The organism is Blastococcus saxobsidens DD2 (assembly GCF_000284015.1).
Classification (GTDB): domain Bacteria; phylum Actinomycetota; class Actinomycetes; order Mycobacteriales; family Geodermatophilaceae; genus Blastococcus; species Blastococcus saxobsidens_A.
Genome location: NC_016943.1, coordinates 1,711,854 through 1,826,824, shown reverse-complemented (window position 1 = coordinate 1,826,824; position 114,971 = coordinate 1,711,854). Strand labels below are relative to the sequence as shown.

The 114,971-nt window shown below is 70.8% G+C and carries 107 protein-coding genes and 2 pseudogenes (1 of these 109 only partly in view); 38 read left to right on the top strand and 71 right to left on the bottom strand.

Annotated features, from left to right (window positions below):
• The first annotated feature begins 176 nt into the window (after nt 1-176).
• From ccmA to BLASA_RS08530, 7 genes are all read left to right on the top strand, one after another.
• Nucleotides 177-914: a heme ABC exporter ATP-binding protein CcmA gene (gene ccmA / locus BLASA_RS08555; protein ID WP_231839584.1), complete on the top strand. Its 738-nt coding sequence runs from the start codon at nt 177-179 to the stop codon at nt 912-914.
• On the top strand, nt 911-1,585 hold the full coding sequence (locus tag BLASA_RS08550) for a heme exporter protein CcmB (protein WP_014375703.1): 675 nt from the start codon (nt 911-913) through the stop codon (nt 1,583-1,585). Before ccmA ends, BLASA_RS08550 begins: the two co-directional genes overlap by 4 nt.
• The gene (gene ccsA / locus BLASA_RS08545; RefSeq protein WP_014375702.1) at nt 1,582-2,316 is read left to right on the top strand and encodes a cytochrome c biogenesis protein CcsA; all 735 of its coding nucleotides are present in this window, start codon (nt 1,582-1,584) and stop codon (nt 2,314-2,316) included. Before BLASA_RS08550 ends, ccsA begins: the two co-directional genes overlap by 4 nt.
• Nucleotides 2,309-2,431: a hypothetical protein gene (locus tag BLASA_RS26245; RefSeq protein ID WP_014375701.1), complete on the top strand. Its 123-nt coding sequence runs from the start codon at nt 2,309-2,311 to the stop codon at nt 2,429-2,431. The genes ccsA and BLASA_RS26245 overlap by 8 nt, the downstream gene beginning before the upstream one ends.
• Nucleotides 2,428-2,847: a cytochrome c maturation protein CcmE gene (locus tag BLASA_RS08540; RefSeq protein ID WP_014375700.1), complete on the top strand. Its 420-nt coding sequence runs from the start codon at nt 2,428-2,430 to the stop codon at nt 2,845-2,847. Before BLASA_RS26245 ends, BLASA_RS08540 begins: the two co-directional genes overlap by 4 nt.
• 164 nt (nt 2,848-3,011) lie before the next feature.
• Nucleotides 3,012-3,500 carry a TlpA family protein disulfide reductase gene (locus BLASA_RS08535; RefSeq protein WP_014375699.1) on the top strand — a complete coding sequence of 163 codons (489 nt, stop codon included), beginning with the start codon at nt 3,012-3,014 and terminating at the stop codon, nt 3,498-3,500.
• Nucleotides 3,501-3,512: 12 nt separating this feature from the next.
• Nucleotides 3,513-4,268, top strand: a complete 756-nt coding sequence (locus BLASA_RS08530; RefSeq protein ID WP_014375698.1) for a cytochrome c biogenesis CcdA family protein — start codon at nt 3,513-3,515, stop codon at nt 4,266-4,268.
• A gap of 2 nt (nt 4,269-4,270) precedes the next feature.
• Here BLASA_RS08530 and BLASA_RS26570 read toward each other — a convergent pair.
• The 9 genes and pseudogenes from BLASA_RS26570 to BLASA_RS08485 form a co-directional block, all read right to left on the bottom strand.
• Nucleotides 4,271-4,622 (bottom strand): annotated as a pseudogene (locus BLASA_RS26570) (helix-turn-helix domain-containing protein); the annotation flags it as partial.
• 688 nt (nt 4,623-5,310) lie between these two features.
• A complete protein-coding gene (locus BLASA_RS08525; RefSeq protein WP_014375695.1) occupies nt 5,311-5,529 on the bottom strand; it encodes a heavy-metal-associated domain-containing protein in 219 nt (72 codons plus the stop codon).
• Nucleotides 5,526-6,782, bottom strand: a complete 1,257-nt coding sequence (locus BLASA_RS08520) for a sulfite exporter TauE/SafE family protein (protein WP_014375694.1) — start codon at nt 6,780-6,782, stop codon at nt 5,526-5,528. The genes BLASA_RS08525 and BLASA_RS08520 overlap by 4 nt, the downstream gene beginning before the upstream one ends.
• A gap of 126 nt (nt 6,783-6,908) precedes the next feature.
• Entirely contained in the window at nt 6,909-7,355 is a 447-nt protein-coding gene (locus BLASA_RS08515; RefSeq protein WP_014375693.1) for a hypothetical protein, read from the bottom strand.
• 516 nt (nt 7,356-7,871) lie between these two features.
• Complete coding sequence (locus BLASA_RS08510) at nt 7,872-8,555, bottom strand: TlpA family protein disulfide reductase (protein WP_231839583.1); 684 nt, start codon at nt 8,553-8,555, stop codon at nt 7,872-7,874.
• The gene (locus BLASA_RS08505; protein WP_014375691.1) at nt 8,552-9,382 is read right to left on the bottom strand and encodes a tetratricopeptide repeat protein; all 831 of its coding nucleotides are present in this window, start codon (nt 9,380-9,382) and stop codon (nt 8,552-8,554) included. The genes BLASA_RS08510 and BLASA_RS08505 overlap by 4 nt, the downstream gene beginning before the upstream one ends.
• Nucleotides 9,379-9,864, bottom strand: coding sequence for a cytochrome c-type biogenesis protein (locus BLASA_RS08500; protein WP_014375690.1), 486 nt, complete (start codon nt 9,862-9,864; stop codon nt 9,379-9,381). Before BLASA_RS08500 ends, BLASA_RS08505 begins: the two co-directional genes overlap by 4 nt.
• The gene (locus BLASA_RS08495) at nt 9,857-11,905 is read right to left on the bottom strand and encodes a heme lyase CcmF/NrfE family subunit (protein ID WP_014375689.1); all 2,049 of its coding nucleotides are present in this window, start codon (nt 11,903-11,905) and stop codon (nt 9,857-9,859) included. The genes BLASA_RS08500 and BLASA_RS08495 overlap by 8 nt, the downstream gene beginning before the upstream one ends.
• Before the next feature lie 346 nt (nt 11,906-12,251).
• Nucleotides 12,252-13,379, bottom strand: a complete 1,128-nt coding sequence (locus BLASA_RS08485) for a prolipoprotein diacylglyceryl transferase (RefSeq protein ID WP_014375688.1) — start codon at nt 13,377-13,379, stop codon at nt 12,252-12,254.
• Between the two features lie 759 nt (nt 13,380-14,138).
• Here BLASA_RS08485 and BLASA_RS08480 point away from each other — a divergent pair.
• The 3 genes and pseudogenes from BLASA_RS08480 to BLASA_RS08465 all read left to right on the top strand — a co-directional run bounded on the left by BLASA_RS08480 (nt 14,139) and on the right by BLASA_RS08465 (nt 17,353).
• Nucleotides 14,139-14,924: a multicopper oxidase domain-containing protein gene (locus tag BLASA_RS08480; protein ID WP_014375685.1), complete on the top strand. Its 786-nt coding sequence runs from the start codon at nt 14,139-14,141 to the stop codon at nt 14,922-14,924.
• 60 nt (nt 14,925-14,984) lie between these two features.
• Nucleotides 14,985-16,408, top strand: a pseudogene (locus tag BLASA_RS08470) (IS3 family transposase).
• 60 nt (nt 16,409-16,468) lie between these two features.
• Complete coding sequence (locus BLASA_RS08465; RefSeq protein WP_014375682.1) at nt 16,469-17,353, top strand: multicopper oxidase family protein; 885 nt, start codon at nt 16,469-16,471, stop codon at nt 17,351-17,353.
• A 114-nt stretch (nt 17,354-17,467) separates the two neighbouring features.
• On the opposite strand, the gene BLASA_RS08460 is transcribed toward BLASA_RS08465, so the two are convergent.
• The 9 genes from BLASA_RS08460 to BLASA_RS08420 all read right to left on the bottom strand — a co-directional run bounded on the left by BLASA_RS08460 (nt 17,468) and on the right by BLASA_RS08420 (nt 25,090).
• The gene (locus tag BLASA_RS08460) at nt 17,468-17,791 is read right to left on the bottom strand and encodes a DUF2933 domain-containing protein (protein WP_014375681.1); all 324 of its coding nucleotides are present in this window, start codon (nt 17,789-17,791) and stop codon (nt 17,468-17,470) included.
• A gap of 112 nt (nt 17,792-17,903) precedes the next feature.
• Nucleotides 17,904-19,871, bottom strand: a complete 1,968-nt coding sequence (locus tag BLASA_RS08455; RefSeq protein ID WP_014375680.1) for a cytochrome c oxidase assembly protein — start codon at nt 19,869-19,871, stop codon at nt 17,904-17,906.
• A gap of 11 nt (nt 19,872-19,882) precedes the next feature.
• A complete protein-coding gene (locus tag BLASA_RS08450) occupies nt 19,883-20,452 on the bottom strand; it encodes a copper resistance CopC family protein (RefSeq protein ID WP_014375679.1) in 570 nt (189 codons plus the stop codon).
• Between the two features lie 85 nt (nt 20,453-20,537).
• Nucleotides 20,538-21,182 carry a class I SAM-dependent methyltransferase gene (locus BLASA_RS08445; RefSeq protein ID WP_051004918.1) on the bottom strand — a complete coding sequence of 215 codons (645 nt, stop codon included), beginning with the start codon at nt 21,180-21,182 and terminating at the stop codon, nt 20,538-20,540.
• 2 nt (nt 21,183-21,184) lie between these two features.
• Entirely contained in the window at nt 21,185-22,630 is a 1,446-nt protein-coding gene (locus tag BLASA_RS08440; RefSeq protein ID WP_014375677.1) for a sensor histidine kinase, read from the bottom strand.
• Nucleotides 22,623-23,354 carry a response regulator transcription factor gene (locus tag BLASA_RS08435; RefSeq protein ID WP_014375676.1) on the bottom strand — a complete coding sequence of 244 codons (732 nt, stop codon included), beginning with the start codon at nt 23,352-23,354 and terminating at the stop codon, nt 22,623-22,625. The genes BLASA_RS08440 and BLASA_RS08435 overlap by 8 nt, the downstream gene beginning before the upstream one ends.
• A gap of 3 nt (nt 23,355-23,357) precedes the next feature.
• Entirely contained in the window at nt 23,358-24,119 is a 762-nt protein-coding gene (locus tag BLASA_RS08430) for a prolipoprotein diacylglyceryl transferase (protein WP_014375675.1), read from the bottom strand.
• Nucleotides 24,120-24,278: 159 nt separating this feature from the next.
• A complete protein-coding gene (locus tag BLASA_RS25385) occupies nt 24,279-24,677 on the bottom strand; it encodes a hypothetical protein (protein ID WP_014375674.1) in 399 nt (132 codons plus the stop codon).
• A 185-nt stretch (nt 24,678-24,862) separates the two neighbouring features.
• Nucleotides 24,863-25,090 carry a hypothetical protein gene (locus tag BLASA_RS08420; RefSeq protein WP_014375673.1) on the bottom strand — a complete coding sequence of 76 codons (228 nt, stop codon included), beginning with the start codon at nt 25,088-25,090 and terminating at the stop codon, nt 24,863-24,865.
• Between the two features lie 230 nt (nt 25,091-25,320).
• Between BLASA_RS08420 and BLASA_RS08415 the strand changes: the two genes are divergently transcribed.
• The 7 genes from BLASA_RS08415 to BLASA_RS25880 all read left to right on the top strand — a co-directional run bounded on the left by BLASA_RS08415 (nt 25,321) and on the right by BLASA_RS25880 (nt 30,876).
• Nucleotides 25,321-26,259 (top strand): cytochrome c biogenesis CcdA family protein, encoded by a 939-nt coding sequence (locus tag BLASA_RS08415; RefSeq protein WP_014375672.1) that lies wholly within the window; start codon nt 25,321-25,323, stop codon nt 26,257-26,259.
• A gap of 128 nt (nt 26,260-26,387) precedes the next feature.
• Nucleotides 26,388-26,963, top strand: coding sequence for a peroxiredoxin family protein (locus BLASA_RS08410; protein WP_197536278.1), 576 nt, complete (start codon nt 26,388-26,390; stop codon nt 26,961-26,963).
• The gene (locus tag BLASA_RS08405; RefSeq protein WP_014375670.1) at nt 26,960-27,265 is read left to right on the top strand and encodes a glutaredoxin family protein; all 306 of its coding nucleotides are present in this window, start codon (nt 26,960-26,962) and stop codon (nt 27,263-27,265) included. Before BLASA_RS08410 ends, BLASA_RS08405 begins: the two co-directional genes overlap by 4 nt.
• Nucleotides 27,266-27,401: 136 nt before the next feature.
• Nucleotides 27,402-28,016, top strand: a complete 615-nt coding sequence (locus tag BLASA_RS08400) for a TlpA family protein disulfide reductase (protein ID WP_231839582.1) — start codon at nt 27,402-27,404, stop codon at nt 28,014-28,016.
• Nucleotides 28,013-28,888: a cytochrome c biogenesis CcdA family protein gene (locus BLASA_RS08395; RefSeq protein WP_014375668.1), complete on the top strand. Its 876-nt coding sequence runs from the start codon at nt 28,013-28,015 to the stop codon at nt 28,886-28,888. Before BLASA_RS08400 ends, BLASA_RS08395 begins: the two co-directional genes overlap by 4 nt.
• A 118-nt stretch (nt 28,889-29,006) precedes the next feature.
• Nucleotides 29,007-30,332 carry an iron uptake transporter deferrochelatase/peroxidase subunit gene (gene efeB, locus BLASA_RS08390; protein WP_014375667.1) on the top strand — a complete coding sequence of 442 codons (1,326 nt, stop codon included), beginning with the start codon at nt 29,007-29,009 and terminating at the stop codon, nt 30,330-30,332.
• A gap of 232 nt (nt 30,333-30,564) precedes the next feature.
• On the top strand, nt 30,565-30,876 hold the full coding sequence (locus BLASA_RS25880) for a plastocyanin/azurin family copper-binding protein (RefSeq protein ID WP_014375666.1): 312 nt from the start codon (nt 30,565-30,567) through the stop codon (nt 30,874-30,876).
• 70 nt (nt 30,877-30,946) lie between these two features.
• On the opposite strand, the gene BLASA_RS08380 is transcribed toward BLASA_RS25880, so the two are convergent.
• From BLASA_RS08380 to merA, 4 genes are all read right to left on the bottom strand, one after another.
• Entirely contained in the window at nt 30,947-31,681 is a 735-nt protein-coding gene (locus BLASA_RS08380) for a ZIP family metal transporter (RefSeq protein WP_014375665.1), read from the bottom strand.
• A complete protein-coding gene (locus BLASA_RS08375) occupies nt 31,678-32,058 on the bottom strand; it encodes a cation transporter (protein WP_014375664.1) in 381 nt (126 codons plus the stop codon). The genes BLASA_RS08380 and BLASA_RS08375 overlap by 4 nt, the downstream gene beginning before the upstream one ends.
• Before the next feature lie 374 nt (nt 32,059-32,432).
• Entirely contained in the window at nt 32,433-33,671 is a 1,239-nt protein-coding gene (locus BLASA_RS08370) for an MFS transporter (protein WP_014375663.1), read from the bottom strand.
• Nucleotides 33,672-33,856: 185 nt separating this feature from the next.
• Nucleotides 33,857-35,224: a mercury(II) reductase gene (gene merA / locus BLASA_RS08365; protein ID WP_014375662.1), complete on the bottom strand. Its 1,368-nt coding sequence runs from the start codon at nt 35,222-35,224 to the stop codon at nt 33,857-33,859.
• Between the two features lie 86 nt (nt 35,225-35,310).
• Here merA and BLASA_RS08360 point away from each other — a divergent pair, with 86 nt between their 5' ends.
• Nucleotides 35,311-35,736 (top strand): heavy metal-responsive transcriptional regulator, encoded by a 426-nt coding sequence (locus BLASA_RS08360; protein ID WP_014375661.1) that lies wholly within the window; start codon nt 35,311-35,313, stop codon nt 35,734-35,736.
• Nucleotides 35,737-35,848: 112 nt separating this feature from the next.
• On the opposite strand, the gene BLASA_RS26410 is transcribed toward BLASA_RS08360, so the two are convergent.
• From BLASA_RS26410 to BLASA_RS08350, 3 genes are all read right to left on the bottom strand, one after another.
• Nucleotides 35,849-36,154, bottom strand: a complete 306-nt coding sequence (locus tag BLASA_RS26410) for a hypothetical protein (protein WP_331371092.1) — start codon at nt 36,152-36,154, stop codon at nt 35,849-35,851.
• A gap of 357 nt (nt 36,155-36,511) precedes the next feature.
• A complete protein-coding gene (locus BLASA_RS08355; RefSeq protein WP_231839581.1) occupies nt 36,512-36,805 on the bottom strand; it encodes a thioredoxin family protein in 294 nt (97 codons plus the stop codon).
• Between the two features lie 352 nt (nt 36,806-37,157).
• Nucleotides 37,158-37,514: an ArsR/SmtB family transcription factor gene (locus tag BLASA_RS08350; protein ID WP_014375657.1), complete on the bottom strand. Its 357-nt coding sequence runs from the start codon at nt 37,512-37,514 to the stop codon at nt 37,158-37,160.
• Nucleotides 37,515-37,680: 166 nt separating this feature from the next.
• Here BLASA_RS08350 and BLASA_RS25875 point away from each other — a divergent pair, with 166 nt between their 5' ends.
• The 3 genes from BLASA_RS25875 to BLASA_RS08335 all read left to right on the top strand — a co-directional run bounded on the left by BLASA_RS25875 (nt 37,681) and on the right by BLASA_RS08335 (nt 40,844).
• Nucleotides 37,681-37,890 (top strand): hypothetical protein, encoded by a 210-nt coding sequence (locus tag BLASA_RS25875; protein ID WP_014375656.1) that lies wholly within the window; start codon nt 37,681-37,683, stop codon nt 37,888-37,890.
• A gap of 28 nt (nt 37,891-37,918) precedes the next feature.
• Nucleotides 37,919-39,445 (top strand): FAD-dependent oxidoreductase, encoded by a 1,527-nt coding sequence (locus BLASA_RS24165; RefSeq protein WP_231839580.1) that lies wholly within the window; start codon nt 37,919-37,921, stop codon nt 39,443-39,445.
• A 79-nt stretch (nt 39,446-39,524) separates the two neighbouring features.
• Nucleotides 39,525-40,844 carry an MFS transporter gene (locus BLASA_RS08335; protein WP_014375654.1) on the top strand — a complete coding sequence of 440 codons (1,320 nt, stop codon included), beginning with the start codon at nt 39,525-39,527 and terminating at the stop codon, nt 40,842-40,844.
• On the opposite strand, the gene BLASA_RS08330 is transcribed toward BLASA_RS08335, so the two are convergent.
• Genes BLASA_RS08330 through arsB form a run of 4 tightly spaced genes read right to left on the bottom strand, consistent with a single transcriptional unit; the run spans nt 40,809 to nt 43,272 of the window.
• A complete protein-coding gene (locus tag BLASA_RS08330; protein WP_014375653.1) occupies nt 40,809-41,255 on the bottom strand; it encodes a low molecular weight phosphatase family protein in 447 nt (148 codons plus the stop codon). The genes BLASA_RS08335 and BLASA_RS08330 overlap by 36 nt on opposite strands.
• Before the next feature lie 25 nt (nt 41,256-41,280).
• A complete protein-coding gene (locus tag BLASA_RS08325; RefSeq protein ID WP_041775679.1) occupies nt 41,281-41,703 on the bottom strand; it encodes an arsenate reductase ArsC in 423 nt (140 codons plus the stop codon).
• A 13-nt stretch (nt 41,704-41,716) separates the two neighbouring features.
• A complete protein-coding gene (locus tag BLASA_RS08320; protein ID WP_014375651.1) occupies nt 41,717-42,373 on the bottom strand; it encodes an arsenate reductase ArsC in 657 nt (218 codons plus the stop codon).
• Nucleotides 42,370-43,272: an ACR3 family arsenite efflux transporter gene (gene arsB, locus BLASA_RS08315; protein WP_231839579.1), complete on the bottom strand. Its 903-nt coding sequence runs from the start codon at nt 43,270-43,272 to the stop codon at nt 42,370-42,372. The genes BLASA_RS08320 and arsB overlap by 4 nt, the downstream gene beginning before the upstream one ends.
• Before the next feature lie 275 nt (nt 43,273-43,547).
• Here arsB and BLASA_RS08310 point away from each other — a divergent pair, with 275 nt between their 5' ends.
• Nucleotides 43,548-44,597 (top strand): IS110 family transposase, encoded by a 1,050-nt coding sequence (locus tag BLASA_RS08310; protein WP_014375649.1) that lies wholly within the window; start codon nt 43,548-43,550, stop codon nt 44,595-44,597.
• Between the two features lie 454 nt (nt 44,598-45,051).
• Entirely contained in the window at nt 45,052-45,387 is a 336-nt protein-coding gene (locus BLASA_RS08305) for an ArsR/SmtB family transcription factor (RefSeq protein WP_051004915.1), read from the top strand.
• A 303-nt stretch (nt 45,388-45,690) separates the two neighbouring features.
• Here BLASA_RS08305 and BLASA_RS26240 read toward each other — a convergent pair whose 3' ends face one another.
• From BLASA_RS26240 to BLASA_RS08280, 5 genes are all read right to left on the bottom strand, one after another.
• The gene (locus tag BLASA_RS26240) at nt 45,691-46,086 is read right to left on the bottom strand and encodes a hypothetical protein (RefSeq protein ID WP_166486515.1); all 396 of its coding nucleotides are present in this window, start codon (nt 46,084-46,086) and stop codon (nt 45,691-45,693) included.
• A gap of 186 nt (nt 46,087-46,272) precedes the next feature.
• On the bottom strand, nt 46,273-47,466 hold the full coding sequence (locus BLASA_RS08295; RefSeq protein ID WP_014375342.1) for a TniQ family protein: 1,194 nt from the start codon (nt 47,464-47,466) through the stop codon (nt 46,273-46,275).
• Complete coding sequence (locus tag BLASA_RS08290) at nt 47,466-48,533, bottom strand: TniB family NTP-binding protein (protein ID WP_014375341.1); 1,068 nt, start codon at nt 48,531-48,533, stop codon at nt 47,466-47,468. The genes BLASA_RS08295 and BLASA_RS08290 overlap by 1 nt, the downstream gene beginning before the upstream one ends.
• Nucleotides 48,530-50,575: a Mu transposase C-terminal domain-containing protein gene (locus BLASA_RS08285; protein ID WP_014375340.1), complete on the bottom strand. Its 2,046-nt coding sequence runs from the start codon at nt 50,573-50,575 to the stop codon at nt 48,530-48,532. The genes BLASA_RS08290 and BLASA_RS08285 overlap by 4 nt, the downstream gene beginning before the upstream one ends.
• The gene (locus tag BLASA_RS08280) at nt 50,572-51,333 is read right to left on the bottom strand and encodes a TnsA-like heteromeric transposase endonuclease subunit (protein WP_014375339.1); all 762 of its coding nucleotides are present in this window, start codon (nt 51,331-51,333) and stop codon (nt 50,572-50,574) included. Before BLASA_RS08280 ends, BLASA_RS08285 begins: the two co-directional genes overlap by 4 nt.
• A gap of 361 nt (nt 51,334-51,694) precedes the next feature.
• Here BLASA_RS08280 and BLASA_RS08275 point away from each other — a divergent pair, with 361 nt between their 5' ends.
• From BLASA_RS08275 to BLASA_RS08255, 5 genes are all read left to right on the top strand, one after another.
• Nucleotides 51,695-52,846, top strand: a complete 1,152-nt coding sequence (locus tag BLASA_RS08275) for a tyrosine-type recombinase/integrase (RefSeq protein WP_231839624.1) — start codon at nt 51,695-51,697, stop codon at nt 52,844-52,846.
• Nucleotides 52,843-53,187 carry a helix-turn-helix domain-containing protein gene (locus BLASA_RS08270; RefSeq protein WP_014375253.1) on the top strand — a complete coding sequence of 115 codons (345 nt, stop codon included), beginning with the start codon at nt 52,843-52,845 and terminating at the stop codon, nt 53,185-53,187. The genes BLASA_RS08275 and BLASA_RS08270 overlap by 4 nt, the downstream gene beginning before the upstream one ends.
• The gene (locus BLASA_RS08265; protein ID WP_014375252.1) at nt 53,184-54,638 is read left to right on the top strand and encodes a hypothetical protein; all 1,455 of its coding nucleotides are present in this window, start codon (nt 53,184-53,186) and stop codon (nt 54,636-54,638) included. The genes BLASA_RS08270 and BLASA_RS08265 overlap by 4 nt, the downstream gene beginning before the upstream one ends.
• Nucleotides 54,639-54,813: 175 nt before the next feature.
• Nucleotides 54,814-60,426: a MobF family relaxase gene (gene mobF / locus BLASA_RS26235; protein ID WP_166486729.1), complete on the top strand. Its 5,613-nt coding sequence runs from the start codon at nt 54,814-54,816 to the stop codon at nt 60,424-60,426.
• A gap of 258 nt (nt 60,427-60,684) precedes the next feature.
• A complete protein-coding gene (locus BLASA_RS08255) occupies nt 60,685-61,767 on the top strand; it encodes a hypothetical protein (RefSeq protein WP_041775678.1) in 1,083 nt (360 codons plus the stop codon).
• Between the two features lie 101 nt (nt 61,768-61,868).
• On the opposite strand, the gene BLASA_RS24960 is transcribed toward BLASA_RS08255, so the two are convergent.
• The 17 genes from BLASA_RS24960 to BLASA_RS08175 form a co-directional block, all read right to left on the bottom strand.
• A complete protein-coding gene (locus tag BLASA_RS24960; protein WP_166486514.1) occupies nt 61,869-62,597 on the bottom strand; it encodes a hypothetical protein in 729 nt (242 codons plus the stop codon).
• A 194-nt stretch (nt 62,598-62,791) separates the two neighbouring features.
• Nucleotides 62,792-63,439, bottom strand: coding sequence for an Abi family protein (locus BLASA_RS08250; RefSeq protein ID WP_014375642.1), 648 nt, complete (start codon nt 63,437-63,439; stop codon nt 62,792-62,794).
• Between the two features lie 184 nt (nt 63,440-63,623).
• Nucleotides 63,624-63,995 carry a hypothetical protein gene (locus BLASA_RS08245; RefSeq protein ID WP_231839578.1) on the bottom strand — a complete coding sequence of 124 codons (372 nt, stop codon included), beginning with the start codon at nt 63,993-63,995 and terminating at the stop codon, nt 63,624-63,626.
• A gap of 104 nt (nt 63,996-64,099) precedes the next feature.
• Entirely contained in the window at nt 64,100-65,620 is a 1,521-nt protein-coding gene (locus tag BLASA_RS08240; RefSeq protein ID WP_014375640.1) for a type IV secretory system conjugative DNA transfer family protein, read from the bottom strand.
• Between the two features lie 12 nt (nt 65,621-65,632).
• Nucleotides 65,633-66,925 (bottom strand): hypothetical protein, encoded by a 1,293-nt coding sequence (locus tag BLASA_RS08235; RefSeq protein ID WP_014375639.1) that lies wholly within the window; start codon nt 66,923-66,925, stop codon nt 65,633-65,635.
• The gene (locus tag BLASA_RS08230) at nt 66,925-67,233 is read right to left on the bottom strand and encodes a hypothetical protein (RefSeq protein WP_014375638.1); all 309 of its coding nucleotides are present in this window, start codon (nt 67,231-67,233) and stop codon (nt 66,925-66,927) included. The genes BLASA_RS08235 and BLASA_RS08230 overlap by 1 nt, the downstream gene beginning before the upstream one ends.
• A complete protein-coding gene (locus BLASA_RS08225) occupies nt 67,230-67,796 on the bottom strand; it encodes a hypothetical protein (protein ID WP_014375637.1) in 567 nt (188 codons plus the stop codon). The genes BLASA_RS08230 and BLASA_RS08225 overlap by 4 nt, the downstream gene beginning before the upstream one ends.
• A gap of 107 nt (nt 67,797-67,903) precedes the next feature.
• Complete coding sequence (locus BLASA_RS08220) at nt 67,904-69,070, bottom strand: M23 family metallopeptidase (RefSeq protein ID WP_014375636.1); 1,167 nt, start codon at nt 69,068-69,070, stop codon at nt 67,904-67,906.
• Nucleotides 69,067-70,575 carry an ATP-binding protein gene (locus tag BLASA_RS08215; protein WP_014375635.1) on the bottom strand — a complete coding sequence of 503 codons (1,509 nt, stop codon included), beginning with the start codon at nt 70,573-70,575 and terminating at the stop codon, nt 69,067-69,069. Before BLASA_RS08215 ends, BLASA_RS08220 begins: the two co-directional genes overlap by 4 nt.
• Nucleotides 70,572-72,086 (bottom strand): SCO6880 family protein, encoded by a 1,515-nt coding sequence (locus BLASA_RS08210; RefSeq protein ID WP_014375634.1) that lies wholly within the window; start codon nt 72,084-72,086, stop codon nt 70,572-70,574. The genes BLASA_RS08215 and BLASA_RS08210 overlap by 4 nt, the downstream gene beginning before the upstream one ends.
• Nucleotides 72,083-73,699 (bottom strand): hypothetical protein, encoded by a 1,617-nt coding sequence (locus BLASA_RS08205; protein WP_014375633.1) that lies wholly within the window; start codon nt 73,697-73,699, stop codon nt 72,083-72,085. The genes BLASA_RS08210 and BLASA_RS08205 overlap by 4 nt, the downstream gene beginning before the upstream one ends.
• Nucleotides 73,692-74,498 carry a hypothetical protein gene (locus BLASA_RS08200; protein WP_014375632.1) on the bottom strand — a complete coding sequence of 269 codons (807 nt, stop codon included), beginning with the start codon at nt 74,496-74,498 and terminating at the stop codon, nt 73,692-73,694. The genes BLASA_RS08205 and BLASA_RS08200 overlap by 8 nt, the downstream gene beginning before the upstream one ends.
• Nucleotides 74,498-74,860: a hypothetical protein gene (locus BLASA_RS08195; RefSeq protein ID WP_014375631.1), complete on the bottom strand. Its 363-nt coding sequence runs from the start codon at nt 74,858-74,860 to the stop codon at nt 74,498-74,500. The genes BLASA_RS08200 and BLASA_RS08195 overlap by 1 nt, the downstream gene beginning before the upstream one ends.
• Before the next feature lie 8 nt (nt 74,861-74,868).
• Complete coding sequence (locus tag BLASA_RS08190; RefSeq protein WP_051004913.1) at nt 74,869-75,525, bottom strand: hypothetical protein; 657 nt, start codon at nt 75,523-75,525, stop codon at nt 74,869-74,871.
• 452 nt (nt 75,526-75,977) lie between these two features.
• On the bottom strand, nt 75,978-76,736 hold the full coding sequence (locus BLASA_RS08185) for a hypothetical protein (protein WP_014375629.1): 759 nt from the start codon (nt 76,734-76,736) through the stop codon (nt 75,978-75,980).
• Nucleotides 76,737-77,104: 368 nt separating this feature from the next.
• Nucleotides 77,105-77,698, bottom strand: a complete 594-nt coding sequence (locus BLASA_RS08180) for a hypothetical protein (protein ID WP_014375628.1) — start codon at nt 77,696-77,698, stop codon at nt 77,105-77,107.
• 391 nt (nt 77,699-78,089) lie between these two features.
• A complete protein-coding gene (locus BLASA_RS08175; protein WP_014375626.1) occupies nt 78,090-78,641 on the bottom strand; it encodes a hypothetical protein in 552 nt (183 codons plus the stop codon).
• A 395-nt stretch (nt 78,642-79,036) separates the two neighbouring features.
• Here BLASA_RS08175 and BLASA_RS08170 point away from each other — a divergent pair, with 395 nt between their 5' ends.
• Nucleotides 79,037-81,325 (top strand): AAA family ATPase, encoded by a 2,289-nt coding sequence (locus tag BLASA_RS08170; protein ID WP_014375625.1) that lies wholly within the window; start codon nt 79,037-79,039, stop codon nt 81,323-81,325.
• Nucleotides 81,326-82,014: 689 nt separating this feature from the next.
• On the opposite strand, the gene BLASA_RS08165 is transcribed toward BLASA_RS08170, so the two are convergent.
• The 3 genes from BLASA_RS08165 to BLASA_RS24955 are packed head-to-tail and all read right to left on the bottom strand — an operon-like array spanning nt 82,015 to nt 83,894.
• Nucleotides 82,015-82,419: a DUF6527 family protein gene (locus BLASA_RS08165; protein ID WP_014375623.1), complete on the bottom strand. Its 405-nt coding sequence runs from the start codon at nt 82,417-82,419 to the stop codon at nt 82,015-82,017.
• The gene (locus tag BLASA_RS08160) at nt 82,409-83,641 is read right to left on the bottom strand and encodes a ThiF family adenylyltransferase (protein ID WP_014375622.1); all 1,233 of its coding nucleotides are present in this window, start codon (nt 83,639-83,641) and stop codon (nt 82,409-82,411) included. Before BLASA_RS08160 ends, BLASA_RS08165 begins: the two co-directional genes overlap by 11 nt.
• A complete protein-coding gene (locus tag BLASA_RS24955; protein ID WP_051004909.1) occupies nt 83,616-83,894 on the bottom strand; it encodes a multiubiquitin domain-containing protein in 279 nt (92 codons plus the stop codon). The genes BLASA_RS08160 and BLASA_RS24955 overlap by 26 nt, the downstream gene beginning before the upstream one ends.
• Nucleotides 83,895-84,071: 177 nt before the next feature.
• Between BLASA_RS24955 and BLASA_RS24950 the strand changes: the two genes are divergently transcribed.
• Both BLASA_RS24950 and BLASA_RS08145 read left to right on the top strand, forming a co-directional pair.
• On the top strand, nt 84,072-84,380 hold the full coding sequence (locus tag BLASA_RS24950) for a hypothetical protein (RefSeq protein ID WP_014375620.1): 309 nt from the start codon (nt 84,072-84,074) through the stop codon (nt 84,378-84,380).
• On the top strand, nt 84,377-85,453 hold the full coding sequence (locus tag BLASA_RS08145) for a helix-turn-helix transcriptional regulator (protein WP_014375619.1): 1,077 nt from the start codon (nt 84,377-84,379) through the stop codon (nt 85,451-85,453). Before BLASA_RS24950 ends, BLASA_RS08145 begins: the two co-directional genes overlap by 4 nt.
• Nucleotides 85,454-85,867: 414 nt before the next feature.
• On the opposite strand, the gene BLASA_RS08140 is transcribed toward BLASA_RS08145, so the two are convergent.
• From BLASA_RS08140 to BLASA_RS08085, 12 genes are all read right to left on the bottom strand, one after another.
• On the bottom strand, nt 85,868-89,239 hold the full coding sequence (locus BLASA_RS08140) for a LysM peptidoglycan-binding domain-containing protein (protein ID WP_014375618.1): 3,372 nt from the start codon (nt 89,237-89,239) through the stop codon (nt 85,868-85,870).
• A complete protein-coding gene (locus BLASA_RS08135; RefSeq protein ID WP_014375617.1) occupies nt 89,236-89,610 on the bottom strand; it encodes a hypothetical protein in 375 nt (124 codons plus the stop codon). Before BLASA_RS08135 ends, BLASA_RS08140 begins: the two co-directional genes overlap by 4 nt.
• A 47-nt stretch (nt 89,611-89,657) precedes the next feature.
• On the bottom strand, nt 89,658-90,122 hold the full coding sequence (locus BLASA_RS08130) for a hypothetical protein (RefSeq protein ID WP_014375616.1): 465 nt from the start codon (nt 90,120-90,122) through the stop codon (nt 89,658-89,660).
• Nucleotides 90,119-90,589 carry a TadE family protein gene (locus tag BLASA_RS08125; protein WP_014375615.1) on the bottom strand — a complete coding sequence of 157 codons (471 nt, stop codon included), beginning with the start codon at nt 90,587-90,589 and terminating at the stop codon, nt 90,119-90,121. Before BLASA_RS08125 ends, BLASA_RS08130 begins: the two co-directional genes overlap by 4 nt.
• Nucleotides 90,590-90,605: 16 nt before the next feature.
• Nucleotides 90,606-90,842: a hypothetical protein gene (locus BLASA_RS08120; RefSeq protein ID WP_014375614.1), complete on the bottom strand. Its 237-nt coding sequence runs from the start codon at nt 90,840-90,842 to the stop codon at nt 90,606-90,608.
• A 26-nt stretch (nt 90,843-90,868) separates the two neighbouring features.
• On the bottom strand, nt 90,869-91,768 hold the full coding sequence (locus BLASA_RS08115) for a type II secretion system F family protein (RefSeq protein ID WP_014375613.1): 900 nt from the start codon (nt 91,766-91,768) through the stop codon (nt 90,869-90,871).
• Complete coding sequence (locus BLASA_RS08110) at nt 91,765-92,631, bottom strand: type II secretion system F family protein (RefSeq protein ID WP_014375612.1); 867 nt, start codon at nt 92,629-92,631, stop codon at nt 91,765-91,767. Before BLASA_RS08110 ends, BLASA_RS08115 begins: the two co-directional genes overlap by 4 nt.
• Complete coding sequence (locus BLASA_RS08105) at nt 92,628-94,166, bottom strand: CpaF family protein (RefSeq protein ID WP_014375611.1); 1,539 nt, start codon at nt 94,164-94,166, stop codon at nt 92,628-92,630. Before BLASA_RS08105 ends, BLASA_RS08110 begins: the two co-directional genes overlap by 4 nt.
• A complete protein-coding gene (locus BLASA_RS08100) occupies nt 94,163-94,945 on the bottom strand; it encodes a hypothetical protein (RefSeq protein WP_014375610.1) in 783 nt (260 codons plus the stop codon). Before BLASA_RS08100 ends, BLASA_RS08105 begins: the two co-directional genes overlap by 4 nt.
• A 4-nt stretch (nt 94,946-94,949) precedes the next feature.
• Nucleotides 94,950-95,663: an SAF domain-containing protein gene (locus BLASA_RS08095; RefSeq protein ID WP_166486510.1), complete on the bottom strand. Its 714-nt coding sequence runs from the start codon at nt 95,661-95,663 to the stop codon at nt 94,950-94,952.
• Nucleotides 95,664-95,680: 17 nt separating this feature from the next.
• On the bottom strand, nt 95,681-96,175 hold the full coding sequence (locus BLASA_RS25855; protein WP_231839576.1) for a hypothetical protein: 495 nt from the start codon (nt 96,173-96,175) through the stop codon (nt 95,681-95,683).
• Between the two features lie 464 nt (nt 96,176-96,639).
• Nucleotides 96,640-97,257, bottom strand: a complete 618-nt coding sequence (locus tag BLASA_RS08085; RefSeq protein WP_231839575.1) for a hypothetical protein — start codon at nt 97,255-97,257, stop codon at nt 96,640-96,642.
• 234 nt (nt 97,258-97,491) lie between these two features.
• On the opposite strand from BLASA_RS08085, the gene BLASA_RS08080 reads away from it, so the two are divergent.
• Nucleotides 97,492-98,157, top strand: a complete 666-nt coding sequence (locus BLASA_RS08080) for a peptidase (protein WP_014375605.1) — start codon at nt 97,492-97,494, stop codon at nt 98,155-98,157.
• 149 nt (nt 98,158-98,306) lie between these two features.
• On the opposite strand, the gene BLASA_RS24545 is transcribed toward BLASA_RS08080, so the two are convergent.
• The 3 genes from BLASA_RS24545 to mobF (BLASA_RS08065) all read right to left on the bottom strand — a co-directional run bounded on the left by BLASA_RS24545 (nt 98,307) and on the right by mobF (BLASA_RS08065) (nt 105,120).
• On the bottom strand, nt 98,307-99,260 hold the full coding sequence (locus BLASA_RS24545) for a hypothetical protein (RefSeq protein WP_014375604.1): 954 nt from the start codon (nt 99,258-99,260) through the stop codon (nt 98,307-98,309).
• A 904-nt stretch (nt 99,261-100,164) separates the two neighbouring features.
• Nucleotides 100,165-101,271 (bottom strand): tyrosine-type recombinase/integrase, encoded by a 1,107-nt coding sequence (locus tag BLASA_RS08070; protein WP_014375603.1) that lies wholly within the window; start codon nt 101,269-101,271, stop codon nt 100,165-100,167.
• 231 nt (nt 101,272-101,502) lie between these two features.
• On the bottom strand, nt 101,503-105,120 hold the full coding sequence (gene mobF / locus BLASA_RS08065; protein WP_014375602.1) for a MobF family relaxase: 3,618 nt from the start codon (nt 105,118-105,120) through the stop codon (nt 101,503-101,505).
• 299 nt (nt 105,121-105,419) lie between these two features.
• Between mobF (BLASA_RS08065) and BLASA_RS24140 the strand changes: the two genes are divergently transcribed.
• The 3 genes from BLASA_RS24140 to BLASA_RS08050 all read left to right on the top strand — a co-directional run bounded on the left by BLASA_RS24140 (nt 105,420) and on the right by BLASA_RS08050 (nt 107,553).
• Nucleotides 105,420-105,908: a SpoIIE family protein phosphatase gene (locus BLASA_RS24140; RefSeq protein ID WP_014375601.1), complete on the top strand. Its 489-nt coding sequence runs from the start codon at nt 105,420-105,422 to the stop codon at nt 105,906-105,908.
• Nucleotides 105,909-106,223: 315 nt separating this feature from the next.
• A complete protein-coding gene (locus tag BLASA_RS08055) occupies nt 106,224-106,463 on the top strand; it encodes a hypothetical protein (protein ID WP_014375599.1) in 240 nt (79 codons plus the stop codon).
• Between the two features lie 199 nt (nt 106,464-106,662).
• Nucleotides 106,663-107,553: a diguanylate cyclase domain-containing protein gene (locus tag BLASA_RS08050; protein WP_083877970.1), complete on the top strand. Its 891-nt coding sequence runs from the start codon at nt 106,663-106,665 to the stop codon at nt 107,551-107,553.
• Between the two features lie 112 nt (nt 107,554-107,665).
• On the opposite strand, the gene BLASA_RS08045 is transcribed toward BLASA_RS08050, so the two are convergent.
• The gene (locus BLASA_RS08045) at nt 107,666-107,896 is read right to left on the bottom strand and encodes a hypothetical protein (protein WP_014375596.1); all 231 of its coding nucleotides are present in this window, start codon (nt 107,894-107,896) and stop codon (nt 107,666-107,668) included.
• A 380-nt stretch (nt 107,897-108,276) separates the two neighbouring features.
• A complete protein-coding gene (locus BLASA_RS08040; RefSeq protein WP_014375595.1) occupies nt 108,277-109,584 on the bottom strand; it encodes an ISL3 family transposase in 1,308 nt (435 codons plus the stop codon).
• 211 nt (nt 109,585-109,795) lie between these two features.
• Between BLASA_RS08040 and BLASA_RS08035 the strand changes: the two genes are divergently transcribed.
• The 3 genes from BLASA_RS08035 to BLASA_RS08025 form a co-directional block, all read left to right on the top strand.
• Nucleotides 109,796-111,574, top strand: coding sequence for a diguanylate cyclase domain-containing protein (locus tag BLASA_RS08035; RefSeq protein ID WP_041775676.1), 1,779 nt, complete (start codon nt 109,796-109,798; stop codon nt 111,572-111,574).
• Between the two features lie 277 nt (nt 111,575-111,851).
• A complete protein-coding gene (locus tag BLASA_RS08030; protein ID WP_051004906.1) occupies nt 111,852-113,102 on the top strand; it encodes an EAL domain-containing protein in 1,251 nt (416 codons plus the stop codon).
• 411 nt (nt 113,103-113,513) lie between these two features.
• A protein-coding gene (locus tag BLASA_RS08025; protein ID WP_014375591.1) for a response regulator crosses the window boundary here: on the top strand, nt 113,514-114,971 show its 5' portion. Its footprint extends 1,446 nt past the window's final position; only the first 1,458 of its 2,904 coding nucleotides appear in the window; its start codon is at nt 113,514-113,516; the stop codon falls past the right edge of the window.

Here is a 114,971-nt window from a genome sequence, read left to right as displayed (position 1 = left end):
CTGCGCTCTCCGCTGCCGGCGCCGGTTCGAGATCCAGGCTACTACGATTGCGCCTAGTAGAGCCCGCCGCCGCCCCGGCCGCTGTCACTACTACCCACGTCCGTACTATCTACCTGCGTACTGCTGTTGACGTTGAGCACTCCCCTCCCCGGCGCCGAAGAAGGTCGAGGCTGACCGTGTCCCCCGCTTCCCGGCTGCCGTACGACGCCTGCCCTGCTGGGCGGCAGGCTCACCCGGATGCGGTGATCGAGCTGCACGGCATCGCGGTCTCGGTCGAGCGCACACCGGTCCTCCGGGACCTGACGCTCACCGTGGGAGCGGGCGAATCAGTGGGGGTGATCGGGGCGAACGGGTCGGGCAAGAGCACGCTGTTGCGCCTGCTGGCCACTCTTCTCTCCCCTACCGCCGGCACCGGTCGGGTATTCGGTTCGACGCTGGGCAGCCGTGAGTGCGAGAGGATCCGTCCTCGCATCGGCCTGATCGGGCACTCACCCGCGCTCTATCCCCGGCTGACGCTGGCCGAGAACCTGCGCTTCTTCTGTCGTCTGACCGGTGTCGATGTGTCGGCCGTCAGCACGGCCCTGGACGCAGTCGGACTGGGTCGGGCCGCGGACCGACCCGCGGACCGCTGCTCGCAGGGGATGCAGCGCCGGACGGAGCTCGCCCGCGCCATCCTCAGCACGCCTGCCCTCCTCCTGCTCGACGAACCGCACGCCGGGCTGGACAGCGGCTCGGCCGGCCTGGTCGATGCGGTCATCGACGACGTGTGCGCTCGCGGAGGTGCCGCAGTCGTCGTCTCCCACGATCGTGCCCGGCTCGACGCGGCCGTCGACCGAGTCCTGGATCTCCAGGCGGGGAGTCTTCACGACGCCCTCCCCTCGGCCACGCCCGTGCCCGCGCAGGCGGCCCGGTGACCCCGCCGCCTCCGGCACGGCAGGTCCTGGAGCTGGCCCGCAAGGACCTCCTCCTCGAGGGACGAGCCGGCGAGGCTCTGCTGGTCACCGCACCGTTCGGCGGGGTGGCGCTGTTGCTCGTCCCGCTCGCCATCGGCACCGACGTCCCCCTGCTGCGGTCCGTCGGCTACGGCATCTACTGGGTCGTGGTGCTTCTCTTCGGGGTGCTGGTCAGCCTGCGGCAGAGCACCGCGGACACAGCCGCGCAGGTGGCCCTGCTCCGGCTCACTGGAGTGCATCCCGTCGTCCGGCTGGCGGGGCGGGCGGCAGCCAGCGCCGTGCTCCTGCTGGCGTTCGAGCTGACGTTGCTGCCGGTCGCGGTCATGATCTACGACCCACCCCTCGACAGCTGGCCCTGGCTGCTCGCCGTCCTGCCGCTGGTCGCTGCCGGGCTGGCCGTGCTCGGCACCTTGGCCGGGGCTCTGGCGCAGGGACTGGCCGGCCGCACGACCCTCGGGCCCCTTCTGGTCTTGCCGCTCGCGCTTCCCCTGCTTCTGTCGGCCACGCAGGTGGCCGAGTCGGTTCGCTATGGCCGGGAACCGTGGAACTGGCTGGCCCTGCTGCTGCTCGTCGACATCGTCGCCGCACTCGCGGTTGCGCTCTTCGCTCGATCCCTCGAGGAGTTCTCGTGAGGTCCGTCTTTCGCCGGCTGACCGCCGTCACCATCGTCGCCATGGCCGGCGCTCTGGCCGCAGCGCTCACCGCTCCCCCCGACCGGCTGCAGGGCAATCTGCAGCGACTGATGTACGTCCACGTCCCGGCAGCGTGGCTCGCCTACCTCAGCTTTGCCATCACGTTCGGCGCCAGCGCGGCGTGGCTGTGGAAGCGCCGGGCGTCCCTGGACCGGCTCGCTTCGGCCAGTGCGGAGGTCGGGGTCTTCTTCACCGGACTCACCATCGCGCTCGGCTCCATCTGGGGGAAGCCGGTCTGGGGGGTCTGGTGGACCTGGGATCCCCGGCTGGTCACGACGGCCATGATGTTCTTCGTCTACCTGGGCTACCTGGCGCTGCGTCGGGCGACCGTGGATGCCACGGTGCGAGCGCGGCGGAGCGCCGTGTTCGGCGTCCTGGCCTTCGCGCAGATCCCGGTCGTCCACATGTCCGTGGTGTGGTGGCGGGCGGTGCACCAGCCGCCGACGGTGCTCAAGCCGGCGGCCCCCACGATCGACGAATGGATGCTCGCCGCCCTGCTGCTGAACGTCCTCGCCTTCACGCTGGTCTACGTCGTTCTGTTGCGCGCACGCATCCGGCTGGCGGTCGCCGAGGAGGCCTACGACGCCGCGCACGACGGGGCCGCCGGCGAGCTCGCCGGGGAGGCCGTCACCACCCCTGACTACCGGAAGGAGTTCCCGAACCATGTCTGAGTGGGCATGGGTGGCGCTGGGATTCAGCGTCGCCTACGGGGCCATGGGCGGCTACGCCGCCTGGTTGCGGCACCGGCTGAGCGAGGCCACCCGGCGGATCGAGAAGATCCGATGAAGCGATACCGCCTGCTGGCCGTCTCGGTGCTCGGCGTCGCGGGGATCCTGCTGGGCGTCCTCTTCGTCGGGAACATCAACGGGAACCTCGTGTACTTCCTGACGCCGCACGAGGCGCTCGCGCAGAAGGCCGACTTCGAGGACGGCAGGCGCTTTCAGATCGGCGGTCTAGTGCAGGACGGCAGCGTGGAGACGACGGACGACGGGCTGCGCTTCGTGGTCGTCTCCGGCCCCGCGGAAGTGCCGGTGGCCTACCGGGGGTCCCCCGCACAGCTGTTCCGCCCCGGCATCGGAGTGGTGATGGAGGGAGCCTGGGACGGTGACACGTTCCGGTCCGACACCATGATCATCAAGCACGACGAGAACTACCAGGCCCCGGACAGCGCCGAGGGTGAACCCGGCGACGGGGCGCCGTGACGGTCCATTTGGCAGATTCTCGAGCATCCGGCGCCCGGAAGCGGTCACCTGCGCGGGCCGGTCGGGCCTCGGTCGCCGCTGCGCTGCTCACCACGGCATGCACCAGCCCCGGTGAATCACCGAGCGGTGTCCAGTCCCAGGCCCAGGAAGGCGACCTTCCCCCGATGGCCCCGTGCCCGGAACCGCTGGAGGCGGGCGGCGGCGCGGGCACCCAGCTCCCCGACGTCACCCTGACCTGTCTGGGCCAGCCGACCGAACTGGCGCTACGGGAGCTGCCCGCGGTTCCGGTCGTCCTCACCTTCTGGGCGTCGTGGTGCGGGATCTGCCGCGAGGAGATGCCGGAGTTGCAGCGCCTCGCCGACGAGGTGGGGGACCAGGTGCTGTTCCTCGGCGTCAACGCCAAGGATGGGGAGCGGCCGGCGCGGTTCCTGCTGGACGACCTCGGCGTCACCCATGCCAACCTGTACGACCCATCGGGCCGGTCGCTCGATCTGCTGCCCAGCCCCGGGGTGCCCACCACCCTGGTCCTCGCCCCCGACGGAGAGATCGTCGACAAGGTCATCGGCGCGACGGACCAGGAACATCTGCGCACGCTGCTCACCGAGCGGCTAGGGGTCCAGCTCGCCGACGGCTCGTCCGCGGCCACCGACTGAGCAGCGCCGTCTGTGGATCTCCTACCGCTGGCCTTCCTGTCGCTGATCGCGGGCGTGGTGTCGTTCACCTCGCCGTGCGCGCTGCCACTGCTGCCCGGCTACGTCTCCTACGTGTCCAGCCTGGCTCCGCCCGTCGGCGTCCCGGCGGCCGCGACCGGTGGGACTACCTCTGCGCCCACCCGTGACCGGGTGCTGGCTGGGTCACTTCTCTTCGTGCTCGGCTTCACCATCGTGTTCACCGCCCTGGGTGCGACCGCCTCCAGCCTGGCGCTGCTCCTGGCTCAACACCGGGCGACCGTCAACGTCGTCGGGGGCGTGTTCATCGTTGCGATGGGGCTGGCCACGGCGGGTGTCCTGCGGCTGCCGCTGCTGCACCGCCAGGTGCGCATGGATCTCAGCCGGATGGGGCGCGGTCCGGGCAGCGCACTCGCGCTCGGCGCGGCCTTCGCCTTCGGGTGGACGCCGTGCGTCGGCCCCGTGCTGGCCGCCATCCTCACCACCGCCGCGGGGTCGGGGACCGTCGCACGGGGCGCCCTGCTCCTGCTGCTCTACTCCATCGGTCTGGGCATCCCCTTTCTGCTCGTCGCCCTCGGGGTCCGGCGCGGCCGGCTGCGCCTGGACTGGCTCCGGCGCAACTCCCGGAAGATCGAGGTCTTCGGCGGAGTGCTCCTCATCGCCATGGGCATCGGCATCGCCACGGGCAGCTGGACGCGGCTGATGAGCGGAATGCTGGCCTTCTACGCCCAGTTCGGCTGGCCGCCGATCTGAGCCCGGCGAACTTCTCGTGAGATCGTGGACGGGTGACCCCCAACCGGGGCCATCTCCAGACCCCGAGTTGCTGAACCCGGACCATTACGATGCCCTCGCGCTCGGCGAACGACAGATACCGGCCTGAGACCGTCGGCGCCAGCGCAGGATCCCCCCCGCCCGCGGTTCAGAACCAGCGGAAGGCCACCGCCCCTGACACGCCGGCCCCGGCGTCCGCGGTCTCAGTCATCACCCCCCGCGCGATGGCGACCAGAATCGCACCCGATCGTCCCCCCAGGCCACCGTTGGGCGTCCCGGCCAGGGGATCTGCACGCGGTACTCCTGCACCTTCCGCTGACGAGTCCGAACATCCACCGCGCGACCTCCTGCTCGAGGTGTTGCGACGACCAGCTGACTCCGCCCGATACCCCGGCTGCAACTTCGGCAAGACGCTGCGCAGCTCTGGCGTGCTCGCCTCGATGGGCCTCGTAGGCAGCGCGTACCACGATGCGATGGTCGAGTTGTTCTTCGCCACGCCGAAGGAGAAGCTGGTCTACCAGCGGGCCTGGCCGACCCGACACGAGCCGGACATGGGGTCTTCAGCTACATCGAGGGCTTCTAGAACCCGAGGCGTCGGCACAGCCGCCGGGACAACCTCAACCCGGCGACCTACGAGAAGATCATCACGCAGCAGGTGACACAGGCAGGGGCGTCCGCCTGACCGGGGGCCACTTCGCGAACCCTCGACCGGCGAGTGCAGGCGAGCCCCGAAGCGGCCGAACCGACAGATCGACTCGAAGGCCCGAAGTCAGTCAGTCACTGGATCAGGATCGATCGCTGCGGGGCTCGCCCACATCCTCACTCTCAGTCGGCGTCACATCCGCGCCGTCGTAGGCGACCGACGCCTCTTCGGTGGCGTAGTCCACCGCCGCAGTTGCACCGTCCATTCGATTGAGCTTCTTTTCGATCCGCGCCGCTCACGACGCGCAGGTCGTCCCGCCGATCCACACCTTGAGAGGGCCCAACTCCGGCGCTGCCTGATCCCGGGCGCGCCTTGTGGTCGTCATGCTCTCACCGCGCGATATCCGGCTTCTTCGATGGCGGCGATGATGTCCTCGTCGTCGATGGGACTGACGTCGTCGAGCTCGACGACGGTGCGCTCGGCGCGGGCGTCGGTGGTGGACGAGGTCACTCCGTCCAGTTCTTCCACCGCGTCGTCGATCAGCATGCCGCAGCTGCCGCAGTGCATGCCGGTGACGCGAAACTCCAGGGTGCGACTCATGAACTATCTCCGGTGAAGTCGATCGAACCGCCGTACATGCCCATGGAGCAGGTGTAACGGAGGATTCCGGGTTGAGGCTTGCCGAGCGGTACTTCGGTGTTGCCGGTGGCGGGCAGCACCTGCTGGAAGCCACCGCTGGGAATGACGAATGCCCGGGTGCACCCTTGCGTGTCGTTGGTGCGCAGCACCAAGGTGGTGGGCACACCCGCCTTCGCCTCCACCCGTGCGGGCTCGTAGGCGTAGTCCGTGACGTCCAACGTGATGACCTGGCTGCCGGTGGCGTCGGTGGTCACCGCCCCGGCCGACTCAGTCGAGCCCGCTGACGTGCTGCTCGACGCGGCGAGGGAGGTGACGTCGAACCATCCGCCTACCCGCAGCCCCGAGGACATCGTCCACAGCGCAACCAGCAACACCACAACGCCGGTGACTTTGGTCAGCCGGCCCTGCACCACCTTGGTGGACTTGCGCAGCAGAAACCCGAGCACGGCGAAGAGTGGCGCGGTCCCCAGCACGAACCCGGCCATGACAGCAGCACCCGCCGCCACTGAACCCGATGTGATGGCCAGCAGCGCCACGCTCATCGTGACCCCACAGGGCAGGAGCACGGTGAGAAAGCCCAGCACGGCCGGCTTGGCCAGCGAAATGCCTGCCGATTGTTTCCGTGTGGTGCGGCGCACCAGCTTGCCCCAGGACGCTGGTGGACGCGGAACCAGCTTGTGCACCGCGCGTACCCCGAACATGTCCAGGGCGAAGAGCAGCATCAGCAGCGCGGCCAGCACCAGGAAGGACCCCCGCAGTTTGGGGCCGGGCTCCAGAGCCGCCCCGAATGCCCCGAGGGCGGCACCCAGCAGGGTGTGGGAGACAAGCTTGGCTCCCAGGAACGCCGTCAGCGGGGCCCGCAGCGACTGCGGTGGCGGCTTAGGTACAGCGACCGGTTTGCCACGTACGAGCGTCGCGGTGGCACTGGACTCCGCTGTGCCACGACCCGGATTTTTCCTCCTTGGGACCGGCGGTTTCCCGCGGTTGCCCGGACCGACGCTCCCAATGGCCGCCGTGTCGTCGTAGCCACTCGAAGCCGGCCGGGTCCTTCTTGCTTGCGGCCCGGTGTTGCTCCTCGCTGAGGAAACAGGCGCTGCGGGGGTTCGACCGGTGAGTGCACCAGCCAAGAGACCACCTTGTACGGCGGCGCAGGACGCACCCCCGGCGATCAGACCGGTGGTGAGACCGGTGAAAAACAGTGCATTGACAGACATCAGAAGTGCTCCGGACTCAGGAGCAGGCAACCGGGCGCGCCGATTGGTCGCAGTCTCAGGTGCCCGCACGGACAGGACGGCAAAGCCGGCGTTCGCTCAAGCGAAGAGCGACGCCCCGCCGATGTCCTAGACGAGGCTCACGCACAGACGGGTGAGATCCGGCTGGGCGAACCATTGATGTGGTGCCTCGTCGGCGAACAGCTCGACCGGCACACGGGGTGGGTCCGTGACGGGGTGGCACGCCACGGGAGCAGGCGACGCATACGTCGTCGCGGCAGGCGACGCTGCCAGGCTCACTTGTGCCTGACCGCAGGCGCCGCCGGCCTGCCCGCTGCCGGGGCAACCGAACGACATGTCCGACGCCGCAGGCGCGTCCACCGACTCGTCGGAGGACGCCATGCCGGACCGGTGCTCGGCCGGCATTCCCGCATGGTCGACGACACCCGCCATGTGCATCGGAGTCGCCGCCGATGCCACCGACGCAGAGCACAACACAGTGGTCACACCAACAAGAAGAGCGCTGAGAAGCCGCCGGACCACTCGAGGCCACGACGAGGCGACGACGGCGACCATCCCGCATCCTCCGATCAACCCAGCGGCATTGGCTTGCCAATCAGGATGGCGTGGCAGTCCCGCCGACTGAAGCGTCTGTACCTGACAATAGTGCTCCGAGTTGGCTGCTCTCGACGACGCGCTCATCGGGAGCACGATCGCCGAGTAGCCGGTGGGGCGGCCTGCAGAAGGGTGACGCCGAACTCGCGTGCCCGCAGGCGGGCAGAAGTGATGTTCGAGCCGCTCGACAGCTGGCACAACCGACGTCGTTGGCACAGCGCCCTTGGCTGGCTGTCGTCGATGGATTCGGGACCCAGGAGAAATCGTTGTGTCCCAAGGGTTCAGCAACCCGACTCCGCCAGACCCGGGGCACCCAGCGCCCCCATCAGTCCCGAGGCGGTTCAGTGGACAGCGTGGTGCAGCCGAGTCCCGGCACATCGACACCGCAGATCGATACGGTTCCAACAGCTGACGGTGCACACGCGCCCGCCCCCAGTCCCGCAGAACTGCGGCCAGCGCAGCCGGTCCCGAGCCGCGCTACTCCCGATCCACGTACGGCTCCCCCGGCGCAGGCTGCACCGAACCGGAGGTCCGGGACTGCGGCTCCCGCCCAGCCAGCACTTCCTCGACCGCGCCGGCCAGGAGAGGGAAGGTGGAGGCGCCGGTGATCTTGCCTCGGATGACGCCGTCGCGGTCGATGATGAAGGTCTCGGGAACGCCGAAGACACCGAAGTCGAGCGCGGCGGTGGAGTCCGGGTCGGTGACGTAGCGGTAGTTGTCACCGCCGCGACCCATCTCGTCGAGGAAGCCGACCGCGGCGTCCTTCTTGTCCTGGTAGACGATGCCGACGAAGGTGACGCCGGCAGCCCGGTAGGTCTCGGCCACGGCCAGCAGCGCCGGGTGCTCCTCACGGCAGGCCACGCACCACGACGCCCAGAAGTTGACGACGACGACCTCGCCCTGGAGATCGGAGAACCGCAGGGGCGCGCCGCCCTCCAGGGCGGGCAGCTCCAGGTCTGGGACGGCCGTACCGATCAGCGGGGTTTCGACCAGCGACGGGTCGGCGTCCAGCCGGCTGCCGAAGACCACACCGGTGGCGACGGCGGCGACCGCCACGACCACTGCAGCCCAGCGGACGGCGCGTCCCCGTCGCGCCGGCTTCACCGCATCCGGTGACTCCTCCGGCGCCACCACCGACCCCGGTGCTGTGAGGTCCTTCACCCGCCGTCACCTCCGGTCCCGTCGAGCGCCGCCTGCGCCTCCGCGGTCAGCTCCTCGACCTGACCGCGGACGTCCGGGGGAATGTCGGGGCGCGCGGCCATCTCGGCGAGCACGTCAAGTGCGCCGGCGGGGTCATCGAATCCGTAGAGCCACAGATTCGCTTCAAACCACTGTGCGTCCAGCAATGCCGGGTCCAGCCGCCGCGCCTCGGTGATGTAGCCCTGCGCCTTCTCCGGCTGTTCGGCGAGCAAGTAGGCATAGCCGAGGTAAGCCTGGGCCAGCGCATTGTCCGGCTCCCGGCGCAGGACCTCGACGAAGTGCGGCAGCGCCGAGGACAGGTCGCCGGCCTCCACGTAGCGCCTGGCCAGGGCCAACCGCATCCCCATGACATCCGGATTGGCCTGTACCACGGCCTCCATCTCGCTGTTGGTCACCGTGGAGAGGTCACGTCCACCACTCACCGGATCCTCTGCCGTGGAAGCCGGGGTGCCGTCCAGCTCGTTGCCCGTGACGAACCCCCCGGCGGGGCGGTCCAGCACCGACTGCGGCAAGAGCACCGTGGCGGCGACGACGGCGGCCGCCAGGGTGACCAGGTAGGCAGCTCGACGTGCCCGGACAGCCCCGCGCCCTGCCCTGCCCGCGTCCGGAGACGGCTCCGGTTCCGTCTCCTCCAGGCCCCGGATGGCGGCCGCGGCCTCGGCCTCGTAGCGGGAACGCAGCCGCGCGACGTCGGCGTCGGTCAGCTCTCCCTCGGCGTGCTGGCGCTCGAGCTCGTCGAGATCCCGCAACGCATGGTCGCGCCGCTCCTCCAGTTCCTCACGGCTCACGGTTCGTCGTCCTCGTCCTGGTGGCGGCGGGTCCGCGCGTCGGCGAGAGCGGCAGCGACCCGGTCCCGGTCGTCATCGGACAGTTCCGGCACGGCCGGGGAACGCCGTGCCCGGGTCAGGACCAGGGCCAGGCCCCCGACGGCGACGACGGCTGGCAGCACCAGCAGCCAGACGCCGCGCCCCTGCGCGGGCGGGTCCAGGAGGACCCATTCCCCGTAGCGCGCCTCGAAGTACTGCAGGATCTCGGCATCGGAGCGGCCCGCCGCCACCTGCTCGACCACGCTGCGCCGCATGGCCACCGCGGTCTCCGACGGGGATTCGGCGATCGAGACCGACTTGCACACCGGGCAGCGCAGCTGGCCCTCCAGCTCGGCGACCCGATCACGCGGACCGGAACCGGCCGTGAACAAACCGACCACGGTGACGGTCAGCAAGGCGAGCACCAGAGCCGACGTCGCACCCACCCGGCGGCGGTCAGGCATGGTTCCGCCCCTCGCCCTGCTCGGGCGGCGGGTCGGACAGCACCGCGACAGCCTGCGGAGGGCCCGCGTCGGAGTTCTCAGGGGCACTCGCCTCGGCGGCAGAAGTCGTGTCGCGGACGCGTCGCCGAGGCCTGCCGCCCACCGCCCAGAAGCCGCCGGCGGCAACCAGGAGACCGCCGGCCCACAGGGTCCACATCAGCGGATAGCGGTAGAGGTTCACCGACACCTGACCGTCCTCCAGCGAGGTGAGGGCGACGTAGATGTCCTCGCGCGGTGTGGACCAGACCGACGGCGTTGCCACCGCCTGCTGCTGGCTGGGGTACTGGTTGAGCGAGGGCCCGGCGATCCGGACCACGTCGGCGCCCTCGCGGATCTGGAACTCCGCCGCCACCTCGGTGCGGTGGGATCGCTGGATGGTCTCGTTGCCGGTGTAGGTCACCGTGTAACCGCCGAACTCCACCGATTCCCCCTGCCGCAAGGTGGCCGTCGTGCGCTCGGACAGGTCGGCAGAGACGGCGATGGCGAGGGCGATCAGCACCAGACCGATGTGGGAGATCTGCCCACCCCAGTAACCGCGCTGCCGACGGACGATCCGGAACAGGGTGGCCGGCCGACGATCGGGCGCGCTGGTGAGCAGTTGCCGCGCACTGGCTGCCACGATCGCCGTCGCCAGCAGGGCCACGGCGACGACCGCGACCGACCGGACTCCGGCCACCACGAGTGCGGCGCTGACGACGCTGCCGGCCAGCAGGGCCGGGCGCAGCCGCGACCACAGCAGCCGGCCGTTGGCAGCCCGGTACGGGGTGAACGGCCCCACTCCCATCGCGAGCAGCAGGGCGAAGGAGATGGGCACCGCCATCCGGTCGAAGAAGGGACGTCCGACCGACGTCTGCGCCCCCGTGAACGCCTCGACGAAGACCGGATACAGGGTGCCCAGCAGCACGACGAAGGCGAAGAGGGAGAGCAGCAGGTTGTTCACGAGGAACGCTCCCTCGCGGCTGGCCAGTGACTCCAGCCGGTCAGGTGAAGCCAGCCGCGGTGCGCGCAGGGCGAACAGGGTGAACCCGCCGACGACCACGACGACGAAGAAGCCGAGCAGCGCCGGGCCCACCGGAGACTGGGTGAAGCTGTGCACCGAGGCGACCACCGAGGACCGGGTGAGGAAGGTCCCCAGGATCGTCAGGGCGAAGGTCGTCAGCACGAGGACGAAGTTCCAGGACTGGAGAATCCCGCGCCGGACCTGGACAACGGCCGAGTGGATGAAGGCGGTCGCCGTCAGCCACGGGATCAGCGCGGCGTTCTCCACCGGGTCCCACGCCCAGAAGCCACCCCAGCCCAGCACCTCGTAGGACCACCAGGCGCCGAGGACCAACCCGGCGGACAGGAAGGACCAGGCGACCAGGTTGGCCCGGCGGGTGCGCCGCAGCCAGTCGATTCCCGGCGTTCGGGTCAGCAGGGCCGACATGGCGAACGCGAAGGGCACGGTGAACCCGACGTACCCCAGGTACAGCAACGGCGGGTGGAGAGCGACCAGGAGGTGGTTCTGCAGGAGTGCGTTGGGCCCGGGGCCGTCGGCCGGCGGCTGGGCGATCACCTCGAACGGGTTCGCCACGGTGGAGACCAGCCCGAAGAAGAAGGTGGCGACCAGGCCCATCACCGCCAGCGCGCCCGTGCCGAGCCGGTCATCGACCGAGCGGACCTGCCGTAGCACCACGGCGGTGAAACCGGCCAGCACCGCGACCCACAGCACGATGCTGCCTTCCAGCGCCGACCAGGCTGCGGTCAACTTGAACAGCACCGGCGTCGCCCGCGAGCTGTTCCCGGCGACGAAGGACACCGCGAAGTCGTCGGTGAGCAGCGCGAGCTCCAACGCGATGAACGCCACCGCCGCGCCCGCCACCATGCCGACGACCGGCTGTTGCAGCTGACCCCGCGTCGCCCGGTGAGGGGTGCGCAGCGCTCGGAAGCCGAAGACCGCCAGCGCGATGGAGCTGGCGAGGCCGAGCATGACACCTGCCCAGCCGGCGGCCGCGAGGATCACCGGCGCACCCCGACCTGTGGCCCGACCGTGGCCATGTCGTCCGTGCCTCGCTGAGCCCGCGCGCCGGTAGCCGCCGCGAACCTCAGCGCATCGCTCCCCCAGCACATCAGGGCGCGACCTCCCTCATCCGAGTCCAGCATCGAAGCGCAGATCCCCTGGGCGCTGTCCGGCGGAGCGACAGCCGCTCCCACGGAGGCGACGCGCAGTGGCGACTGGCAACTATGGCACATAGGAGAACAGTGCGAGCGTCGACACCTCCAGGGACGCAGGGGCCCGCGATACCGGTCCGCCGAGCAGGACGACGGTCCCGCCGTCGGCCGGACCTCGAGCTCGGCGGTCCGCCGGGTCAGACGCTCACCAGTACCGAAAGTGCCGCCAGCAGCACGAGTCCGGCGACTGCGAGAGTCAGCCTGCGGCCGTGCTTCGTCTGCCGCGGCAGCCCCCGCAGCGGGAACAGCAACTGGCGCCCGAAGGTGTAGGCCGCCAGCCCGGCCATGAAGAGCAGTCCGTCCACCCGGGGGTCGGTCAGCACCACTGCCACGAGCGTCGCTGCGGCGATGAGGCCGGCCATGCTCGACTCGAGCAGCTGCACCGGGATCCGGCGCACGCCCACGCGGCGATCGGAGGACCAGATGCCCCACCGAGACGCCGTGGGGCGCCCCACGCAGCACCCCCCGAGGAAGCACCCCAGGCGCCCGATGGTCATGCCCACCAGCAGCCCCGGCGCCGTCACGTCGAGCATCTGGCCCACCGGGATCCCCGCCCACCAGCTTCCCAGGATCACCGAGCCAATCCCTGCGATCACGAAGCCCTGGACCGACATTCCCGCGGTCAGGGGGTTGGGCCTCTCCTCCCGGTGGGTGAGGAGGTAGTAGACCTTGGCGCCCACCAACCCGATCAGGCTCGCCAGCACGGACACCAGGAGCAGTCGCACGACCGGCAGGTCGCGATCCGCCGCCAGCACACCTTGGAGAGCCAGTGCGAACAGCCAGCCGAGGGTCACCAGAGCGGGCCAGGCTCCGATCCGGACCCCTGGCGCCCGGACATCGGCCACGGGCTTGAAGGTCGTCCTCCCGACGGTCGTCCCACGGGGAAGTGGCCCGGGAGGCAGAGCCGAAGGCGGAGCGGAGTCTGCAGGGGCGTGCCGGACGACGGGGGTCGCGGTGACCTCCCACTCCCCCGGCGCTAGGCCGGGGACACGGGCGGTCACGGCGACCCGACCGCTTCCCGGGAGCACCTCGTCCAGGGTGTGCACGACCTCGAACTCGTCGCCCCTACCCGGGATATCGGGTCCGGCCAGCCGCCTACCGCTGAATCGCACACTGACCGGATAGGGGGCACCACTGGCCGCGGCGTCGAACCAGTAGGTCACCCCGAGCGCCTGGGGATCGACGTCCTCCATGGACTCGCACGACCAGGACATGACCTGGACCGCGCCCGCAGGCATGTCCGGGGCCAGGACAGGATGGCGCACCGGGGTGACGGTCTCCGGTGCCGATGACCGGGGAGGACCCGGGACCGGCGGCGCAGATGGACCGAGCCTCGCGCTCGCGGAGGGGGCTGCGGTCACCGTCCCGGACATCGCGGGCCGGGGCGAGGCTCCCGGGGAGGCCGACGTCCCCTGAACAGCGGGGCCCGGATGCGTCGGGGGTACTCGCGGTGCCTTCCTCGCCGGCAGGACCACCGGGAGCGACGGCGCGGCGGACCTCGACCGCGGGGCCTGTGGGCGCTGGAATGCCTGCAGAGGCGCCGGCGCACGGCGGGCGACAGGGCGCGGCGGAGTCACCCCCTGGGCCGGAGTGGTGACCCGGGGCCTCGAGCCCTGCCCTGGCCTCCCGGACCGGGACGGTTCGGCCCGGGGTGAACGCTTCCTGGACATGGAATTCCACCTCGCGAGATCGGGTCGGCCGTGTGGGGGGCCGGCTCCACCGAGTCGCCCAGCGGACGCTCGATCAGCCGCGCGCCAGCCAGCCCTACTATGGCGCTACGTAGAGACTACTACTAGGTCGCTACGTAGAGGCTCCGAGCCGGGCGCCCACTCGCGAAGGGTGTCCAGGTCTACTAGAACGCGTAGTATCTCTCGCGTCATGGACGGAGAGCGCTGGTCCGCACCACGGAAGCCCCGCCGCCGGGCGGTAGCCGCCAGCGGAGTTCATGGCGGCACGCCGTCCGGACGGCCGCCGGCGGCTGTTTGTGACCACATCGACACGACCGACGACAAGGACGGTGGCAGGTGACCGGCCCCTCGATCTCTCGGCGCGGACTGCTTCTCGGGGCGGTGGGGCTGGCCGGAATGGCGGCGACCGGTGGCACATGGGCGGCCTTGCCCGCGACGGCCACCGCAGCGGAGGGACGGGTGCTGGCCGGCTCCGATGCGGTGCGCCGTGTTGAGCAGGCCCGCCTCGCCCGAGGCACCGGCCGTCGCGTCCGTGCGTCGGTGACCCCGGCGCCGGTCGAAGTCGACCTGGGTGGACGCGTCGTTCGCACGTGGGCGTATGGCGACCAGGTGCCAGGGCGGCCCCTGCGCTGTACCGCCGGAGACCTGCTCGACGTGGACGTCCACAACAGGCTGCCCGAGCCGACCACCGTGCACTGGCACGGACTTCGGCTCCGGAACGACATGGACGGCGTGCCCCACCTGACGCAACCCGTCATCCCCCCGGGCGAAACGATGCGTTACTCCTTTGTCGCTCCCGATCCGGGGACCTACTGGTTCCATCCGCACGTGGGCATGCAACGCGAACGGGGCCTCTTCGCGCCGCTGATCATCGACGATCCGCGGGAAGCCGGCGACTACGACGTGGAGTTCGTGGTCGTCCTCGACGACTGGATCGACGGCGCCGCGGGGACCCCCGATGAGGTCTTGTCCGAGCTCCGCAATGGAGACATGGAAGCGAGCTACAAGGTTCCCGTCCAGGCGGGACAGATCGAGGACCGGTCAGCGTCTTGGGACTACCACCAGACCGCTGAGATGACCAACACTCCGGCAGGGCAGACCCTGTGCGTCAGGCTGACGTGAGACACCTCGGGTAGTTCTTTCTCCCTCCGCACAGGGCGAGACAGGTTGATCACGATGACGATGACGACGGCAGACCTTTCCGCTGCGCCAGTGACCGACGATGGACAGGTGAGTCCTCGAGCCGAGCGTCCCCGGCGGCGTTCCTTCACCGCCGAGTACAAGCTGCAGATCCTGGCCGAGTACGACGCCACCGAGCCCGGCCAGCGGGGCGCGCTGCTGCGCCGGGAAGGCCTGTACTCCTCGCACCTGGTCGAGTGGCGCCGCGCCCGCGACGCCGGCGCCCTGGCCGGGCTGGAGAGCCGCCCGCGGCCGGCCAAGCGAACGCCGGAGCAGGTCGAGCTCGAGCGGCTGCGGGCCCGCGCGGAGCGGGCCGAGGCCGAGCTGGCCAAGACCAAGGCCGCCCTGGACGTTGTGGGAAAAGCACACGCGCTCTTGGAACTGCTCTCCGAGAGCGCGGACACCGACAAGCCGTCGAAGAAGTGATCGCCCCAGCGGTGGCCGAGCTGGCCGCGCACACCTCGACCACGCAGGCGTGTGCGCTGCTGGGCTGGTCACGCGCAACGCACTACCGCGCCCAGATTCCACCGGCGCCCCGGCAGGACAAGCCGCCGCGGTCGGCACCGCCGAACGCGCTCACCGACGCCGAGCGGGAGCAGGTGCTGGCCACGCTCAACAGCGCCCGGTTCGCCGACAAGTCCGTGGCCCAGTGCTGGGCGACGCTGCTGGACGAGGGCAGCTACCTGTGCTCGATGTCGACCATGCACCGGCTGCTGCGCACGGCCGGGCAGTCCCGGGAGCGGCGCCGGCAGGCCACCCATCCGCCGCGGGCCAAGCCCGAGCTGCTGGCCACCGCGCCAGGGCAGGTGTGGAGCTGGGACATCACCAAGCTGCGCGGACCGCAGCGCGGCGTCTACTACGACCTCTACGTCGTGCTCGACATCTTCTCCCGCTACGTCGTGGGCTGGACCGTCGCCGCCCGCGAGGACGCCGACATCGCCAAGGCCCTGATCGCCGACGCGGTCGCCGTGCACGGCGCTCCGGGCAGCGTGCACGCCGACCGCGGCACCTCAATGACCTCCAAGCCGGTCGCCCAGCTGCTGGTCGACCTCGGCGTGGCCCGCTCCCACTCCCGGCCGCACGTCTCCAACGACAACCCGTTCAGCGAGTCGGCGTTCAAGACGCTGAAGTACGCCCCGGTCTTCCCCGACCGGTTCGGCTGCCTGGCCGACGCCCGCGCGTTCTGCGAGGCGTTCTTCGCCTACTACAACCACGACCACCGCCACTCCGGGCTCGGGCTGCACACCCCGGCCTCGGTGCACCACGGCACCGCCGGTGAGGTCCGCGCCCAGCGGGCCGCGACCCTGGCAGCGGCCTACGCGGCCAACCCCACCCGCTTCGGCCACCGGCGCCCCACCCCGCCACCGCTGCCGACCGCCGCCTGGATCAACCAGCCCAGCAGGGAGGCCCTCATCCAGAACAACTAACGCGATCTTGTCTCAACCGGCTTGACAGGTTCCGAGACGCCAGTGTCCGCAGCGTCGCGCATGGCCGACAGCGTGCGGTACCCGTTCTACCTCCTGAACGGGCACCTGCCCACGGACCCCGAGACGTTCGCCGCCAGGCCGGGTCAACGAGCACGAATCCGGCTGATCAGTGCCGCCGGGACGACCACCTTCCGGGTAGCTCTCGGAGGCCACCGGCTGACCGTCACCCATACCGACGGGTTCCCGGTCGAGCCGATCACGGTCGACAACCTCCACATCGGCGCCGGCGAGCGCTATGACGTGCTCGTCACCCTCGGAGACGGGGCCTTCCCGCTGGTGGCGGTGGCAGAAGGCCATGGGGCCCAGGCGCTCGGAGTGGTCCGCACTGCCAGCGGTGCAGCCCCGTCAGCCGCTGCGGCTCCCCGTGAGCTGAGTGGGCGACTGCTCCGGCTCACCGACCTCCGCGCGGCGCCCACCGTTGACCAGGACGACCTGCCCCCGGACGTGACCCACACCCTCCATCTCACCGGAGACATGTTCAGCTTCGCCTGGCGCATCAATGCCCAGAGCTACGACCACCGGCGCCCCTTCTCCGGCATCACGCCCGCGGCCATCCGGGAGGGCCAGCGGGTCCGACTGGAGCTGGTCAACCAGACTCCGATGTACCACCCGATGCATGTGCACGGCCACAGTTTCACCGTGCGAGGTTCTGGTGACCTCTTCCCGGGAGCAACTGCCGGTGACCTGCGAGATCCGGCGCGGAACCGCCTCCCCTTGTTCGCCGGTGCGGTGAAGGACACGGTGATGGTGGCGCCGGGGGAACGGGTGATCGTCGACTTCACGGCCGACAATCCGGGTCAGTGGCTGACCCACTGCCACAACGCCTACCACATGGGCACCGGCATGGCGACGATCATCTCCTACGTCGCCACGTCCTCGTCCTGAACGGTGTGACCGCCTCCGCGGTCACCACCCCGAGAGGGCCCCACCACACGCCTCGTAGCGCGGTGAGAGTCCGTCCCGCCGGTGGGCGCCCGCGTCAGCGGCGCGCCTGCCCTGTCAGGCGGGCGCCTGATTGCCCCGGTCACCCAGCTGCTGGCGGGCCCGGGCGATCGAGACCTCCTCGCGCGCCTGCCGCAGCTCCTCGTCGACGTCGACGGAGGGGGCTGCCGCAGAGCGGCCCCCACTCGAGGCGCCACAACTACCGCCGCCGCGATTCATCTGCCACATCATCACGCCCATGGACAGGGGGCAGACCAGCGCGATGAGCAGCGGAAGTGCCGCGGTACTGGCGGCCGGGGCCATCAGCCAGAGCGCCACGCCTGCGGCGATCAGACCCCCGATGACCTTCGGGTTCAGGCAGCACCGCATCGACCTGAGCATGTCGTTTCTCCCTGCGCTCGCAGACGTGGTCTTACTACTATCCAGGCTAGTAAAGCCGATCGCCGGACGGCCCCGCAAGCGCATCCGCCGGCTTGTTGCCCCGGCGTGGCGATCAGCGGGTCCCCTGCACCTGTGGCGCGCCCTGGACAGGTGCGGCGCTGCATGCAGCGGCCGGAGGCGCCCCCGGCCGACGGCTTCGCCGCCACAGGATGGCGAGGACGGTGGCGAAGAGCATGGCCACCCCGTAGGTCGCCGCGATCCGTCCGGCGGTCTGCTGGTCCTCGATCGGCATCGGCCCCCAGAGGCGTAGCAGCTGACTCCACCACTCGGCGGCCAGGAGCGGGCCGCTGCGGAGCACCACGAGCGCAACCGCACCGTGGACGGCCGCCCACCCTGCCAGCGCGGCGAGGACGACGGGGGGTCTCGGCGCCGTTGCGGTGTCCGGTCCGGCGGGGCCGAGCAGCGCGCGGAAGAAGAGCGTCCCACTGATCAGGAACAGGGTGAAGAAGACGACGTCGGCGGCCTCGGACCGTAGTAGCCAGCCGTACAGCCCGGAGACGTAGACGGAGTGGTTCACCACCAGGTAGACCGGTAGAGCGACCATCGGGTGCAGAGCTGCCCCCATCACCGGACGACCACGGAGCGCCACCAGCCACTCCCGCGGTCCTCGCAGGTCCTGCCCCGTCGAGGGCCGCAGGGCGGTCATGGCAAGCCGGCCCGGTCGGGCCAGCACCATCAGCAGCGGCGCGGCGAGGGACAGGGTGAAGTGCTGGAGGACGTGCACGCTCGACAGCACCCCGCCATAGCCGGCGAGCCCGCTGCTGGTCACGAGGAGGACCAGCGCCCAGCTCGCGGACCAGGCGAGGGTCCGCAGCCTTGGCCACGGACGTCCTCGGGCGGACATCCGCCGGACGCCGGCGAGATACAACCCGATCGCCGCTGCGGTCAGGACGGGGAACACGAGGCCCGGATGGACGTCCAGCAACGCGGCGGGCGACGGCGGGGCCGGCACGACGACGTCAGCAGCGGCATGGCTTCCGCCGCCCTGGGCCGCGGCGGGGGGCGTCGGGGGCGGTGTGCGGCTGAGGCCGACGGCCACCCCCATGGTGGCTCCGAAGAGCACCACCTCCACGGAGAGCAGCCGGAGGAACGCTGCCGGACGTCCGGCGACGAGGGCAGGCATGGTCCAGCGCCGATGCCACGCCCCGACCACGATCAAGCCCACGAACGCCACCAGCTTGATCATGACCAGCAACCCATAGCTGGAGCCCAGCGCCTGTGCCGGGTCGGACAGCCGGGTCAGCGCGGTGAGTACCCCGCTCCCACCGACGAGCAACGCCAGCGGTCCGGCGAGCCGGCTGAACCGGGAGACGGCGGCACCGGCGGCTCCGACACTGATCGAGCGGCAGACCAGGAGGGCGACCAGTCCTCCCGCCCACAGGACCACGCCCAGGACGTGCAGAGCGACCGCGGTCGGGCCGTAGATCCCGCCGGTGCCGCCGGCGTGCCCGACAAGGGCCGGCGGAAGCGCGGCGAGCAGGGCGACCAGGAGCAGACCGAGCGTCCCGCCCATGGAGAGGATCACCCTGGCGGCCATGGCGAGCACCGCAGCGAGGACAGCCACGACGAGTCGGGCCTGGGCCTGAGGGCTGTCCGCCACGAACTGGACGACCGCCGTCGGCGTGACTCCCGACAATCCTCGTCCGAGGAACTCGGCCAGCAGCGCCGGAACCGCGGCCAGCGACAGCAGGCTCCACACCAGAGCCGACCACCCGGCGGTGCGCACCCACCGGTAACCGGCGGCAGCGAGCAACCGGTCGCCCGGTAGGAGGACCGCCGCACCCAGCAGGCATCCGGCGGTCATGACCGCAGCCAGGTCGTTCAGCAGCTGCACCATGGGCACGAGCCAGGCCGCCCCTGCATCGGACCCGGGCAGCCCGGCGACCGACGACTCCTCTTCGGACCCGGCCGACAAGGTCAGCCAGGTCAACAGCAGCGCCGCGGCGGCCGCCGGAAGGAGGACCGGCCAGCGGCTGCGCATGCGGTCGGCTGCCTGCGCAGTCACGAGAGAGTCAGCCATGTGGTTCTCGCTCAGCCCCGAGGCCCTCGTCGGCGCAGGGCCAGCATGCCGAGACCGGCGACGACGGCCACTGAGACGCCGAGCATCCACCACAGCCCTGCACCGGCCCCGCCGTCGGCCACGGCCACCTCCTCAGCGGCGGCTTGCGTCACCGGCGGCTCCGGGGAGTCCGTCGAACTCGCCACTCCGGTCGGCCCGGCGTCGGAGGATTCGGCCCCGGCGTAGCTGAAGGTGAGCTCCCCGGTCACCGGGTGCCCGTCCTGCGAGACGACTCGGTAGGCAACCAGGTAGGACCCATCGCTGCTGAGGTCCACCGGCTGCCGCACCACGGCATCGGTCTCGGTAGCGGGGCCGGTAGTGACGGAACGCCCGTCGGCGCCGCGGACCACGACCTCGGCCGAGCCAGCCCGGACCGCCTCGGTGAAGGTCAGGGTGATCTGCCGGGGCGGTGTGGTCAGCGTCTGCGCCTCGCTCGGCTCGGAGGTGGCGAGTTCAGCGTGAGCTGACGCGCTGCCGATCCCCAGTCCGAGGACGGTGAGGACGACGGCGGCCAGGGTTGCCAGGCGGAGCAAGAGCGACATGGTCCTGTCTCTTCGGTGCGAACGGGAGCTGTGAAGCGGTGTCAACGGGCCAGGCGCGCCGAGGGCACAGGGCAATGGGAGTGGCTCACGGCTTGGTGCACGTCAGCCGCATGACGATGCCCAGCTTCGAGCGACGCAGATGCTCGATCTCCAGCCCGGCGGCCCGCACCGCCACATCGGGCTCCCGCAGCAGGTGGTCGGCGGCCAGGCGCAGGAAGGCCGGTTCCAGCAAACGCTGAACCCGCCGGATCGCCGGGAGGGGACTGGCGACGTGATCGAGCAGCACCAGGCGGCCGCCCGGCCGCAGCACCCGAGCCATCTCGGCGACTGCGGCTCGGTCGTCGGGGATGCTGCACAAGGTCAGGGTGGCGATCACCGAGTCGAAGCTGGAGTCGGGGAAAGGCAGTCGCTGCGCGTCGCCCAGGCACAGATCTACCGGCCGGGCCAGCTGCGCGGCGCGCGCCTCAGCCCGGGCCAGCATGGCCGGACTCAGCTCGATACCGGTCAGCTCGACGTCCGGAGGGAACAGCGGGAGGTTCCGCCCGGTGCCCACGCCGACCTCGAGGACCCTCCCCCGGACCTGCCGACAGGCCCACGACCGGCCGCCCCGGAACAGCAGCCACTCGGCGACCGTGATCACAGCGTCGTAGTGCGCGGCCTGCCGCTCGTAGACGGCGCGCACGCGCTCGGTCGTGGGCGGCGCCGCCTCCGCTCTTCTGCGTGGTGCCATGGTCACTCCTGAAGAAGTGGAGCCGTCGAGGACTCGGGCAGTGGACCCCGGGCGACTGCGGACTGCGGACGTGCTGATGCCGTTGCGGAACCTGAGGGCTCCGCGAGTGGGAACGTGATGGTGAAGACGGCCCCTCCGTCGGGTGCGTTCGTGGCGCTCACCCCTCCGCCATGCGCGCGGACGAGGGTGGCCACGACCGCCAGCCCGATCCCCGAGCCGTTGGCCCGTGCACCCCGTCCTCGGAAGTACCTGTCGAAGACCTGCGGGAGTTCCGCGTCCGGAATCCCCGGCCCGTCGTCACTTACTTCCAGGTGCACCGCATCACCCTGGGTGCCGGTGGTCACGGTCACCCGGCCGCCCACCGGGACGAACTTCACCGCGTTGCCGAGCAGGTTGGTCACCACCTGGGCCAGCCTGACCCGGTCACCGCAGACCGGCGCTGGGGTCAGTCGTAGGTCCAGCTGGAGACCACGCTCGGCGAAGCGGTGCTGGAAACCCGCAGCGACCGATCGCACCAGTTCGGCCAGATCGAGGGTGACGCGCTCCAGGGAGAAGGAGTTGTGGTCGTCGCGGGTGAGGGTCTCCAGGTCGGCGACGAGGCGCCCGAGCCGCAGGGTCTCCTCGTGCAGGGAGGAGACTAGAGCGGGCGTCAGGTCGAGGACGCCGTCCTGGACGGCTTCGAGCTGGCTGCGCAGGATGGCCAGCGGCGTGCGCAGTTCATGGGCGACGTCCGCGGCGAAGGACTGCCGGAGCGCCTCCTGCCGTTCGGCGGAGGCGGCCAGCTCGTTGAACGCCGTCGCCAGCTCGGCAACTTCATCGCGCCCGCTCACCATGGCCCGCCGGCCACGGTCACCGGCGCGCAGATCATCAGCTGCTGCGGTCAGCTCCGCGAGCGGGCGGGTGACCCGCCGGGCGAACAGCAGGCCCAGGACCGAGGCGATCAGCGCTACGGCGAGTCCGCCCACGAACAGCAGCCGATTCACGGAGCTGCGGAGCTGCCGATCAGCGAGCGGCACACTGCCCTCGGGGAGCGCGACCTGCAGGGTTCCCCGCGGCTGCCCGTCGACGGTGATCGGAACGGTGACCGGGTCGGCCAGTGGTCCCGCCGCCATCATCTCCCGATGCATCTGCGCCATCTCGCTGGTGGTGCTGCCTGCGGTCGGCCAGACCGTCTCCCCCGCCGCATCGACCAGGCGGACCTCGGCACCGGCCATGGACATCGCCGGCCCGAGCTGGTCGAGACGCTCGGGGTCCCAGCCCTCCGCGGACACGTACGAACCGGTGACCGCAGCAGCGATCTGGTCCACCCGAGCCGACCGTTGCTGGTCGAGGTAGGACTCGAACCGGCTGCTGAACGCGAGATTGACCAACAGGGCGGCCAGGAGGGCCGCGACGAGCGCGATCGCCGCGAAGCCCAGGCCCAGTCGCCGGGCCAGGGAACTACTCATCGGCGGGCGCCCCGAACTTGTAGCCGATCCCGGCAACCGTCAGGACGAAGCTCGGACGCCGGGAACGGTCGCCGAGCTTCCGCCGCAGGTTCTTGACGTGCACGTCCACCGTGCGGTCGTACCCATCGAAGCCGTGGCCCTGCAGGCGACTGATCAGTTCGGCGCGCGTCCACGCCCGCCCGGGACGGGACGACAGGATCACGAGCAAGTCGAACTCCGTGCGGGTCAGCTCGATCGACTTCCCGTCGAGAGTCACCTCCCGGCTCTCCTGGTCGATGGCCAGCCGGCCACTGGCGAAGGTCGGAACGCGACCGGGCCGTCCGCCGCCGGCGCGGCGGAGGACGGCCCCGACTCGCGCGACGAGCTCTCGCGGGCTGAAGGGCTTGGTCACGTAGTCATCGGCGCCCAGACGCAGGCCCGCCACGCGATCTCCCTCGCTGGCCCGGGCGGTCAGCATCACCACAGGGACGTCGCTGGACCGGCGCAGCAGGCGGAGAAGCTCTTCTCCCGGGATGTCGGGCAGCCCCAGGTCGAGGACCAGCAGATCGGGGCGGAGGCGTTCGACCAGGCGCAGCGCGTCCAGACCGTTCTGAGCGAGGAGGACGTGGTAGCCCTCGCGCTCTAGGTAGGCACCGACGAGTTCCCGGATCTTTGCCTCGTCGTCGACCACGAGGACGGTTCCGCTGGCTGTCGTAACTTGTTCACCGCCGAAGCCGGACTCCACGACTCAGGCGGCCGCGGACGCGGCCGGCTCCTTCTCGGACGGGCTACGCCTCCCGGTCACCAGGAGACCGACGCCGACCGCGGCAAGAATCAGGGACCAGAGCTGTGGCTGGGTCAGCCCGAACAGGACCTCCTCGTTGAGACGGATCTCCTCGACGAGGAACCGTGCAACTCCACTGAGCACCGCGTACAGGCCGAAGACGTGCAGCGGTGCCCACCGGGTGCGCAGCGCCCACAGAACCCCGCCCAGTGCGAGCGCGAAGAGCGCTTCGTACAGGGCGGCGGGATGCACGGGCACCATGGTGGGCATCATCCCGTTCGGGAAGGCGACCGCCCAGGGGAGATCCGACGGCTGCCCGTACGAGCCATCTCCGGACAAGAAGCACCCGATGCGGCCGACGCCGTACGCGAAGGACAGCGGGGCGGCCGCGATCCCCGCCAGTTGACCGAGCGGGAGCTCGTACCGGCGCGCCATCACCACGACGGTCACGACCCCGGCGATCAGGCCGCCGTACCAGGTGAACCCCGACCCTCCGAACGAGTGCAGTGACAGGCTTCCGGCGTGCTCGGCGAGGTAGTACAGCTTGCCGCCGACGAATCCCATGACGGTCGCCGCGATGATGATCGACCAGGCGCGGTCGGGATTCCATCCCAAGCGTCGGAACTCACGGGCCAGCAGGTACCCCGCCACCAGTGCGGCGGCGGCCTTGCTGACGCCGTAGCTGTTGATCGGGAAACCGAAGACCTCGAACAGGACGGGCCGCACGGGTGTGCCTCTCTGTCAATGATGTGCGACCGAACGCTGGTCAGCTCGGTCGATGCGGTCGGTCTCGATCGCTCGGGACTCATCGGGGTTCCGTTAAGGCGCTCCTGGCCCTCGTAGCGCCAGGAGACACCGGGAGGAACGCGCCCTCCGCCGGAGGTGTCAGGGGGTAGCCGAGTCGCCGGCGTCGTCGGAGGACTCTCCGCCCATGCCGCCGCCCATGCCGCCGCCCATGCCGCCGCCCATGCCGCCGCCCATGCCGCCGCCCATGCCGTCCATGTGACCGTGCATGTCCTCCATGCCCTCCATCGAGGACATGCCCTCCATCATGGTTCGCATGTGGTCCCGCATCTCCTCCTGCATCTGCGGGTCGGACATCATGTCGGACATGGCGGCCATCATGCGGTCGTAGAAGGCCGGATCGTCCATCACCGACTCCATGTGGGAATCCGCTGCCCCGGTTTCCGAAGCGGCGTCGGCGTAGGCGAAGGCGGGAACCCCCACCACGGTGGCACCGGCAATGACACCGGTGGCGACAGCGATGATCGTGCGCTTGCTCAAGAGACTCTTCTCCTCGGTAGGCGACAGGCCGCCGGTGAGCGACCTGACTCCACAGTGCCCACCGGATGTGAAGAATCCGTGTGCCGGATGTGTGGTCGCGATGCGCTCACTGCACGAGGTGGCGGCCCAAGCGTCGACACCAGCGTGCGCGCGTCCTGTGAGTCCACGCTGTACCGGCGCAGCAGTCAGAGAGCCCAGCCGGCCGGCTTGGAGTCGTCCCGGCGCTCGGCGCGCAGCTGGTCGATCTCGGCGCGCAGCTTGATGAGCTCAGCCTGCTTCTCGACGGTCGTCTCGGCAGGGCTCTCCGCGGCCGCAGCGGCGGACGGCCGCTGCATCTTCATCATCATCCACATCATCAGGCCCATCCCCACGGGACAGGCCAGGAGGGCAAGCAGGTAGAGCGACTCGGACATGGTTCCTCCGTTCGGGCGCCCCGGTGGCGCGACGACCCACTATCTCCTAAGAAGGATAGTGGTGTCGACCCCGACTCCTATTCGTCATAGTGGTCGAGCCGACTCCTATGTGTCATAGTGGACTTCGCGGGAGCGGGAACGCGCCGCAGTTCCTTCGTGCGGCCGTCTCCGGTAGCGCCCATCCGGCCACCAGAGGTCCGCCCTCCCATCCGAGTCAGCTGGAAGTGACGATGCAGGACCTCTTGCTGTCCACGACGGTGCTCGCCTCCTTCATCGGAGGCGTGCTCGCACTCCTCGCTCCGTGCTGCGTGTCCGTCATGCTCCCGGCCTACTTCGCCTCGAGCTTCCGACAGCGCTCGCGCCTGGTCCTCATGACCGTCGTCTTCGCCGCCGGGGTCGGAACGGTGATCCTGCCCATCGCCCTGGGCGCGTCGTTCCTGAGCCGGCTGCTCAACGAGCAGCACGCGATCATCTTCTCGATCGGTGGTGGCCTCATGGTGCTCGCCGGTCTGGCGATGCTCAACGGTTGGAAGTTCATGCTGCCCATGCCGTCCATGCGCACGGGCGGCGGTAGCGGCCTGCGCTCGGTGTACAGCCTCGGCGCCTTCTCGGGGGCAGCCAGCGCCTGCTGCGCTCCCGTCCTGGCCGGCGTCGCAGCGGTGTCGGGAGCAGTCGCGTCCTTCCCGGCGGCCCTGGCCGTCGGGATCGCCTACGTCTTCGGCATGGTGGCGCCGCTGACCGTGATCGCTCTGCTGTGGGATCGCCGGGACTGGGGCAAGACGCGCCTGCTGGCCAGCCGAACGGTGACCCTCCGGGCCGGCCGGCTGCGCCGCACCGTTCTCCTCTCCACGCTGCTCTCCGCCGTGCTCATGATCCTGATGGGTGCGCTGACCATGGTCCTGGCCCTTGCCGGGCAGGGCATGGCGACCGGCGAGTGGCAGATCCGCCTGACCGCAGCCCTCGGGCACGCTGCCGCCCAGGTCGAGGACGCCCTGTCGTTCATCCCCGGCTGGCTCTCCGCGGCCCTCGTCTTCGGCGCACTGGCAGTGCTCGTCCTGCGCGCCGTGCGCAGCCGCGGCTCGGAGACCGACCCCTCGCCGACCAACCCGACCGATGGCGAGGACCGCGCCGTCGAACCGACCGAGACCTCACCGACCGGGAGATCATGACGATGAGTGGACGCGGTAGCACCAAGAGCCCCGCCAGAGACGCGAGCACCGAAGGCGCACGAGCCGTCGCCGCCGCGCGTCGCGACCAGCGGGGCGGTGGGGCCCGGATCTGGGTGGTTGCTGGGCTCGTGGCGATCCTGGTCATCGGCGGCCTCTACGCCGTCTACCAGAGCAGCACGAGCTCCGCAGGGGCGGCCGACCCCGAGCGCTACGACGTCGGATCACCCGGCCCCGGCGAGGAGGCTCCGGACTTCACCCTGCCGGGGACGAACGGACAGGACGTATCGCTCAGCGACTTCCGCGGGGAGAACGTGCTGCTGTACTTCCACGAAGGACTGGGCTGCCAGGCCTGCTGGGACCAGATCCGGGACCTCGAGGCGGCGACCCCCCAGCTGGAGGAGGCCGGCGTGGACCAGTTGGTCAGCATCACCAACGCTCCCCAGGACCTGCTGGTCCAGAAGATGGACGATGACGGCCTGGAGTCCCTCGCACTGGCTGACCCTGACCTGGCCGTGATCGAGGCCTACGAGGCGAACAAGTACGGGATGATGGGCGACACCACGGCCGGGCACAGCTTCATCCTCGTCGACGGTCAGGGGGAGATCGTCTGGCGGGCCGACTACGGCGGGGCGCCGGACTACACGATGTACCTGCCCGTCGACACCATCCTCGCCGACCTCGAGGCCGCCCGGACCGACCGATGACCGTCGTCACCCTCCTCACCCAGACGTCGTGCTCCTTCTGCGAACAGGCCAAGGAGACGCTGGCCCAGCTGAGCCAGGAACAGGAGTTCGAGACCGAAGAGATCAGCCTGGAGACCGAGGAGGGTCGGGCGCTGGGGGAACGACACGGCGTCCTCTTCGCCCCCGGCATCCTGGTCGACGGGGACTTCTTCTCCTTCGGCCGCCTCTCCGAGCGCAAGCTCAGGCGCGAGCTCCAGCGTCGCGACGACGCTCCGCACGACCACCGCGGCACCAGCTGGGGATGGAGACGGTCAAGCTCGTGAGGCCAGCGCATCCGGCCGGCGCCGAAAGGGGCCGGCCGGATGCGCTGCAGCCCACACGGTGGACGATCGCGGCGCTACCGGAGGGCCTGTAACTTACTAGCGTGCTTAGTCGATCCCGCGATGACCGGCGACCGCGGTGACCAGCACAGCTGGCTCCGACCGCATGCTCAACCGTCGCATCTTCCTGATCGCCGCCGGAGCGCTGAGCTCGACCGCGCTCCTCGGCTGTTCCACGGGGCTGACCGGCGACGAGGGGGGCACCGGTGAGTTCGAATTCCGGGAGCCCACAGCCGCCGCGACCGTGATCCCGGAGGAGCGGCGCGCGCCGGCCCCTGCGTTCTCAGGGGAGCTGCTCGACGGCACCCCGTTCGAGTCCTCCTCCCTCGCCGGAGACGTCGCCGTCATCAACTTCTGGGGATCCTGGTGCACACCGTGCCGAGTGGAGACGCCGGAGTTCCAGGCCGTGCACGCCGACGTCGCCGACCGCGGCGCGCAGTTCCTCGGCATCGACGTCAAGGACCAGCGGCAGATGGCCGTCGCCTTCGTCGAGCGGCTAGGGGTGGCCTACCCGTCGGTGTTCGATCCGCGCGGCGAGGTGGCGATGGCGTTCCGCGGGTTCCCGGCCAACGTGGTGCCCTCGACCATCCTGCTGGACCGCGACGGCCGGGTCGCCGCCGTCTACACCGGCCAGGTCCGCGGTGATGACCTCCGCGCTGCGGTGGAGCTGCTGATCGAGGAGACCGAGGCGTGAGCGAGCTCGCGGCGACCTTCGCTGGCATCGTCACCGACGGATCGCTGCTGCTCGCCATCGCGGTGGCAGCGCTCGTCGGGTTGATCAGCTTCGCCTCCCCGTGCTGCCTGCCGCTGATCCCCGGTTACGTCAGCTACGTCGCCGGGCTCGCCGGCTCCCAGGCCACCGCAGGCCAGCCCCGGGTTCCGCAACCTGCCGGCGGCAGCCCCGCGGGGACGGCACCGGCCGACCGCTCCCCCGAGACTGGCAGCACGTCCTCATCACAGGCCGGGCCGGCAGCCGCCGGCCGCAGCCGGGTACTCGCCGGTTCCCTGCTGTTCATCGCCGGCTTCAGCGCCGTCTTCGTCTCCTTCGGCGCACTGTTCGGCGGCCTGGGCCGGCTGCTGCTGGAGTGGGCTCCGCTGCTCACCCGGGTCGCCGGCGTCGTCGTGATCGCGATGGGGCTGTCCTTCCTCGGCGCAATCCCCTGGCTCATGCGCGAACGCCGCATCCACCACCGGCCGCCGGCCGGCCTGGCCGGCGCCCCGGTCCTCGGCGTCGTGTTCGGCCTCGGGTGGACGCCCTGCCTCGGCCCGACCCTGGCCGCGGTGAACACCCTCGCCTACACCCAGGCATCCGCCGGCCGCGGCGCCGTCCTCGCCCTCGCCTACTGCCTCGGGCTCGGCATCCCCTTCGTCCTGGTCGCTCTCGGCGCCCGCCGCGCCCTCACGTTCTCGGCCTTCGCCCGCCGTCACGCCCCGACTGTGATGCGGATCGGCGGTGGCTTGATGATCTTGCTGGGAATCCTGCTGCTGACCGGCTGGTGGGACGCTCTCATGATCTGGCTGCGGGCCTGGCTGGGCGCCACTGGGCTGAGCACGTCCGCCTTGTGACCGAGAAGTCGCTTCTCCGGTGGGCAGGAATAGCAGGAGCCCCCACCCGGCTCCTAGCTTCGATAGTAGGGTCCTTGCCAGCTGTCCCCGACGCACAGATCGGCCGAGCCTCTCGTCCATGAGTACGGATTTTGACTCCAGCGAACGCCACGCTGCGCACCCCCGAGGCATGTCCCGCCGTCGACTCCTGGGGCTCGCCGGCGGCGGGACGCTCGGCATCGTCGCTGCCGGAGCCACCGGTGGGGTGCTCGGACGGGCCACGGCCGGCACAGCCACCGCACCAGTTGCCCCCGGATCCGATGCTGCGGATGCCATCCCCTTCACCGGCAGGCACCAGGCCGGAATCGTCACCCCGGCCCAGGACCGGCTGCACTTCATCGCTCTCGACGTCACCACCGACAGCCGGGACGACCTGGTCGAGATGCTCAAGACCTGGACGGAGGCCGCCCGGCGGATGACCGCGGGGCAGGACGCCGGCCCGGTCGGGGCCGTCGACGGTAATGAGCACGCTGCTCCCGACGACACCGGGGAGGCGCTCGGGCTGGCGGCGTCGGGGCTGACGCTGACCATCGGGTTCGGCCCGACGCTGTTCACCACCGCCGACGGCCGAGACCGGTTCGGCCTGGCCGCACGCAAGCCCGCGGCGCTGGTCGAGCTGCCGGAGTTCGCCGGGGATCGGATCGACCCGGCGATCAGCGGTGGCGACCTGTGCATCCAGGCCTGCGCCAACGACCCGCAGGTCGCGGTGCATGCCGTGCGCAACCTCGTGCGGCTGGGTGCCGGGGTGGTCAGTGTCCGCTGGTCGCAGCTCGGGTTCGGCCGGACTTCCTCGACCAGCACCGAGCAGGCCACGCCGCGCAACCTGATGGGCTTCAAGGACGGCACGAACAACCTCAAGGCCGAGAACGGGCAAGCCCTCGACAGGTTCGTGTGGGTGGCTCCCGGTGACGGTGGGCCGGGAGCGGACTGGCTGGCCGGCGGCTCCTACCTGGTCACCCGACGCATCCGGATGCTGGTCGAGCACTGGGACACCGTCCCCCTCGGGCGCCAGGAGGCCGCCATGGGACGGCGCAAGGGTAGCGGCGCGCCGCTGGGGCAGCGCGCCGAGTTCGACCCGGTGGACCTCACCCACGTCGTCGACGGCAAGCCGGCCATCCCGGCCGACTCCCACGTCGCGCTGTCCAACCCGACGAACGCCGGAACGGCCATCCTCCGTCGCGGCTACAGCTTCGTCGACGGATCGGACGGATCCGGCCGGCTCGACGCCGGACTGTTCTTCATCGCGTACCAGCGCAACCCGGAGACGGGTTTCGTGCAGGTGCAGCGGAACTTGGCCGGCGATGCCCTGAACCAGTTCATCGAGCACACCTCCTCGGCGGTCTTCGCCTGTCCTCCGGGAGTCGAATCCGGTGACGACTGGTGGGGACGAGCACTGTTCACCTGACGTCGACCCATATCACCGCCCAATGAAGCGCGGTACAGCCGCCGCGACCGCATTGGCCTCTTGTGCTCCCCACCACGACATTCAGCGAGGACAACCAGTGGACAACAAGGCCCGACGTTCCGCACTCGTCGGACTCCTCGTGCTGACGTTGAGCGCCTGCGGCGCAGGCGACGGGACGAATGAGCAGGCAGCTTCCTCTCCGGTTCCTGCAGCCGTCCCGGGAGTTGTCGCGGTGGGCGCCGACGGCGTACAGGAGCTGACCATCCAGGTGAGCGACGACTACGTGTTCACCCCTGCGACGGTCACCGTGGCAACCGGGCCGGTGCGCTTGACCGTGCAGAGCGTCGCCGATGAGCTGACGCACGGCTTCCGATTCACTCCCGGGGGCAACCCGCAGGACATCACCGAGGAGATCTCCGTCATCGGCCCCGGCCGCAGCGAGACGGTGGAGTTCGAGGTGGACGAAGCCGGCGACTACCTGTTCGACTGCTCGTTCCACATCGGCATGGGGCAGACCGGCGTCATGACCGTGGCAGCGGACTGACCCGCCGAGCCACCGCCGAATCGGCTGGGAGCCTTCCCCGCCTGGCCGCAGCGCCATGGGCCGTTCTCGGTCACGCCCCCACGTAGACGGAGATGGCACCGAAGATGGCGAACCCGGCGGTGAGGAAGATGGGCCCCAGCCGTGAGGTCTCGCCTTCGTGCGCCTCTCCGATCATCTCCTCGACCACGACGGCGGTGAGCGCGCCACCGGTCAACGCGAGGACCGACAGGGTGACGATCTCGGGGGCGTCCCGGAGGGCGAAGTAGCCGAGCGTGGCGCCGAGGAAGATCGGGACGGCGAAGCCTGCCGCGAGCAGCACCCGTCGAACGCGGCTGATGCCGGCCCTGCGCATCGTCGCTATGGCCGCGAAGCCCTCCGGGACATCGGCGGGGACCTGCCCAAGGGCGAGGAGAAGGCCCAGAGCCGGGTTGAGGACCGTGCCGGTGCCGATCATGACGCCGTCGCTGAACAGGTCCAGCGAGACGCCGGAGAAGATCCCCAGTGCGCTCCCCTGCTTCTCACCCCCGCCCATCCTCACCTGGATGAAGCCGATGGCTCGGTCCAGGCCGATGAAGGCAGCGCCTCCGCCCACGAACGCCAACAGCGGCACCCACGGGAGATCCGCCGCCAGGGCCTCGGGCATCAACTCGAGGCCCACGACGGCGAGGACGATGCCGGCCGCGAGGTGCAGCGCGAGGCTCAGCGTCCGTTCAGAGACGCGAAACGTCTCGGCGAGCACTCCCCCGGCGAAGTTCCCGGCCGCGGGCAGGGCCGCGAGGCCGAGGACGAGCAGGTATCCGCTCACGTCTCCTCCTCGTCGTCCTCGTCCAGCTCGCCCTCCCAGGCTTCACGGCCCTCGTGGACGGAGAAAGCTGCGATGACAAAGCCGGACACCGGGTCGAGCCACGGCCATCCCACCACGGCGTAGAGGCCGAGGCCGAGCAAGGTGGAGATGCTCAGCAGCACGCAGATACGGGTCTCGGCTGCGTGAGCCAGGATGAGCGGGTCCCGCAGCCGCTCGCCGACGTGGCGCTTGGCGCGAGCCAGGAGCGGCATCACGACGATGGAGGCGGCGAGCAGTACCAGGGCGACAACCGACGTGCCGGGCTCCTCGCCGCCCACGAGGCTGCGAACGCCCTCGAACGTCACGTAGGCGGCCAGCACGCGGAACGTGACGACCACCCCCTTGAGGGTGCGGCGTTTCTTGGCCTAATCGGCCTCGCCGCGTCTGCTGCGTCTCCAACTGGTGAGACCCCCGACGACACACGTCCGAGGTGTGGCTGCGCGGATGGGTGCAGGTCGGCGGCAACCGGGCGACCAAAAGGATCAAGTCCCGCTCACCCAGGGCCACCCATGGGTTGCGGTAACGCCGGTTCTGTCTTCCCGGGCACGTACTACCTCAACTTGTCCTGGAGGAGCCAGCTGCACGAGGTTGGTCGGTGAGGTCCATCCGCGACGAGATCGAAGCCCGTGGCCGCGGGCTGCTCACCGGGCTGCAGGTGCGCTCTGGCCCCAGCCACTGAAGTGCACATCGGCGGACCGGGTCTGGCCGTTGCTCAGTCCGGACTCGGGGAGGCTGCCTCGTGCGAGGGTGGGGGCGTGCGGCTGGCGGCGAAGCCGACGGCGGCTGCAAGCAGCAGCAGGATGCCGCCGAGGTAGTAGACGGCGCGGATGCCCACGGTGTCGGCGAGCAGCCCGCCGACGCCGAGACTGGCCAGGCGCCCGGTCTGCCACAGCAGGTCCATCAGGGCGAAGACCCGCCCGCGCGTGCCGTCGGTGACGTGCGACTGCAGCAGGCTGTTGAAGGTGACAGCACCGGTGGAGGTTCCAACGCCGTACACGGCCAGAGTGGCGGCGGCGACCGGCAGTGACCGGACCGAGGCCAGCACCAGGTCGACCAGGCCGCGCAGCACGTAGGGGCCGAACACGTACAGCGGGCGCCGGGGGTCGGGAATCAGCCGCAGCAGCAGAGTGGGGCCCAGGGCGGCACCCACGCCGATCGCGCCGACCAGGATCCCGTAGGCGTTCGCCGGCGCGCCCAGGTGCTCGGCGGCCAGCACGACCAGCAGCGCACTGGTCGCGCCGGCCGACAGCGCGGCCAGCAGCTGGCCGATGGCCAGCGCGCGCAGAAGCCGGTCCCGGCCGACCAGCGCCGCACCCTCGCGGGTCTCGGCCAGCAGCCGGCGGCGGCCGACCTCACGCGGCGGCGCGACCAGCCGCAGTCCGCGCAGCGCCAGCGCCGAGACGAGGAAGCTCGCGGCGTTGACGCCGAACGCCCAGCCGGGGCCGACGACGGCGACCAGCCCGCCGGCCAGCGGCGCGAGCAGGATCTGCGACAGCACCGCCGCCGTCCAGACGGCGCTGTTGGCCGCGACGATCTCCCGGTCGGCCACGACCGAGGGCAGCACGCTGTTGGCGGCCGGGTTGAAGAATGCCGCGCCGGCCGACAGCCCGAACGCGACCGCGTAGATGACCAGCGGGTCGTCGTGCCAGACCACCAGAACGCCAGCCAGGGCGGCGCGGAGTACGTCGGCGACGACCATCACCTGGACGCGGGGCAGTCGGTCGACGACCACCCCGGCGATCGGGGCGATGAGCAGCACCGGGACGATCTCGGCGACGACGACGCCCGCCACGCCCAACCCCGAGCCGGTCAGCCGATAGATCAGGATGGCCAGCGCGACGAAGCTGAAGATGTCGCCCCACTGGCTGACCGTGCGCGCCGTCCACAGCCGCCGGAAGTCCGGCTGGGCCAGCACGGCGCGCATCCCCGGCCGCCGCTCGTCGCCCGCCACGCCCCTCCTGTCCTTCGTCACCGGGGTTCCACTGCCCGACCGTCCGCGGCTAAGCCTCGCTCAGCCCTCGCCGGGTTGGCCGTCCTGGTGAACGTCGGCGCCTCCTCGTTCTGCCGTCCAGGCACTCCGACACTGGCACCTGAGTGAACGCAACCGACCCGCAGCGCTCACCACGATGCCTCCGCTCATGCGCAGCAGCTGGTCGGCTTGTCGGTGCGGAACAGTCCGGCGGCGATACGCAGCGCTTCGCTCATCGTGAGGTACGGCGCCCACGTGTCGGCCAGGTCGTCGACGGTCAGCCCGAACTTGATCGCGTAGGTGGCGGCAAGCATGACGTCGCCGGCGCCGTCGAGTGCGGCGTGCACGCCCAGCACCTGTCCGGTGTCGGCGTCGATGACCAGCTTGAGGGCGCCCCGGGTGTCCCGATTGGCCAGCGCCCGCGGGATGTCCTGCGCGCCGAGCACCCGGCAGTCGCAGGCGTGACCGCGCGCCAGCGCCTGCTCCTCGGTGAGGCCGGCGCCGCCCAGCTGCGGCGTCGTGAACGTCACCCCGGGCAGTCCGCGGTAGTCCACGGTTGTCGGCGCACCGAGCGCTCCTGCGGCAGCGGCGTGCCCGGTCTGCGCGGCGACGTAGACGTACTGCGGCGCTCGGGACACGTCGCCGGCGGCGAAGATCCGCGGATTCGTGGTGCGCTGATGGGCGTCGACGACGACGAAGCCCCGCTCATCGGTCTTCACCCCCGCCGCCTCCAGACCCAGGTCGCCGGTGTCGGCGTACCGGCCGGTGGCCACCAGAAGTCGCTGCCCTGTCGCCTCTCGGCCGCCGCTTGTCGTGACCACGACGCCGTCGGCGCTGCCGGCCACGGCCACCCCGCGCTCCTCGACCACGGTGATGCCGTCGTCGGCGAACACCTCGCGCAAGACCGCGGCGATCTCGGGCTCCGTGTGCGGCGCGAATCGGCCTACGACGGTGACCTGCACGCCCAGGTGCGCGAAGAGCTGCGCCTGCTCCAGCCCGACGTAGCCGCCGCCCAGCACGACCAGCGACTCCGGCAGCCGGGTCAGCTCCATCGCCGTGGTGGAGGTCAGGTAGTCGACGCCGGCCAGGCCAGGCAGGTCGGGGATGTGCGGGGCCGCGCCGGTGGCCACCACGTACGCAGGCGCCACCAGTGGCTGCCCGTCGACCTCGAGGGTCTGCTCGTCGACGAACCGGGCGTGCCCGTACCGGACGGGGAAACCGTGCGCCTCGGCGACGTCGGCGTACTTGAGCTGCCGCAGCCGGTCGATGAGCTCCTGCTTCTGCTCGGTCAGTGCGGCCATGTCCACGTCGCCGGCGCCGGTCGGTACGGCCGGGAACGGGTTGGCCTGTGCACGGTGCCGCCGGCCGGCGGCGGCGAGCAGGTTCTTGCTCGGTACGCAACCGATGTTCAGGCAGGTCCCGCCCAGCGGTCCATGCTCGACCAGCACGGCCGACTTGCCGCGCGAGCGCGCCTCGATGCCGGCGGCCATCGCCGCCCCGCCGGTTCCGATAACGACCAGATCCACTGCATCCACGTGCCGCTCCTCCGCTTGGCTCGATGATCTGGTAGCCGACGCTAGGGCTTCCACTGCACTGGAAGGTCAAGTCGTAGGGTGCGCCGGTGCGTATCGGCCAGCTCGCCGCCCGAACCGGGCTGACGACCAAGACGATCCGGTTCTACGAATCCGCCGGCGTGCTTCCCGCACCGGCTCGGCGTCCCTCCGGCTACCGGAACTATGACGAGGACGCCGTCGACCGGTTGGCATTCGTCAAAGCGGCCCAAGCCGCCGGGCTCAGCCTGGCCGAGATCCGCGAGATCATCACGGTACGGGCGAGCAGCGGAGCTCCGTGCCAGCACGTCCTCACCCTGCTGGACAGCCACGCCGCCGACCTCGACCGGCGCATCGCCGAGCTGACCGCGTTACGGGCGGACGTCGAACGGCTGCGCTCCCGGGCGGGCACCCTGGACCCGGCCACCTGTGACCCCGCTGTCGTCTGCCACGTGATACCGGCCGACGTCGTTGCGCGGCCCGTGCCCACCACCTGACGCCGGGCCACGCGTGCTGGCGCTAGCCGCGTCATCTGGCACAAGACCACATCGGCGCACCATCCCCACGATCACTGACGCCTACGACCACTAATCCTGAAAAATTGGTCATCTAGCCGGCAGGGACCCCGACGGCAGGCCATCGAGCGAGCACGTCGCCGTGTCCAGCGCGCTCAGGGTCGGGCGAGGCGGGACTGCACTCATCCGCGTACTCGGCACGTGCACGGCACCCGCGTCGCCTACATGAAGGACCGCTGCCGGTGCACCGACTGCACTGCCGCCAACACCGCGGCCGGCCGTGCCGTGCACCGCGCGCAGACCTTCGGCCGATGGCGGCCGTTCGTAGACGCGGCGTGCCGGAGCAGCGGAAGTGGCCGACCACGGTGTCGCCCTCGCCAACCAGCTGGACCGTCTCCATGCGCACGTCTGGGAACGCCTCGCGGAACGGCGCCACCCACCCCCGTGCGGCCTGGGCAAGCTCGGGGGCGTATAGCTGGTCGACCACGTCGAGGTTGCTCCCGTTGATCACCTCGGCGACGGCGCGTGCGACCAGCTGCTTGTTGTCCTCGACGCTCATTGCCCATACCGGTCCGCGGTCAGCTGATGCGCTCGCGGCGGCGGCCGATTCGTGCCGCCATCCACAGCGCGCACCGCCAGCAGACGTACACGCCGGAGGTGTCGCCAAGTTCGTGGACGCCGGTGCGGGGCCGGTCCCGCCCACAGCAGCCGCACGTCACTTCAGCACCGCCCGATGCGAGCCTGCGGCCCGGGAACTTCACGACAGCACTCTGAATAGCTGCTCGACTGTGGGCGCACCGGCCAGCCCCGCTTCGGTGCGGAACACCCTGCAAGACAGGCCCACCGGCGCGTCCTGGTCTGCGAACGGGTCCCGTCCGTCCACCAGCACCGTCGGCGATCCACGGAATCCAGCGGCCTGTGCCTGCTCCGGCGTGGTGACGCGGCGGTGCTCCACTCGCACGTCGTCGCGGCCCGCCTGTATCAGCGCGTCTCGTGGCCGCTGGTCGGCCAGTTGCCAGTTCGGGCAGCCATCGAAATACGGCAGTTCCACTCGCACGAGGATCCCTTTCGGTCAGCCGTGCCGGGCAGCGGACGCGAAGTGGGCGCATTCGGCGCAGATTCCAACACCTGGCGTAGCGGCCAGACGGCGCACCCGCCAGCGGCGGAACACGCCGCCGCAGCATCCGCAGCGACGCAGACCGGGGACGGCGGCGAAGACGGCCGGTAGTGCGAGCACGCCGTCATGGTGTCCGGCCAGGGCGCCGCTGACAACGGCGGATCGCCCCCCGCCTCGTTCGGTTGCCTTGGCCGCGGAAAGTCTGGCGCGCGAGGGCACGTAGCCGGTACCCCGAGGCCGGACGTGCTCCCCTTTCGTCGATGTCGCACGTCGACTGAATCCGCCGTCAGCGCTGCGCGAGAGCGCCGCGGAGATTCTCCAGCGCAGCGGGCACGACGGCGTACCAGACGTTGCGCCCGCGCTTCTCACTGACCACGATCCCGGCATCGCGCAGCTTGCCGAGGTGGGAGCTGACCGTTCCCTGCGTGCGACCGGCGGGCTCGACCAGGTCGCAGGCGCACACTGCCCCTCCCTCCGCGGTCGCCAGCAGTGACACCAGCCGCAGGCGCACGGGATCGGCCAGCGCGGCGAACTGCCGGGCGAGCGTCTCGGCGTCCGGTTCGCTGAGCACCGTCGAGGCTAGCGGCGCGCAGCAGGCGACCGCCTCGGGCTGGTCGAGCACCGGCAGCTCCCGCACGGTCATCGCTTCTCTCCTCGATCTCGGCGCCCCATCGCACCAACGCATTGACAACCGTCGATACGTCCGGCACTGTGCGTCGTATTGACCAACGTCAATGTACCGCTGCACGACGCGTATGCCAGCAGGTCGCCTCCCGGCCTCACTGCTGGGAGTGAGGAAGGAGCCCCACGTGATCGCCGCCTATGCCATGGAGCTGCTGGCCGAGACCCGCGGTGCCGAACTGCGCCGCGAGGCGAGCGCTGCCCGCCTGGCCGCCATCGCCGCCTGCTGCCGCCCGAGCAGCTGGGCCCGAGCCGCCCGCCGCGCGCTCGACGCGTCCGCTCGACTCCGCCGCAGCGCCCACAGCACCGTCTCCCCGGCCTGCTGCGCGACCGCCTGACCCGACCACCGACCGGAGGACCGTCCCTGTGACCAGCACACCCGCCCCCGCCAGCATTCCTGCTCTGCAGACCGGCCTGCCGGTCGTTGTCATCGGCGCCGGCCCCGTCGGCCTGGCCGCCGCCGCGCACCTCACCGACCGGGGCCTGACCCCGCTCGTGCTCGAAGCCGGGGACCACGTCGGTGCCGCGATCCGCGCCTGGGGCCACATCCGCACCTTCACCCCGTGGCAGTACATCGTCGATCCGACGGCGGAGAAGCTGCTCGCCCCGACCGGGTGGACACGCCCGGCTGGAGACGTCCCGCCGACCGGCGCCGAGGTGGTCGCCGGCTACCTCGAGCCGCTGGCCGACGTCCTCGGCGATGCCGTGGTCCGTACCGGTACGCGGGTGGTGGCGGTGACGCGCGACGGGCTGGACAAGTCCCGCACGCTGGGCCGCGAGCAGCGGCCGTTCCTCATGCGGGTTCAGGACGCCAGTGGCGCGGTCACTGACGTGCGCGCCGCCGCGGTCATCGACGCCTCGGGCACCTGGGAGCAGCGCAACCCGCTGGGGGGCTCCGGGCTGCCGGCGATCGGTGAGGTCGAGGCGGAGGCCGCCGGCGCGCTGGTCGGCCCGCTGCCAGACGTGTTGGGCAGCGATCGGGCGCGGTTCGCCGGCCGCCGCACGCTGCTGGTCGGGATGGGCCACTCGGCGGCCAACACGCTGCTCAACCTCGCGCAGCTGGCCCGCGAGGAGCCCGGAACGGAGATCGCGTGGGCGATCCGCGGCACCGACGCCCGGCGGCTGTTCGGCGGTGGCGAGGCCGACCAGCTGCCCGACCGCGGCAAGCTGGGCACCGACCTCCGCTCCCTGGTCCTCTCCGGCGCCATTGAGCACCACGCCGGGTTCTCCACCACCGGCCTTGAGCTCGCTGGCGACGGCACCGTGACCGTGGTCGGGCGGACCGCCGATGGCGAACGGCGTATCCCCGGCGTGCACAACGTCGCGGCCGCGACCGGTTTCCGGCCGGACGTCGCGATGCTGAACGAGGTCCGCCTGGATCTGGATGCCGGCCTGGAGGCGCCCACGCAGCTGGCGCCGCTCGTGGACCCGGCGTTCCATTCCTGCGGCACGGTGCCGCCGCACGGCCACCGCGAACTCACCCACCCCGGCGAGCCCGGCCTCTACGTGGTGGGGATGAAGTCCTACGGCCGCGCGCCGACGTTCCTCATCACCACGGGCAACGAGCAGGTCCGCTCCATCGCGGCACACCTCGCCGGCGACGACGCCGCCGCGGACGAGGTCCAGCTGGTGCTGCCCGAGACCGGCGTGTGCTCGGTGACCCTCCCGCTCACCGACGACGACGCGGCCACGGCCGGCGGCAGCTGCTGCGGCACCGCGCCGGCGGCTGAGGTTCCGGCCGAGGTGGACGCCGCACACGCTGCGTGGGCCAACGGTGAGGCACGGGTCGGCTTCGCCACCGGCGTGGGAGGCGGCCGGGAGACCGACACCGATGGCGGGGGGATGCCGCTGGCCGAGGTGCGTGGCCAGGCGGGCGGCTCGTGCTGCGGCTGACCCTGCGGCGACCGGCTCCCGGCGGCCACCTTCGGGAGCCGGTCCCTACCTTCGTCCGCGGTTCAGGCAGCCTGGCGTGGTGACCCGCCGGGAGGAGCTGAGGCCCACCGCCCGCGTGCCCTCTGCGGGGATCCGCGCGGACGGGGATGCGTTCCCGGGTTGGCGCATCGTCGCGGTGCTGGCCCTCGGCCAAGTCGTCAGCTGGGGCGTCCTGTACTACGCCTTCCCCGTCGCGCTGGTCACCATCACCGCCGACACCGGCTGGTCGGAGACCGCGACGACCGGTGCGTTCACCGTCGGGCTGATCGCCTCGGCGCTGGCCGGGATTCCGGTCGGGCGGTGGCTGGACCGGTTCGGGCCGCGGCCGGTGATGACCACCGGCTCGGTGCTCGCGGCGGCGGCGATCGCCTCCATCGCACTGTCCCCGGGCCTGAGCTGGTTCTTCGCGGCGTGGCTGGTCGCCGGCGTCGCGATGTCGGCGGTGCTGTACCAGCCGGCGTTCGCCGCACTCACCCGCTGGTACGGCCCGCACCGGGTGCGGGCCTTGACCGCGCTGACCCTGGTCGCCGGGCTGGCGAGCACCGTCTTCGCGCCGCTGACGAGCCTGCTGCTGGAGCAGCTGAGCTGGCGCGACACCTACCTGCTGCTCGCCGGTGTGCTCGCCGTGGTGACCGTGCCGCTGCACCTGGTCGCCCTCGACCTCCCTTGGACTGACACCCGCTCCACCGCGCACCTCACGACCGACGATGAGGCCGGGTCGCCGGAAAGTGACCGTGCAGTGCGCGCGGTGCTGACCAGCCGTGCGTTCTGGCTGCTGTCCGGCGGGCTGACGCTGACGGCGTTCGGGCTTTACGCCACCAGCGTCACGCTGCTCATCCCGCTGCTGACCGAACGCGGCATGTCCGCTTCACTCGCCGCGACCACCCTCGGCCTGCTCGGTGCCGGACAACTGCTGGGGCGTCTCGGCTACGCCCCGCTGAGCGCCCGCACCGCGCCGGCGACACGGGCGGTGGTCATCGTCGCCGCGTCGGCGGCCGCCATCGGCCTGCTGGCCGCGGTGCCCGGACCGGCCTGGGCACTGATTGCGGTAGCCGTGCTGGTCGGCGCGGTCCGCGGGGCAGGCACGCTGCTGCAGGCCACCGTCGTCGCCGAGGAGTGGGGCCCCGCCCGCTACGCCTCCCTGGCAGGGGCGTTCGCCGCCCCCATCACCGCTGCTGCTGCGCTGGCACCGTTCGGCGGCGCCGCGGTGGCCGACGTCGTCGGGTCCCGCACCGGCGCACTGACCGCGCTGGCCTGCATGGTGGCGCTCGGCGCGGTGTTCGTGGTCGCCGCGCACCGGGTCCGCGGACCGGAGGCGCCGAACTCAGCTGGCGGAGGCGGCGAGCAGTCGGTCGCGTAGGTCGGCGACGCGGGCGGCGATGTCGTCGCGGACGAGCCGCATCCGCTCGATGCCGTCGATGCCCCGGTCGGAGGGCTCGTCGGTCACCCACGTCTCGAACCGGGTTTCCGGACGGAGCTCGGCGGCGGCAGTGACCAGGTCGGGGTCGATGCGGGCCTCGCCGCCGAGGGTGACGACCACGTCGGCGGCGGCGATGAGGTTGGCAGTGATCGGGCGCGGCTGGGAGTCGGTGATGTCGACCCCGGCCTCTAGGAGAGACTGCGCCGACAGTCGGTTGACCGCGTCGCCGGGCCGGGTGCCCGCCGAAGCGACCTCGAGGCTGTCACCGGCGGCGGCCCGCATCAGCCCGGCCGCCATCTGGGACTTACCGGCGTTCTTCACGCACACGAACAGCACCTGTGGCGCGCTCACCGGGCGCGAGCCATCCACTGGGCCATCAGCGGGTGGCGGCCGGCGCCGGCACGCCGAGCTCGGCCAGCAGCCCGCGGATGCGGAACTCGATGTCGTCGCGGATGGGACGGACGGCGTCGACGCCCTGCCCCGCCGGGTCCTCCAGCGCCCAGTCCAGATACCGCTTCCCGGGGAAGATCGGGCAGGCGTCACCGCAGCCCATCGTGATGACCACGTCGGAGGCCTCCACCGCCTCGGTGGTCAGCACCTTCGGCTGCTGAGCGGAGATGTCGATGCCGACCTCGGCCATCGCCTCCACCGCGGCAGGGTTGACCTGGTCGGCGGGCAGCGAACCGGCCGACCGCACCTCGACGGCGTCCCCGGCCAGGTGGGTGAGCCAGCCGGCGGCCATCTGGGACCGGCCGGCGTTGTGCACGCAGACGAACAGGACGCTGGGCTTCTCGGACACGGCAAGGCCCCTTTCAGCTGAGGGTGGCAGAGGGAACGAGGTCGGCCAGCAATGCGCGGACCCGGGTGTCGATGTCGGCGCGGATCGCACGGACCTCACCGACGCTCAGCCCGGCGGGGTCGCGGACGGCCCAGTCCAGGTACCGCTTGCCGGGGTACACCGGGCAGGCATCGCCGCAGCCCATCGTGATGACCACGTCGGCGGCCTGCACGACGTCGTCGGTCAGCGGCTTGGGGAACTCCGCACCGAGGTCGACACCAACCTCGGCCATCGCCTCGGTCACCGCGTCGTCGATCTGCGCCGTCGGCAGGGAGCCGGCCGAGCGGACGTGCACCCGCCCGGCGGCGTGCGCGTTCAGCAGACCGGCGGCCATCTGGGACCGGCCGGCGTTGTGCACGCAGACGAACAGCACCTCGGGCACGCCGGTGGTGATGGCGCCTTTGGCCTGGGCCAGCGCAGTGAGCCGCTCGGTGGCGAACCGGGAGGTGAGCGCCGGCAGATGAGTGGTGACCTTCGCGGTGCGGCGCAGGGCGGTGTAGGACTCGAAGACGTACCGGTCGACGGTCTCCCGGGCGAACACGCCGGTGAAGCGGGCGGCCAGGTCGTCGGCCAGCCGGTGCAGGGCGGCCTCCGGAGTGAGCAGGCCCGGCAGGGACTTGTCCGTCGTCATCGCGAACTCCGAACGGGAGCGGGAACGGTGGGGTCGCCGGGGAACCAGCGCCGTGCCGCCCACAGCGACACGTAGACGAGGGCGACGAGGACAGGGACCTCGATGAGCGGCCCGACCACGCCGGCCAGTGCCTGACCGCTGGTGACGCCGAAGGTTCCGATGGCGACGGCGATGGCCAGCTCGAAGTTGTTCCCGGCCGCGGTGAACGCCAGCGTGGCGGTCTTGGCGTAGCCCAGCCGCAGGCGCATGCCGAGCAGGAACGAGCCGCCGAACATCAGGAAGAAGTAGGCCAGCAGCGGCAGCGCAATGCGGGCGACGTCCCACGGGTTGGACGTGATGGCGTCGCCCTGGAGCGCGAAGAGCATGACGATCGTGAACAGCAGCCCGTAGAGCGCGACCGGGCCGATACGGGGCAGGAATGTGCCCTCGTACCAGTCCCGGCCCTTCCGTCGCTCGCCCAGCGTGCGGGTGAGGAAGCCGGCGACCAGCGGGATGCCGAGGAACACCAGGACCGACACGACGATGGCCCAGAAGCTGAACTCCGCCGAGGTGGTCTCCAGCCCGAGCCAGCCGGGCAGCACCTGGAGGTAGAACCAGCCCAGAGCGGCGAAGGCGACGATCTGGAACACCGAATTGATGGCGACCAGCACGGCGCCGGCTTCCCGGTCACCGCACGACAGGTCATTCCAGATCAGCACCATCGCGATACAGCGCGCCAGACCCACGATGATCAGGCCGGTCCTGTACTCGGGCAGGTCGGGCAGCAGCAGCCAGGCCAGCGCGAACATCAGCGCCGGACCGAGCACCCAGTTGAGCACCAGGCTCGCCCCGAGGAGCTTCCGGTCACCGGTCACGCGGTCGAGCTCGGAGTACCGGACTTTGGCCAGCACCGGGTACATCTGTAATGGATGGCGGCTGGCCCGTGGCCGGCTGAGAAGCTGGGCCTCGGCCTGCGCGCGTGACTCCGGGTATATCCGACTCACCGCCCGTCGGTGGTGTCTTGAAAATGACCTGTCCACGCGCGGGCCGGGGTTCGGCCCTCCCGCCCAGATGCCTTGATTAGAAGCCTGTCCGCCCACCGATCAACGATGGGCGTGACTCATTACAGATGTGTCTCTGAGCGACTCCACGGGTCCGAGCTGATCGATTCACTTGCGCCCGATCAAGGAGACTCATGAGCATCGTCGCCGAGACCGTCGAGCACGTCGTCGGCATCGACACCCACGCCCGCACGCACACCTACTGCCTCCTGCACGCCCGCACGGGAGCAGTCATCGACACCGCGACCTTCCCGACGACGAAGGCGGGCAACGCTCGCGCGATCGGGTGGATAGTGCGCCGCGGCCAGGGCAGCGTTCTCGCTGCCATTGAGGGCACCTCGTCCTACGGCGCCGGCATCAGCGCAGCTCTGCTCGAGCGCGGCTTCGACGTCGCGGAGGTTCGACCAGCAGCCCGGTCCACGCACGCTCACGCCGGCAAGTCCGACACCCTCGATGCCGAAGCAGCAGCCCGTTCGGTCATCGGCCGCGACTACGACACTCTCGCCAGGCCTCGTCAGTCAGGAACCCGCACGGACCTGCGGATTCTCCTGGCATCCCGCTCGATCATCGACCAGCAGCGCACCGCCAACCGCAACGCGCTCACCGCGCTACTGCGCGCCGTCGACCTCGGCGTTGACGCGCGCAAGCCCCTGACCGACGCCCAGATCCGCACCATCGCAGCCTGGCGGACCAGCCGGGCCGCGTCCTCGGAGGTCTCGGCCATCGCGCGGCGCGAAGGCCGTCGTCTCGCGGTTGCGGTGCTGGAGCAGACCGAGTCGCTCAAGACCAATCATCGCGAGCTGCGTCAGCTGACCGAACAGCTCGCTCCCGGCCTGCAGGAGGTTCCCGGACTTGGACCGGTCACCGCGGCGATCATTGTCTGCGCGTACTCCCACCGAGGGCGGATCCGCTCCGAAGCGGCATTCGCAGCCCTGGGTGGCATCGCACCGCTGCCAGCGTCCTCGGGAAACACGACGCGACACCGATTGTCCCGATCAGGCGACCGACAGCTCAACCGCGCCTTCGACATCGCCGTCCGCAGCCGCATGAGCTACGACGCCGCCACCCGCGACTATGTCGCCCGCCGGCGCGCAGAAGGACGCAGCAACCGAGAGATCCGCCGCTGCCTCAAGCGCTACGTCTGCCGGTCTGTCTTCCGCCAACTTCAGACCTGCATGGCTTGACGCGAGGCATAGAAGCGTCATAAGCAGCAGGCCCACCGCGATCGGCAAACTGACGTTGCCGACCTCGACCGCCGACAAGGCGTCGTCCACGCCCGGGACCCAGCGACCAAGTGCCAGACCGAGCGCCATCGCGGCGATGATCCAGACCGGCAGGAACCGGTCCAGCGTCGACAGCCGCGCCATCACCGGCGTCTCGAGGTCGGTCATCGGCCGCGGGGTCTCCGCGACGGTGTCACTCATGGAATCGGCGAACCTCTCCTAATCGGTGGGGGTCGCCGCCCCGCGGCCGCGAGACGGGCGCGGCAGGCATCGACCGCCGTCGATTGACTGTGCACCGGGCATCGACAGGCGTCAATCTCCGGGGCACACTGCCCAGGTGAACAGCAGTCGAACTCCGGCGGCTCTGACCGTTCTCGACCAGCCGACCGACGCAGCTGCGTGCGCTCCGGCCCCAATGACCGGCGGCCTGAACGCCGACGCGGCTGCAGCGCTGGCCCAGACACTCAAGGCACTGGCCGACCCCGCTCGGCTGCGGCTGCTGTCACTGATCGCCGGCAGCAGCACCGGCGAAGCCTGCGTGTGCGACCTCACCGGGCCCCTGGGCCTGAGTCAGCCAACGGTCTCCCACCACTGCAAGGTGCTCGTCGACGCCGGCCTGCTGACCCGGGAGAAGCGCGGCGTGTGGGCCTACTACGCCCTCGTCCGCGGCGCCCTCGACAACCTGGCCGGCGTACTCAGCGCCACCGGCGCCCCGGGAGGCCGGACCCCCGCCGCAGCCGCACTCGCCTGAGCCACTGGGCCGCCCGGCAAGCCGGTCGAGCGGGACGTCGCGTCGACGAAAACGCGCGAAAGGGCTCAACCCCTGGCGCAATCTCGCCCGACGCGCATGACAGCGCACCCTGCTGCCGATGAAGCAGACGTGCTTGAGCCGAACGCCGGCCGGCGCACTTTCGACCCGCCCCGAACGGTCCATGTGCTGCACGATGACGGCCGGTGGTACCGCGCCTCCCAGTTCGAAAGGGTTCGCTGGCCAACCGGCGAGTGGCGCGCCGGCATCCGGTACACAACCGCCCCAGGTTCCACCTACCTACGGTCAGTGCCTGCAGGTCGACTCATCGCGTGAAGCGCTTCTGCCTCCCCCGACCTCCCTCGACCTAGAGCTCGCGGAGGCTGCCGTCGCCGCCGGTCCCGCCTGAGTGGCCGCGGGTCGTTCGGTCATCTTCGTCAGGCGCCGAACCTCAGCGATATCCAGCTCCAGCAGCGCGGCCGCCCGCTCGACCGACACGTCCTCGGCGAGCAGCGTGCGCAGCGTCTCGCCGAGTGCCGCCGTGGCCGCTTGCAGTGCCTGCTCGGCCTCCCGTCGCCCCTCCAGGGCCACGAGCGCCTCCGCCGTCGCCTCCTCGACCCGACGGTCCTGTTCATCACGGGCGGCGTCCAGCGCCCGTCGTCGCTCCCGCGCCTTCGTCAGCGCCGCCGCCTGCCGACTCACCGTTCTGACCACCGCTTCCTCCGCTCGCCCAACTGACCGACCGCCGGATCGTCACACGCCCTCATGACACGACTCCCCGCCTGAGCGTCACCCCCAGCAGTGTCCTGTTCAGTCGAAGATTGCGCTGGGTGGCGTCCCTGACCTGCGGTTCGCAAGGTAGATCCGAACAGCCCGAGCGGATCTTGTTCAGGTCAAGGTTGCACTTTCGGTGACCAGGCGGCCGCTGGCGTCTTCCGTGGGTAGCGTCGAGTCGGCGATGTCGAGCCTTGACTCCGGCTTGCGATGCAGGTCGATCGTGGTGCTGCTGGCGAAGATCGTGGCGGTGATCCCGTCCATCCTGGGTGACCAGTCGCGGATCAGGACTGGGCGGATGTGGCGGTGGTGCAGGAGGGTGCTGCCGCCGCGCCGGTTGATGCCGAACCAGTAGGCGCTGCGGTCGGTCCGGGCCTGGCTCTGGGCGCTGGCCCCAGCCGGGCGGAGCGCGCCGTACTCGCGGGTGTCCGGGAAGAGCTTCTCGGGTCGGCTCGGCGGGCGGTGGCTGTCGTATTTCATCCAGTGCGCGATCGCGTCGCCGCCGTCGGGCGGCTGATAGCCGGGGTGGGCGAGCAGGCGGCCGATCTCGGTGCGGAACCGCCGCTGCTGCTCGGGGCTGCCGCTGGCCAGCCGCCGCCAGGCCGGTGAGGCGAGCACCGCCGCGAGGGTGACGGCTTCGGGATATACCGCGGCGAACAGCCGGGAGGCGCTGAACGTCACCGCCTCTGCTCCGACGGGGATGAGTAGCTTCGTGCGGCCCTCCCATCGGAGCTGCCAGGAGACTGTGTCGGCGTCGGGTCGGTCGGCCCACAGGTGCCCGCAGATGAGGAACCCGGTCAGCACCGCGTCGAAGGTCGCCGCCGGCCCGTGTCGGCGCAGCAGCCTCAGGTGGCGCCGCTGGGCGCAGACGACGTCGTCGAGGTCGTCGTCGAGGTTGTCGCCGAGAGCGGTGGCCGGCTGGCCGGCGTCCGGGGGCCCGATCCAGTACCGGTGGCGGGTGCAGACGTAGCGGTGGTGCGGCAGCAGTCGGGCCACCGCTCCCCCGCCGTGCCGGGCGTCGCAGCGGGGGCAGCCGGGCTGGGGCTGGTGCCGCCACGCGGCCCAGTCTGGCGGCGGGTCGCGCAACTCGGGCAGCGCCCCGGCGAGGTGTGAGGTTGGGCGGCCGGTGAGAGCGGCGAGCCGATCCGCGAGGGCGTCGCGCCGGGCGGATCCGGGGCGGGGGGTGCTGATCGGCTCCCAGAGCTCGCGCGGCGCCATCCCGTGCAGGTTCGCCAGCCGCGCAAGGTAGGAGGCCAGCGTCTCGTGCCGGGCCGGCGGGACCGGGATCGGCAACCGGAGCGGGGGCATCAGCCCGCGGCCTGCTTCCGGCCGCCCCGGTTGCCGACCGCCCGGGGCGGGGTGGCGGCGCGTTCGGCGGCGTAGTCGACCGGGACGGTCTCGAGCAGCTCGCGGGTGATGCGTTCGCTGCCGTCCTCGATGGCCAGGATCGCCGCGCCGCGGACCAGCTGCGAGAGGCTGCCGATCATCCCGCCGCTGCGCCGGTAGAGGTGCTCCTCGAGGGCGAGCAGGTCACCGGGGCGGTGGCGGTGCAGCCGCAGGGTGCCGTCCATGGTGGCGATCAGCGCGCGCCACTGTTCGCGTTGCTCGGTGGTGCCGTAGGCGAACGCGGTGGCCGGGATGACGGTGAACCGGCCGGCGATCTGCCGGCCGCGAACGCCGGCGAACAGGCCCTGCGCCTCCACGTCGATGCCGGCGTAGCAGAAGGTGGCCGGCAGCCGCTCGGCGAAGTACTTCAGCTGGTCGGAGACTTCCGCGCCGGCGCGGGTGGCCAGGTTGAGATTGTGCAGCTCGTCGACGCAGACCAGCTCCACGCGGGTGCGGGTGGCGGTGGTGCAGACCGCCTCGGTGACGTCGGTGAGGTTCGCCCGGGCGGTGAAGCTCAGGCCGAGGAAGCGGGCGAACTCCACGGCCAGCATCCGCGCGGTCGCCGCCGGCGGGACGGTCACGTAGAGCACCGGCAGCCGGTGCTCATCCTCGGGAAAGCGCCGGCGGGTGCGCCGCTCGTGGGTGCGCCCCAGCTGGGTCAGCGCGGTCGTCTTCCCGGTCCCGGAGGCGCCGGAGACGATCACCCCGCGGCGGGCGGAGATCTGGTGCCGGTTGAGCTGGACCAGTAGCCGTGCGGTGGCGATCAGCTGCTGGATCGTCGGGGTGTTCGCCAGCGGCAGGTCGGCGTGGTAGTCCCGCCGCGCCTGGTCGTAGGCCTCCCGCTGCCGGGGTGGCAGCCCGGCCAGCGCCGCGGTCTCGAGCAGCGCCGGCGGGCTCGGCTGCCGGTCGACGAAGCGGCGCCAGCCCTCCTTGGTGGTCAGCGGATCCTCGACCCCGCCCGGGTCGATGCCGCCGTCGGGGTCGGTCACCACCGGTCGGCCTCCGCGTCGGCATCGAAGACCCCGAACGGGATCACCGTGGCCAGCCGCCCGTCGCGGCCGTCATCCCGCTCGACGTCCTCCGGCGCGGCGGTGTCCGCGTCCGCGTCATCGTCCCGGGATGGGGGGCTGTGCGCGGCCGCGGCGACCCGGGTGCGGGCGGCGATCCGGTCGCTGACCTTGTCCACCGGGCCGGCCTGCGCCCGGGTGAGCAGGTCATCGAGCACCCGGGCGACCTCGGTCTCGTTGGTGTCGTCCCGACCTGCCTCGGCGGCGAGGCGCCGGGCGTGCCGCCAGGTGAACTCGGCGAACGGCGCCGAGACCATTGGCAGGTGGGTCCACGGCACCGTCAGCCAGCCCTCGGCGGTGCGCACGAACACGTGCGTGGCGTCATAAGGGTCGTAGTGCACCTCCCACAACCCGCGGCGGGCGGTGACCCCGGAGTGCTGCTGCCGCCACGGGCCCAGCTCAGGACTGTCGTAGGTGCGGTAGCCGATCCGGATGCCGTAGGCGTTGATCGCCCGCCAGGCCACCGGCAGCAGCTCCAGGTAGTCCTCCCCGGCCAGCGTCAGCGGCAGGTAGCCAGCGGCGGCGACCAGCGCGGCATACATCTCATTCGGCGAGAGCGCCCGCCGCGGTGCCAGCGGGTCACGCAACGCGTCGTGCGGGCGGGTCTGCCAGCCGGCCAGCAGCCACTCATCGAGCAGGTCCTGCAGCTCCGGCAGCGTCCAGGCGCCGGTCGCATCCGTGCCCCGCAGCGTGGTGTTGTAGCCGGTGTAGGAGGCCACGTGCTGGCAGAACAGAGAATTGATCGCCTCGAATGTCGTCTCGACGATCGGCTTGTCCGTCGGCGTCCGCGGCCTCGCCCGCTGCACCGAGACGCCCAGCCGGGCGCAGGCGCGGGTGAACGTGTCGGAGAGGAACACCTTGCCGCCGTCGATCACGATGGTGTCCGGCACGATCACCGGCCGGGCCGCGGCCAACTGCATCCGCGCGTCGATGTCGACCAGCCGGGCGTGCGGCAGCCGGGAGGCGGCCATCCGTAGCGCCACCGGCCAGCCCGGCCGCATCGGCTCGGGCACCAGCATCCGGGCCAGCAGCAGCGCCGCGTCCACCGCCTTGGTGCCGACCGGGCGCAGCACCGCCGCGCAGATGGTGCGGGAGGCGACGTCGACCGCGATCGTCAGATCGGCGCGCACCGGGGTCCCGTTGTCCAGCAGCACCAGCACGTCGATCGGGGTGGAGTCGATCTGCACCTGCGCCCCCGGCCGGGCGGCGTGGCTGGGGGTGAACACCCCCGGTGGGCGGTTGGCGGTCTGCCTGCGGGTGACCGCCGAGCCGAACGTGTGCCGGCCGGCGGCCAGGACGTCGATCAGCCGGTAGAACGTCGTCCGGCCCGGCAGCGGCACCACCCCGGGCCCGTGGGTGGCCTCGACCGCCTTGGCCGCCCGGCGGATCAGCCGCGACCGGGTGCCGGTCGAGGTGTCGGTCTCCGCCTCGATGACCTCCCGGACCGCCTCAACCAGCCGCGCATCCACCCGTCCGGTCGCTTCCCACTCCCGCGCCGCCCGCTGGTCCACCAGTCCCCACAGGCCCTGCCGGGCGTAGCGGGCCCGGCGCAGTTGCACTGTGCGAACGCTGACCGCGAGCTCGGCCGCCTTCGCCTCCTCGCGCTGGCGCAGCGTCGTGGTCGCCGGGTCATAGCCCGCCCGCGGGACCGCGCCGGACGGCGGGTTCGGCGGCAGCCCGGTCTCCACCTCCACCACCTGGCGTTCCCACTCCCGCGCCGCCTCCAGCACGCCGGCCGGCAGCCGGTCGAGCAGCCCGAACGGCTGCACCGCCGGCGCCGGCGCGCCGCCGATGACCGCGAACTCCGGGGAGGCCAGCAGGTAGCCGGCAAGCACCACCTGCTCGGTGCCGTCGCCCGCGCGCAGCCGCACCGACGTGCCGGCCAGCGCGATGACCTGGTGCTCGCCGCCGTCGAAGTGCACCCGGTCGCCCGGCCGCAGCACCGCGGCCCGTCCCGGCGTCATCGCGTGCCCGCCGCGGGACTCACCAGCGTCTCCGGATGCAGCGGCACCGACACGTCCGCGGTCAACTCGTGCGACCACAGCAGGTGAAACAGCACCGGCAGCACCGCGATCGGGTCGCCCGCCGCCTCCGCACCGGCCATCAACGGCGTTGGCGTCGCGAACACCCGCCGCAGCGCCTCGACGCTCTCCGGCAGCCGGTGCCGAGGATGCCGGTAGCCGGCCAGCCAGCGCACGTTCTCGGTCTCGACCGCCTCCGGGGCGCCGAGCAGCCGGTACTCCCAGCCGACCAGCGCGCACGCCCTCGCGGTCGCGTCGAACTTCGCCACGTCCCGCGGCTTGCGACGCTCCACCGGCCGGCAGTCGATGACCACCGCCGAGCCGTCCGCCCGCCGGGCGAAGAAGTCCGGTGCGTGCGATGCCTGCTCGCCCGCCTCGCCGGTCCAGCGCAGCCAGAACGGCTGGGATGCGATGCCGACCACGGTCGGGTCGAAGTCCAGCCACATCAAGTTGTCGCGCTCGAGCCAGGACTCGAAGCCCACGTGGCCGCCGGTTGACGAAGACCACCACAGCCCGCTCAGGTGCCGCTGCCCCTTGCGCGATACGAACCGGCGCACCGGCGTTCCGTGCTCGAACGCCACCGTCCACGCCTCGGCCAACGGCACCCGGAGCTCGGCGCCGTCCTCGGTCAGGTAGCCGACCTGAAAACCGTCCGCGCGCAGTGAGTCAGCGGCCTCCGCCGCCCGAGGTGACTGTGTCACCCGTCACAGTGTTCGCCAGCGGTCGGCCCGATCCCGGTAGCGACTCGCAAGCTAATTCCGGACGTCGCAAGATCACTCGCAAGGTAAGTCCGGACTTCGCAAGGTCCAGCCGGACAGGACAAGCAGACCGGCGCCCGGAGCCGGCGTCACCCCGACCCCTCCGACCTGACACACCTCATGCATCACGGCCCGAAGGGCCGCCTATTGACGGAAAGTTGACACTGCGGGCGCACGCTGCACGTCTATTCGCCGGCGGGTCGGCGGTGCGCGCGTCGCTGACCTGGGGACCATCCTGCTCTTGCTACGTTGACGCGACATTGTCGTGTTTCCGTTGACAGGGTGGGGTGCGGGGTTGGCGCAGGTGCCGGGCTCGGCGGGACTGGTTCTGGTCGAGGGCGTCGCTCATCTGGACGAGCCGGCTGCGGTGTTCGAGGGCATGCTGACCGGCTGGGCCAGGCAGCAGAAGTCGCGGATGCTCTCCGATGCCACCGTCTCCTCGCGGCTGTCACTGCTGCGCCGGTTCACCGAGTTCGCCGGCTCCTACCCGTGGTCGTGGACGCCGGCCGACGTCGAGGACTTCACCGTCGGGCTCACCTCCGGTGAGCGGCGGATGGCGCCGGCGACGATCCGCGGCTACCACCTGACGCTGCGGATGTTCTGCGACTACCTCACCGACGCCCGTTACGAGTGGCCCCGGCAGTGCCGCGACCGGTTCGGGCAGGTGCCCAGCCAGGTGTGTCACGAGTGGAACACCGTCGCGCACCTGACCGAGTACGAGGGACAACCGGCCCGGCGCCCGCTGTCCTACGACGAGCTGGAGCAGTTGTTCGACCACCTGGACCGTCAGGTGGATGTGATCGTCAAGTCCGGACGCAAGGGTGCGCTCGCCGCGCTGCGGGACGCGCAGATGATCAAGACCTGCTACGCCTTCGGGCTGCGCCGCAACGAGCTGTGCCGCCTCGACGTGGCCGACCTGCGACCCAACCCGCACGTGCCGGACTGGGGCGGCTACGGGTCGGTGCACGTGCGCTACGGCAAGGCCATCCGCGGCGGCGTTCCACGCCGGCGCACGGTGCTGGCGGTCCCGGAGTTCGACTGGGCGATCGCCGGGCTGCGGCAGTGGGCCGAGCAGGCCCGGCCCATCCTGCGGCCCGCGGACCATCCGGCGCTGTGGGTCACCGAGCGGCTCACCCGGGTCTCGACCAAGCACCTGGACAAGCGGTTCGCGGTGCTGCGCGCCGGCGCCGGGCTCGCCCCGGAGCTGACGCTGCACTGCCTGCGGCACTCCTATGTCACGCACCTGATCGAGTTCGGCTATCCGGAGCGGTTCGTGCAGGAACAGGTCGGGCACGCCTACGCCTCGACGACGGCGATCTACACCTCGGTCAGCAACGACTTCAAGAACAAGACGCTGCAGGCGGCGCTCGGCCGCGTCTACAAGCCGCCATCGACAACCACGGAGGCCACCGGGGCGACGACCGGGATGACGACCGGGACGGAGGTGCGCCGATGACTCGGCGGCTGGTGATGCGCTGGCACCTGCGGCAGGTGATGGCCTCCCGCGGCATCTTCCAGACCAGCGAGTTGGTGCCGCTGCTGGCCGAGCGCGGGGTGCACCTGACCCGCCAGTACGTGCACAAGCTGGTCACCACCCCGCCGCAGCGGGTCAACGTCGACCTGCTCGCCGCGCTCTGCGACATTCTCGGCTGCACCCCCGCCGAGCTGCTCGAACCCGTCGTCGAACAGGCCGAACAGGCCAAGACCGGCACCGTCGATGCGGCGCGGGAGGGGCTGGGCATCGGTGACCTCCGCCCGATCCGCGCCACCGTCCGGCGCCCGCACGAGGACCGGTGAGCGCTCCGCGCGGCTGGTCGACCACCACCTGCGGGCAGTGCGGCGAGCTGCGGCCCTGCCATCGGAAGATCCTCGAGCAGCGGGTCTGCCAGCGCTGCATGCTGCGCTTCCGTCGCACGGCCAAGCCGTGCCCGGGCTGCGGCCAGCTGAAGGTGCTGGCCTTCTACGACCCGCAGCGCCGCCCGGCCTGCGCCGGCTGCACCGGCCACGAGCCGGTCTACGCCTGCCCGTCCTGCGGCCGCGAAGACAGCCCATTCGGCCGCCACTGCGGGCCCTGCACCCTGCGCCAGCAGCTCACCGAGCTGCTCACCGACCCGACCGGAGACATCCACCCGAAGCTGCAGCCGGTCTTCGACGCCCTGATGGCCGGGCCGCGGCCGCAGACCACGCTCTACTGGCTGACCCGTGCCTCGGCCCGCCCGGACATCCTGCGGGACATGGCCCGCGGCGAGCTGGAGATCTCCCACGCCGCCTTCGCGGCTCTGCCGGCCACCCGGTCGGTCGACTACGTGCGCGATCTGCTCGCCGCGCTCGGCGTCCTGCCGCCCTACCAGCTGGCCGTCGAACGCATCGTCCCGTGGCTGCGCGAGCTCCTCACCGACCTGCCCAAACCCCACGCCGAGGTGATTGACCGATTCGCCCGCTGGCAGCTGCTGCGCCGGCTACGGCTCCTCGGCGAGCGTGACCGGGTCACCCGCGGCGGGGTGCAGCACGCCCGCGCCGCCGTGCTCGGTGCCGCCCGGTTCCTGCGCTGGCTCGACGAGCACAACGCCACCCTCGCCACCGCCACCCAGGCCCAGCTCGACGACTACCTGGTCAGCCATCCCGGCCGCGGCCGAAGCCTGAAGGTGTTCCTGGACTGGACACAACGCAGCGGCGTCGGCTCCGACCTGCACGTTCCCGGCGCCGAGCGGCCGCTGCCGCAGGTCACCCTCTCCGACCAGCGCCGCTGGCAGCAGGTCGAGCGGCTGCTGCACGACGACGACATCCGCCTCTATGTCCGCATCGGCGGGCTGTTCATGCTGCTGTTCGCCCAGCCGCTGGCCCGGATCTGCCGCATGCGCGCCGACCAGATCACCACCGAGCCCGACGGAGCCGTGACCGTCACCTTCGACGCAGCCCCCATCCAGCTGCCCGATCCGCTCGACCGGCTCGTGCTCGACCAGCTGGCCCGCCGCGGCCAGGCCTCCTACGCCAGCCGCCCCGACCGCTGGCTGTTTCCCGGCGGTCTGCCCGGAAAGCACCTGGTCACCGAGAACATCCGCTCCCAGCTCGTCGCTCTGGGCATCCGGCCCTCCGCCGCCCGCAAGGCCGCGATGTTCGACCTCGCCGCCCGGATGCCGGTGCCGATCCTGGCCGAACTGCTCGGCCTCAGCACGAACACCGCCACCCGCTGGGCCGCCCTCGCCGCCCGGGACTGGAGCCAGTACGCCGCCATGCGACGGGCCTGACACCACGACGCTCTCCCACCGACGACCAGGCTCCCTCCCCGCCGTCGTCGGCGGAGCCGACCGGAGACGGGCAATAGGAGGTGGTTCCGATATGCGCCTCCACCGATAGACCGCCCCTTGTCGATGCTCCACGGCGCCGGAGCGTGGCAGAGATGCTCGCGACTGTCGGGTCGTGATGACGCTGCACAAGCTCACCGCGGGGGACGGATACACGTATCTGACCCGCCAGGTGGCTGCGCACGACGCCACCACCCGCGGGTTCGACAACCTGGGCTACTACTACAGCGAGAAAGGGGAAGTTCCGGGCGTCTGGATGGGACGCGGGCTTGCCGCCGTGCCCGATTTTCCGGTCGGTGAGCGGGTCACCGAGGCGCAGATGGTCGCGCTGTTCGGGGAGGGGCGGCACCCGAACGCCGACCAGATCGAGCGCGACGCGCAGCTGGCCGGTAAGAACCCGCAGGAGATCGATCAGGCCAGCCGCCTGGGCGCGCCCTACCGCATTCACGAGCAGGCCAACATGTTCCACCGCCGCTCAGCAGGGGCGTTCCGGGACCACAACACCGCGCTCGGACTGCCCGCGGACACCCCCGTGCCGGTCGAGGAACGAGCCCGAATCCGCACCGAGCTGGCCTCGACGATGTTCGTCGAGACCTACGGCCGTCCGCCGGCCGACGCCCGCGAGTTGTCCGGTCATTTGGCCCGCGTTTCCCGCCAGGCCACCACCGCGGTCGCCGGGTACGACCTGACGTTCAGCCCGGTCAAGAGCGTCTCCACGCTGTGGGCGATCGCTCCGCCAGAGGTCGCATCCGTCATCGAGCGGGCGCACGCCGACGCGGTGACAGACACGCTGACCTGGTTGGAGGACCACGCCGCCTACACCCGCACGGGCCGCAACGGAGTGGCGCAGGTGGAGGTACGCGGGCTGATCGCGGCGGCGTTCACCCACCGCGACTCACGAGCCGGCGACCCGGATCTGCACACCCACGTGGCCGTCAGCAACAAGGTGCAGACCCGCGACGGGCGGTGGCTGGCGCTGGACGGTCGGCTGCTCTACAAGAACAACGTCACCGCCTCCGAGCGGTACAACACCCGCCTGCAAGCCCTGCTCACCGAGCGACTCGGCGTCCGCTTCGCCGACCGCCCCGGCGCCGACCCGAGCAAGCGCCCGGTGCGCGAGATCGTCGGCGTTGACGGCGAGCTTCCCCGGCTCTGGTCGTCACGGCGGGCGTCGATCGACACCCGCCGTGCGGAGCTGTCGGCAGCGTTCCAGGCAGACCACGGGCGGCCGCCGACGCCGAAAGAGGCCGTGTCGCTTGCGCAGCGGGCCAACCTGGAGACCCGCCACCGCAAGCACGAGCCCCGCTCCTACGCCGAACAGCGCGCCGCCTGGCGCACCGAGGCGCTGGCGGTGCTGGGCGGGGAGAGCGGCCTGCGCGACTACCTCCGCAGTGCACTCGCCCCCCGCCGCGGACCCCAAGCGGAGCACCCGACGCGCAGATGGGTCGACCAGACCGCCCAGCACGTGCTGTCGGCGGTGCAGAGCTCGCGCGCGACCTGGCAGGTGAACCACGTCCGCGCCGAGGCCGAGCGGCAGGCCCGCGCCGCCGCGATCCGGCTGACCGATCTTGACCGAGCCATCAACGCCGTCGTCGACAGAGCGCTGTCCCTGTCGACGCCGTTGGGCAACCGCGAGCCGGTGACCGAGCCACCGGCGCTGCGCCGCTCGGACGGCAGTTCCGTCTACACCGTGGCCGGTTCGGAGCTGTACACCTCGACCGAGATCCTCGCCGCCGAGCGCGCCATCCTCGCAGCGGCCGGACGCCGCGACGGACGCGTGGTGCCGGCTGCGGCCGTCGACGTCGCGCTGCTGGAGTCCACCGCCAACCGGGTCGAGCTCAACCCTGGCCAGGTGCAGCTGGTCCGCGAGCTGGCCACCTCCGGAGCCCGGGTGCAACTGGCACTGGCCCCGGCAGGCACCGGCAAGACCACCGCCCTGCGTGCGCTGTCCGGGGCATGGCGGGCCGGCGGTGGGAACGTCGTGGGCCTGGCGCCCTCGGCAGCTGCGGCCGCGGTGCTGGGTGAGGAAGTCGGCACCGACACCGACACCCTCGCCAAGCTGATCCACGCACTGGCCACCGGCAACGCCGTCCCGACCTGGGTCGCGCGCATCGGCCCGGACAGCCTCGTGGTCATCGACGAAGCCGGCATGGCCAACACTCCCGACCTGGCCCGGGTGATCGCGTTCGTCACCGACGCCGGCGGGTCGGTCCGGCTGATCGGCGATGACCAGCAGCTGGCGGCGATTGGCGCCGGCGGAGTGCTGCGCGACATCGCCGCCACCCACGGTGCGGTCACCCTCTCGCAGGTCCTGCGCTTCACCGACCCTGACACCGGCGCTCCCGACCACGCCGAGGGCGCCGCGTCACTGGCGCTGCGCGACGGCGACCCGGCCGCCCTCGCCTACTACATCGATCACGGACGGGTGCACGTCGGGGACCTGACCACGGTCACCGACGACGCCTACACCGCCTGGTCGACCGACCGCGCTGCCGGGCGCGACGCCATCATGCTGGCGCCGACGCGGGAGCTGGTCGGCGAACTGAACACCCGTGCCCGCCGCGACCGACTCGCCCAGCAGAACGGGCCGGTCGGGCCACAGGTCACCCTCGCCGACGCCTCACAGGCCTCCGCCGGCGATGCGGTCATCACCCGCCGCAACGAGCGCACCCTCCCGATCAGCGCCACCGACTGGGTCAAGAACGGCGACCGGTTCACGGTCACCGCCGTCCGCGACACCGGCACCCTCGACGTCGTCCACCAGCGCACCGGACGGCGCCTCACCCTGCCCGCCGATTACGTCAGCGACCACGTCAGCCTCGGCTACGCCACCACCGTGCACGGCGCGCAAGGCCTCACCGCCGACACCTGCTACACCGTCGCAACCGGCGAAGAGTCGCGCCAACTGCTCTACGTCGCCCTGACCCGCGGCCGGCACGCCAACCACCTCTTCCTCACGACCGCCGGCGACGGCGACCCGCACAGCGTGATCACCCGCGACGCGCTGCTGCCACCCACCGCCGTCGACGTCTTGACTCGTGTGCTGGCTCGCGACGGCGCTCCGACCTCGGCCACCAGCCAGGCCCGCGGGCTGACCGATCCCGCCGCTCTGCTCGCTTGCGCCGCAGATCGGTACTACGACGCGCTCAACACCGCCGCGGAAGAGCGCCTGGGCCTGGAGGTGCTCCAGGCCATCGACGCTGCCGCCGACGCCGCGATGCCGGGCCTGACCATGCAGGCGGCCTACCCCGTCCTGCGCGCGCACCTGGCGCTGTGTGCGGTCTCGGGTCGTGATCCCTCCGATGTCCTCCGGCAGGCCCTGGCCTTGGATCGACGTCTGGACGACGCCCGCGATGTGGCCGCGGTCCTGGACTGGCGCATCGACTCCACCGGGCATCACTCGGCCGGGACCGGCCCCCTGCCGTGGCTGCCCGGCCTTCCGAAGGCGCTCGGCGACGACCTCGAGTGGGGCCCCTACCTCGCCGACTCCGCCGACCAGGTCAGCTCACCGGCCGTCGACGTCGCCGCCCGTGCACGCGCCTGGACCCCCACCAGCGCTCCCGCGTGGGCGCGTCCGCTCATCGACCGCGATCTTCAGCTGGTCGCCGATCTCGCCGTCTGGCGCACAGCCCACGGCGTTGACGACGCCGACCGCCGTCCCACCGGCCCGGCGCTGCCGCGCGCCGCTGACGCCCGGGCCCAGCGGGCGCTTGACGACCGCGTCACGCGGCTGCTCGGCGACAGACGCGCGCTCACCGGGCGCTGGGCGCCGCTCGTCGACAGCATCGACCCACGCATCGCCGGCGACCCCTACTGGCCGGTCCTGGCCGAGCGGCTCGCCGCCGCCGACCGCGCCAGCATCGACATCACCGCGCTTGTCCACGCCGTGGCCGCCGAACGTCCCCTGCCGGACGAGCAGCCCGCCGCCGCGCTGTGGTGGCGACTGTGTCGGCACCTCTCCCCCGCCGCGATGACCGCCACCGATTCCTCCGTCCCCGAGACGCTGCGCCCCGACTGGACCCCAGTTCTGGCCACCGTCCTCGGCCCTGAAACCGCCGAGCGGGTGGTCGCCGACCCTGCCTGGCCCGCCCTGGTCGCCGCCGTCGCCGCTTCACGCCACGCCGGCTGGCAGCCCGACCAGGTGCTGTCCACGGCCCATGACCTGCTGCACGCCGGTCACTCCGACGACGACCAACTGCGCCCGGATGAGCTGGCCACCGCCCTGGTGTGGCGGATCCGCGTGCTCACCGACCCGGCGTCCGCCGCACGCGCACACGCGCCGACGCCGCCGACCGACCTCGAACACCTGCCCACAGCCGACGGAGTTGCCGACGACGACTGGCTGGCCGGTCTGGTGGAACCCGACGACACCGAACTTCTCCATGAGGACCTGTACGGGGACGACCCGGGCGCTGACGAGCATCACGTCTCTGCACAAACCGATCGCCGGGCCGCGAAACCGAGTCACCGAGCCGCAACTGACCGGGCTGACGAAGAAGAGGGAGTTCGCGTTGACCGGGACCATCTCCTGGAGCTCAACCAGCAGGCCGCCGACTTCTTCACCGCCCGTTACCGCGGCTCCTGGGCACCTGCCTACCTGACCGACCGGCTCGGCACCGATCTGGCGGGAGAGGACCGGTTCACCGTGGGGTACGCCCCCGACAGCTGGACCGCGCTGACCAGCCACCTGCGCCGCCTCGGCGCCACGGACGCCGAGATCGTCGCCGCCGGCCTTGGCAGCTACGCATCCACCGGCCGGGTCATCGACCGCTTCCGCGACCGGCTGGTCTTCGCCATCCGCGACGGCGAGGAGATCCACGGCTGGATCGGCCGCCGCAACCCCGACCACGACGAGGACGGGGACCACGCCGTCCCCAAGTACCTCAACACCGCGGAGACCGAGCTGTTCACCAAGGGCAGCGAGCTGTACGGCCTGACCGAAGGCGCTGCGGCCTTGGCTGCCGGCGCCGTCCCGGTCCTCGTGGAAGGCCCCCTCGACGCGCTGGCAGTCACCCTCGCTGTCGACGGCGACTACGTCGGCATCGCCCCACTGGGCACGGCCTTCACCGACGCACAGGCCGACGCGCTACGCCCATTCATCGGCGGCGGAAAACCCGGGATCATCGTCGCCACCGACGCCGACCGGGCTGGACAGCGGGCCGCCCAGCGCATCTTCTGGCAGCTCACCGCCCGTGGTGACGATCCCCGCCACCTCGCCATTCCGACCGGCAAGGACCCCGCCGAGCTGCTGGAGACGGGCGGCGCCGCCGCTCTGCGCCAGGCTCTCGCGGCCTCCCCAAGCCTGGCTGGCGCGCTCATCGACGCCCGCGTCGCCGTCTACGCCGACCAGCTGGACACCGTCGAAGGCCAGGTACACGCCGCTCGCCGCGCCGCGGTCGTCATCGCCGCCGTCCCGTCGACGAGTTGGCCGGCGCATCTCACTCGAGTGGTGGCCAGCACCGGCATCGCGCCCGACATCGCGCTGTCGGAAGTCTTCGACGCCGCTCGGGCTCGGATAGAGGGTGCTCACGTGCCGGCACGGACAGTGTTGCCCGGCCAGCTGCCCGAGCCGGTCATTGGCCTGGGGATGGAGTCCCCCGCCCCCGTGATATCCGCAACGGAGACAGGGCCGGAAAGGCTGGCCGACAGTGCGCAGGCAGCTGAGCGGGCTGCATCCCAGGGCCGGCACCCTCGCCTCGCAGCTCGGCCGCGGCCACGTCAACCGTTGTGACGCCGTTAGAAGGGCGGGCGCTGCACGACGTCTCCACCACCGGCACAAACTACGCCGACACGCACACCGGCCGCCTTGGAACTTACTTGCGCGTCTCGAGTGAGCGTTAAGCGCGGGGCCCGAGACAGGGGCGCACGACGCAGCTGCGCATCGACCCACGGACGGATGTGCGCGCATGCGAGGTTTACAGCGGTGGCGGCTGCAGTGTCCGCGGAGACACAATCAGGTGACCTAGACGCCGAACGCCACCGAAGGGAGATGCCGCTGTACCCGACCAGTGATTCGTCGAGCTTGACACCAGAGCAGCTTGCACGTCTGGACGACACATTCTTCGCCTCCAATCCAGCTTCTTACTGGCGTGCGCGGATCGACGACTTGCTGCGCGAGCCGACACCGATCGACTACCGCTCGGCGCTCGCTGCCCAAGTAACCGGCTACGGCCTTGACGAGAGCCTGTTATCCATGACGGCACCGACGGAAGCCGAACGGGAGCTGCAACGGGCACTTGACGCCTTCGCCCTTCGTCACCACCTCGCCGAATCGCTCCTCCGGTTGGTCCACGCCGTCATCACCGGGTGGAATACCCCGGGGTCGAATATCTGGGTGTCGCTAACCAGCAATCGGGACTCCGGCTATGAGCTCGTGAAGGAGCTCCGCGACTTCGCAGGACAAGGAGAAGTTCCCGCGAACCTCTTTATGCCCGCTGCAGACGTGAAGGCGTTAGCTGAAGACCCACCCTCAAACGTAGTATCCGCAATCCGGATGCACTGGCGATGGGTGCAGCGCGCTATGCGACTGCTCGTAGGCGAGGGGTTAGAGGCCAGCGTCGGCAACAATAAGCTCAAGCATGGCCTCGCGGTACGAGCGCATGATGAATTGCGGGTCAACTTTATGGCAGAATCCCCGGCGCCCGACGGCAGCGTTCGACTGTCGGCCATTAAGAGCGGCTCCAGCATCGTCGATGCAAGGGCGATCGAATTCTTGGAGCGCCTCCCGGGACGCCACGAGCACGCCGGGTCCTGGGAGATAACCGTGCTCAACCTGCGCCCTGCGCCGCTTATCGCCGAAGCGCTGATGCTTTCCACTGTGTGGGCATCGGTCTTCGCGACGGCGGCAGCCGACCGCTTCGTGGGGCCAGACGAGGCTAAACCTAGGCATCCCGGTCTTCTACTCGGGCCCCCACCGGAGGCGATCGTTCGAGAAGTCCTCGGCTACCGTCAAGCGCTCACCGTCTCAACTAAGACCGGTACTTCGCGCGGGCTGAGTGTCGAGACTGCCAACGGCATCGTCGAGCTCAAGCAGACAGCCCCAGGAAGCACCGCCATCATCGTCGATGACTGACCCGGGTCACACTTCATCTACGAGATGTTGTCGATTGTCGGTCTGCCGCCGCAGCCATAAGCCTACTGACGACCGCCGCAATCCCGACCCCCATACGTGCTCTAAGCTGACCTGAAGGCGGTGAGGCATGCGGCCTGCAGGGCGGACCGAGAGATCCACATCTCATGGATCCAAAGAAATCCGCGGTCGTCGAGTTGTGCTCCTAGTCCGCGGACTCGATCAAACTGCGGTGGACCACCAACCTGACCCGCCGGTTGATGCCGCACCAGTGGCGAGGGTTCTGCAGCGATCTCACGATGGACGACGACTGCCGTCAAGTACTGACCCGACTTGTTCAGAACCGGACCCAGGCACGCGTTGTCGATCCGGGCTTGCCTCTCGTTTGGCCACCACGGCTTAGTCTTGCAGACCAGGACCTCGACGTCTACGGCGTAGTCCGACTGTGGCACTGCAATAAATCCGCCGAACTCCCTGGCTCGAGGATCGGCCGGCGCTTGCACCGGATGCGAATCCCGAGTGAACAGGTCCCAGGGAAAGCGAAGCCGCATAACGAGATCGACATCATCTGTTACTCGCGCACCGGAGAACCACTGACGATCCGGCCAGTTGTTCTTCATCCGCCCCACCTCAGCCACAGCGTCGACGGCACCCCTTGCTGATGCATCCAGCTCAACCTTGTAGCCGCCGCGCAGGCCACGAGCGGGATCTGGCCCATGCAAGCTCACCTTGATCTCCTGCGCCCAGGCGACCAGAGGTTTGATGTAGAAGGACGTCCCACCGGCGCCCATACGCCAGCCGTAGCTCCACCGGCCGAGCTTGCGGTCACCCACGAGGAACTTGATGACTCGGTGGTGAGGCGTGACGAACTCGGGGTCATCTATCACCCCACCGACGTTAGTGGTCAGCCATGACGCATTCCCTCCTCCGGAGTGGGCGCCGACCCTGAGCGCTGTCACTCGTCGCCTACCTCAGCGGAGCCAAGGCTCAGCCTTGACGTGCACCGCCCCGCCGAGACCCCATAGCGCTACGGCCGGTTGGCCAGGAGGTCGGCCACCGTGCTGGTGTGCTGCAGATACAGGCCCAGCTGAGGATCGAGGCGGCCGGAGAGACTTATCAAGTCGGCTAGCCGGCCGACGACGTCGGTGGTCAACAAGGGTTCGTGGTGCGCCACGCGGTTGCGCAGCTCGTGCAAACGGCCGACGGGGCCGTCGATATGGACGGCGCGGTCAGTGCCCGGAGGAAAGGCGCGGTGCAGAGCCGGAACCCACAGCGTCTTCTCGTGCGCCGCGGAGCTGAGGTAGCGCCAGAAGCCGAACATGAGCTCGGCGACGATCTTCCCTGGCGGGGCAGTCCGGCCGCCGGCGTTCGCGATTGCTTGGCGCAGGCTGTCCCGGGGCTTGTCGTTCACGTCGACGCGGCGCCGTCCCCGCGTGCGATACACCGGAGCGAAGACCGTGTCTGCAGCCAGGGTCCAATGCGGAGGCCCGGGCCAGCGAGCGGACAGGGCGGCGTCGTAGGCGTTGCGCAGCCCGACCTCCACGTGCGCCAGGTCGTGCATGAGCGCGGCACTGAGCTGGGCGTTCCACTCGTACAAAGCCAACGCCCGGTCCCGGTCCGCGCCGGTGGCGGCAAGGTAGACCGCGAATCGCGGGGCACTGAGCCAGGCCTCCACCCAGCGACCGGCCGGCGGTAAGGCCGGTGGCGTCGGCGTTGTCATCACATCCCACTCGGGCGTAGAGTGAGTGTGAAAGCCCCGGTGGACCGCTGACCTCTGGTCATGTCGCCGGGGCTACGTCTTTTCCATGCCTCCGTCCGCTCCCTCCCTCGTGGTGAGCCGCTGGTGCCTGCCCTCGTCATCAACGGGAGGCGTCGAGGAAGGCGGTGTAGCGGCTTTCGGCGGGCCAGTCCTGGTGCCGGCCGGTGCGGCAGGTGCTCTCCCCGAGCCGTTGAGCCATGCGGTCGCAGAACATCGGGAAGGCGTAGCGGTTCCATTCCTCCATCAGCTGCGGACCTGCTGCGTTCTCTGCTTCCCACCGCAGCACCGCCAGCACGGGTAGCTCCCGGGCGATGTGGGCGTGGTGGGGCCAGCAGGCCGGGACCATCTGCGCGGGCCGCCACGCGTACTCGTGGTTAATCCACGCGACGACGTCGTCACACCAGCTCCAGACCGCTGCGCCCAGCTCCCCGGTGCAGGTGGCCGGTTCCCAGGGGCGCTCGAGGTCCGCCACGGCGCCGGCTTGGGCTACTCCCCCGCGGTCACCTCGACGCGCGTTCTTCAGGAGTTCGAGCGCACGCAGTACCGCGCCAGGCGGCGGTGGGAACGGCAGCACAATCACCAGGACCCCGCCTCGGGCTGCGGTACGGCCGGCGAGTTGGCCGGGTCGGCGTGCCGGCTTGGGACGAGCCGGTGGTCACGGGCGTAGGCCAGCGCAGCAGCCGTGCGCTGCTGTACGTCGGCGGTGTCGGGTCGGGCGCGGCTGACACGCGCACGGGCGGCGTCGAGCTCGGTCGTGAGCTGCTGACCGTCCTTGCCGTCGAGGCAGCGCCGCAACCGGGCGATGATCGGCGGAGCGGTGCCTGCGACGACGAGAGCGTGCCGCTCGGGGATGCGACGGATGTCGCCGGGGCGCAGCACCCGTACGTCCTCACCCGATCGGGACGTGCCCATACCGCCTGGCCCCTCGGTGACGGTCCGCCGGCTGATCCGCACGTCGTCGAGCAGGTCGGACAGTTCCCGGTAGAAGTGGACGTCCTTGCCGCCGCCGAAGATGACGAGGTTGTTGGTGAGCCCGAACAGCGAGCGGGCCTCGTCCTCGCCGTAGGAGACGGCCATCTGTTTCCAGGTCTGGGCTGCGTAGATGAACGAGAGACCGAGCGCGCGTTCGTTGGCCATCCGCACCCGCAGGGTCGGCAGCGGTGTGGTGGACGGCAGTTCGTCGAGGCAGGCCAGGAAGCACGGGGTCAGCCGCCCGTGCGGCGAGGCGGCGGCGACGTGCAAGGCGGTGTCGAGGACGTGTTCGGCGACCGCGGTCATCAGCGGCGCCGCCGAGGCGTAGGGGTCCTCCCGGCCGAGCAGGTACACCGTTCCCTGCCGGGTGATGAGGTCGGCCAGGTTGGTCGCCGACCGCCCTCGCGAGGGCACGCAGCGCGCCCTGATGTCCGGCTGGAAGAACAGCGCCATCGCTTGCTGGACGGTGGTCGCAGTGTTGCCGACGGTGTCCGGGCTGCCGTGCAGCGCGCCGATCAGCAGCCCGTCCCAGAACCGGGCCGCGTGCGGATGCTGCTGCAGGATCTCGGCGGGCTGCTCGGCGGCGACAGGGTTGGCGACCCACTCCAGGACGTGCTCCAGGGTGCGGCCGGTGAGTGCCGCCGCGTGCAGGAATCCTTGCAGCACCTTGGCGGTCTCCGCGGCGTAGAACCGGGCGGCGTTGTCCTGCCGGCCGCCGGTGACCGCGCCGGCGACGGTGCCGGCGGCGAACGCCTTGGCTCGTCGTTCGGCGATCCGAGGATCGACGCAGCCAGCGACCGGATCCCACACCAGCTCCGGCAATCCCGGTGCCGCACCGAACGGATCGAGCACCGCGACGGGGCGCGGCGGCTCGTCGGGGCCAGCGGGCCGTTGCCGTCGTCCGGCGGTCAGCAGCAAATCGTCGACCTTGGTCAGCGTCGCCAGGCCGGCGCCGCGGTGGGCCAGCAGGGCGGGAGCGAGCAGGTCGAGAGTCTTGCCGGACCCCTGCTCGCCGTAGACGCCGGTGGTGCGGTCATACCGGCACCACAGCTCCACCCCGTGCGGCTGGGAGGAGCGGCCCAGCCGCCAGCCGACGTCGGTCGGGTCGAACCTTGACGTGAGCATCCGTCTCTCCTTTCAGCGTGCCCGGCTCGGCCCGGACCGCTGGGCTCGTGCCGCCTGCAGCTGCTGGTGGGCCTGCTGGATGGCCACGCTGAGCGCGACCGGCGTCTGCGGGTCGTCGAGCAGCGCCCGATTCGCGGCCCAGGCCCGGCGCGGGAAGCCGGCGATCGCGCGGGCGCCCGGATCGGCTGCCCGGTCCGCAACGGCGAGGGAGAGCAGGCGGGCGTTGTGCAGGGCTCCGGCGACCGGTTGCAGGTCGGTCGCGTCGACGCGAACCAGCCCGCCGGACTGATATCCGCGCAGGTACGCGGCCACCCGCTCCTCGCGCGGCGGCACATCACGGGCGTAGGCGATCAGCGATCCGTTGTCCGCCCAGGACCGGACGGTGCGGTAGAGCAGCTGCGTGGCGAGAGTTGGCAGGTGCTGAGCCGCGGACGTGACCGATGCGCGCAGGGACGCCGTCCAGGTGGCCGGGTCGGGCTCGGAGCGGAGGACGGCATGGAGGCGACCCGCTGCGGTCACGCCGGATGGTGTGTGCTGGTGGAAGCGGCGGCTGCCGTCGTCGTACGGACGCAGGGCTGTTCGGACGGCGCGCCAGGCGTCGGCCGCCGTCGTCTGACCTGCCGGTGGTGCGTCGGTCGAGCCGAGGCGCGCCGCAGAAGAGCTGAGTGTCTGGGCGGCGATCGTGTAGGCCAGGACCTCGGTGACCGACGGTGGATCATTGGCTCGGGCCGTGGCCTGGAGTAGGACGCCGATGGCGTCGGGGACCACGCGTGCTGGGTCGACGGACGCATTGACCGCGGGACCTGGAACGGGGCGGTCGAGGATGGCGACGTCGGCGCGTGTCGGCGGTTGCAGCGCGGCTGTCTGCTGGACGAGGGCCGCCTGACGCTCGACCTCGGTGTGCCACTGCGTCGCCGGACCGGCAGGCAGGCGGTGGGCGACCACCTCGGCCAGCGGCGTCACTGTCTCGGCTACGGCGGTGGCGACGGCCCACCGGCTGGTCACGGTGGTGTGGTCGTACAGGACGCCGACAGTGTCGGCTGCGGCAGCCGCCAACCGGGTCAACGCCGACTCGGTCGCTGGAGCGCGGACGCCGAGCTCTGTGCAGGCGGCAGCCAGGTCGGCGACCTGCTGTTCGCGGCGATCGCCGGCGAATGGGGAGACGCCGTCGTGGCGCAGGTGGGTCAGCGCCCGACCCAGGTGGCCCAAGGCGGTGCCTGCATCGGCGCGCGCGGCTGCGCTGTCGTCCGTGGTTCGCGCTGTGTCGGCGAGGGCGTCGAGTAGCTGCCCGAGCGACGTGGCCATCAGCGTGGCGCACGCAGCGCTCGGTGGCCGTGCTGGGCGGCGGCGAGGACGTCGGGGTGTGCGAAATCAGCGGCGGGCAGGTTGCCGAGGATGCGCAACGCCTGCTCGACGAGCCGGTCGGGGTCGGTGGCGTCGGCAGTTGCGGGCACTGGGCCGCTGGGCGTGCGCAAGGCGGTGGCGGCGGCGAGGCAGTGCAGCTGCGCTGTCGCTCCGGCCTGGTCGTTGCGGGAGGCGGCGGCGAACAGTGCCGCAGCCTCGGCCCGGGCGGCCAGCAGATCGGAGTTCATGCCGTCGTCGGTCGAGCTCATCGAGGGTTCTCCTTCACAGTGCGGACGGGTGGTGCCTGGGTCGACGGTGCTGGGAAGGTCGATCGGGAAGTGGTCGTCGGAACAGATCTGTGGAGACGACCGCGGATTGCGTTGCCGCCTGTGGACAGGAGGCGATGAAGGCGTCCCCGGCTGCCTCTGGACGGGTAGCGGTCCGGGCGGATGACCGCTCGCCCGGCGCGTAGCTGCCGCAGCCCGAGGGCTTGCTCGGCCTCCCTGCGGGTGGCCATGCCGCCGCGGGCGTCGCCCGGGCGCCGGTGGCGGGCGACCAGGACAGCGGTGATGACGGCGGCGGTCAGCAGGACGAGCTCGGCGGCGGCAACACACGCGTACACCGGCACCGGCCGGGCGACCCGAGCCAGCTGATTCGGTGGCAGGCCGCGGCCGGGATCGCCGCTCAGGAGCCCGCCGAGGACGTGGGTGATCGTCTCGGTGCCCTGCGGCCACACCCAGCCACCGCCCCACAACGCCGAGGCCAGTCCGAGACCGGCCAGGGCTGCCAGTGCGACAGCGATCAGGGCGCCACCGACTGCGGCGACGGCCATTTCCCATCCCCGAGCGATCGGCTGTGGATCGCGACGCCGGAAGGGCGTCGTCACGCGCCGGCCCTGAGCCGGTGGTTGATGTCCACGTCCTGGTACCCCTCTGCCGGTCAGCCGGCGGTGGTGGCATGCAGGTCGACGCCGCGGCTGGCCAGCCACGGCACTGGATCGACGGACGCGCCGTCGAAGCGGACTTCGAGGTGCAGGTGGACGCCGGTGCTGTTGCCGGTGGATCCCTGGAAACCGATCAGCCCCCCGGCGCTGACGCGCTGGCCGACGGTGACGGTGTAGCCCGACAAATGCGCGTAGCGGGTGGTCACCCCGCCGCCGTGGTCGAGTTCGACGAGGTTGCCGTAGCCGGCCAGGCTCAGGGTGCCGTCGCGGTCGCAGTAGGCGCTGGTGCACTCGGCACGAACTACGGTGCCGTCGGCGGCGGCGTAGACGGGGGTGTCACGGGGGCCGGCGATGTCGACACCGGCGTGCAGGGTGCCCAAGCGGGACCCGTAGCCGGAGGTGACGGTGCCGGCGGTGGGGCGGATCCACGACCCGGCCGGGACCGGCAGGCCCGGGCAGACGCCGGCCGCCGTACCGCTCGCGTCGACTGCGGTGGCTTGGGCGGCGGGCCACAGCATGGCGGTCAGCTCGCGGGCGAGCGGCTCCCAGCGGGCGTATGCGCCGCCGGCAGCCGAGATCTGCACGGCCTGGGCCGCCTGAGTGAGCGGGATGGTCCGCCAGTTCGGTACCTCGACCAGCCGGCGGTAGAAGGCCTCGGCGGCGTAGACGGGGTCCATCAGCTGGGCGACGGTGCCCCATTCGGCGGTCCAGCGCTGTTGGAAGGTGTTGACGCTGTCGTGGTCCGAGCCGAGCCCGTCGTGCGGGTAGGTCAGGCTGGTGGCGGTCACTGCGGCCTGTTCGGCAGTCAGTTCGGGGCTGCTGCCGTCGTTGGCCAACATCCGGATGCGGGACTCCTGGTACGCGGTGGCCAGCGCCACGGTGGCCGCATACGGGTCGAGCCCTCGTGCGGCGGCGACGGCGACGATGGTCTGCGCGTGCCCCATCTGGACGGCGTCCAGTTCGATGTCGGCGGCGGAGGCGCCGGTGCCGGCGATCGAGCAGGACGACGCCGGCGACGTCGACGCCTCCGGAGCGTCGAGAACCGCGAGCGGGATCAACAGCAGGGTGAGTACGCCGAACACTGGGACGGCGACGGGAGCGGCGGCCTTCCACAGCCACCGCTTCACGTACGCCAGGGCCAATCCCTCGGCCGTCCCGCTCATGCCGGGCTTCCGGCGATGAGGGCCTCGTTGGTGTAGGTCAGCCGCAGCTCGGGCTCGGTGAGGACGGTCTGCACCTTGAACGCCCGGTCGCCGACCAGCCACAGGGCTCGGCCCTTGCCGGCGATCGCCCAGCCGGTAACCACCCGTTGGGCGATGGGGGTCAGCCCGAGCATGGTGGCGAGCTCGTCGGCGACGGCCTGGTCCTGGCCGTGCAGCACCTTGACGTCGCACAGGTGCAGCAGGTCCCGGGCGATGGCCACCGCTTGGGAGGAGGCGTCCCCGGCGGTGAGCATGTCCGAGGGCTTGTGCGCGAGCAGGATCTGCACGTCGGCGTCGCGGCGGGACAACCGCAGGTTGGCGTCCAGGCTCTTCATCGCTTCGGTGCCCAGGCGCATTTGCCGCCACGTCTCGTCGCGGACGACGATGCGCAGGTCACCCGGGTCGGCGATCTCGCGCATCGCCTGACCCCAGGAGTTCAGGCAGGTCAGCGCGATGCCGACGGCCTGGTCACCGAGCGGCTCGAGGCGGGACAGCGACAAGGACTGGATGGGCGCCCGCCAGTCGACCTCGATCGACGTGTGGTCGTCGAACAGTCCGGCCAACGAGCCCTTCACGAGGGAGCCGAGGGCGTCGCGCAGAGTTCGGGTGGCGTCGAGGAAGTGCCGCCGGTCGGCGTAGCGGCAGGAGGCGACGAGCTCGTCGGTGGGCTCGTCCAGTGCCCGCCACAGCTGCGGGATGGTGGGCTCGGTCAGCCGAGTTGCTCCGCTGCGGTAGCCGGTGAGCAGTCGCAGCGCCTCGCCGACGGCGGTCTCCTCCACCGGGCCGAAGGGCACGTTCTGGGAGCCGACCAGGCCGCGGAGCAACACGATCCACCGGGCGAACATGATGGCCTCACGGCGGCGGGCCTCGGCGGCGTCGAGCCGGTCCCAGCCGTGGTCGAGCGGGCCGAAGGCCAGCGGGTTGACTCGTGCGGACAGTCCGTGGCCGATGACGAACGGCTCCACGCCCAGCGCGCGGCACAGTGGCTCGTACTCGTCCTTGGTATCGCCCAGGATCAGGGTGCGGTAGCCGTAGGCCAGCATCCGCAGCGCGAAGGCCTTGACGGTGGCGGACTTGCCGCGGCCGGGCTTGCCGAAGACGACGACGTTCGGGTTGGTGACCGGGATGGCGTCGTCGGTGACCCAGCCAACCGGATCGCAGTAGAACGCCCCGCCCGACAATAGGTCGATGCCCATCTGCGCGCCGGTGGGCGGCAGCCCGCTGGTGGCGATCAGCGGCCACACCACCGGCGTCTGCTCCGACGTCATTCGCCACACCGAGAGCGGCGCGAGCGCCACTGCGCGACCCCGGCCGCGGCCGCGCGGCCCGCGGCGGGGCACCAGCGCGGTGAACGGCCCGCGTTCCCGTCCCGCCGTCTCGACGGCCGGGACGGCGGGGAGCCGGTGGCCGAAGTCGTCGAGCAGGACAGCGACGTCCCGGCCCCCGCGGGAGCCGCGGCGGTTCATCGCCGTCCCCTGCGGTCGGGCAGCCCAACGCCCAGCGGAATGGCCGCGGCGGCAAACCCGGCATCCTGCGCCAAGTCCAGCCGCAACGGCACGTAACCAGCGGCACGGATGGAGGCTTCGAGCCGGCGGCCGTGCTCGTCCACCGGCCAGGTGGCCGGGACGGTGACGCAGGCGGCGACGGCGGGACGAACCAGCGCCCGGCCGGCGGCCAGCTTCTCGTCCGCGGCACCGATCCGCTCGGTGTCCCGTCGCTGCCGGGCCCGCTGCCGAAAGCCCATGCGGGCACGCAGCTCGTTGCCGGTGGTGGCGCTCATCTCCTCCCGCCCGACCAGCCGGGTAGCCCGGTCCAGCGGCAGCGGGGCCAGAAACACGGTCAGGCAGCGCCGCTCCCCCGCCGTCGTCGGAACCAGCACCGGGGCCAGTGCACCGAGCACCGCCCCGGAGTCGGGCAGCAGGATCGTGTCGGTGACCGACGCCCATGCGTCGTGCACGTAGTGCCGCATCTCGGCGCGAGCCTGGGTGGGCCCGGCGGCGGCCATCGGCACCCCGGTCGCCAGCTGCGTGCCGTTGGCGGCAGACAGGGCGGCGGCGATCAGTTGGCCACGGTCGCCGGGAGCGAAGCCGGTGCGCACCGCGGCAGCGAGTGCAGCCGAGTCCAGCCAGGTGACGGCGGTGCAGCCGACCGGGCCACGCAACGCACTCTCGACCTCGGCCATCACCCCGTGCAGCACCCGGGCGCGGCCGTCCACCCCGCCGCCGGACTCCTTCGCGGCCCGGCCGATCCGTCCCTCGCCGACGACGACGGTCACGAAGGCCTCGGTGCGCACCGCGGCCGGGGTGAGGGTGGCGCCCAGCAGTGCGTTCACGCGGGCGGCCAGGGGCGCGGCGTCGAAGCGGGTGTGGGCTCGTTCCCAGGCGGCGCGCTCGGCGCCGTCGTCGGGCACGGTGCGCACCTGCAGGGCCAGGACGTCGACCAGCTCGGTGCGCGCGGCGATCTCGCACAGCTCGGCCAGGCCGGCGCCCATCCGATCCCGCTCGGCCGGCTCGGCGAGGCCGATGCCGGGATGGTCGATCCGCGCCACGGCCGCCCACGTGCGCGCCGCGGAGTTCTGCACAATCACCGGGCGGGTGAACAGCTGCCCGTAGGGCGGTCCGTCGTGAGTGCGGATGCCGGCGAGCACCCCGGGCAGGTCCGCTTCGGACAGGTCCTCGGCCGTCCCGGCAGCGGCTCGAGAGCCGAACATCGTCCAGCCCATCGCTCCTCCGATCGCGTACAGGCAGAGATCGCCGAACCAGCGGCCGGCCGCGCGCCCCCGGATGGGGACCAACAGCACGGCGACCAGCAGCGCCCACACCGGCAGCCAGACGGCGAACAGCCCCCATGCCTGCGCGTTCAGGGCCAGCAGCGCCGGCATGCCGGCGAGGGTGGCCAGGGCCAGCTGGGCGCCGGTCATTCCGAGGAACCAGCCGGAGACGTCGCGGGAGTAGTCGCCGTAGCGGACGGCGTTCATCGCGCGTCGTCCTGGTCGGGACCGATCGGGTCGCTCTCACCGGGCCGGTCAGGTGCCATGCCGTCGAGGCGTTCGGCGGGCCAGGCCGCAGGAGGGCCGTCCCCGAGGTGCTGGGCTTGCCCGTTCTCGGTCGGTCTCGTCGGCATTGTTCCGCCGTCGTCAGGACGGCGCCCTCGGCCCTGCCCGCCCCCGGTCGCCGTCCCTCCGGTGTGGCCGTTGCCGCGCGCCGGTACCCGGGCGGGCAGCGGCTGCCCGTAGTACGGGTGGGTGTGCCCCACTCCGGCGCCGGCCAGCACGTCTGACGCCGAGGCGGCCACCCCCGCGGCCAGTCGGCCGGCCGTGGAGGTACCGGTGGTCAGCGCTCGCAGCGCGCCGGCGAAGCGCCCACTGGTCGCCGCGTCTGCAGTCGACTCGCCCTGCGCGCGGTCACAGGCCAGCTGCGCCGCTGCACCGGAGGCGGCCACCCCACCGGATGTGGCACCCGCCGCCGCGGTGGCCACGGCCGCTCGCCCACCACCAGCCTTCTGGAGGGCGCCCATGACTCCGCCGGACGCGGCCAGCGAGGAGCGCAACCCCGCCCCACTCGACGTGCCGGGGTCGACGAAGGCCAGCAGCCGGAACAGCGCCAGTGGACAGATAGCTCCGAGCAGGATGAGCAGACAGCCGACCACCGCCATGCCGATCGCGGCCTCGGTGCTCGTCTCCTCTGCTCCGGTGAGGATGCCCTCGGTGATGGTCACTCCGACGCCGAGGACGAGCACGGCGACCGGAGCAACCAGCAGCGCGGCGAGGAACCAGCGGAGGCTTCGCCAGAACCAGGTGCTCGACGTCTGCGCCAGCAGTCCTCCTGCCGAGATCGCCGAGGTCGCGGCCAGCACGATCAGCGCCGCTTCGCGGACCAGCATCAGCAGCAGGTAGCCCACGCTGGCTGGCACCAGCAGGAAGATCGAACTGACCCCGAGCACGGTGGCGACCGTGCCGTCGACCAGGTCGCGGCTCACGCTGATCGACGGGTCGAAGGCAGCCATGGTGTCGATGTCGAGCAGGCTGCGCAGCAGGGCGGTGGTCAGTCCTGAGACGCCAGTGACCAGCAGCGCCGCCACCCCGACGTAGCTGGCCCAGACCAGCCCGAACTGCAGCAGTCCGATCATCAGACGGCCCAGCGTCTGCCCGTCCCGGCGCACCGCCGCGACACTCAGCTGCACCATGGCCATCATCGCGGCCACGGTCGCGCCGATGCCGAACGTCACCGGATACACGGCGGCCAGCGGGCCATCAGCGGACAGGTCCGGGGTGGCCAGGGCGTCGATCACGGAGAAGGCCAGTCCCAGCAGCCATAGACCGGCCTCCCACAGCGACAACATGGCGCTGACCCACACGTCGGCGACCACCGCGCCGGCTGCCTCGCCGATCACGCAGAACGGGTTGATCGGCAGGCACGGCAGTGAGCCATCGTCCGCCGCCGGAGCTGCGGGGAACGCCACGACCGTCGAGTCGGCAGCCGAGGCCGGAACCGCGGTTGCCAGCCAGCCCACCACCGCCAGCATCAGCGCGACGATCAGCATCCGCGGGCGCGACAACCGGCCGCACGGGGCAAGCTGCGGCCTAGACATGGCGCAGATCCCGCCAGCCGGCCGCGATCGCCGCCTCGGTGCCCGGCCAGACCGAGGGCGCCGGCGCCGGCTCCTCCCCCGGACCGATCACCCACCGGTCCCCGACCCATGCCATGCGCTGGCAGTCAGCGATCGCGATCCGCGAGGTCTGCTCCACCGTGACGGTGAACTCGAGGTTCCCGCACACCACCGAGAAGTCCTCGCCCACCGTCCCCTTGATCAGCCCCATCACCGGGCGCACGACGATGGCCAGCTGCGGTGACCCCGCACCGGAGAGCCCTGCTGAAGACAGCAGGCTCGCCATGCCCTCCACCCCGGACCACGTCTCGGGGGTCGGCCCGCCGGGAGCGGCCCACTCGGAGATGACCCGCCGCACGCCGTCCATCGAGCCGGTCTGCATCGCCGTCACGTTGATCGCCGCGAGCTGCGCCAGCGAACCCTCCGGCGTCCGAGGAAAGCCGGTGGGCACGTCCGCCGGACCTACGCCGGTGGCGCGCGGCAGCTGGAGAACGCCCGCAGCCTGCCTCGACACCGGGCCAGGCAGCGCCTCATCTGGGTCGGCGGTCGGCATCGGCGCGGCGGCCAGCGCATCCTGCCGCGACATGCCCGGGGAGGGAGCCGCAGCCTGTCGTGCGGAGTCCCTCTCGTCCGGCTGCTCGGTCAGCCCTCTGACAACTGCCAAGACCAGGCCAGCCAGCACCGCCAGCGCCACCACCGCGCTGATCACGAGCGCCGCAAGGAGACGCGCCGGGCTCCACTCCGGCGTACCGCTCCGCTGCACGTCGGGACGGCGGCGCATCAGGTGCACCCACTGCCGGTGATCGATCCGAGGATGACCAGGATGACCGTGTAGGTGATTGCCACCATCACGACCACCGCGATGCCCATCGCCCCGTACCGGGAGGCATGCGGATGGGAGAACATCCGGCCCACCAGGATTGAGCCCAGCGACACGACCGCGGCGATCCCGATCAGCGCCAGCACCCCCCACTTCACCCACGCCGTGACCTGATCGGCGAAGGCCTGCACTCCCGGCGGCGCCTCCGGGCAGACCGCCGCGGTCAACTCCACCGGCGCCGCGGTGGCAGGCAACGCGGTCAGCACGACCAGGCCCGCAGCGACGAACGCGACGGTCGAGGCCGCTCGTACGGCTGCTTTCATGCGGGGTTTCACCCTGTTTCCCCCGCCGCGCCTGGCTGGGACGCTGCCGCCCGGTGCCGATGCCGATGCTGCGGTGGCACGGCCGGCATCAGCAGCGCGGCCAGCGACCGGCCGGCGGCCTCCACTCCCTTGGGTAACCGGTCTCCGGTCAGACCGGCGGTCTGCAGTCGTCCGTCGACCGGAACCCGGACCACCCGTCCCCGCGACCTCAACTCGCGAAGCTGCGGACCACAGTTGGCCTTCACCGCTCGGGGCCAGCGCGCCGGGCCCACGACGGCCACCATCACCGGCTGCCCGGCGAGCTGGCTCAGCACGTGCTCGGTCAGTCGCACCCCGGGCACGGTCGGCCGGCAGACGACGACGGTGCTCGTACGGTCGGCGGCCAGCCGGGCCAGGTCCTCCGGAGCAGGCAGCCCGAGATCGAGGACGGTGACCGCCGGCTCCTCGCTGCTCGCGAGGACCGGCCAGCCGCAAGGCTCCACGTCCGCGACGCGGCGGTCGATCGTGACGCGGTCGCGGGAGCCACGTCGCCAGGCGCCGGCGGCGTCGGTGCCCAGCTCCGCCGACGCCGCGGCAATCAGCCCCGACCGGCGGGGATGCGCGGTCTCCACCAGGTGCACCCGCCGGTCGGTGGCTGCCGCAGCGTCGCTGATGGCCAGCGCCACCGTGGAGGCGCCGGCACCGGCGTGTGCCGCTACGACCGTGACCCAGTCGGCCCCCAGCGCGTCGATGTCACCCCTGCCCGGGACAGCCGTGGGCGCGCTGTGACCCCTGCTCGTGCCTCGCTGCGGCGCTCTGTCACCGCTGTCAGCCCACCGCTCGCAGTGCGTGTCCTCTCCAGCCGGGAGCGCCGTGCTGTCCCCGTCTCGCCTTGTGCGGCGCGGAGACAGAACCGGTGCACCCGCCGGTGCACGATCCTCGGACACGGAGAGCCCGTGGAGACGCCTCGGCGCCGCGAGCCTGCTTCCGGAAGCTCGCAGACGACGGGCACGCAGCTCGCGGAACGCCTGCTGGATCTCCGCGACCGACAGCAGTCGCTCGTCGGGGCCGACGTCGCCGCCGCTGGCCACACCGCCCGTCACGGCGCCGGCTCCATCGACGTCCTGCAGAAGTGGGCTCACGCGACGGCCGCCAGGTACTGAGCAGCCATGCCGCGCAAGGCGGTCAGCGTGCGGTTCCGCCGCCGGTACAGCGTGCGCGTCGTGATGCCGTGTGCGGCGGCGACCTTCTGGTCGGCGCACCGGTGTTGCCGGTCGCGGCTGCACTCGGTGGCGATCAGCAGTGCGACGTCCTCGGCGTCGACTCCTGAGCGCACCGCCCACTGCAGGAGGTCGACGACGTCGAGGTCCTCCCCTTCCTCGTCGGCGCTCGCAGTTGCTATCCGAGTGATGTCGCCCGTAGCGGTCGGGATCTCGATCCGGTCGGGGTGGTAGCGGCTGCTGGGTCGCAGCTCGGCGAGTACCGCCCGCCGGGTCTCGGCGCGCAGGTTCGCCGCGATCGCTCGAGGCCGGCGCCGCCATGGGTAGCGGCGGATCTGGCACGCGAGTTCGCCGACGACCACGGCGAGGATGTCGGGATTCAAGTCTGCGAGCTGCCTGGCCATCGTCCGCACCAGCCCGCTGAGCAAGTGAAGCGTCAGCAGCAGCGCGTCGTCGTCGCGGCCACCGTCCACAGCGGCCAGCCGGACGAGCGCGGCGAGCACGACGTCGCGGTGGTCGTCCACGCCCTCCTCGGCCCAGACGGCGAGCAGGTCATGGACGCTGCTCAGCCCGATCAGGGCTGTCTCGTTGGCTGCCCAACGGACGAGGATGGCGTCGTCGTCCAGACGTGCGGCGAGCGCCGGCCAGCTGCCGACGATGGTGGGATCGTGGAACATGTGCGGGTCCTCCGGCATCGGTGTGATGCCGTCGAGGCTCTGCAGAGACGTTCAACGAGCCGTCACCCCTCGGCAGGGGTGACAGGGGCGGTCACGTCACCCCTTGACCAGCGCTGTCCCGCTATCGCGTCCAAGGACACGCGGTATCCGGCGGCGGGGGGTGACGGAGCAAGCAGCGAGGGGTGACGCCCGCGAGATTCGACGACGAAGGCGCCCCTGATTCGCTCGCCGCACCTGGCGCGCGTGTATCCCGGAAACCGATCCGCTACCGCGTGATCAGCCTGTCTGGGTTGCGGCATCTATCCCCACGGCAGCAGGGCCCCGCTCGTCCAAGCGGGGCCCTGCTGGTGCGTCAGACGCCGTAGGTGTCAGTCGTCGTCCGAATCGCTGGAGTCGTCGTCCCCACCGCCGGAGCCCGAGTTGGCCGAGCCGGAGCCGGAGTTGTCCGGCTTGGACGCCTCCTCGGCGGCCTCGCGGGCCTGCTCCTCGACCTCCTCGGCCTCGCGGGCCTGCTCCTCAGCCTCCTCGGCGGCCTCGCGGGCCTCCTCCTCAGCCTCACGAGCCTGCTCGGCAGCCTCCTCAGCGGCCTCGCGGGCCTGCTCCTCAGCCTCCTCGGCGGCCCCGCGGGCCTGCTCCTCGGCCTCGGCAGCCAGCCGAGCCGGGTCGTCGGAGTCGTCGGGGCCGTCGCTGTCGTCGGTGTCGGCTGCATCGGGCAGGTCGCCCGGCCCGTCGAGGCCCGAGTCGTCGGTCTCGAGGCTGTCGTCGGAGTCGGGAAGGTCGAACGGCGACACGGTCTCGACCGCGGCGGCCACCGGGTCCTGAAGCGAGGCGGGCAGAGCGCCGACGGCGCCCGCTCCGGTGACACCAGCCACAGCGATGCCGAGGCCTGCGGTGGCCTGCGCCACTGCGCCGGCACCGGCGATCTTGGCCGCTACCGCGGCGAGGCCTTCGAACAGCAACATGTGGGTGGTCCTCCGAGCATCTGGATCGCGCCTTCTGTCGATCCCTTGCCGTTCCATCGGCGCGCCGGGCGTTCAACCTGAGCCGGGGCAACCCCGGAGGGTGGCTGCGCGCTATCCCGCTACCCCGGGAAGCAGATCGGCTTTGCCGGCCAGGGCCAACGCCTCCTCCGGCGCCCGTGGAGCAAGCGCCGCGGCGGCGTTCGGGCGGTTCTCGGTGACGGCGACGCTGGAGCTCCGCAAGGGGATCCCCTGCAGGATGTCGGCGCCGCGAGAGATCGAACCGCCGGGATGTTGCCGTAGGGGTTGACCGGCGAAAATCTGCCGCTGGCCTCAGCGACGCCAAGAAGGCGACTCAGGCCGGCAGGCTAGACGAGGATAGGTGCTGCGGCCCTCAGCCAAACAGCGAAGGGATGGCAGTCAGCAGGGAACCGATGCCGACCAGCAAGAGGCCCTTCAGCTCCCGCTTGACGGAGCCAGTCGCCACACGCCGCACAGACTCCTGGAGCTCGTCGTCGCGGCGCTGGGACTCCGCATGGATTTGGCTGATCTCCTGAATCAATCGTCGCTCGGTCTCGCCGACGGACCTGTCCAGCCGGTACAGCTCACCTTGCAGGCCAGCGAGCCGTTCCCGCACGTACTCGAATTGCTGCTCCGGAGTCGCGTCCGGTGGTAGCCCGACCTCGCCGGTGGCCGTCAGCGTCCCTGTGGCCGAGAGGGTGGCGTTGGCCATGCCACCGAGAACAACTACTTCGCGTCGCTGCCGGAGGACATGCCGACGGAACCAAGCCGTGAGCGCAGTAAGCCTCGGGAAGACCGGCCGCCCGGCGAAGGTCCGGTAGTCGTTAACGGCCGCCGTCCAGGCCAGCGAGATCCCCCAGACGGTGGATGCCAGCCCTGCCAGCGTCACCAGGTGCGCCCAGTCAGCCAGCCAGCGCCCCGCCACGGATGACAGCCTGACATCTGGGCTCGTCCAACCTTCGGCCACCTACCGGCCAGGCGCCGTCCGGCTTCGGCCAGGGGCGTCCAGCGGCCCGTCGTTCAGCACCCGCCCTCCACTCGGGTTCCAGCTTCGACGACCACGGGTCCCGCTGAAGAACCCCATCGGGGCACGGAGGCGAGCGGCGAGTGTGCACTGGCTAGCACGCGGTCACTCATGCGACAACGGCCCGAGGAACAGGGGGCTGACGCTGGCTGGCTCGCGCTCCGGCCACCCGTCCGCAGTTGGCCAGCGCTGGATCCCACCTGGCCGTTCCCTGGTGACGCATGACGTCGTGCTGACCGTCTCGACGCTGGCATGTTCCCCGCCAGGGTGTCGGGGGTCAAAACTATGGTCGGAACATGCTTCGCCGACTCGATCTCAAGGCCCCATGGCGGTCCTTGGACAAGGGCTTCTGGCCTGACAACCTCCCGTCAGGCTGCCGCACAGTGGTCTACGGCCACAACGGCAGCGGCAAGTCCACGCTGTCCGAGCTCCTCCTCAGCCTCGCCGAAGGTTCATGCGCCACGGGTGTTGTCTGGGAGCATGAGGACGGGCAGCGAACCACCGTCGGCTCGGGTGAAGTGAGCCCTTCGTCTTCCATGGCGGTTTTCACGCGCAAGTGGGTTGAAGCGAACCTCGCCGACTTCCTTGACGGCGATAGCGCCTCGGCCATCGTGACTCTTGGGCGGGAGGCCATCGATGCCAAGGACGAAGAGGCGCGACTTGAAGAGGAGGTCAAGCGGTTACGAGCGGACGCAGCCGAAGCTAAGAAGCACGAAAAGGCCGCGGACACCAAGGTTGAGAAGCTGACCCGGGACGTCCAGGACAGGATCATCTCCGAACTCAAGGAGTTCGACTACAACCACTTCACGAAGAACCGCTACTCCATCCCGAAGATCCAAGACGAACTGCGTAAGTACAAGGGCGAGTTCCCCGACAGCAACGCGCACGCGGAGGCATTGAAGCGCTTGGGAGAGGGTGCCCCAGCTCCTGTCGCAGAGCTGCCTCCGCCGCCTGCTGGCATTGCTGGAGGACTGGCTAGGCTCTCCGAACTGTTAGCCGAGACTCCGACCCGAGTGGCCCTTGAAGCCCTTGAAGGGAACCCGACCGCTCAGGCCTGGGTCGAGCAAGGACTCGGGCTGCATAAGGACCTCGACCAGTGTCTCTTCTGCGCGGGAGATATCAGCCGCGACCGGCGCGATCAGCTCGCTTGGCACTTCGACGAGAGCTGGCTTCGAATCCGCGGCCAGGCGAAGGACCTACTTGCCGAAGTCACCCGCGAGAGACAAGCGCTCGCGGCCTGGCATGTCGCGTTGCCGGCCTCCACGGGTCTCGCCAGCGAACTCCGGTCGGTCTACGAGGAAGCGGTGACGCAAGCGAGGGCTGAAGTCGACGAGCATGTGGCCACGCTTACACAGGTCGAGAGCGCACTCAACGCTAAGGTTTCTGACCCCAGCGCGACGCCCGAAGCGCCGGACTGGTCGGTGCTGAACCGCGCACCGTCCATCACGGTGCTCGCCCAGGCGGTCAACGAGCACAATCACCAGGCTCGTCGCCACGAGGAGGTCACCGCTGAGCGGAAGCAGACCGTCCTTGACCATCTGGTGGGGTCACACAGTGGAGCCTTCCGCGACCTCGAAGAACAGGCCAAGGACAGCGCCACAAAGAGCTTGACCAGCAAGAAGGCAGCGGAACTCGCGGAGCGGCGACTGGACGAGGTGCGGCAGGCGCAGTTCACCACCAAGGACATGGCCGACACCCTGACGCGCGACCTCGCCCGCGTCTACGGCAAGGACCATCTCAGCGTTGCTGTCACGGCGGACGGGAAGTCCTACGCCTGTCGACGTGGTGACAAGCCAGGCACAGATCTCAGCCACGGCGAACGGACCACCCTCTCGCTCCTGTACTTTCTCCGGAAGCTCGAGGACGAGCAGGTACCCGGCGGCGACCCCTCGCAGCGGGTCGTGGTGATCGATGACCCGTCAAGCTCGCTCGACCGGGAAGCACTCTTTGCGACCCATCAGTGGCTCATCGACACGCTGAAGGGCTTCGGCCAATACATCATCCTGACCCATGACTTCAGCCTGCTGAGGCTCTTCATCAAGTCCCACAAGAACGCGTGGGGCAGCTCCATGAAGCGAATCACACAGGGCAACGCTGACGAGATTCGCTTCCCGAAGGTTTCGTTCCTCGAGATGTACGCGGCGACAGTCGATGGCGAGCGCCGGTCGAAGGTAGGCAAGCTCCCTCGACTCCTGCTTAACAACACGTCGGAGTACGCCTACCTCTTCTCCATGGTCATGGCTGGGATCGCGGACTCCGAGGACCATGAGCGACTCTTCCTCTTGCCCAATGCAGCTCGCCGGGTCCTTGAGGTCTTCGCCAGCTACAAGGCGCCGCACCGAACGGACTTCTTAAAGCAGCTCGAGGTTCTCGTCCAGGCTCAAGATGGCGAACCGTTCCGCGACGTGTTCGACTTCTGCAACAGGTTCTCGCACGGCGAGGGCAGCGAGAGTGTTGACGTGCTCGACGCCCGTGCTGTCCATGGACAGATTCGGCGATGCATGGAGTTCCTGCGAGCGATCGACAGTGAGCACTTCGAGCGCATGTGCACGGGAACCAACACCGATCCCGCGCTACTGCCGTAGCGGGTGGTGTCCGACTAGATCTCCCGCGGGGACTGACGCCCCCTGCATGTGGGACCAGTCGGGCGCCGAGGACTACTGCAGTTTCTGTTGTTCGCGGTAGGGACTGATTCATGCTGCGACTGTGGTCTGAATGTGTGCTCGATTCAGAGGACGATCGTCGATCGGGCGATCTGCTGACCCCTCGCGCTGCGCCCGCAGGTCGGTCGATGTCCGCGCTGCCTACCTGGCTCGATCTTAGTCGCCAGCAGTTCCTCGACCTCGAGACTCGACTGCCAGCGGCCACGGCGGCGACGTCCGGGAGCCAAGCATCGCGCGGCCGGAGCGCTGGTCCACTATCTGCGCTTACCGAAGACGATGCACCCTGACGGCTTTGGCCATGCCGTCGACCTGCATCCTGCCTCCGCTAATGACTACCAGTGGGCGATACTTGTACTGATAGCGGTAGTAGTACTCCGCCTGCTGCCATACCGACCCGTTCTCGAGCGTAACGACGGTGCTGCCATCCCAGCCCGTCCATGCGCCAGCTATCCGCGATCTCAATGCCTACTTCACCTCCAGCCCTTTTAGCGCCGTTCGGCGCATCTTGCCGCACAGCTCTGACCGATTCGCACGCCTTCGGGGGGTCTCTTCCAGTCAAACCACGTCACTGTCGTGCTCGAGGTAACTCATACATCTCGTGACCGCCGGCGTCATGAGCGCCCCAGGAACCGGCGCAGCCAGCGGCTCAGCCTCGTCAGCACGCCGGCACGGGGAACGTCACCGTAGGTCTGTGCGCGCTGCGCGGTGTCGAGCTTGTGTGTCGCTAGTGCAGCACCTCGCGTCATGGGTCGGCACCAGACCACACGGTTTTGCCGGATCAGGTAGTGCGACCCGCACTCGAACTGTCCGTTGCCCACCGACGGAGACAGGGTCACCCGCCCGTCGAAGGTCAGGATCCAGTCTGCAGGGCCCAGCGGAGTCACGACCCTGACGCCACAGCCGCACGCGCATCGGTGGGAGGCGGTTGCGTACTCCATCGAGACGTACAGGAGCCCGTCGTCCAGGTCTGTCGGCACATACTCGACGAAGACGGGTTCGAGTTCTTCAGACTTCACCGGTCGTGTCCGCCTCCGTCGGGCCGTCATCCTCGGCTTCGTCGTTGCCGTACTGGTTGATGATTTCGTTGGTGTCGATTCGGTACAGGGAGTGCAGTTCGCTCTCGCTGTCGCGGTAGAAACCGCAACGCTTCTTGAATGCGATGACGGCCAGGATGGCGGTGAGCGCGTTGAGCTCGGCCACCTGGATGTTGGATTCGTACTCGTCGCCATCGCCGAGCTCGTAGGAGATCAGCTGGTGGTCCCGGATGTGACCCTGCTGCCCGGGCAGGCTCGTAGTGACGCGGAGAAGCCCGGCCAAGCCATTGGCGTCGTGCCGCACACCCAACCCGGTGTCGATGAAGGGCACTCCCGCGTCGGTCAGCGCGTCGACGATGACCTTCTTGTCCTCGTTCGCATCCATGGCGAGGAACACGAAGCTCATCTCGAGCAGCTCGTCGACGTTGTCCGCTGTCACGTACTGCGCGTGTGGCACGACGCCCCATCGCAGTCGTCCGTACCGGGCTGCGTGGTAGTCCACCTTGAGCGGGGCGGCGTTGAGTTCCTCGATGCTGGCCGCGCCCGGTGACCGGTAGGAGTTGTGAGTGGAGAAGACGTCGCCGTCGTAGACGTGCAGCTCACGGATCGGCGTCTTGGCGAGCAGATCGAGCAGGTATGCGCCGGTCCCTCCAAGACCGACGATCGCGACCTTGGGCAGCGAGATCTTCTCCGCCAGGGCGGTGATGCCTGCGCGGCTGGAGTTCGTGTCCAGGTACTTGAACACGCTGTCGGTCTCGTCCGACACGACCGGCTTGAACGTGGTGGGGATCGCCGTGGGATCGATGGCCTGGGCGTGGCCGACGATCAGCCCGGCGTATGCGACCACCTTGTCGTAGTAGTTGGTGTAGCCGCGGCCGTGCGCCTTCATCGAGGAACTGCACGCCGCCATCAGGCCGCCGGCGAGCTGTATCGGTCCGCGCTGGTGGATCAGAGCCTGGAGCTCCATCCCCTCCTTGCTGTGCGGGATCTCGGTGAACCACATCACGTGGGTCTGCGGCGGAGTAGTGGTCTCGCCCTGGATGTCCAGGGGGCAGACGAGACTGCCGCGGACGACGGTGCCCCCGGCGGTCACGAACGGGACGTCGTCGATGGCCAGGTGACCGGCGAAGATGCGGACGGCGTACCCCTCGTTGACGAGTCGCGACAGATCCGGGCTGTCACGAACGAGTCGTGGCAGTGACATCGAAGCTCGTCCCCTTCTTCTTCACGGTCACCGAGGTGCCGGGCACCAGGGTTCCGCTACCCCCGTGCCCGCCCTTGGCCTTGCGATAGGCCACCGAGTAGATGACGTTGGGGTCCCTGTGGGGGAATCCCAGACCAACCACCTGCTCGTACGTGACGGTCTCGGCGTCAACCTCGAAGCGCGACCCGTTGATCGCGATCTCGTAGTCCTTGTCCTTGGTCGGGTTCTTGGCCGACAGCTCGGCTTCGGTCATCACGCGCTCACTCCCTTGATCCACGCCTGGCTCTCCAGGCGTCGTCGGTAGACGGTAGCAGCTCATCACCCTTAGGGTGATGTGGCGGTGACGACGGCGTGTCGAGGAACGAGGCGGGTCGGCGGACCCGAGTCCGCCCGATAGGTTGTGCCGCATCACCCGATGAGTGAAGGGCCGATGGAGATCGAGTACCTCGATCGCGGAGCGCGTGATGCCGCGAGGCCGCCAGGTGTGCGGCCTCCGGACTGGAGCCATGCCGAGGTCAGCCGCCTGCGCCTCGTCGTTCAATGCATCCGAGCCGCGCGGATTCCCAGCGACGTGCTGTCGCTGCGCTCCCTGCGCCTGCGCACCGATCGCGACGATCCCGGACGGGTCAGGACTGAACTGAGCTCCGACCGCGCCCTCACCCTCGCCTTCAAGGCAGACAGCAGCCCCATCACAGCGATGCTGGATATCGCGCCCACCAGAACGGACTCAGGACGATGAGCGATCGCGTGCCCGACCCGGTGCCAGTCGGCAGATTCCTCGCCGAGGAGATCGAAGCGCACGGGTGGACCCAGGCGGAATTCGCCGCCGTGCTCGGACGACCGGTGCAATTCGTCTCCGAGATCGTAAACGGCAAGAAGGAAGTGACTCGTGAGTCGGCGGCACAGATCGGTGCAGCCCTGGGTCAGACGCCCGAGTTCTGGCTCAGCTTTCAGGATGAATACTTGCTGAGTGAGCAGGCAAAGAGCACCAGGACTCAGCAGGAGTTGTCAGAAGTGCGACGCCGCGCGCGCCTTAACCGATTGGTGCCGGTCGCAACGTTGCGCAAGCGTGGTGTATTAGTTGGAAAAGATCTAGACGAGCTCGAAGAAGAGGTAGCCGAACTCTTAGAGCTGGACAGCATCGACGACGACCCCGCCTTTCACATCGCCGCCCGACGGAGCAACCACGACGAGCCCGTCTCGTCTGTACAAGTCGCCTGGGTGGCATGTGTTAGGCGCGCGGCCCGCAAACGCACGGGCGTGAAGCCGTTTTCGAAGTCCAAGTTAGAGAGACTGGCGGCGCAACTGCCCACACTGCTCAGTAGCCCAGCCGGCTTCCGTGGCCTGCCCGAAAGATTCGCGGACGCTGGCCTCGTCCTCGTCTACGTCGAGGCACTACCGGGGGCAAAGATTGACGGCTGCGCGTTCATGCTCGGCAAGACCCCAACCATTGCGCTCTCAGGGCGAGGTAAACGCTTGGACAAAGTCTTGTGGACGCTATTGCACGAGGTGGCCCACGTCATTCTCGGCCATGTCTCGTCCGAGGTGTTAGTGGAGACGCTGGATGACCAGGACGAAACGGACGACACGGAGAACGAGGCCGACAGGCGAGCGGGCGCCTGGCTTTTGCCTAGGCCGCTCCCGACACCGCCGGCGCGTATCGGCGCGGGATGGGTCGATAGCGTGGCGAGCGAGCGCCGCCTAGCGCCAATCGTGATCGTCGGCCAACTCCAGCAGAGTCAAGTGCTGGACTGGCGCACGACCCTCGCGCGCAACGCCCCGACCGTAACCGGAGTCCTCGAGACTTGGTGAGCTGTACGCCGGCAGTTCTACCTTGGTTGGCCGCTGGTGGCAGGGCGCCACTTTCGGCGTAAAGCCCACGTGTCGCACGCTGCGAAGCGTGCACTCACAGTGCATGCCCCGTCGTCTCCCGTAGGGCCAACCCTTACCGGGAACGCCGCAGATCAGATCGGATGCATCGGACTCGGTGTCCCGTAAGAACCGCCCGAGAGATTGCCCGGTGATGGAGAGGCTATGCGGGGCACTCGTCTGAAGCCACGGGTGGCGACACTGCAACTGGCACTGCCGCGCTGGGCCGGCTCGGGCCGTCCCCGGCGGGCAGGGCGGACTGATCGTCCTACCGCCGTTCGGACGGCTACTGGAAGCCGTTGCAGGTTCGTCGGTCCTTCCGTAGCGGTCCGTACCTCCGACCGCCTCCGTCGTTGGTCAGCCGGCCCTGTTAATCCACTGTCGGCGGAAGAGGATCTCGGCGGTTCTGGGTGGTAGGTCTTCCTCCACCTCGGCGTCGTGGTTGGCCAGAATGCGGGCGACGTAGGCGTCGGCCTCCGCCCGGTTGTCCTGCGCGTCGCAGGCGGCGACCAGGTCGAGCAGCGGCACGTCCTCGTAGCTGCCGGCTTTCAACGCCACATGAGCGGCGGCCGCAGCGAGCTCGGGCTCGCCGGCGGCGAGGTGGTGCGTCGCGACGGTGTGCGCCACGTCGACGATCATGGCGGCGTACTCGTGGTCCAGTCGGGAGTTCTCCTCCACCAGCCAGCTGTATCCGCCGGGCGCGCCCTGCCGCGATGCGGGCAGGTCGAATGGCCGCCCGGTGACCAGGTCAAGAGCGGCGCGCAGGTCGGCGATGCCGTCGACACCGCGGGCCAGCCCGCGGACTCGCAGTCGGCGGAACAGCTCGGCGTCGATGAGGACGTCGTCGATGCGGTAGCGGCCGACCCCGCCGGCGGTGACCCCGGACGGGAGGTAGTCCGCGCCGGTCGCCGGGTTGGTGCCCAACCAGGCGCGCACGATCGAGATCGACTGCCGCACCTTGGTCTTGCCGACGACGTCGGGCTCGTTGGGCCAGATGGCGGTGGCGTAGCGCTCGCTGGTCACGCCCCCGGGCCGGGTGGCGAGGTAGGCGACGATTTCGGTGTAGAACTGCCGCCGCGGGTTGCGCTCGGGCAGGGTGCCCTGCGCCCGCACTTCGACCGGGCCGAGCAGGGTCAACTTCGGCCGCGGGCAGGACGGGTCAGCCCAGTCGGCGAGGTCGGCGTCCAGGGCAGGGTCGGCGAACTCGACCTGGTCGCGAGTGTGTCCGTCGGTGACCGGAGCCAGCGCCTGCAGGTCCTGTTCGGTGGTCGCGGCCCGGTCCAGATAGGTCTGCGCGGACAGCGGTAGCACCGAGTTGGTCATCCAGGCCGCGGTGCCTGCCTGGTGGACCGCCGGCACGGCGTCCGCCTCGGCCGGCGCAGGCGGCTGCCGCCGGCCGGCGCGGGACGGGTCAACTCGAAGGCCGCCGCAAGCGTCGGCGTGCTCGTCCCAGGACTCATCTCCGCGAGAGGGTGGGACCGGGCGGTCGTCGGTGACGGTAGCCAGCGCGAGGACCTGGGCCAGCTGCGCCGCCTCGTCGGCCGGGATCTGCTGCGCGATCAGCTCGACTCCCAGGGCGGGGACGCTGAGCATGCCGGCCTCGTCGACCGTCAGCTGCCATCGGGCGGCCTCCGCGTGGTCCGGGTCGTCGATGAGCACCAACGCGACCGCGCCGCGAGCCCGCTGCTGCTTCATGGCGGTCATCAGCCGTTCCAGCCCGGCGCTGTCCTTGGCAACTTCCGGAGCGATGAGCAGCACGTGCGGCGCCCACGCGTCGCCGGCCACGTCGCGCATCCGGCCCGACAGCACATCGACGTCGGCCATTCGCATGGCCTCGGTGACCGATTCCAGGTGGCCGTCGAGCGCCGCGATCGCCTTCTCGACGTCGTCGGTGTGGGTCAGCCGGTCGGGATTGATCTGGGCCAATTCCTTGCCGAAGCCGACCAGGGTCACCTGCAGCATCTCCGACCACGTGTTGTGCGCGAGCTCGGCAGCGAGGAACCGGGCCAGGTTCAGGCAGCGTTCGGCGTCCCCGGACAGGGACAGGGTCGCGACCCGTTCCAGGTCGAGCAGCCAGTGCTCGCCCTCGGCCGTGTAGCCCACCGACGCGAGCATGGGGAACGGTGCAAAGAAGTACGCCCGCCGCTGCTCGTCGTAGGTCAGTGGATCATCGCGCCGGATCGACCAGCGGGTGCCGGCCGGATCCACCGTCCACGGCTCCGGGGCTCCCGAGGCCGGCTCGGTGAGTACCAGAGTCAGGACGTCGTCGGTCATGCAGGCCGCCACCACGTCGGGCAGGCGAGCGGCGTCGACCCTCGCCAGATCCTGCACCAGCGCCCGCAACGCCTGGTCCAGCCAGGTGACGTCGGCACTGCCGACGCTGCCGGCCTCCTGCAGTGCTCGTTCGACGCGCAGCAGCTCTGGTGGTGCGCTGCCGATCATGCGCCCGGGACGTCGCTGCCGGAACTGCCTGCGGCGGTAGCGCAGCAGCGCGGTCAGCGAGGCCCCGGCCAGCAGCAGCCCACCGCCGGCGGCGAAAGCGACCATCGGCAGCTCCGAGGTGCTACCCGTCGACGTCTCGTCAGGCCTCGCCAGCGACGGCTCGACGCTGTTCGGTGCAGCCGTGGGAGACGAGGTCGGGGCGCTGGTGGCCGGACCGGGCGTGGCGGGAGGCGGCGCATTGCTGCCTGGCGCGGTCGGGTCAGCTGGAGGGGTGCTGCTCGGGGCTGGCGCTGATGGCGGTGCCGGTTCGGTCGTGGGCGGTGCCGGCTCGGCTGCAGGAGGCGCCGGTGCGCTGGGCGCGGGCGTCGCGGGACTGGTCGGGTCGGGGATGCTCAGCGTCCAGCCCGGTCGGATCAGCGACGGGTCGGTGAAGGTGGCACCTCCGGGTTGGCTGCGTCCCCGGTTGAGCTCCCAGGCTTGGCGCCAGTTGTGCCCGCTGCCGGTGATCTCCTCCGTGAGGTCCCACAGGGTGTCACCGGGTTCCACCGTGACGTCCTCGACGACTCTCGCGGTGGTCGGGGCTGGGCCCATCGGCGGCAGGCCGACCGCGTCGGGCGGCAGGACCAGCACCGAGCCCGGGAAGATCTCGTTGTCCGGACCCACCGCGGTCGGGTTGAGCCTGGCGATCTCCGGATACCGCAGCGGGTCCCCGAGATGCCGCTCGGCCAGCGCCCACAGGGTGTCCCGGCGCTGCACCTGGTACGTCGTGGTCGCGACCGGAGGCGCGTGCTCGTCCGGCATCGAGTACGCGACCGGTGTCTGCGCTATGACCGGTGCGCTGGCGTACTGCGCCGACGCCGGGACGGCGGTGGATGTGGCCGCGACCGGCAGCGGTGGCGCCGTTGCGGTGGATGTGGGGCCGCCGGCGGCCAGTGGAGCGACGGTGAAGCCGACCGCGACGGCGGTGACCAGGGCGGCGGCCGGCCGCTGGAAGATCCCCAGCCCGGGGAGGGTCGGAACCGGCCGTACGCGGGCGAACGCCACGATCTCCGCCACTGTCGCGGCGGTGAACAGCGCCCAGCACACCCACACCCCGGTTGCGAGGACGAGCCCGACGAGCTGCCCGTTGTCGCGGGACGTCAGAACGGCGCCGACCTCGCCCAGCGACGGCAGGCTGTCCGGAACCAGGTGCAGCCCCGCCATCAGCACCGGTACGCCGACGACGACGGCGAGCAGCGCCACCAGGGCGCCCACGGCCTTGAGCAGGCGGGCGGAGTGGCCGGTCACGACAGGCCCTCACCGGAGGTGACCCCGACCAGCAGCTGGGCGGTGTGCACGCGGGTCTGGCTGACCGGGATGCCGAGCAGGGGTGTCGAGTCGGTGACGGTCACGCTGACCTGGACGATGCCCGGGCCGGTGACGGTCACCGTGCCGGACGCGCCGGCGTGGTCAAGGTAGGAGCGGGCCGCGGTCGCCGCCAACTGCGCGTCGGTGCTGCCGCCGGTGGGAACGGGGCCGATGGCGATGCTGGCCGCGCGGGCCGCCTCGGCCGAGTACGTGTCGGCGCGGTTGGCGGCCTGTATCGCGGTCCCGGCGTCGACGAGTGCGGTGACCAGGACGCCGACGATGAGCACGATGAAGCAGAACAGCACGGCCACCGACCCGCGGTCCTCCCGGAGTCGAGCGCTGGCTTGCGGGCGGGGTGTCACGACAAGTCCCTGGCAGGGTCGAGCGGGCTGGTGGCGCTGTCGTGCAGCGTCCGGGAGCCGGGCAGGCCGGCCACGCCGATGTCGGACAGGTCGACGGTGCACGACACGGCGACGGTGACCGATGCCGAGGCGCCCGGCGGCGCGCTGAATCCGGAGGTATCGACGCTGACCTGAACGTCGATGCAGTGCAGGCCCTCACTGGTCAGCGCGGTGGTGGCGGTGTCGGTGGCGATCTGCTGAGCCGCGGCGGCAGATCGGGCCAGCGAGGCGTCCCGCGCCGCGATCCCGGCGACGCCGCTGATGCGGTCGCCGGCCAACGCGATCCGGGCGCCGACCACCAGCATGGCCACCAGGAGGAGTCCGACCGGCAGCAGGATCGCCAGCTCCACCGACTCCGAGCCTCGGTCGTCCCGCCACCGCCGTCGGCGGCCGTCCGGAGCCGGCTGCAGGTCGCGGCTCATGGCGAGTCCGGGGTGGTGAAGCGTTCCTTGCCGCGCACCACGGTGACATCGACGGTCGGGACGAACCCGGGCAACGGGATCACGTTGGGCACGCTGGCGGTGACGTGCACCGAAACCGTGGTCGCGGTGTCGGACTCGGTCACCGAGTAGCCGGTGATGGCGCCGGTCCCGAGTCTGGCCAGGTACGTGTCCGCCGCCGCCTGCCCCGCTCCCCCGGCCGCCCCGTGGACGCTGGCGGCGCGGGCTCCGACGTGCGCCGCGGCGTCGGCCGCTTCCCGGGCGAAGTACCACAGCGCGAGCTGCGGGCCGGCCAACAGCAGCGCGACGATGATGGGGAACAGGATCGCGAACTCGACGCTGGATGAGCCCCGCTCGCTTCCGCGGCCGCGGTCTCGGCGGGATCCTGGGCGCGCGACCGGACCGCGCGGCGAGTATGCCGCACGGTTCGGAGTACGCGCCTCGAGCATGTAACCGCTGCCGGTTCTACTGGAACAGCGACGTCTTGCTGGCCACGAACGCGATGGCCGCTGCGCTGACCGCGCCGCCGAGAGCGATGGCCAGGATGACCATGAACGCCTTCTCCGAGGAGTCCGAGCCTCTGTCGTCGGCCACGTGTTCGGCGCGCAGCCAGGCCAGGACCGACAGGGCCATGACGGACAGGGCCGTGACGCACTGCGCGACGACGGCCTGGGGACCTCGGCGGATGGTGGGCTGAAGCATGGGAAACCTCCCGGTAGGCGGTGCGGTCAGGACGAGATCCCGAACATGCGGAGCATGAAGGGGACGAGCACGAACAGGGTGAGCCCGGTGACCAGCAGGGCCAGCGGGCGTGACATCCGCTCGCTGACCTGGTTGGCCTCGGTACGGGCGTCGGACAGCTCGGCGTGCCGAAGCGTGCGGGCGCTGGCCAGCAGGGTGTTGTAGACAGAGGCGCCGTCGGCGGCCACTGCTGCGATGTCGGCGAGGTTGCGCAGCTCCGCTACCTGTAGCTCCTCGCCGAGGTCGCGCAGCTCGCCCCACGGTTTGCGGCCGGACAGGGCTGCGCGGCGGATGGCGCGGCGCATGCGGATGAACGGCATGCTGCCCGAGATCTCGGCGGCCTCCTCCAGTGCCTGCTCCACCGAGCCCCGCGCCCGGCGTTCACCGGCCACCAGGGTGAGGAAGGACTCGAGGTTGCTCCGGAACTCCATCCGCGCCTTGTCCGCCGCCTCACGGGCCCCGGCCGAGGGCAGGAACCATCCGACGGCGGCGATCCCCAGCCCGACCGCGGCCGGCAGGACGAAGGGCACCGGAACGTCGAGCAGCACTAAAACGAGACCGAACAGCGACGGAGTGAGCAAGCCGGCGAGCGCCAGGGTCAGCTTGCGGGCCGCGAGCTGAGCGCGGGTCCAGCCAATGATCGCCAAGTCGGCGTCCGAGACGCCCAGATGCCCGTCCAACGCCCGCGCCACCGGCACCGGCAGCCAGTCACACCGGTCTCGGGTGGACGTCGTCACCGCCGGCGCCGTTCGCACGGTCGGCTCGGCCGCCAGCTGCTCCAGTGCGGCCACCAGTGACGGCGGCGCCGGACGCAGTGCACGGACCGCGAGGACGAGGCCGCCCGCGATGAGCATCCCGGCGAGGGTGGCCGTCTGCAGCCCGGTCACCGGTGCACCGGAGCCGGGTCCGGGTCGAAGAGCACCCGCGGGGGCTTGACCGGGTCGGACAACCGGCGCATCCACCGCAGCGACGTCGCGAAGATCGCCACCACTGCCAGCAGGGCGATCTGCCCGAACGGTGTCGAGTAGCCCGACAGGAATGTCCGGGCGAACAGCGTCATCCCGATCACCAGCACCAGGGTCACCACGACGATGGTGCGCATGTTCGACCGCGGCTTGGCACGTTCGGCCTCCACCTCACGGACCATGCGGGAGCGGTCGTCGAGGTCGGCGGCCAGCGCGGTTAGCACTTCGGCGAGCCCCGGCCCGCCGTTGCGCTCCCGCAGGATGAGCACCATGGCGATCTTCTCGGCGGCCGAGTCGTCGATCTCGCGGGCGAACTGGCGCAGCGCCGTCTCGGTGCCCTGCGGCCCCATCCTGGTCACCAGGTTGATGACCGCCGGTGCGATCGGCTCCGGCACCGAGTTGAGGGAGCGACGCAGCGCATCGCGCGTCGACCCGGCGGCGCCGGAGCTGATGAGGTCGGCCAGCCGCCGCGTCCAGTCCGCCAGCGCCTCGGACGTAGTGATCAGCCGCTTGGCTTCCTTGCCGCCGCCGAGCACCTTCGGAATGAACACGACACCGCCGGCAGCGCCCAGCGCCGCGGCCGGCCAGCCAGTGACCAGCAGGACGAGCACGCCGGCGGCCAGCGCACCGAGGAACAGCGGAGTGGCCCCCCGCCGCGAGGACGAGCGCACCGACGGCGAGCGCTCCGGCAGGAAGGAGACGCCGCGCACCGCCCCGACGACGCCGACCAGGCCGGCCGCGAGCAGCAACCCGGCCAGGGTCAGGAGCAGGCCACCGGCCGTCACGACGCACGCTCGCGGCGGTGAGGACCGGTGTGCCAATCCGAGGCGCCCGGGTGCAGCCAGTTCAGATCGAAGCCGACCGCAATCAGCCGCTCGGCCAGCGACTCGCTGAGCATCCCCGGCCCCGTGGCCTGGGCGCGCCCGTCCTCGGCGCGCGGCGCGAAGATCGGCTTGAGGTCCGGCCGACCGGAGTCGCCGATCGGGCCGAGTTCGTAGATGCCCGAGACGTACCGGGCGTAGTCACGGTCGCGATGCACGTGCACGACCAGGTTCAGGGCGGCCAGCGAGCGCAGCACCAGCTCCGGGGACGGGGCCGGATGCGCCTTCAGCGCGTTGATCAGCACCTTGTCGAATACGCCGTCGGCCGACGGTGAGTGGATCGTGCACATGACCGACGAGATGCCGCTGGTCGCCGCCTCCAGCAGATAGGTGACGTAGGCACCGCGGACCTCCCCCACGAGCACCCAGGTCGGGGACGCGCGCAGCGCCAGGTGCAGCGCATCCCCCATGTCGAACCCGCCTCTGCCTTCGGCGTTGGGTAGCCGGGACTCGAACGGTCGGCACACCGCGTGCCGCCTGACCAGCTGCCGGCGCTCGGGATCCCACCGAGGCAGGTGCAGACCCAGCTCCCGCTCGTCCTCCACGGTGATGACCACGTTGTTCCACGGGATGGCGTTGCCCAGCGCGCGCAGCAGCGTGGTCTTGCCGACCCCCGGCGCTCCGCTGACCAGCGGAGATGCGCCGGCGAGGATCGCCGCATGCAGGAAGGCTCGCACCGGCGAGTCGACCATGTTCATCTCGTGCAGGTCTTCGAGGCTCGGATCACTGAACCGGTGCACCCGGATCACCCCGGCCGGGCGCGGCAGCACGTCCATAGCCGCCTGCAGCCGCGCGCCGAGCTCGGTGACGCCCTGAAGCCGCACGTTCAGGATGGGGCTGGCTGAGGAGAACTCGCGGCTGGTCTGTCCGTCGTCCGACCGTGAACCGATCGACCGCAGCAGCTGCTCCAGCTCCTCGTCGCTGGAGGCGATCGCCGGCCCGGGCACGAGTTGGCCGCTGGCCATCCGCAGCATCGTCGGCTCGCAGCCCTCGAAGTGGATGTCCTCCACGTCGTCCCGGGCCATCAGGGGAGCCAGTCGGCCCAGCCCGTCCAGCTCGGCCAGCACGGCCGCGAAGATCCTGTCCTCGGTGGTCACTTCCGGCGCCGGACGGCCGCGATTGGCCTCGTGCAACAGCCACTGGTCGTACTCGTCGCGGATCAACTTCCGGGTCAGCTCGCGCCGCGGGCCCGGGGCGTAGTTCCTGTCCTCCACCGTCAACCGGGTCGACACCCGGTCACGCAACTCCACCACGACGCGGTACTCGGTGCTGGTGAGCTCCTTGGTGTCGGCTGGTGTGGCGTCGACCGGCGCGGCCACCGCGGCCACCGCAGCCAGCGGCTCTGGCGGCGGCAGCGGCGGACGCTCGCGGGCAGGCCGCGGCAGGTCGGGGGCGGCAGGCACTTCCAGCCGCGGCGACGCGGTGTCCTCCTTCCTCATCCGGCCACCACCTCGGCGACACGGGACGCCTCCGTCGGACTGGTCAGCGTCTTGGCCAGGGACGACGCCGCGCGCAGCAGTGCGGACCGTTGCAGCGTCTTCGGGCTGACTGTCGCGCCGTCGGAGAGCGCCTGCGCTGCGGTCCGGTCATAGGGCAACATCCCTGCCAGCGGTAGGTCCAACGCCTTGGCCACTTCGCCGGCGGAGTACGGCCCGTCCCCGACCACGAGTGCGCTGACCTTCGCGAGGTCGCCGAGTTCGTGGCGCAGTCGTTGCGTCGCATCCTGCGCCGCGTGCACCGACCGCACGCTGGGCCGCACCGCCAGCAGCACCCGGTCGGCGGCCCGCAGCACCGGCCAACAGCCGCGCTCGGTCACCAGTCGTCCGGCGTCGACCAAGGTATCCCGCCCGATCGACGCACTCGACGTGTGCAGGGCCGACGCCAGCCGCTCCCATGCCTCGGCGGTGAACGAGGTGCCCTGCGCGGCGGTCGTGAAGCCCGGCACCAGCCACACCTGCGGCTGCTCGGGCAGCAGTACCGCGTGCTCGGCGACCATGGTGGCGGCCTCCATCGCCGGGATTCCCCGCCGGGCCGCCGTCGACCACGACAGCAGTCCCCGGTCGGCGCTGATCCGGCCGGCCAGCAGCCCCGGCGCCATGTCCCCGCCGGCCGGGTCGCAGTCGGCGACCAGCAATGGCCCGGGCCACGCCAGGGCCAACGCCCAGGTCGAGGTGGTCACTCCGGGCGCCGCCTTGCCCGAGGCCACGACGGTGAGCATCAGCTCACCGCCCCGCCGGTAGCACGATCAGCGCTAGGTTGCCGGTCGAGGCCAGCTCGGCTACACGCACGCCGTCGTCCGCGCTGACCCGTACGTCGATCACCGTCACCTGTGTGGCCTGGTTGAGCGACCCGACCTCGGCGACCGTCGCGTCGATCTGCTGATCGCGGGCACCGCCTGTGTCGGCAGACGGGGTACCGCTGCCACTGGTCGAGCCGGTGCTGCCGGGCGTCGCCACGATCAGCACCTGCTGGCCTGGGTTCAGCCCGCGGGTCGGAAACTGCCCCTCCTTCAATGGCAGGGCTACCAGCATCTCCCCCGCCGTGAATCCGCTGTCCGGGCCGACCTGGGCGCCGGTCAGCAGCTCTCCCCGTGTCAGTGGCACCTGGGCGACCATCCCGACGATCTGGGACCGCTGCGAGGCGGGGATCGGTGACAGGTTGGGATCCGACGTCACGTTCGCGACCGTCAGGTCCTCCGCGGTGATCGTCGAGCCCAGCTGCACGTCCCGGGCGACCGCCAGCACCTCGGTCCGCGCGGTCAGCATCTGGCCGGCGGCGGAGGCCAGCAGGCCCCCGAGGAGCACGACGAGCACGCTCAAGACCAGCGACTTGCGGCTGACACGTCTCCTCGCCGCCGCGGTACGCACGGGAGGAGCCGGCGGCGGCGCCGCCTCTGGCGCCGGAGCCGGATAGCGTCCGGCCGCCGGCGACGCCATCCCGTTGACCCGCGTCGTCACCTGATCACCACCGACTGCACCTCCGCTACCGCGAACGTCGCGTTCGAGGTCGTCGTCAGATCCGGCAGCGTGCCGGTGGCGCCCGTCGACGACGTCCAGGTGACCGACCACTGGATGCCGTACGTCGCCGTCACCTGCCCATCGGGCTGGCGGATCGATGAGTGCGGGTACCGGTAGTCACAGCCCGCCGGCGATGCCGCCCACACCCCGTCGCCCGGCTGCCACGCCACACCAGGACCCGGGCACGACACCGTGGCAGCCCCATCGCCCGGCGTGAACGAAAGCGCCGTCGGTGTCACCGTCACCTGTGCCCACACGCCTCCGGCGTCGGCACGCGCGGTCAGTGCTCGGAACGATCCGGGGTCGGTCCAGAACCAGGTGTAGGCGTTGACGACCGTGAACGGCTGCCCCTCCTGCAGGAGGCCTGCTGGGTACCGGCCCGTCGTCGGTGACGGCACCGTCAGTGTGCTCAACGCCTGTTGCGCGAGCACCGCTGGATCAACCGCAGCTGGAGCCGCCGGCGGGGTGGCCGACCAGAAGGTGAAGCCGTTGGTACCGGGGAACGCCCCACCGCCGGTGTAGAAGAGGCAGTTGTAGATGGCGCCATCCGTGCGACCGCCCCAGATGGGCGAGTCCTTCGGAGGCTGTTGGGCCATCGCCTCCGCGTAGCACTGCATGTCCTGCACCCACCTCGCCTCGCCTTCTCGGCAGGGGATGGTGGCGCCGGAGGGGGTGACCGTGCAGGCAGCCGCGGGCGTGCCGCCACCGCCACCGCCGTCGGGAGTTGTTCCGACCGCTGGGGACGCCGTCCCACGGTCATCCTCGGCCGTACCGGCTCCGACCACACAGATGCCGTGCGAGTCGTACTGCTGGCAGGTCGCCGGATCAGCGGCGGCCACTGGTGCAAGGATCAGTGAGGCGCCCACGGACAGCAGCGCTCCCGTCAGGGCGAGGGCTACCCGTCGCATGACTCCGCCTGCCTGTTCGGAGCCTCGCTGACCCGCCACGACGACGTGTCCGGATAGTCCGGGTTCACCACGGTGAGTTGCTGGACGAGGTACCGCGGACGGTCGGGAGGCACGATCGACTGCCCGGTGGCGTCGACCGCGTCGACCTGGCTCACGTCGACGCAGGCGCTGACGACGACGGTCGGGAAGACAGGTGACGGCGAAGCGGCGGGATCGTTGGAGAGGTCGACGCTGACGGCAGACGCTGTCACCAGCTGCGACCGACCGGTCTGGCGGTAGCCCTGGGAGCGGAACTTGCCGATCCCCGTGGCCTGCGCCGTGGCCTCCGGAGCCACCGCGACCTCGTAGATGCCGTCCAGCGCGAGCGACGGGTCGAGGTACAGGTCGTCGATCATCCGCAGGTATTCCGGGACGAGGTCGACCGCCAGTTCCTGCGCTTCCTCGGCGGGGCTCGGCGCGGTCGGCGAGGGGCTGGGTGTCCGGGAGGTCGACGTCCCGGAGGTCGGCGAACTCGACGGGCCGGGGTCGGACGACGAGGAACAACCCGAGGCCGTCAGCGCCAGGAGCACCGCGGCCGCTCCTGCCGTCGCGCGTATCACCGCCATGCCTGATCACCCCCCAGCACGTCACCGTCCGTCGACCGAGGTTGCCCTCCGTGTCGAGCGGACGTGTGACCGCCGTCGCCTTCCCACCCTTTCGGGTGACAATTCGTCCCTGAGTTAGTCACTCGCCCTCCCCGTCTGGGTGTATCGCGCGCTGATGACACGCTGCCGCACCGCAAGCTGGGGTGGCGCAGATATCCACAGGGCCGGCGCGGCGAGGAACAGGACGAGATCCCTGTGGAGCTCAAGGGTGGCCACCGGCGGATGAACGACATGTGGATGGTCGCCTCGGTGGCGGGAGCGGTGGTCGGCGCCACAGCTACGCCCTGGATCACTGCCCACGGGCTCGCGCAGCTGGCGCGGCTCGACGCTGCCCGTCCGGGCCTGGCACTGGCCAGCGCCGTCGTCGGCGGCGGGGCGGGAGCCGCGGCGATCGTGACGTCCCACCGTGCGGGGACGTGGTGGCTGGTGCCTGCGCTGCTGGTCTGGGGATGTGCCTTGGTCGCCGCGGCCTCCTGCGATGCGGTCACCCAGCGCATCCCGACACCACTCGTCCGGCAGGCCGCCGTCGGCACCGGCGTACTGCTGACCGTCGGTTTCGCCGTGCACGGTGACTGGCTTGGCCTGCTCATCAGCGGCCTCGCTGCTGCGGCGGCGGGAGTCGTCCTGCTGTTGTGCTGGCGGTTCGCGGGAGCAGGGTTCGGTGACGTTCGCCTGGCTGTGCTCGGTGGTCTGGGACTCGGACACGCCACGCATCGGGGCTTGTTGTTGGCCCTCGCCGCCTTCTCCTTGATCACCGTGACGCAGGCCGTGATCACCTTGATGCGCGACGGGGACCGCCGGGACACCTTCCCCTACGGCCCTGCCCTCGCGGCGGGGTTTCTGCTCGCGGCCACCCTCTGACTGTGACGTCCATCCGAAACGGTTGGCGGTGGGGTCCCCGAGCAGCATCTTTGGCACGGCAGCAGGGCGCTGGCCAACGAGGCGACTTCATCGCCAGTTCCATCACCGCGCAAGGCCCGTAGGACGAACTCGGCCACGCTGCTCCGGTGTCAGTCGCGAGTCTCTTCGGTTGCTGTGGCCGTGATCCCGCCTCGGCGCCGTGCGCGTCCCGCGTGCGACTGGGGGCGCCGCGCCTTGATTGTCACGGCGTGGTCGAGTCGGGTTTCGGCTCGGTCGGCTCTGCTGCGCTGCACGCGGGCTTCGTCGCGCACCGTGTTGAGCTCACCGCGCAATTCAGCGAGCTCCTCGCGCAGTCGTCGGTTCTCCCCCTCGTGACGGGCACGCAGGTCGTCGACTCGCTGGTGGCCATGGGTCTTCTCGCGCTCGGCGTCGTGTACGGCGGCGTCCCGCTGGGCGGTCATCGCCGCCAGGTTCCCGCGCAGGTCGCTGACCTCGTCACGGAGGTTTGCGGCTTGCCGGTCAGCCTGCGCCAGGCCCCGACGTACCGATTCGACCGCCTCCTCGGCCCGGGCAGCGCGCGCTGACTCGGCGTCGGCCCGCTCGACAGCGTTGCGGCATCGCTCTTCCGCCTCGGACTGCGCGACCAGCGCGGCTTCCGCTCGTCGGATCGCAGCGTCGCGGTCGCCGTGTGCCTCGACCAGCCGCGCCTCGACGGCGGTCAGCTTCTCGGCCAGATCGGCCGACTTCGCGGCGGACTGCTTTCGCTCTGCGTCGACGGCCGCGAGCGCCTCGGCCAGTTCGGCGTTCAGCCTGTCTCGCTCGGTCTCGGCCTCCGTTAGCTGCCGGCGAGCCCATTCGAGGCCGGTACGCAGCTGCTCGCTCAGCGCAGATGCCTCCTCAGCAGCGGAGTCGGCCTCCGCGCGCTCGGCCTCGGCGCGCTGTTGCGCTTGCTCGGCCCGGCTGGCGCGAGCCGCGGCGGTCGCCACTTGCTCGGCCGCCTCACTCGTCACAGCTTCGATCTGTAGCTCGGCGGCTTCCGGATCGGCCACCGTCCGCAGCTCTTCGAGCAACCCCTTCAGCTGCTGATTCAAGTGCTCGATCATGCCGGCGACCTGGCCCTGCAACTCACTTGCCCGCTGTCGCGCGGCATCGATCGGCCGCTGCTCGATCCCGGCCGCGTGCCCAGACTGCTCCGTGCGCAGGCGGCGACGGGCGTGCCAGGCGGCGGTCCGATTGTGCGCGCTGTCGTCGCAGTATTCCGGCGGGCGGCCTGCCCCGGATTGCGAGGCTGCCGTCGGCCGTCGGCAACCGGGAAACCGGCAGGTACGCCGTTCCGTATCAGTTGGCTCCCTCATAACGTAAAGCTGCACCGACGTAATGACGACGGAACGCTACGGGGACAGTCCTGTGGACAGCGAGCCAGCTTCCACAGCCTCTGCTGGCGCGAAGCCCTTTCCTGTTAAGCCGAGGCGACGTGGGGTGCCTCCATCGTGTGGCCCCCACCATCGGCGCCTCGGTCAGCGGCCAAGCCGCAGGCCATCGGCTCGGATGTGCCGAACGTGTTGCTCGAGCCGTCGGTGGCGAGGAGCGCACCGCCGGTGACCCCGTCGTCGCCGTCGCAGATGGAGCATTGGTGCCGTCGCGGCGGATCACCGGCTGACGGCCCCCACAGGTCAGGCTGGCTCGCCGCGGGCCGTTCGGCTGCCGAGGCCGGCGACCGGCGACCGGCGACCGGCGACCGGCGACCGGCCCAGGATGGCCCTGTCGTGGGCAGCTGCGTCAGGCCGAGCGATCATCGTCATTGGGTGGTGATTCCGCCGGATCGCGTTACAGCCGGGTACTGGGTGCTGCACGCTCGCTGGCGACCTGCGTTTACGCAGGTCAGCACAGCGCTCAGGGGTTAAGTGCTCATAATCCCTGGGTCGTGGGTTCGAGCCCCACCCGCCCCACCGGTATAAGTACTGGTCAGCGCATTGGAGACTTGGGGGCAAGATCGATGATTTTGTCTCACGCCCACACCGCGCCCACACTTCGTTCCGTGATGTGGGCGTCGTGGGCGGCATCCATGCGCTCGGCGAGGGCGCCGAGGTCGTCGTCGAAGAGCCCGGAATAGACGTCGAGGGTCATCGCCGCCGAGGCATGACCGAGCATGCGCTGGACCGCTTTGACGTTGGCCCCGCTCGCCACGAGAAGGCTGGCGGCGGTGTGCCGGAGGTCGTGCGGGCTGAGATCCGGAAGACCTGCGGCCTCGGTCGCGGGGTCGAAGATCCGCCGTCGGAAGTTGCCGGAGCGCAGTACCGCGCCCTCGGGCGAGGTGAGGACGAGGTCGTCGGGCCCCTTACTCTCGCACCGCCTCGCCAGCGGCTCGACGAGAGTTCCAGGGATCGGCACAGTTCGCTGCTGGTGGGTCTTCGGGCTGCCGTACTGGACGGTGCCACCGACCTCGGTGGCACTTTCCGCAACGACGAGCCGCTTGCGGAGAAAGTCGACGCGGCGGACCCGGAGGGCGGCCATCTCACCGAAGCGCAGCCCGGTATAGGCCAACAGGCGGACCACGTCGCCGTACTCCCCCGCTGCCTCTGCAAGCCGCTCCACCTGCTCACGGGTGAGGAACCGGGGCTCGGCACGCCGCGCCCGCGGCAACGGGACGCCGGTGGCCGGGTTGCGCGGGATGCGCCCGTCGCGCACCGCCAGGGTCAGGATGAGCGCGAGGACCCGGTGTGCCTGGCGCACACTGGCCGGCGCAAGCTTCTCGGCCATCTCGGCCACCCACGCGGCGACGTCGCCGTGGGTGACGTCGGCCAGCCGGTGCTGACTCCAGCGCGGCAGGATCTGCGAGCGCAGCAGCGAGCGATAGCGGTAGAGAGTGCTCGGCTTCAGCCCGGTCTGGGCGGCCAGCCACTGCTCCGCCCACGCCTCGACCGTGATGCGGCCGCGCTCTGGCGCCGTCCACGTCTGCGTGACCAGCGCCGCGGTCTGCTCATCGAGCCAGTGCTGGGCGTCGACCTTGCGCTTGTAGCGCTTCTCGTGCTGCCGCCCGCCGGCGTCGCGGTACCGAGCGCGGTAGCGCTTCGTACCGTCGCTGATCACGATCGTCGAAATGGATCCCGCCATGCAAGGACAGTGCCCACGAGATATCCCTGCGTCAATGGTGACTGTGGGTTTCGACTACAGGCAGGAGGGCTTGCTACCGGGATGGCCTCTCACATCGGGAGAAGCGAGCTTCCTCGCGGCCCGATCTCCCACACGAGTCCGGCGCCGCCCGCCTCGCCCTTGCCCGGCGGCGGGTCCAGCACATCCGCGCGGAGGCCTGGCAGCGAGGTCCATTCGCAGGGTGGCCGAGGTTCACCGCCCGACACCCGGACCGGTGTCGGGATGCGGCACGAGGAGTGAGATCGGCTTGAGGTCCGGTGGCGGGGTGCCAAGTCCAGACCGGATATGTGGATTGTCCGTCCGGGCTGGGTTGTCTTCGGCGTCCTGCCGGGCGCGCCAGCGTTCGCGCTCCCGAGTGAGGAGGTCAGCCGGCTGGCTGAGCAGGGCCGGCTCTGCCCGCAGCTGCGCGACGCGTGTCCGGGCGACGGCGAGCTGTTGCTCGGTGGCGGCGACGTCCCGCTCGGCGTCGGCCACGTGCGCGTCCCGGTCGAAGGGATGACCGGTCGCGTCGAGGCGTGCACGCCGGTCCTCGCGCTCGCGGCGGGCGTGCGCCAGATCCCTCCGGGCACGGCCGTGCGCCGCCTGGGCGGCGTCGGCTTCGGCGGTCAGCCGGCTGTGCTCGGGGTGGGCCGACTCGGCGTCGCGGCGGGCGTGGTCGTCGAATGCGGCCCGCAAGCGCGCACGGTCGTCGGCCGAGCCGGCGAGGGAAACGATCCCGCGCGGATCGGTGGGCATGGCCGGCAAGTAGGGCTGCCAGGTGTCGGCCCAGGCGGTGAGCTGCTCGGCGGCGCGGGCGACGGCCGCCCGCCGGAACCCGAGACGGCCCGGGCCGTCGAGCACGACCTGCGCGGCTTCCCCAACTGCGGCGCACTGGGCGTCCCAGACGGCGAGCAGCCTGTCTCGGAGGCGAGCAGCCTGGACCGCGATGGCGGCGGCGCTAGCGTCGGCCCGCTGTTGGGCACGGGCCACCGCGGTGGCCGCCTGCTGCGACGTGACCTCCAGTGCGGTGAGCCGGTCGGCACGGCCGGCCTCGAGCACGGCGACCGAGCGGAAGAGGTCGCGGCGCGACGTGGCGAGGGCGAGCCGGTCGACGCAGCGCTGCTCGGCCGTCCACGCCACGCGCAGCTCGGCCAGCACCTGCTCCAGCGGGCGGGATGGGGCGTAGCGGGCGGCCTCGGCGGCCGCTTGCTGGGCGGCGTGGGCGGGGCCGAGGTCGGCGCGGTCGCGGGCGAAGACGGCGAGCCACTGCTCCCGCGCCTGCTCGGCGTCGGTGGCGACGAGGTGGGCGGTGTTGACGGTTCGGCCGCGGGTCATCCCGACGTAGCAGGAGGAGGCGCCGGTGTGCTCGCCGACCACCACGTGCGACGCGGTGACAGTGTCGCCCTGCACGCCGTACGCGGTGGAGGCGTAGGCGAGTTCGACGTGCTCGGTGACGTAGTCCGCGGGCAGTACCCGGGCTGGGCAGGCGGGGGTGACATCGCCGGACCCGTTTCCGGGGTCGGTGCCGGTGGGGGTGACAGTGGGGGTGACGAGCAGCCCGCCGCGGCGGCCGACGGCGGTGACGGTCCAGACGTCGCGGTTGGCAACGTCGAGGTGGCGGTCGTTGCGGCGGGTGGCGATCCGGTCGCCGGCGCCGATCCGCTCCCCGGCCCCGGTGACGACCACTTGCTGGTCATCGAGCCGGCCGTCGGCGACCAGCTGGTCGCGGATGGCGGTGTTGAGCTCTGCGGCCTGGTCGCGGGTGTCCACCACCACGGCCACCCGGCGGCCGTCGGCGTAGGACGCGGCGGCGGTGGCGGCCAGCGCGGCCTGCAGCCCGGCGGTGTCGGGGTGCAGCTGGATCTGGCGGCGGGCGAGGAGGGCGTCGAAGACGGCGCCGGGGTCGGTGCCGGTGCGCATGGCCAGGGTCAGCTCGGCGTAGCCGGTGTCGGGTGTTGTGCGGCCTTGCTCGTCGGTTCGGGTGAAGCGGTGCACCGAGTCGAGTGTCAGGTGCGCCGCGGGGTCGGCCTGGGCGATGGCGAGGTCCAGGACGCCGCCGCGGCCGACCGCGGACAGCTGGTGCCGGTCGCCGAGCAGCGCCACCCGGACCTGGCACTCGTCGGCGACGGTGAGCAGGGCGCGGGCGGTGTCCTGATCGAGCATGCCGGCCTCGTCCACCAGGAGTAGATCCCCGGGCCGCAGCCGCGCTGCCTCGTTCGGCCCGGCGTAGAACCGGCCGGTCGCCGGGTCGGGCTCGCCGACGGTGAGCCTGGCCCATCGTCCTTCGTCGTTCCAGCGCCAGCCGTGCTGGAACGCTAGCCACGCCGCGGACCCGGCGGCCGTCCCCAGCTCGCCGGCGGCCACCTTGGCCGCCTTGCGCGTGGGGGTGACCACCACCAGCCGGCGGCCCCGGGCCTCGAGCAGGCCGCGGGTGGCGGCGAGAGTGGTGGTCTTGCCCGCCCCCGCAGCCCCCTCGACCACCACCAGGGGCCGGTCGCCGGCGAGCGCGGCGACCGCCGCGGCTTGGCCGGCATCCAGCCGCCCGGCGGCGGCCACGCCCTCGACCGCCAGGTCGGTCTCCGATACCTCGCGGGCGGTGAGCCGGGTGGTCAGGTCGGCTTCGACGTCGAGGACCGGCTGGGAGGTCCACGCGCGGATGTGCTCGGGCACCCCGTCGCGGTCCAGCAACGGCAGGCAGCGACCGAGGGCGCGGGCGGTGAGGTCCTCGGCCAGCTCGATGCGCACCCCGGCGTCGGCGACGACTCCTTCGGCGGCGACCAGCCGCTCGGCCTCGCCGCGGATGTCGGCGGCGTTCCACGCCGAACGGCCCGCCGCGAGCCGGGCCAGCGCGCGCTGCACCAGCTCGTCTCGATCCAGCGCCCCGACCGGGGTGGCGGCCAGGGCGACCGGCTTACCGGGGTCGCGGTAGCCGAGGGCGGACAGCTCGGTCCGCCAGCGTTCGGCCAGCCCGATCCCGGGCTGAGCGGTGACCTTGTCCGGGCGGCCGTCGGCCCACGCCCGAGCGTCCCAGGCCCGGCGCAGCACCGGGCCGGGGGATTCGCCGGGGTGCGCGGCGGTCCATTCGGCTTCGTAGCGGTCCACATTCCGGGCGATCTGCGCGTGCCGTGCGCTGAACGGGCCCACGTAGTCGGCGAGCTCCCGTATTTCTCCCGTACCGTCTTTCCGGTAGCCGTGCGTGGCGAAGGCGGCGTTCAATTCCGGGTCGCACGCCATCGCGGCGTGCCCGATCCCGTTGACGGCGCCCAGGAAGTCGCGGATCCCGACGGTGTGCAGGCCGCGCCATTTCCCGGCGGCGAACACCCGGGACAGCAGCTGCAGGTGCAGGTGCCAGTGCGGGTCGTTCGCCCGGGAGGTGTAGTGCCGCACCGTGGCCGCCTCCAGCACCTCCAGCGGGACCTGCACCTGTCCGCCGCGCGGGCCGACCCGGGTGGTGGCGTGCTGCGAGAGCCAGCCGATGATCTGCTCGGCGGCCCGGTCCTGCGCCGCCCCGTACGCCTCCGCGATGTCCGGGTGCAGCGCGGCGGCCAGCGACCAGGTCTTCGGGCCGTTGACCACAACCTCGGCGAAGCGAACGGCGTGCTCGTCGCCGCGCAGCTGCCCCCTCGGCTCGCTCGTCTCCGGGTTGCGGCCGGCGACCCAGGTCTCGTAGGTGTCGCCGGTCAGCGGCGCCAGCTCAGTCACGCGACCGTCGGTGGCGGTGTAGCGGCGGGCGATCCCGGTGCCCTCGGTGAGGTAGTAGTCGTCCGCCCGGCCGCGGTCGGCCTCCACGTAGTGCCGGGCAGCCGCCGGCGCGCCGGCGTAGACCTTCATTCCACCGTGCATTTTCAACGCCACCCAACAATGACCAACATGTCACCCCTAGAAACGCCGATGGGCCCCGCGAAGCGGGGCCCGAGCTACCCCGAAGGTAGCATTCGTGCCGTTCTCTAGTAAAGGCGTGACGTTCTGCAGTAAAGGCTTGAGCGTTGCCGGTAAGGCTCGGATGTTATGGGCAGCAAGTCGTCACGAGTGTTATCTGATTAATCGCTTGGATTATCGTCGACTGCGTGCAGGATGCCGACTGCTAGCTACTTTTTGGTGCCGACATTCCGACATTGAGCTTTCCGAGCATGCTCACCGCACCTGCCGAGCCTGACCACGCCCAGGTCGTCGTTCGACACTTGCCCGCCACCGAGGCCGCCCGGGTCGGCGGCGACTGGTACGACGCGTTCCTGCAACTGGGAGGAGCGACCAACCTGGGCATCGGTGACGTCGTCGGACACGACACCGCGGCCGCCGCTTTTATGGGCCGGCGGCGCGGCATCGCCGTCACCGTCGACGCCGGGCCGGCCCAACTGCTAACCGAGCTCGACACCGCGTTCACCCAGCTGCAGGTGCACACCTACGCCACCGCCGCCGATCGATCGCCCGCTATGAACAGACCGATGCCGATACCGCACGCGGCATCACGCGCATGCGCTGGGCCAACGCCGGGCATCCGCCACCGTTGGTCCTCCACCCCGACGAGTCCCTCGTCAGCCTCGACCGGGGCACCACCGTTCTGCTCTACACCGACGGCCTCATCGAACGCCGCAACCGCGATCTCGACGACGGCATGAGAGCCGGCTGCGTGCCGGCGCCAGCGAGCTGACGACCGCCTCTCGATGAACTGGGTGACCAGCTCATCGACCGGTTGGTGGAACAGACCACCGGGGACGACGTCGCCCTCGTCGCCGTCCGACTGCACCGACAAGACCGTCCCCGGCCCGACGAGGCAGGCCCCCGAAAAATCCCATCCACCGTCTGCTGCGACACCGCCACCAGCTGACCACCGCAGCTTACCAACCTTGCGGACCCCACCTCGGTGCCACGTTTGGCAACATTCCTGTTGTTCCCGGTCACACCGCGGTTTCGGCGCGCCGATAACCCACTCCGTGACCATCACGCAGGACGTTGAGGACGCCCCGGACGTCAAGGACGTCGCTGAGGACCACCTCGAGGACATCGCCACCGCTGCCCATACGGCGATCGGGCGCCTCTACGAGGAGGCGATGGCGCACATCGCCTACCTCTCCCAGAGCTGGCAGCAACCGTCCGGGCAGACGCCAGAACTGCAGCCACCGTCGGCGAGGCCTCATGTTGCTGCATCAAGTCCAACCTCTCAGGCAGCCTGAGGCCACCCCCGGTCGGTCTGCACTGGGGCCTCTTTAGGATGAACGCTCCTCACTCTTCGTAGTGGAGGGGGCCGATCCGCCCCCGCTGCGCCATACGCTCGCTGCCTCCCGCGGGGCCCGAACCTGACCGGCTCGGTGCGCGGGCCCGCGGACCGACGGCGCTGGAGGTCGACACCGGTGGGACTCGGCGTGGTGTGCGGTGACTGATCCGGTGGGGGGCCTGTCCCCGGCCGACCAGGGCAGCGCGTTTCGCAACGCGCCCACCGGGATGGCCGTCACCACCACCGACGGTGTGCTCACCGGCGTCAACCCAGCCCTGAGCTCCCTGCTGGGACGATCGCCAGCGGAGCTGCACGGCAGGTCACTGTTCGACCTGATCCACCCCGATGACGTGGCTGCGGTCCAGGAGACCCGCCGCGGCCTGCAGGCAGAGCCCAGCCGACCGGCGCGGTACGAGTGCCGACTGCTGCGGGCCAACGGCAGCATCGTGCCCGTGCAGGTCATCACCTCCTGGGTGGAGGCCACGCCGCACGGCGACCCGACCCACCTGATCAAGGTGATCGAAGACATCACCGAACGGAAGGCGCTGGAGGCAGAACTCCGCCACCAAGCCCTGCACGACCCGCTGACCGACCTGCCCAACCGTGTCCTCTTCGGTGACCGGCTTCGCCACGCCCTCGACCGTGGACGCCGCGAGCACACCCCGACCTGTGTGCTGGCCATCGACCTCGACGACTTCAAGGCCGTCAACGACGCCCACGGCCACACGGTCGGCGACCGGGTCCTCATCGCCTTCGCCGAACGCCTCCGCTCGGTGCTGCGGGCCAGTGACACCGCCGCCCGCCTCGGAGGTGACGAGTTCATGGTCGCCTGCGAGAACACCGAACCCGCCGACGCCGAGCTGCTGGCCGGGCGGCTGCGGACGGCGGCCGCCGAACCGCTGGTCCTCGACCAGATCACCGTCTCGGTCGGGCTGAGCATCGGAATCGGGTACGCCGCCGGCGGAACCGACCCCCAAGCCGCCTACGAACGCGTCATCCGGGAAGCCGACCAGGCCATGTACGCAGAGAAGACGCAGCGCCGCCAGTGACCCGCTCTGCTTCGGTCGTGCCTCACCCTTCGCCCACCGCCCGCAACATCGAACTCGCCAACGGCTGACCGTCGATCCCCCCGAGTCAGCGTGTAACTGATCGCCTCGGTCCCTATCCCCCGGAGTTGCTGCTCACGCAGCGCACGTTCGGCGAGTGGCCGGCGGCGAAGGTCGACCTGAAGCCCACCACCCGACCACCGGACCGCCGGGCGGAGGCATCCGAGGAGAGCCGCCGGACACCGACCGACCCGTCCCGGCGGATGCCGATCGCGATCTCCACGACGTAGTCGGCGGCAGCGAACTCACCGAGCCACGGATAGCTCTGCCGCCGCGCGACCGCCATACCGATCTGGGCGCCGCGGGTGGCCGCCAGGCGGGGGGATCGTGTCCTCCCAGCCGAGGTAGGGCCAGCCCGGCGGGTGCCTTCGTCGGTGGGCGGGGTCGGGAAGCACCGACAGCAGGAGCCCGTCGGGAGGTGCCGTCCGCAGGTAGTCGACCAGATGCGGCTGCGGTGCGGCTTCGGCCAGTGCTCGTTGAGGTCGTGCTGGTGAGCCACGAGGACAAGGTGACAGGTTCCGCCTGGCGCTCCAGCGCCTGCCCGTCGATACCTGTGCTCGTATGAGGTTGGGATAACGCAGGCTCCCGATCGCTCAATGGGGGTGGCCGGAGTGAACCGCCGCCGACCGAACGCCGATCAGGACGCGGGAGGTGGATAACGGCTCTTCACGATCGAGGGTGTAGTCGGGGCCTGAAGCCACCGGTCTCGAGCAGGCTCCTGGCGATGTAGTTGGCGAGGTTGCGGAAGCCGAGTGCCGAGCCGCGGAGGTGTTCCAGTCGTCCGTTGATCGCCTCGGTCGGCCCGTTGGAGGTCCCGGGCCGGTCGAAGTACGCCAGGACGTCCTCGGCCCGCTTCTTCAGCGTCCGCCCCAGCGTGATGAGTTCGGTCAGCGCGGCCGGAACGCCGCGGCCGAGCGCATCGATCAGGCTGCTCATCAGCCGCCGGCCCTTCGCCCGGTCGGGCTCGCGGTAGGCGGCGATCATCCGCTGGTAGATGCTCCAGGTGGCCTCGACCTGCACGTGCTCGTCGACCCCGAACAGCGCGGTCAGCCGCTGTCGTTGCCGGTCGGTGAGCAGCTCGGCACCGGTGTGTAGGACTCGCCGAGCGCGATAGAGAGGGTCGTCCTTGCGGCCTCGGTGGCCGTGCAGGTCTTGCTGCACCCGGCGCCGGCAGCGGTCCAGGGCATCCCCGGCCAGGCGCACGACGTGGAAGGGATCCATCACCGCGGTCGCCTCCGGCAGCTCCTCGGTGGTGGCGGTCTTGAAGCCGGTGAACCCATCCATCGCCACCACCTCCAGGCCCGTGCGCCACTCGTCGGGGCGGGCGGCCAGCCAGGTCTTGAACGCCTGCTTGGAGCGTCCCTCCACCATGTCCAGCAGCCGGGCCGGACCGGTGCGGTCCCGCACCGGTGTCAGGTCGATGATCACGGTCACGTACTTGTCGCCCCGGCGGGTGTGGCGCCACACGTGCTCATCGACCCCGAGCACCTGCACGCCCTCGAACCGGCCGGGGTCGTCGATGAGGACCCGTTTGCCCTCGGCGAGGACGGCATCGTTGGCGGTGTTCCAGGCGACTCCGAGACCCTCGGCGACCCGGGCGACGGTCAGGTGCCCGACCACGATGCCTTCCAGCGCCCACCGCAGCCCAGATCGGGACAGCTTCGCTCGCGGCTCGGCCGCCTTGCTGATGTCTTGGCGCCACACGTGCCCACAAGCGGAGCACCGGTAGCGGCAGATCGTGATCAGCAACGTGGTGGGTCGCCAGCCCAGCGGTTCGTGGGCCAGCCGTCGGGTCACGGTGTCCCGCGGCGCGCCCTCGCAGCCGCAGCGACGGCACCAGCGGTCGGGTTCGACGACCCGGCAGGCCAGGACTGCACGGTCGGGGGCCAGCCGCTGCCCGACAACCTCCAGACCCAGCCCATCCAGGCCGGCGAACGTGGTCAGGTCAGGGCAGCCGAAGGTAGCGTCAGGCACGTCGAGGTCTTCCGGATGGGCAGTGTGAGAACTTCCATCCTCGGAAGGCCTCGACGTCTATCCCGGGACCGACGCGCCAGCCCCCTCTACACCCTCAACTGCGAAGAGCCTGGATAACTCCTCGGGACGTGAGGCGAGGGAAAGCATGCTGCTCGATGCGGCTCGGGGACTTGCGCATGGCCTGACTCCTCCCCTGGCCTCGTGGACTGTGGTGGACCGGGAGCGGAGCCGCTCGCGGCTGCTGCTGGCCGCGTTCGTGGTCGTCGTGCTGACGCTGGCCCTGCCGCAGCCCGGGCAGGTCCACTGGCCGGCGGCGTTGCTGGCCGTGGCGGCTATCGCGGCGACGTGGACGGCCTCGCTGGTGCCGGCGCTGTGGCCGGCGATGAACCGCGTTGGCGGGGTCGTGACCGCGGTGGAGATCGCGGCGCTGGTGGCGGCGACGGGAGGCCCGCGAAGCCCCTACAGCGTCCTCTACGGGATGCTGCTGCTGTACACGGCGGTCTTCTACGGCACCCGACGGCTGCTGCTGACCGGCGTGGTGGTCGCGGCCGCGGCCGCAGCACCGCACGCATGGCCTGCTGCTCCCGGCACCGAGGCCGAAGGTACCGAGCTGCTGATCCGGCTCGCGGTATGGGCCGGCACCTGCGCGGTCGCGCACGGCCTGGTCACTCAGCTGCGCCGGCGCACCCGGCAGCTGCGTGAGCAGGAGCAGCGGTATCGGTCGCTGTTCGACCACAACCCCAACGCGGTCTACTCCATGGACACCGAAGGCCGGTTCACCAGCGCCAACGCCGTCGCCCACCGGCTCATGGGAGCCGGCCCTGGGGAGCTCATCGGCGACAGCGTCGTGAAGCTGGCCGCACCCGACGACGCCGCCGAAACGGCCCGCCGCTTCGCCGCCGCCCTGGACGGCCACCCGCAGAACTACTGGACCAGCGTCGTCGACCGGCAAGGCCGGCGCGTGGAGGTGTCGGTGTCCAACCTGCCGATCATGGTCGACGGCCGGGTCGTGGGGGTATACGGCATCGCCAAAGACATCTCCGAGCTCAAGGCTCTGCAGGACACACTCGCCCACCAGGCCCTGCACGACCCGCTGACCGGGCTGGCCAACCGCACCCTGCTGGCCGACCACGCCGAGCTGGCAATCGCCGACAGCACCCGATCAGGAAAACCGGTGGCACTGCTCATGCTCGACCTCGACGGGTTCAAGCAGGTCAACGACACCCTCGGGCACGCCGCAGGCGATGACCTGCTCGTCGAGGTCGCCGCGCGGCTGCGCCGCTGCACCCGCCCCGCCGACACCCTCGCCCGGCTCGGGGGCGACGAGTTTGCGCTCGTCCTGCCCAACACCGACACCTCCAGCGCGGCCGGCATCGCCGAGCGCATCCTGTCCGAGCTGGCTCCACCGGTGTCCGTCGCCGGCCAGCAGATCACTCTCGCCGCAAGTATCGGGATCGTCGTCGACCAGATGACCGGACGCGAGGCGGCGGAGCTCCTGGCCCAGGCCGACGCGGCGATGTACGCCGCCAAGCGGGCCGGCAAGGGCCGCTACGAGTTGTTCCATCCCGCACTGCGCCACCCGGAGTCGCTTCCGGGCATGCGGACCGCCGACGCCCGAGCGTGGGCCGCCTACATGGCGGCCCTGCGCGCCGAAATCACCGACCGGAAGCAATCCGGCCTTCCCACAGCCCCCCGCGCCCCCGCAGTCGTGCACCGCACCCTGGAGCAGCTGCTGGCCGCCATCGCCGCCCTACCGCCCGAGGCCGCAGTCGCCGACCTCGCGCTCCCCACCCGGGTGGACCTGGAGGCCTTCGTCTTCCACCAGAGCGCGGTGGACCACTGGGCCAACACACTCGTCCAGGACGGGACGCTGACCACGCGCTGCCCCCGCGCGGCCGACCGCTTCTGGGCGTACCTACAGGCATGGGTCGTCTCGGCGGCCCCCTGTGATGAGGCTGTGGCGGCCATGGCCGACACGCCGGCACCCTGAACGAAACCGGTCGGGCCAACACCCCGCATTCGGCAGCCGTGAGCGAACAGAGCACTGCGAGCCGACCCCCCGGACGCCGAGGTGACCCGGAGGAGTCACTTATTGGTGCGCGCCTCAAGCAAGAACCGAACTATTCCGAGTATCTGACCATTCCGATTATTGTACGAATGCATTCCAGTACCGGTCAGCAACGCGTTGGCCGCCGACACCGACCTGCTCTGGGCGGTGTTCGCTACGTCAGGAGGCGATGGTGTCAGGACTTTCTCTGAGCGGTGTCGTGGACGGCCCACTCGACCGGGTTCTGCAGCTGGCTCGCCGGCACCTGGGCATGGACCTCGCCTTCGTCGCCGAGTTCACCGACGGCAGACAGGTGTACCGCGCGCTGGACGGGGACGCCGCAACCTTCGGCTGGGAGCTGGACGACGGGCCGCCGCTGGCCGAGACCTACTGCCGACTGATGACCACCGGGCAGATCCCCAATGCGGTCCCCGACACGTCCGCGGACAGCCGCGTCCGTGACCTCCCGGTGACGACCGAAGCGCGCATCGGCGCCTATGTCGGGGTCCCGATCCGCCTCGCCGATGGCACCCTGTACGGCAGCTTCTGCTGCCTGAGCCACGAGGCCCACCGCCTCGACAGCCGCGACGTGGGATTCCTGTCGATGCTCGCCGAACTCGTCACCGAGCGGGTCGAGGCTCAGCGGCAGCGAGACGTCAGCCGCCACCAGATCCATGACCTCCTCGAACAGGGCCGGATCGAGATCGCGCTTCAGCCGATCATCGACGCGAACCACGGCCATCTGCTGGGCGTAGAAGCGCTGTCCCGGTTCCCCGCCAGCTACGGCCCGCCGGACGTGGTGTTCGAAGCGGCGCACGAAGCGGGCCTTGGCCTGGAGCTGGAAGGGCTCGCGGTCCGGCAGGCGTTCGCCGTGCTGCCGCTGCTGGGACCGGACCAGTACCTCGCGGTGAACCTGATCCCCTCGGCCGCCTTCCAGTTCGCCAGCCACGTCGAGGCCCACCCCGACCTCCCGTACCACCGGCTGGTCCTGGAGATCACCGAGCACGTCGCCGTGGACGGATACGCCCAACTTCGCGACCGACTCAAGCCCGCTCGAGAGCGCGGCCTGCGCGTGGCGATCGACGACGCCGGCGCCGGCTACGCATCCCTGCACCACGTCGTCGAGCTGGCCCCCGACATCATCAAGATCGACCGCTCCCTGATCGACGGGATGGCCGAGGATAGAGCCCGGCGCAGCGTCGTCACCGCGTTCGTCGCCTTGGCCTGCGATATCGGCGCGGCCCTCGTCGCCGAGGGCGTCGAACGCCCCGCGGACTTCGACGCCGCCCGCAGCCTCGGGGTTGCCGCCGCCCAGGGCTACCTGCTCGCCCGTCCCAGCACCAACCGGGCCGACCTCGCCCGCTGGGTGTCAGACGGCATCACGCTCCCTGGCAGACTCACCGCCGCTGACACCCCCGTCGCCCACATGCTTCCCGCCGCGGTGCCGCGTCGACGAGCTCTGGTCGGTTAGCAGCCGGCTGGCTGGCTGGCTGCGTCTATGCACAGTCACCGGTTCTGGCTCATGGGCATAGCCCGCTCTCGGCGAGCGTTCGCCGACTGCCCATGCATTGCCCGCTTGAGACACCCCCGCTGATGGAGGCGTCAGCCTCGGCTCGTCGCCCAGGCGGCCGCCCGCCCGCCGCGAAACGGGCCGACTGGGCGTCCCTCAGGCCTGTCACGGCGGCTCACCTGTCCGGGCGCGCCGAACCTGACCAGAAGCTCGGTAGCGAATCGGGACGAGGACGAACGGGACGGTTGAGCGCCGTTCGAGTTTGCGCTCAACTTCGGTGCGTCACCTGCCGATCACGTCGAGGTGACGCTGCTTGCCCCGGTTCGCGTTCGACGCCGCCCCCCGCCCGACAACAGTGGTGCCGACGCCCGCTTGCTCGATCCCGCCCGGGTCCGGCTTGGCGCGGTCGGGAGCGAGACAGCGGCCGGCTCCTCGAAATTTCGGGTACTGGTCGCCGTAACAACGTTGTTCGTCGCCGGACTGACGGGCGTGCTCATTATTGACCCGGGCTCGTCGTGGTCCCAGGTGGTGGGTGATCTCGCGATCGCCCTGGCGGTCTACACTGCAGCAGCGGCCTTTCTCCGCGCGGCGCGCAGGCGCGATGAGGCCGCCCGGGCCTGGACGCTCATGGCCGTCGCCGCCGGCGTGTGGGCGGCTGGCACGACGATCTGGACGATCTACGGCTTCGTCCTCGACCACGCGTACCCCTTCCCGTCGTTGGCGGACGCGGGGTATCTGAGCTACGCGCTGCCGGCGGCAGCGGCGCTCTTTGCCTTCCCCGGAAAGACCAGGCGACCGGTGTCCCGGATACGCGGAGTCCTCGACGGGCTGGTCATCGCGTCGGCCACGCTCTTCGTCAGCTGGAGCTGGGTCCTCGGTCCGGTTCTTCAGGCCGGTGGCTCGGGCCTGCCGCGCCTCGTGGCCGTGGCGTATCCCATCGTGGACGTCGTCATGGCTTCGCTGGTAATCACTCTCGGCGTCAGAGCCGGCCGCGGGTCTCGGCGGCAGTGGTCGCTGCTCAGCGCCGGCCTGCTGACGCTGGCGGTCACCGACAGCGTTTACGTGCTGTTGACCGTCGAAGGCGTGACCGGTTCGACGGGCACCGTCCTCGCGGGCGGCTGGGTGACCGCCTGGCTGCTGATGGCGTTGTCGACCTACGCGCCGGTCGTGCCCCGGGCTCGGGAGACGACTCGGCACTTCACCGTGACCCAGGAGCTGCTGCCCTACGTGCCGGTGTTGGCTGCGGTCCTCAGCGCGGCGGTCCTCCCTCCCCTCTACCGGTTCGACACATTTTTCATGGTCACCGGCGTTGTGCTGGTGACCGCTCTGGTCTTCCAGCAGATCGTGGTGGCACTGGAAAAGGTCGTGCTGGCCAACGACCTCGAGGGTCTGGTCTCGGCCCGGACCAGTGAGCTGGCAGACCTGGTCCGGCGCAACAAGTTGATCCTGGACTCCACCGGGGACGGGATCTTCGGGGTGGATGTCGACGGGCGCATCACTTTCGCCAACCCCGCCGCCTGTCGGATGCTCGGCTACGAGCCCAACGAGCTAATCGGTCGGAACAGCCACGACCTTCTTCATGAACCGGAAGGGACGGCGTCGGGTCACGGCCCCGAGTCCTGCCCGGTGGCCGTCGCACTGCTCAGCGGTGTGGCACAACGCAACCCCGACGACGACTTCCAGCGCCGGGACGGGTCGCTGCTCGCCGTAGCGAAGCTGGCCAGCCCGATCGTCGAGGACGAGCGGGTCACCGGCGCGGTCGTCAGCTTTCGGGATATCACCGAACGGCGTGAGGTCGATCGGCTGAAGGACGAGTTCACCTCCGTGGTC

Excerpts from the sequence above, each read along its gene's own strand:
- BLASA_RS08120 (WP_014375614.1), bottom strand. The coding sequence starts at position 90,842 with ATGCTTCAGCCCACCATCCGCCGAGGTCCCCAGGCCGTCGTCGCGCAG.
- BLASA_RS08095 (WP_166486510.1), bottom strand. The coding sequence starts at position 95,663 with ATGGCGTCGCCGGCGGCCGGACGCTATCCGGCTCCGGCGCCAGAGGCG.
- BLASA_RS08310 (WP_014375649.1), top strand. The coding sequence starts at position 43,548 with ATGAGCATCGTCGCCGAGACCGTCGAGCACGTCGTCGGCATCGACACC.
- BLASA_RS08235 (WP_014375639.1), bottom strand. The coding sequence starts at position 66,925 with ATGGCCACGTCGCTCGGGCAGCTACTCGACGCCCTCGCCGACACAGCG.
- BLASA_RS08160 (WP_014375622.1), bottom strand. The coding sequence starts at position 83,641 with ATGTCACTGCCACGACTCGTTCGTGACAGCCCGGATCTGTCGCGACTC.
- BLASA_RS08105 (WP_014375611.1), bottom strand. The coding sequence starts at position 94,166 with ATGAGGAAGGAGGACACCGCGTCGCCGCGGCTGGAAGTGCCTGCCGCC.
- BLASA_RS08125 (WP_014375615.1), bottom strand. The coding sequence starts at position 90,589 with ATGCTCGAGGCGCGTACTCCGAACCGTGCGGCATACTCGCCGCGCGGT.
- BLASA_RS08130 (WP_014375616.1), bottom strand. The coding sequence starts at position 90,122 with ATGAGCCGCGACCTGCAGCCGGCTCCGGACGGCCGCCGACGGCGGTGG.
- BLASA_RS08195 (WP_014375631.1), bottom strand. The coding sequence starts at position 74,860 with ATGAAAGCAGCCGTACGAGCGGCCTCGACCGTCGCGTTCGTCGCTGCG.
- BLASA_RS08465 (WP_014375682.1), top strand. The coding sequence starts at position 16,469 with ATGGCCGACAGCGTGCGGTACCCGTTCTACCTCCTGAACGGGCACCTG.
- BLASA_RS08205 (WP_014375633.1), bottom strand. The coding sequence starts at position 73,699 with ATGTCTAGGCCGCAGCTTGCCCCGTGCGGCCGGTTGTCGCGCCCGCGG.
- BLASA_RS08450 (WP_014375679.1), bottom strand. The coding sequence starts at position 20,452 with ATGTCGCTCTTGCTCCGCCTGGCAACCCTGGCCGCCGTCGTCCTCACC.
- BLASA_RS08180 (WP_014375628.1), bottom strand. The coding sequence starts at position 77,698 with ATGTTGCTGTTCGAAGGCCTCGCCGCGGTAGCGGCCAAGATCGCCGGT.
- BLASA_RS08270 (WP_014375253.1), top strand. The coding sequence starts at position 52,843 with ATGACTCGGCGGCTGGTGATGCGCTGGCACCTGCGGCAGGTGATGGCC.
- BLASA_RS08230 (WP_014375638.1), bottom strand. The coding sequence starts at position 67,233 with ATGAGCTCGACCGACGACGGCATGAACTCCGATCTGCTGGCCGCCCGG.
- BLASA_RS08100 (WP_014375610.1), bottom strand. The coding sequence starts at position 94,945 with ATGCTCACCGTCGTGGCCTCGGGCAAGGCGGCGCCCGGAGTGACCACC.
- BLASA_RS08210 (WP_014375634.1), bottom strand. The coding sequence starts at position 72,086 with ATGAACGCCGTCCGCTACGGCGACTACTCCCGCGACGTCTCCGGCTGG.
- BLASA_RS08350 (WP_014375657.1), bottom strand. The coding sequence starts at position 37,514 with ATGACCGTGCGGGAGCTGCCGGTGCTCGACCAGCCCGAGGCGGTCGCC.
- BLASA_RS08500 (WP_014375690.1), bottom strand. The coding sequence starts at position 9,864 with ATGCCTGACCGCCGCCGGGTGGGTGCGACGTCGGCTCTGGTGCTCGCC.
- BLASA_RS08295 (WP_014375342.1), bottom strand. The coding sequence starts at position 47,466 with ATGCCCCCGCTCCGGTTGCCGATCCCGGTCCCGCCGGCCCGGCACGAG.
- BLASA_RS08540 (WP_014375700.1), top strand. The coding sequence starts at position 2,428 with ATGAAGCGATACCGCCTGCTGGCCGTCTCGGTGCTCGGCGTCGCGGGG.
- BLASA_RS08535 (WP_014375699.1), top strand. The coding sequence starts at position 3,012 with ATGGCCCCGTGCCCGGAACCGCTGGAGGCGGGCGGCGGCGCGGGCACC.
- BLASA_RS08520 (WP_014375694.1), bottom strand. The coding sequence starts at position 6,782 with ATGTCTGTCAATGCACTGTTTTTCACCGGTCTCACCACCGGTCTGATC.
- BLASA_RS08225 (WP_014375637.1), bottom strand. The coding sequence starts at position 67,796 with ATGGCCGTCGCCGCAGTCGGTGGCGCCCTGATCGCTGTCGCACTGGCA.
- BLASA_RS08085 (WP_231839575.1), bottom strand. The coding sequence starts at position 97,257 with ATGGCGGTGATACGCGCGACGGCAGGAGCGGCCGCGGTGCTCCTGGCG.
- BLASA_RS08440 (WP_014375677.1), bottom strand. The coding sequence starts at position 22,630 with ATGAGTAGTTCCCTGGCCCGGCGACTGGGCCTGGGCTTCGCGGCGATC.
- BLASA_RS08070 (WP_014375603.1), bottom strand. The coding sequence starts at position 101,271 with ATGGCGGGATCCATTTCGACGATCGTGATCAGCGACGGTACGAAGCGC.
- BLASA_RS26245 (WP_014375701.1), top strand. The coding sequence starts at position 2,309 with ATGTCTGAGTGGGCATGGGTGGCGCTGGGATTCAGCGTCGCCTACGGG.
- BLASA_RS08320 (WP_014375651.1), bottom strand. The coding sequence starts at position 42,373 with ATGACGACGGACAAGTCCCTGCCGGGCCTGCTCACTCCGGAGGCCGCC.
- BLASA_RS24955 (WP_051004909.1), bottom strand. The coding sequence starts at position 83,894 with ATGACCGAAGCCGAGCTGTCGGCCAAGAACCCGACCAAGGACAAGGAC.
- BLASA_RS08405 (WP_014375670.1), top strand. The coding sequence starts at position 26,960 with ATGACCGTCGTCACCCTCCTCACCCAGACGTCGTGCTCCTTCTGCGAA.
- BLASA_RS08220 (WP_014375636.1), bottom strand. The coding sequence starts at position 69,070 with ATGAGCGGGACGGCCGAGGGATTGGCCCTGGCGTACGTGAAGCGGTGG.
- BLASA_RS08415 (WP_014375672.1), top strand. The coding sequence starts at position 25,321 with ATGCAGGACCTCTTGCTGTCCACGACGGTGCTCGCCTCCTTCATCGGA.
- BLASA_RS08445 (WP_051004918.1), bottom strand. The coding sequence starts at position 21,182 with ATGGCACCACGCAGAAGAGCGGAGGCGGCGCCGCCCACGACCGAGCGC.
- BLASA_RS08255 (WP_041775678.1), top strand. The coding sequence starts at position 60,685 with ATGCCGCTGTACCCGACCAGTGATTCGTCGAGCTTGACACCAGAGCAG.
- BLASA_RS08420 (WP_014375673.1), bottom strand. The coding sequence starts at position 25,090 with ATGTCCGAGTCGCTCTACCTGCTTGCCCTCCTGGCCTGTCCCGTGGGG.
- BLASA_RS08215 (WP_014375635.1), bottom strand. The coding sequence starts at position 70,575 with ATGAACCGCCGCGGCTCCCGCGGGGGCCGGGACGTCGCTGTCCTGCTC.
- BLASA_RS08185 (WP_014375629.1), bottom strand. The coding sequence starts at position 76,736 with ATGTTCCACGATCCCACCATCGTCGGCAGCTGGCCGGCGCTCGCCGCA.
- BLASA_RS08045 (WP_014375596.1), bottom strand. The coding sequence starts at position 107,896 with ATGGCGGTCGCGCGGCGGCAGAGCTATCCGTGGCTCGGTGAGTTCGCT.
- efeB (WP_014375667.1), top strand. The coding sequence starts at position 29,007 with ATGAGTACGGATTTTGACTCCAGCGAACGCCACGCTGCGCACCCCCGA.
- BLASA_RS24140 (WP_014375601.1), top strand. The coding sequence starts at position 105,420 with ATGCTCACCGCACCTGCCGAGCCTGACCACGCCCAGGTCGTCGTTCGA.
- BLASA_RS08285 (WP_014375340.1), bottom strand. The coding sequence starts at position 50,575 with ATGACGCCGGGACGGGCCGCGGTGCTGCGGCCGGGCGACCGGGTGCAC.
- BLASA_RS24950 (WP_014375620.1), top strand. The coding sequence starts at position 84,072 with ATGGAGATCGAGTACCTCGATCGCGGAGCGCGTGATGCCGCGAGGCCG.
- BLASA_RS08515 (WP_014375693.1), bottom strand. The coding sequence starts at position 7,355 with ATGGTCGCCGTCGTCGCCTCGTCGTGGCCTCGAGTGGTCCGGCGGCTT.
- BLASA_RS08455 (WP_014375680.1), bottom strand. The coding sequence starts at position 19,871 with ATGGCTGACTCTCTCGTGACTGCGCAGGCAGCCGACCGCATGCGCAGC.
- BLASA_RS08170 (WP_014375625.1), top strand. The coding sequence starts at position 79,037 with ATGCTTCGCCGACTCGATCTCAAGGCCCCATGGCGGTCCTTGGACAAG.
- BLASA_RS08460 (WP_014375681.1), bottom strand. The coding sequence starts at position 17,791 with ATGCTCAGGTCGATGCGGTGCTGCCTGAACCCGAAGGTCATCGGGGGT.
- BLASA_RS08200 (WP_014375632.1), bottom strand. The coding sequence starts at position 74,498 with ATGCGCCGCCGTCCCGACGTGCAGCGGAGCGGTACGCCGGAGTGGAGC.
- BLASA_RS08145 (WP_014375619.1), top strand. The coding sequence starts at position 84,377 with ATGAGCGATCGCGTGCCCGACCCGGTGCCAGTCGGCAGATTCCTCGCC.
- BLASA_RS26410 (WP_331371092.1), bottom strand. The coding sequence starts at position 36,154 with ATGGAGACGGTCCAGCTGGTTGGCGAGGGCGACACCGTGGTCGGCCAC.
- mobF (WP_166486729.1), top strand. The coding sequence starts at position 54,814 with ATGACGCTGCACAAGCTCACCGCGGGGGACGGATACACGTATCTGACC.
- BLASA_RS08240 (WP_014375640.1), bottom strand. The coding sequence starts at position 65,620 with ATGCTCACGTCAAGGTTCGACCCGACCGACGTCGGCTGGCGGCTGGGC.
- BLASA_RS08305 (WP_051004915.1), top strand. The coding sequence starts at position 45,052 with ATGACCGGCGGCCTGAACGCCGACGCGGCTGCAGCGCTGGCCCAGACA.
- BLASA_RS08525 (WP_014375695.1), bottom strand. The coding sequence starts at position 5,529 with ATGAGTCGCACCCTGGAGTTTCGCGTCACCGGCATGCACTGCGGCAGC.
- arsB (WP_231839579.1), bottom strand. The coding sequence starts at position 43,272 with ATGTACCCGGTGCTGGCCAAAGTCCGGTACTCCGAGCTCGACCGCGTG.
- BLASA_RS24545 (WP_014375604.1), bottom strand. The coding sequence starts at position 99,260 with ATGATCGAGCACTTGAATCAGCAGCTGAAGGGGTTGCTCGAAGAGCTG.
- mobF (WP_014375602.1), bottom strand. The coding sequence starts at position 105,120 with ATGAAGGTCTACGCCGGCGCGCCGGCGGCTGCCCGGCACTACGTGGAG.